General features: G+C 50.3%; 89 protein-coding genes and 3 pseudogenes (1 of these 92 cut by a window edge). 43 read left to right on the forward strand and 49 right to left on the reverse strand.

The annotated features are described in order from the left end of the window. The 6 genes from AC6I8W_RS26145 to AC6I8W_RS26170 form a co-directional block, all read left to right on the forward strand. Positions 1 to 730 carry the 3' portion of an extracellular solute-binding protein gene (locus AC6I8W_RS26145; protein ID WP_497839175.1) on the forward strand. Its footprint begins 506 nt before the window's first position, so only the last 730 of its 1,236 coding nucleotides appear in the window; its start codon lies beyond the left edge, outside the window; its stop codon occupies positions 728 to 730. A 56-nt stretch (positions 731 to 786) separates the two neighbouring features. Further along, positions 787 to 2,094 (forward strand): carbohydrate ABC transporter permease, encoded by a 1,308-nt coding sequence (locus AC6I8W_RS26150; RefSeq protein WP_497839176.1) that lies wholly within the window; start codon positions 787 to 789, stop codon positions 2,092 to 2,094. Positions 2,095 to 2,104: 10 nt separating this feature from the next. After that, positions 2,105 to 2,956: a sugar ABC transporter permease gene (locus AC6I8W_RS26155; RefSeq protein WP_497839177.1), complete on the forward strand. Its 852-nt coding sequence runs from the start codon at positions 2,105 to 2,107 to the stop codon at positions 2,954 to 2,956. Positions 2,957 to 2,960: 4 nt separating this feature from the next. Further along, positions 2,961 to 4,160 (forward strand): glycoside hydrolase family 53 protein, encoded by a 1,200-nt coding sequence (locus AC6I8W_RS26160; protein ID WP_497839178.1) that lies wholly within the window; start codon positions 2,961 to 2,963, stop codon positions 4,158 to 4,160. Positions 4,161 to 4,191: 31 nt separating this feature from the next. Next, positions 4,192 to 6,249, forward strand: a complete 2,058-nt coding sequence (locus AC6I8W_RS26165; protein WP_497839179.1) for a beta-galactosidase — start codon at positions 4,192 to 4,194, stop codon at positions 6,247 to 6,249. Between the two features lie 67 nt (positions 6,250 to 6,316). Beyond that, a complete protein-coding gene (locus AC6I8W_RS26170) occupies positions 6,317 to 6,637 on the forward strand; it encodes a PTS sugar transporter subunit IIB (protein ID WP_497839388.1) in 321 nt (106 codons plus the stop codon). A 181-nt stretch (positions 6,638 to 6,818) separates the two neighbouring features. On the opposite strand, the gene AC6I8W_RS26175 is transcribed toward AC6I8W_RS26170, so the two are convergent. Continuing rightward, on the reverse strand, positions 6,819 to 8,084 hold the full coding sequence (locus AC6I8W_RS26175) for a maltoporin (protein WP_497839180.1): 1,266 nt from the start codon (positions 8,082 to 8,084) through the stop codon (positions 6,819 to 6,821). 267 nt (positions 8,085 to 8,351) lie between these two features. On the opposite strand from AC6I8W_RS26175, the gene AC6I8W_RS26180 reads away from it, so the two are divergent. Next, the gene (locus tag AC6I8W_RS26180; RefSeq protein WP_497839181.1) at positions 8,352 to 9,425 is read left to right on the forward strand and encodes a LacI family DNA-binding transcriptional regulator; all 1,074 of its coding nucleotides are present in this window, start codon (positions 8,352 to 8,354) and stop codon (positions 9,423 to 9,425) included. A gap of 373 nt (positions 9,426 to 9,798) precedes the next feature. Here AC6I8W_RS26180 and AC6I8W_RS26185 read toward each other — a convergent pair whose 3' ends face one another. The 9 genes from AC6I8W_RS26185 to AC6I8W_RS26225 form a co-directional block, all read right to left on the reverse strand. Then, complete coding sequence (locus AC6I8W_RS26185; RefSeq protein WP_497839182.1) at positions 9,799 to 11,079, reverse strand: histidine-type phosphatase; 1,281 nt, start codon at positions 11,077 to 11,079, stop codon at positions 9,799 to 9,801. Positions 11,080 to 11,101: 22 nt separating this feature from the next. After that, positions 11,102 to 12,460, reverse strand: coding sequence for an MFS transporter (locus tag AC6I8W_RS26190; RefSeq protein WP_497839183.1), 1,359 nt, complete (start codon positions 12,458 to 12,460; stop codon positions 11,102 to 11,104). Between the two features lie 106 nt (positions 12,461 to 12,566). Continuing rightward, on the reverse strand, positions 12,567 to 13,376 hold the full coding sequence (locus AC6I8W_RS26195) for an inositol monophosphatase family protein (RefSeq protein WP_497839184.1): 810 nt from the start codon (positions 13,374 to 13,376) through the stop codon (positions 12,567 to 12,569). Between the two features lie 126 nt (positions 13,377 to 13,502). Continuing rightward, positions 13,503 to 14,483 carry a LacI family DNA-binding transcriptional regulator gene (locus AC6I8W_RS26200; RefSeq protein ID WP_497839185.1) on the reverse strand — a complete coding sequence of 327 codons (981 nt, stop codon included), beginning with the start codon at positions 14,481 to 14,483 and terminating at the stop codon, positions 13,503 to 13,505. 190 nt (positions 14,484 to 14,673) lie between these two features. Continuing rightward, a complete protein-coding gene (locus AC6I8W_RS26205; RefSeq protein WP_013508022.1) occupies positions 14,674 to 14,889 on the reverse strand; it encodes a YdgH/BhsA/McbA-like domain containing protein in 216 nt (71 codons plus the stop codon). A gap of 123 nt (positions 14,890 to 15,012) precedes the next feature. Next, positions 15,013 to 15,222 carry a YdgH/BhsA/McbA-like domain containing protein gene (locus AC6I8W_RS26210; protein WP_013508023.1) on the reverse strand — a complete coding sequence of 70 codons (210 nt, stop codon included), beginning with the start codon at positions 15,220 to 15,222 and terminating at the stop codon, positions 15,013 to 15,015. Between the two features lie 622 nt (positions 15,223 to 15,844). Continuing rightward, positions 15,845 to 16,965 (reverse strand): IS3 family transposase gene (locus AC6I8W_RS26215; RefSeq protein WP_497834991.1). Its coding sequence is split into 2 segments (ribosomal slippage): positions 15,845 to 16,707 and positions 16,707 to 16,965, totalling 1,122 coding nucleotides; the frame shifts between segments, so codons are not numbered across the junction. A gap of 211 nt (positions 16,966 to 17,176) precedes the next feature. Next, positions 17,177 to 17,536, reverse strand: coding sequence for a hypothetical protein (locus AC6I8W_RS26220; RefSeq protein ID WP_497839186.1), 360 nt, complete (start codon positions 17,534 to 17,536; stop codon positions 17,177 to 17,179). A 402-nt stretch (positions 17,537 to 17,938) separates the two neighbouring features. After that, positions 17,939 to 18,220 (reverse strand): hypothetical protein, encoded by a 282-nt coding sequence (locus tag AC6I8W_RS26225; RefSeq protein WP_497839187.1) that lies wholly within the window; start codon positions 18,218 to 18,220, stop codon positions 17,939 to 17,941. A gap of 246 nt (positions 18,221 to 18,466) precedes the next feature. Here AC6I8W_RS26225 and AC6I8W_RS26230 point away from each other — a divergent pair, with 246 nt between their 5' ends. Next, on the forward strand, positions 18,467 to 18,853 hold the full coding sequence (locus AC6I8W_RS26230; protein WP_497839188.1) for a VOC family protein: 387 nt from the start codon (positions 18,467 to 18,469) through the stop codon (positions 18,851 to 18,853). A 220-nt stretch (positions 18,854 to 19,073) separates the two neighbouring features. Beyond that, a complete protein-coding gene (locus AC6I8W_RS26235; RefSeq protein ID WP_497839189.1) occupies positions 19,074 to 19,556 on the forward strand; it encodes a glutathione peroxidase in 483 nt (160 codons plus the stop codon). A 77-nt stretch (positions 19,557 to 19,633) separates the two neighbouring features. Here AC6I8W_RS26235 and AC6I8W_RS26240 read toward each other — a convergent pair whose 3' ends face one another. Further along, positions 19,634 to 20,137 carry a DUF2569 family protein gene (locus AC6I8W_RS26240; RefSeq protein WP_497839190.1) on the reverse strand — a complete coding sequence of 168 codons (504 nt, stop codon included), beginning with the start codon at positions 20,135 to 20,137 and terminating at the stop codon, positions 19,634 to 19,636. 143 nt (positions 20,138 to 20,280) lie between these two features. Continuing rightward, positions 20,281 to 20,673 (reverse strand): nuclear transport factor 2 family protein, encoded by a 393-nt coding sequence (locus AC6I8W_RS26245; protein WP_497839191.1) that lies wholly within the window; start codon positions 20,671 to 20,673, stop codon positions 20,281 to 20,283. 107 nt (positions 20,674 to 20,780) lie between these two features. Here AC6I8W_RS26245 and AC6I8W_RS26250 point away from each other — a divergent pair, with 107 nt between their 5' ends. Beyond that, entirely contained in the window at positions 20,781 to 21,515 is a 735-nt protein-coding gene (locus AC6I8W_RS26250) for an AraC family transcriptional regulator (protein WP_497839192.1), read from the forward strand. 147 nt (positions 21,516 to 21,662) lie between these two features. Here the strand turns inward: AC6I8W_RS26250 and AC6I8W_RS26255 are convergent. The 18 genes and pseudogenes from AC6I8W_RS26255 to AC6I8W_RS26340 form a co-directional block, all read right to left on the reverse strand. Next, positions 21,663 to 22,010, reverse strand: a pseudogene (locus AC6I8W_RS26255) (hypothetical protein); the annotation flags it as partial. Positions 22,011 to 22,025: 15 nt separating this feature from the next. Next, on the reverse strand, positions 22,026 to 23,267 hold the full coding sequence (locus tag AC6I8W_RS26260; RefSeq protein ID WP_497839193.1) for a glycine hydroxymethyltransferase: 1,242 nt from the start codon (positions 23,265 to 23,267) through the stop codon (positions 22,026 to 22,028). A gap of 29 nt (positions 23,268 to 23,296) precedes the next feature. Then, positions 23,297 to 23,989 (reverse strand): amino acid ABC transporter permease, encoded by a 693-nt coding sequence (locus AC6I8W_RS26265; protein ID WP_497839194.1) that lies wholly within the window; start codon positions 23,987 to 23,989, stop codon positions 23,297 to 23,299. 3 nt (positions 23,990 to 23,992) lie between these two features. Continuing rightward, the gene (locus AC6I8W_RS26270; protein WP_497839195.1) at positions 23,993 to 24,724 is read right to left on the reverse strand and encodes an amino acid ABC transporter permease; all 732 of its coding nucleotides are present in this window, start codon (positions 24,722 to 24,724) and stop codon (positions 23,993 to 23,995) included. Positions 24,725 to 24,747: 23 nt separating this feature from the next. Then, entirely contained in the window at positions 24,748 to 25,656 is a 909-nt protein-coding gene (locus AC6I8W_RS26275) for a transporter substrate-binding domain-containing protein (protein WP_497839196.1), read from the reverse strand. A 238-nt stretch (positions 25,657 to 25,894) separates the two neighbouring features. Next, a complete protein-coding gene (locus AC6I8W_RS26280) occupies positions 25,895 to 26,572 on the reverse strand; it encodes a GntR family transcriptional regulator (RefSeq protein WP_497839197.1) in 678 nt (225 codons plus the stop codon). Between the two features lie 181 nt (positions 26,573 to 26,753). Further along, on the reverse strand, positions 26,754 to 26,969 hold the full coding sequence (locus AC6I8W_RS26285) for a YdgH/BhsA/McbA-like domain containing protein (protein ID WP_013508022.1): 216 nt from the start codon (positions 26,967 to 26,969) through the stop codon (positions 26,754 to 26,756). A 123-nt stretch (positions 26,970 to 27,092) separates the two neighbouring features. Continuing rightward, positions 27,093 to 27,302 carry a YdgH/BhsA/McbA-like domain containing protein gene (locus tag AC6I8W_RS26290; protein WP_013508023.1) on the reverse strand — a complete coding sequence of 70 codons (210 nt, stop codon included), beginning with the start codon at positions 27,300 to 27,302 and terminating at the stop codon, positions 27,093 to 27,095. 233 nt (positions 27,303 to 27,535) lie between these two features. Beyond that, complete coding sequence (locus AC6I8W_RS26295) at positions 27,536 to 28,210, reverse strand: helix-turn-helix domain-containing protein (protein ID WP_497839198.1); 675 nt, start codon at positions 28,208 to 28,210, stop codon at positions 27,536 to 27,538. 17 nt (positions 28,211 to 28,227) lie between these two features. After that, the gene (locus AC6I8W_RS26300; RefSeq protein WP_497839199.1) at positions 28,228 to 29,178 is read right to left on the reverse strand and encodes a PDR/VanB family oxidoreductase; all 951 of its coding nucleotides are present in this window, start codon (positions 29,176 to 29,178) and stop codon (positions 28,228 to 28,230) included. Then, complete coding sequence (locus AC6I8W_RS26305; RefSeq protein WP_497839200.1) at positions 29,179 to 29,691, reverse strand: MOSC domain-containing protein; 513 nt, start codon at positions 29,689 to 29,691, stop codon at positions 29,179 to 29,181. It abuts the gene before it with no gap. Positions 29,692 to 29,704: 13 nt separating this feature from the next. After that, positions 29,705 to 31,012, reverse strand: a complete 1,308-nt coding sequence (locus tag AC6I8W_RS26310) for an MFS transporter (RefSeq protein ID WP_497839201.1) — start codon at positions 31,010 to 31,012, stop codon at positions 29,705 to 29,707. 379 nt (positions 31,013 to 31,391) lie between these two features. Continuing rightward, positions 31,392 to 31,835 (reverse strand): cyclophilin-like fold protein, encoded by a 444-nt coding sequence (locus AC6I8W_RS26315; RefSeq protein ID WP_497839202.1) that lies wholly within the window; start codon positions 31,833 to 31,835, stop codon positions 31,392 to 31,394. A gap of 150 nt (positions 31,836 to 31,985) precedes the next feature. Then, positions 31,986 to 33,200, reverse strand: coding sequence for an arabinose transporter (locus AC6I8W_RS26320; protein ID WP_497839203.1), 1,215 nt, complete (start codon positions 33,198 to 33,200; stop codon positions 31,986 to 31,988). A 1-nt stretch (position 33,201) separates the two neighbouring features. Next, positions 33,202 to 33,762, reverse strand: coding sequence for a cytochrome P460 family protein (locus AC6I8W_RS26325; protein WP_497839204.1), 561 nt, complete (start codon positions 33,760 to 33,762; stop codon positions 33,202 to 33,204). Between the two features lie 90 nt (positions 33,763 to 33,852). Then, positions 33,853 to 34,590, reverse strand: a complete 738-nt coding sequence (locus AC6I8W_RS26330; protein WP_497839205.1) for an SDR family oxidoreductase — start codon at positions 34,588 to 34,590, stop codon at positions 33,853 to 33,855. Between the two features lie 35 nt (positions 34,591 to 34,625). After that, on the reverse strand, positions 34,626 to 34,895 hold the full coding sequence (locus AC6I8W_RS26335; protein ID WP_497839206.1) for a hypothetical protein: 270 nt from the start codon (positions 34,893 to 34,895) through the stop codon (positions 34,626 to 34,628). A gap of 13 nt (positions 34,896 to 34,908) precedes the next feature. Then, positions 34,909 to 35,367, reverse strand: a complete 459-nt coding sequence (locus AC6I8W_RS26340; RefSeq protein WP_497839207.1) for a (R)-mandelonitrile lyase — start codon at positions 35,365 to 35,367, stop codon at positions 34,909 to 34,911. A 205-nt stretch (positions 35,368 to 35,572) separates the two neighbouring features. Between AC6I8W_RS26340 and AC6I8W_RS26345 the strand changes: the two genes are divergently transcribed. Beyond that, the gene (locus AC6I8W_RS26345) at positions 35,573 to 36,481 is read left to right on the forward strand and encodes a LysR family transcriptional regulator (RefSeq protein WP_497839208.1); all 909 of its coding nucleotides are present in this window, start codon (positions 35,573 to 35,575) and stop codon (positions 36,479 to 36,481) included. Positions 36,482 to 36,615: 134 nt separating this feature from the next. Continuing rightward, on the forward strand, positions 36,616 to 36,936 hold the full coding sequence (locus tag AC6I8W_RS26350; protein WP_497839209.1) for an alcohol dehydrogenase catalytic domain-containing protein: 321 nt from the start codon (positions 36,616 to 36,618) through the stop codon (positions 36,934 to 36,936). Between the two features lie 190 nt (positions 36,937 to 37,126). Here the strand turns inward: AC6I8W_RS26350 and AC6I8W_RS26355 are convergent, their stop codons facing one another. Continuing rightward, on the reverse strand, positions 37,127 to 37,354 hold the full coding sequence (locus AC6I8W_RS26355) for a hypothetical protein (RefSeq protein ID WP_497839210.1): 228 nt from the start codon (positions 37,352 to 37,354) through the stop codon (positions 37,127 to 37,129). A gap of 490 nt (positions 37,355 to 37,844) precedes the next feature. Here AC6I8W_RS26355 and AC6I8W_RS26360 point away from each other — a divergent pair. Next, a pseudogene (locus tag AC6I8W_RS26360) lies at positions 37,845 to 37,984 on the forward strand (transposase); the annotation flags it as partial. Positions 37,985 to 38,182: 198 nt separating this feature from the next. On the opposite strand, the pseudogene AC6I8W_RS26365 reads toward AC6I8W_RS26360, so the two are convergent. Beyond that, a pseudogene (locus AC6I8W_RS26365) lies at positions 38,183 to 38,350 on the reverse strand (NUDIX domain-containing protein); the annotation flags it as partial. A 373-nt stretch (positions 38,351 to 38,723) separates the two neighbouring features. Here AC6I8W_RS26365 and AC6I8W_RS26370 point away from each other — a divergent pair. Genes AC6I8W_RS26370 through AC6I8W_RS26390 form a run of 5 tightly spaced genes read left to right on the forward strand, consistent with a single transcriptional unit; the run spans position 38,724 to position 43,560 of the window. Then, positions 38,724 to 40,010: an MFS transporter gene (locus AC6I8W_RS26370; RefSeq protein ID WP_497839389.1), complete on the forward strand. Its 1,287-nt coding sequence runs from the start codon at positions 38,724 to 38,726 to the stop codon at positions 40,008 to 40,010. 17 nt (positions 40,011 to 40,027) lie between these two features. Continuing rightward, positions 40,028 to 41,191 carry a mandelate racemase/muconate lactonizing enzyme family protein gene (locus AC6I8W_RS26375; protein ID WP_497839211.1) on the forward strand — a complete coding sequence of 388 codons (1,164 nt, stop codon included), beginning with the start codon at positions 40,028 to 40,030 and terminating at the stop codon, positions 41,189 to 41,191. Then, complete coding sequence (locus tag AC6I8W_RS26380) at positions 41,185 to 42,081, forward strand: dihydrodipicolinate synthase family protein (RefSeq protein WP_497839212.1); 897 nt, start codon at positions 41,185 to 41,187, stop codon at positions 42,079 to 42,081. Before AC6I8W_RS26375 ends, AC6I8W_RS26380 begins: the two co-directional genes overlap by 7 nt. Next, complete coding sequence (locus AC6I8W_RS26385; RefSeq protein WP_497839213.1) at positions 42,078 to 42,974, forward strand: 2-dehydro-3-deoxygalactonokinase; 897 nt, start codon at positions 42,078 to 42,080, stop codon at positions 42,972 to 42,974. The genes AC6I8W_RS26380 and AC6I8W_RS26385 overlap by 4 nt, the downstream gene beginning before the upstream one ends. Next, positions 42,964 to 43,560: a bifunctional 4-hydroxy-2-oxoglutarate aldolase/2-dehydro-3-deoxy-phosphogluconate aldolase gene (locus AC6I8W_RS26390; protein WP_497839214.1), complete on the forward strand. Its 597-nt coding sequence runs from the start codon at positions 42,964 to 42,966 to the stop codon at positions 43,558 to 43,560. The genes AC6I8W_RS26385 and AC6I8W_RS26390 overlap by 11 nt, the downstream gene beginning before the upstream one ends. On the opposite strand, the gene AC6I8W_RS26395 is transcribed toward AC6I8W_RS26390, so the two are convergent. The 3 genes from AC6I8W_RS26395 to AC6I8W_RS26405 all read right to left on the reverse strand — a co-directional run bounded on the left by AC6I8W_RS26395 (position 43,537) and on the right by AC6I8W_RS26405 (position 45,878). Continuing rightward, entirely contained in the window at positions 43,537 to 44,232 is a 696-nt protein-coding gene (locus tag AC6I8W_RS26395; protein WP_497839215.1) for a helix-turn-helix domain-containing protein, read from the reverse strand. The two genes, AC6I8W_RS26390 and AC6I8W_RS26395, sit on opposite strands and share 24 nt — an antisense overlap. Positions 44,233 to 44,297: 65 nt before the next feature. Then, positions 44,298 to 44,609 (reverse strand): cupin, encoded by a 312-nt coding sequence (locus AC6I8W_RS26400; protein ID WP_497839216.1) that lies wholly within the window; start codon positions 44,607 to 44,609, stop codon positions 44,298 to 44,300. A 390-nt stretch (positions 44,610 to 44,999) separates the two neighbouring features. Then, a complete protein-coding gene (locus tag AC6I8W_RS26405) occupies positions 45,000 to 45,878 on the reverse strand; it encodes a LysR family transcriptional regulator (RefSeq protein WP_497839217.1) in 879 nt (292 codons plus the stop codon). A gap of 132 nt (positions 45,879 to 46,010) precedes the next feature. Between AC6I8W_RS26405 and AC6I8W_RS26410 the strand changes: the two genes are divergently transcribed. The 3 genes from AC6I8W_RS26410 (at position 46,011) to AC6I8W_RS26420 (ending at position 48,221) form a co-directional block, all read left to right on the forward strand. Then, a complete protein-coding gene (locus AC6I8W_RS26410) occupies positions 46,011 to 46,628 on the forward strand; it encodes a glutathione S-transferase family protein (RefSeq protein ID WP_497839218.1) in 618 nt (205 codons plus the stop codon). Positions 46,629 to 46,648: 20 nt separating this feature from the next. Then, positions 46,649 to 47,419 (forward strand): enoyl-CoA hydratase/isomerase family protein, encoded by a 771-nt coding sequence (locus tag AC6I8W_RS26415; RefSeq protein ID WP_497839219.1) that lies wholly within the window; start codon positions 46,649 to 46,651, stop codon positions 47,417 to 47,419. Positions 47,420 to 47,495: 76 nt separating this feature from the next. Next, complete coding sequence (locus tag AC6I8W_RS26420; RefSeq protein WP_497839220.1) at positions 47,496 to 48,221, forward strand: SDR family oxidoreductase; 726 nt, start codon at positions 47,496 to 47,498, stop codon at positions 48,219 to 48,221. A gap of 76 nt (positions 48,222 to 48,297) precedes the next feature. Here AC6I8W_RS26420 and AC6I8W_RS26425 read toward each other — a convergent pair whose 3' ends face one another. Beyond that, a complete protein-coding gene (locus AC6I8W_RS26425) occupies positions 48,298 to 49,410 on the reverse strand; it encodes an alkene reductase (protein ID WP_497839221.1) in 1,113 nt (370 codons plus the stop codon). Between the two features lie 530 nt (positions 49,411 to 49,940). Between AC6I8W_RS26425 and yajD the strand changes: the two genes are divergently transcribed. Then, a complete protein-coding gene (gene yajD / locus AC6I8W_RS26430; RefSeq protein ID WP_480371903.1) occupies positions 49,941 to 50,288 on the forward strand; it encodes an HNH nuclease YajD in 348 nt (115 codons plus the stop codon). Between the two features lie 146 nt (positions 50,289 to 50,434). Here yajD and AC6I8W_RS26435 read toward each other — a convergent pair whose 3' ends face one another. Both AC6I8W_RS26435 and AC6I8W_RS26440 read right to left on the reverse strand, forming a co-directional pair. Beyond that, the gene (locus AC6I8W_RS26435; RefSeq protein ID WP_497839222.1) at positions 50,435 to 51,304 is read right to left on the reverse strand and encodes an ATP-grasp fold amidoligase family protein; all 870 of its coding nucleotides are present in this window, start codon (positions 51,302 to 51,304) and stop codon (positions 50,435 to 50,437) included. Beyond that, positions 51,301 to 52,521 (reverse strand): oligosaccharide flippase family protein, encoded by a 1,221-nt coding sequence (locus AC6I8W_RS26440; RefSeq protein WP_497839223.1) that lies wholly within the window; start codon positions 52,519 to 52,521, stop codon positions 51,301 to 51,303. Before AC6I8W_RS26440 ends, AC6I8W_RS26435 begins: the two co-directional genes overlap by 4 nt. 995 nt (positions 52,522 to 53,516) lie before the next feature. Here AC6I8W_RS26440 and AC6I8W_RS26445 point away from each other — a divergent pair. The 4 genes from AC6I8W_RS26445 to AC6I8W_RS26460 all read left to right on the forward strand — a co-directional run bounded on the left by AC6I8W_RS26445 (position 53,517) and on the right by AC6I8W_RS26460 (position 58,767). Continuing rightward, positions 53,517 to 55,253 carry an ABC transporter ATP-binding protein gene (locus tag AC6I8W_RS26445; RefSeq protein ID WP_497839224.1) on the forward strand — a complete coding sequence of 579 codons (1,737 nt, stop codon included), beginning with the start codon at positions 53,517 to 53,519 and terminating at the stop codon, positions 55,251 to 55,253. 352 nt (positions 55,254 to 55,605) lie between these two features. Continuing rightward, on the forward strand, positions 55,606 to 56,610 hold the full coding sequence (locus AC6I8W_RS26450) for a GlxA family transcriptional regulator (RefSeq protein WP_497839225.1): 1,005 nt from the start codon (positions 55,606 to 55,608) through the stop codon (positions 56,608 to 56,610). A 137-nt stretch (positions 56,611 to 56,747) separates the two neighbouring features. Beyond that, positions 56,748 to 58,409: a methyl-accepting chemotaxis protein gene (locus AC6I8W_RS26455; protein ID WP_497839390.1), complete on the forward strand. Its 1,662-nt coding sequence runs from the start codon at positions 56,748 to 56,750 to the stop codon at positions 58,407 to 58,409. A 31-nt stretch (positions 58,410 to 58,440) separates the two neighbouring features. After that, positions 58,441 to 58,767, forward strand: coding sequence for a hypothetical protein (locus tag AC6I8W_RS26460; RefSeq protein WP_497839226.1), 327 nt, complete (start codon positions 58,441 to 58,443; stop codon positions 58,765 to 58,767). Positions 58,768 to 58,812: 45 nt separating this feature from the next. Here the strand turns inward: AC6I8W_RS26460 and AC6I8W_RS26465 are convergent, their stop codons facing one another. After that, positions 58,813 to 59,703, reverse strand: a complete 891-nt coding sequence (locus tag AC6I8W_RS26465; protein ID WP_497839227.1) for a LysR family transcriptional regulator — start codon at positions 59,701 to 59,703, stop codon at positions 58,813 to 58,815. A gap of 127 nt (positions 59,704 to 59,830) precedes the next feature. Here AC6I8W_RS26465 and AC6I8W_RS26470 point away from each other — a divergent pair, with 127 nt between their 5' ends. After that, entirely contained in the window at positions 59,831 to 60,583 is a 753-nt protein-coding gene (locus tag AC6I8W_RS26470) for an SDR family NAD(P)-dependent oxidoreductase (RefSeq protein ID WP_497839228.1), read from the forward strand. Positions 60,584 to 60,691: 108 nt separating this feature from the next. Here AC6I8W_RS26470 and AC6I8W_RS26475 read toward each other — a convergent pair whose 3' ends face one another. From AC6I8W_RS26475 to AC6I8W_RS26485, 3 genes are all read right to left on the reverse strand, one after another. Continuing rightward, positions 60,692 to 61,042, reverse strand: a complete 351-nt coding sequence (locus AC6I8W_RS26475; protein WP_497839229.1) for a hypothetical protein — start codon at positions 61,040 to 61,042, stop codon at positions 60,692 to 60,694. Between the two features lie 209 nt (positions 61,043 to 61,251). After that, on the reverse strand, positions 61,252 to 61,953 hold the full coding sequence (locus AC6I8W_RS26480) for an NADPH-dependent F420 reductase (RefSeq protein WP_497839230.1): 702 nt from the start codon (positions 61,951 to 61,953) through the stop codon (positions 61,252 to 61,254). 120 nt (positions 61,954 to 62,073) lie between these two features. After that, entirely contained in the window at positions 62,074 to 62,925 is an 852-nt protein-coding gene (locus AC6I8W_RS26485; protein WP_497839231.1) for an MBL fold metallo-hydrolase, read from the reverse strand. A gap of 191 nt (positions 62,926 to 63,116) precedes the next feature. Here AC6I8W_RS26485 and AC6I8W_RS26490 point away from each other — a divergent pair, with 191 nt between their 5' ends. From AC6I8W_RS26490 to AC6I8W_RS26520, 7 genes are all read left to right on the forward strand, one after another. After that, positions 63,117 to 64,019 carry a LysR substrate-binding domain-containing protein gene (locus tag AC6I8W_RS26490; RefSeq protein WP_497839232.1) on the forward strand — a complete coding sequence of 301 codons (903 nt, stop codon included), beginning with the start codon at positions 63,117 to 63,119 and terminating at the stop codon, positions 64,017 to 64,019. Positions 64,020 to 64,076: 57 nt separating this feature from the next. After that, on the forward strand, positions 64,077 to 64,754 hold the full coding sequence (locus AC6I8W_RS26495; RefSeq protein ID WP_497839233.1) for an O-methyltransferase: 678 nt from the start codon (positions 64,077 to 64,079) through the stop codon (positions 64,752 to 64,754). A 33-nt stretch (positions 64,755 to 64,787) separates the two neighbouring features. Further along, complete coding sequence (gene alaE, locus AC6I8W_RS26500) at positions 64,788 to 65,249, forward strand: L-alanine exporter AlaE (RefSeq protein WP_497839234.1); 462 nt, start codon at positions 64,788 to 64,790, stop codon at positions 65,247 to 65,249. Positions 65,250 to 65,352: 103 nt separating this feature from the next. Continuing rightward, positions 65,353 to 65,775, forward strand: coding sequence for an Rrf2 family transcriptional regulator (locus AC6I8W_RS26505; protein ID WP_497839235.1), 423 nt, complete (start codon positions 65,353 to 65,355; stop codon positions 65,773 to 65,775). Between the two features lie 147 nt (positions 65,776 to 65,922). Continuing rightward, complete coding sequence (locus AC6I8W_RS26510) at positions 65,923 to 66,312, forward strand: DUF1360 domain-containing protein (RefSeq protein ID WP_497839236.1); 390 nt, start codon at positions 65,923 to 65,925, stop codon at positions 66,310 to 66,312. Positions 66,313 to 66,520: 208 nt separating this feature from the next. Continuing rightward, complete coding sequence (asd, locus tag AC6I8W_RS26515) at positions 66,521 to 67,639, forward strand: aspartate-semialdehyde dehydrogenase (protein WP_497839237.1); 1,119 nt, start codon at positions 66,521 to 66,523, stop codon at positions 67,637 to 67,639. Between the two features lie 210 nt (positions 67,640 to 67,849). After that, the gene (locus AC6I8W_RS26520) at positions 67,850 to 68,260 is read left to right on the forward strand and encodes an ester cyclase (RefSeq protein ID WP_497839238.1); all 411 of its coding nucleotides are present in this window, start codon (positions 67,850 to 67,852) and stop codon (positions 68,258 to 68,260) included. On the opposite strand, the gene AC6I8W_RS26525 is transcribed toward AC6I8W_RS26520, so the two are convergent. The 4 genes from AC6I8W_RS26525 to AC6I8W_RS26540 all read right to left on the reverse strand — a co-directional run bounded on the left by AC6I8W_RS26525 (position 68,257) and on the right by AC6I8W_RS26540 (position 70,551). Further along, positions 68,257 to 68,673 carry a MarR family winged helix-turn-helix transcriptional regulator gene (locus AC6I8W_RS26525; RefSeq protein ID WP_497839239.1) on the reverse strand — a complete coding sequence of 139 codons (417 nt, stop codon included), beginning with the start codon at positions 68,671 to 68,673 and terminating at the stop codon, positions 68,257 to 68,259. The two genes, AC6I8W_RS26520 and AC6I8W_RS26525, sit on opposite strands and share 4 nt — an antisense overlap. A 124-nt stretch (positions 68,674 to 68,797) precedes the next feature. Continuing rightward, on the reverse strand, positions 68,798 to 69,247 hold the full coding sequence (locus AC6I8W_RS26530) for an NUDIX hydrolase (RefSeq protein ID WP_497839240.1): 450 nt from the start codon (positions 69,245 to 69,247) through the stop codon (positions 68,798 to 68,800). 564 nt (positions 69,248 to 69,811) lie between these two features. Beyond that, the gene (locus tag AC6I8W_RS26535; protein ID WP_497839241.1) at positions 69,812 to 70,297 is read right to left on the reverse strand and encodes a GNAT family N-acetyltransferase; all 486 of its coding nucleotides are present in this window, start codon (positions 70,295 to 70,297) and stop codon (positions 69,812 to 69,814) included. After that, positions 70,285 to 70,551 (reverse strand): type II toxin-antitoxin system TacA family antitoxin, encoded by a 267-nt coding sequence (locus AC6I8W_RS26540; protein WP_497839242.1) that lies wholly within the window; start codon positions 70,549 to 70,551, stop codon positions 70,285 to 70,287. The genes AC6I8W_RS26535 and AC6I8W_RS26540 overlap by 13 nt, the downstream gene beginning before the upstream one ends. A gap of 143 nt (positions 70,552 to 70,694) precedes the next feature. Here AC6I8W_RS26540 and AC6I8W_RS26545 point away from each other — a divergent pair, with 143 nt between their 5' ends. Beyond that, positions 70,695 to 71,051, forward strand: coding sequence for a nuclear transport factor 2 family protein (locus AC6I8W_RS26545; RefSeq protein WP_497839243.1), 357 nt, complete (start codon positions 70,695 to 70,697; stop codon positions 71,049 to 71,051). Between the two features lie 39 nt (positions 71,052 to 71,090). Here AC6I8W_RS26545 and AC6I8W_RS26550 read toward each other — a convergent pair whose 3' ends face one another. Together AC6I8W_RS26550 and AC6I8W_RS26555 are read right to left on the reverse strand one after the other, a co-directional pair. Beyond that, positions 71,091 to 71,795, reverse strand: coding sequence for a class I SAM-dependent methyltransferase (locus AC6I8W_RS26550; protein ID WP_497839244.1), 705 nt, complete (start codon positions 71,793 to 71,795; stop codon positions 71,091 to 71,093). Positions 71,796 to 71,888: 93 nt separating this feature from the next. Next, a complete protein-coding gene (locus AC6I8W_RS26555) occupies positions 71,889 to 72,614 on the reverse strand; it encodes a helix-turn-helix transcriptional regulator (RefSeq protein WP_497839245.1) in 726 nt (241 codons plus the stop codon). A gap of 90 nt (positions 72,615 to 72,704) precedes the next feature. Here AC6I8W_RS26555 and AC6I8W_RS26560 point away from each other — a divergent pair, with 90 nt between their 5' ends. After that, complete coding sequence (locus tag AC6I8W_RS26560; RefSeq protein ID WP_497839246.1) at positions 72,705 to 73,103, forward strand: VOC family protein; 399 nt, start codon at positions 72,705 to 72,707, stop codon at positions 73,101 to 73,103. A gap of 133 nt (positions 73,104 to 73,236) precedes the next feature. Further along, the gene (gene aegA, locus AC6I8W_RS26565) at positions 73,237 to 75,216 is read left to right on the forward strand and encodes a formate-dependent uric acid utilization protein AegA (protein WP_497839247.1); all 1,980 of its coding nucleotides are present in this window, start codon (positions 73,237 to 73,239) and stop codon (positions 75,214 to 75,216) included. A gap of 647 nt (positions 75,217 to 75,863) precedes the next feature. Here the strand turns inward: aegA and AC6I8W_RS26570 are convergent. Continuing rightward, positions 75,864 to 76,568: a RepB family plasmid replication initiator protein gene (locus AC6I8W_RS26570; protein WP_497839391.1), complete on the reverse strand. Its 705-nt coding sequence runs from the start codon at positions 76,566 to 76,568 to the stop codon at positions 75,864 to 75,866. A 552-nt stretch (positions 76,569 to 77,120) separates the two neighbouring features. Here AC6I8W_RS26570 and AC6I8W_RS26575 point away from each other — a divergent pair. The 6 genes from AC6I8W_RS26575 to AC6I8W_RS26600 all read left to right on the forward strand — a co-directional run bounded on the left by AC6I8W_RS26575 (position 77,121) and on the right by AC6I8W_RS26600 (position 85,020). Further along, complete coding sequence (locus AC6I8W_RS26575; protein WP_497839248.1) at positions 77,121 to 79,157, forward strand: beta-galactosidase; 2,037 nt, start codon at positions 77,121 to 77,123, stop codon at positions 79,155 to 79,157. Continuing rightward, positions 79,157 to 80,578, forward strand: coding sequence for an MFS transporter (locus AC6I8W_RS26580; protein ID WP_497839249.1), 1,422 nt, complete (start codon positions 79,157 to 79,159; stop codon positions 80,576 to 80,578). The genes AC6I8W_RS26575 and AC6I8W_RS26580 overlap by 1 nt, the downstream gene beginning before the upstream one ends. Before the next feature lie 84 nt (positions 80,579 to 80,662). After that, positions 80,663 to 81,544: an arabinose operon transcriptional regulator AraC gene (gene araC / locus AC6I8W_RS26585; RefSeq protein ID WP_497839250.1), complete on the forward strand. Its 882-nt coding sequence runs from the start codon at positions 80,663 to 80,665 to the stop codon at positions 81,542 to 81,544. 396 nt (positions 81,545 to 81,940) lie between these two features. Continuing rightward, positions 81,941 to 82,561, forward strand: coding sequence for a ParA family partition ATPase (gene parA, locus AC6I8W_RS26590; protein WP_497839251.1), 621 nt, complete (start codon positions 81,941 to 81,943; stop codon positions 82,559 to 82,561). Positions 82,562 to 82,665: 104 nt separating this feature from the next. Further along, on the forward strand, positions 82,666 to 82,899 hold the full coding sequence (locus AC6I8W_RS26595; RefSeq protein WP_497839252.1) for a plasmid partition protein ParG: 234 nt from the start codon (positions 82,666 to 82,668) through the stop codon (positions 82,897 to 82,899). A 1,170-nt stretch (positions 82,900 to 84,069) separates the two neighbouring features. Next, a complete protein-coding gene (locus tag AC6I8W_RS26600) occupies positions 84,070 to 85,020 on the forward strand; it encodes an Rpn family recombination-promoting nuclease/putative transposase (RefSeq protein ID WP_497839253.1) in 951 nt (316 codons plus the stop codon). Positions 85,021 to 86,041 lie beyond the last annotated feature (1,021 nt).

The following is an 86,041-nucleotide window of genomic DNA, read 5'->3' on the forward strand; positions in this document are numbered from 1 at the left end:
ATACGGTCTGTTGGCCAAATTTGACCAAATCTACTATAGCTGGGGCGCTATCGGTCCTATGGGCGGCTACTTGTTCGGCAAAAACGACCAGGGTGGCTACAACCCGCAGGATATCGGCCTGAACAAGCCGGGCGCGGTCGAAGCAGTCACCTTCCTGAAAAATTTCTATAGCGAAGGCGTCTTTCCATCGGGGATCCTCGGGGATAACGGGCTGAATGCCATCGATTCACTGTTTACCGAGAAAAAAGCCGCGGCGGTGATTAACGGCCCGTGGGCTTTCCAACCGTATGAAGCCGCCGGCATTAACTATGGCGTGGTGCCGCTGCCAAACCTGCCGGATGGCAAACCGATGAGTTCCTTCCTCGGCGTAAAAGGCTATGTCGTCTCCACTTGGAGTAAAGACAAGCAACTGGCGCAGCAATTTATCGAATTTATTAACCAGCCGCAGTACGTGAAAAAGCGCTATATCGCCACCCGCGAGATCCCGGCGCAGAAAGCGATGATTGACGATCCGGTAATCAAAAATGACGAGAAAGCCAGTGCGGTCGCGGTGCAGGCTGCGCGCGCAACCGCGATGCCAGGCATTCCGGAGATGGGTGAAGTCTGGGGACCGGCAAATGCGGCGCTGGAGTTGAGCCTGACCGGTAAGCAGGAACCGCAGGCCGCGCTCGATGCCGCCACCAAACAGATCCATATGCAAGTTGAAGCCATGCAGGCCAGCAACCAGTAACCGCTTGTTGTAGCAAAACGAGAGGGCAACCTCTCGTTGTCAAAAAGGAGTCGTACGTGATTATCAGTCCCAGCGAGAATTTTGCTAAAACGCAAAGTGCAGGTCGTCATGCGTGGTGCGGGCTGCTACTGGCCATTGTGCCTGGCTTTGGTCAGTTCTATCACCGTCAGTGGCTAAAAGGTCTTATCTTTCTTGTCCTGCTGAGCAGTTTTACCGGCATTTTCTATGATTTTCTGCGCGAAGGGCTATGGGGGCTATATACCCTGGGCGAAGAGGTGCCACGCGATAACTCGATCTTTTTGCTGGCTGAAGGGATTATCAGCTTGCTGATCATCGCCTTTGGCGTGATGGTTTGGACTCTGTCGCTGCGCGATGCATGGATCAACGGTAAAAAGCGCGACGAGGGTAGGCCACTGAATAGCGTGCGCAAGCAGTATCAGATGCTACTCAGCGACGGGTTTCCCTATCTGATGATCACGCCCGGCTTCATTCTGCTGGTGTTTGTGGTGATTTTCCCCATCCTGTTCGGTTTTTCTATCGCATTCACCAATTACAATCTCTACCACACCCCGCCCGCTAAGCTGGTGGACTGGGTAGGATTCAAGAATTTCGTCAATATCTTTACCCTCTCCATCTGGCGTTCGACGTTCTTTGATGTGTTGCAATGGACGGTGGTGTGGACACTACTGGCAACCACCTTGCAATGCACAGTTGGCGTGCTGCTGGCGATTCTGGTGAACCAGAAAGACCTGCGTTTTAAAGCGCTGGTGCGCACCATTTTTATTTTGCCGTGGGCGGTGCCGGGTTTTGTCACCATTCTGGTATTTGCCGGGATGTTTAACGACTCATTCGGCGTGATTAACAACGCTATTCTTGCTTTCTTCGGCATTGCGCCAAAAGCGTGGCTCACCGATCCCTTCTGGACGAAAACCGCATTGATCATGATGCAAACCTGGCTGGGTTTCCCGTTTGTCTTTGCCATGACCACCGGTGTGTTGCAGGCCATTCCAGACGATCTGTATGAGGCGGCGAAGATGGACGGTGCCAGTACCTGGACCCGCTTGCGTACTATCACGCTGCCGCTGGTGCTCTACTCCATTGCCCCGATCATCATCACCCAGTACACCTTCAACTTTAATAATTTCAACATCATCTACCTGTTTAACAACGGCGGACCGGCGGTGGCGGGTGCAAACGCAGGTGGCACCGATATCCTGGTGTCGTGGATTTACAAGCTGACGATGTCTTCGTCGCAGTATGCGATTGCCGCGACCATCACCATTCTGCTGTCGATTTTTGTCGTTGGCCTGGCGCTGTGGCAGTTCCGTGCCACCAAATCCTTTAAAAACGACGACATGGCATAAGGGAAGAAAAATGGCTAAATCACAAAGCATCCGCCGCGAAAAGTGGATCCGCCTGTCGCTCTCCTGGCTGGTTATCACGTTGGTATCGCTGATCATTATCTACCCACTGGTGTGGACCGTCGGTGCCTCGCTGAATGCCGGTAATAGCCTGCTGAGTACCTCGATCATTCCGGAGAACCTCTCATTCCAGCACTATGCCGATCTGTTTAACGGCCAGGTGAATTATCTGACCTGGTACTGGAACTCGATGAAGATCAGTCTGCTGACGATGGTGCTGACCTTAATTAGCGTTAGCTTTACCGCGTACGCCTTTTCGCGCTTCCGCTTCAAGGGACGCCAAAACGGCCTGATGTTGTTTTTGCTGTTGCAGATGATCCCGCAGTTTTCTGCACTGATCGCCATCTTCGTGCTGTCACAACTGCTGGGGTTGATCAACAGCCATATGGCGCTGGTGCTGATCTACGTTGCCGGGATGATCCCGATGAATACCTATCTGATGAAGGGGTATCTCGACGCGATTCCGCGCGAATTGGATGAATCTGCACGTATGGATGGTGCCAGCAACTTCCGCATCTTTATCGAGATCATCATGCCGTTGTCGAAGCCTATTTTGGCGGTGGTAGCACTGTTCTCCTTCACCGGGCCGCTGGGGGATTTCATCCTCTCAAGCACTATTTTACGTACCCCGGACAAATACACGTTGCCAATTGGTCTGTACAACCTGGTCGCGCAAAAAATGGGTGCCAGTTACACCACCTATGCGGCGGGCGCAGTTTTGATCGCCGTACCCGTGGCCCTTCTCTACCTGGCCTTACAAAAATATTTCGTCTCCGGCCTGACCTCCGGCAGTACCAAAGGATAACCACATGAAAAGATTTACACCCGCCCTGCTTGCTGTTTGCCTGTGTAGTTTGTCCGCCAGCTCTTTTGCCGCCGACGCGTTAAAAATGCGCCCGTTCAGTGGCATGCCTGCCGACTTTATTAAAGGGGCAGATATCTCTACGTTGCTGGATGCCGAAAAGCATGGAGCGAAGTTTTATAACGACAAGAACCAGCCGCAAGATGCGCTCGCCATTCTGAAGGCCAACGGCGTCAACTATGTGCGCCTGCGTTTATGGGTCGATCCGAAAGACGCGCAAGGCCGGGCATACGGCGGTGGTGATAACGATCTGGCTACCACCCTCGCCCTGGCGAAACGCGCCAAAGCACAGGGCATGAAGTTGCTGCTCGATTTCCACTACAGTGATTTCTGGACCGATCCCGGCAAGCAATTCAAACCGAAAGCCTGGGAAAAAATGGATTACGCGCAGTTAAAAACCGCGATCCATGACTATACCCGGGACACCATCGCCCGCTTTAAACAGGAAGGCGTGCTGCCGGATATGGTGCAAATCGGTAATGAAATAAACTCCGGCATCCTCTGGCCGGAAGGCAAAAGCTGGGGGGCGGGCGGCGGCGAGTTTGACCGGCTGGCAGGGCTGCTCAATTCAGCGATTGACGGGCTGAAGGAGAATCTGAAAAACGGCGAACAGGTGAAGATCATGCTGCACCTGGCCGAAGGCACTAAAAACGATACCTTCCGCTGGTGGTTTGATGAAATAACCAAACGCAACGTGCCGTTCGATGTGATTGGTTTGTCGATGTACACCTACTGGAACGGGCCGATCAGTGCGTTACAGGCCAATATGGACGACATCAGCAAGCGCTACAACAAAGATGTGATCGTGGTGGAAGCGGCTTACGGCTATACGTTGGCGAACTGCGATAACGCGGAAAACAGCTTCCAGGAGAAAGAAGAAAAAGCAGGCGGCTATCCTGGCACCGTACAGGGACAATACGATTATATCCACGATTTAATGCAGTCAGTCATTAATGTTCAGGGCCATCACGGCAAAGGTATTTTTTATTGGGAACCAACCTGGATTGCCGTCCCCGGAAATACCTGGGCCACGCAGGCAGGCATGAATTATATCAACGACAAGTGGAAAGAAGGGAATGCGCGGGAAAATCAGGCGCTGTTTGATTGTCAGGGAAAAGTACTGCCCTCAGTGAAAGTCTTTAATTAACTCTGGTGTTGTAAATTTCAGGATATTTAATATGAATAAATTTGCGCCTTTAAGCCCGAAGGTTGTCTCGCTATTGCATGGCGCGGACTATAACCCGGAACAATGGGAGAATTACCCCGGTATTATTGATAACGATATTGCCATGATGAAACAGGCTAAATGCAATGTCATGTCGGTTGGGATATTTAGCTGGTCAAAACTGGAGCCTCATGAAGGTGAATTTAATTTTGCCTGGTTGGATTCGGTGATTGAGAGGCTATATGCGGCGGGAATTCATATTTTCCTCGCCACGCCGAGCGGTGCGCGGCCTGCCTGGATGTCTCAGAAATACCCGGAAGTGCTGCGCGTTGGGCGCGATCGCGTCCCTGCTCTGCACGGCGGGCGACATAACCACTGCATGACATCGCCAGTATATCGGGAAAAAACGCTAAAAATCAATACGCTGTTGGCTGAGCGCTATGCGCAGCATCCGGCGGTGCTCGGCTGGCATATTTCCAACGAATACGGCGGTGAATGCCACTGCGATTTATGCCAGCAAAAATTCCGTGACTGGCTGAAAGCCCGTTACCAGACGCTGGACAACCTCAACCACGCATGGTGGAGCGATTTTTGGAGCCACACCTATACCGACTGGTCGCAAATTCAGTCGCCATCGCCGCAGGGTGAAGTGTCAGTCCACGGTCTGAATCTCGACTGGCGTCGCTTTAACACCGCGCAAGTCACCGATTTCTGTCGCCATGAAATCGCCCCTTTGAAAGCGGCGAATTCGCAACTGCCGGTGACCACCAACTTTATGGAATATTTCTACGATTATGACTACTGGCAGCTCGCGCCAGCGCTCGATTTTATCTCGTGGGACAGCTACCCGATGTGGCACCGGGACAAGGATGAAACGCAGCTCGCCTGCTACACCGCGATGTACCATGACATGATGCGCTCGCTGAAGGGAGGTAAGCCATTTGTGTTGATGGAGTCAACCCCGAGCGCCACCAACTGGCAGCCAACCAGCAAAATGAAAAAACCGGGGATGCATATTTTGTCCTCGTTACAAGCGGTAGCGCATGGTGCGGATTCAGTGCAGTACTTCCAGTGGCGTAAAAGTCGCGGTTCGGTAGAGAAGTTCCACGGCGCAGTTATCGATCACGTTGGTCATCTGGATACGCGTGTCGGACGTGAAGTGTGTGCGCTGGGTGAAATGCTCGAAAAACTCACGCCGGTAATGGGTTGTCGTACTGATGCACGCGTGGCGATCATCTTCGATCAGCAAAACCGCTGGGCGTTGGATGATGCCGAAGGTCCGCGAAATAAGGGGCTGGAGTACGAAAAAACCGTCAATGAACACTACCGCCCGTTCTGGGAAAAGGGTATTGCGGTGGATATCATTGACGCCGATGTCGATCTGAGTCGCTATCAACTGGTGATCGCGCCGATGTTGTATATGGTGCGCGAAGGTTTTGCTGAGCGTGCCGAAGCATTTGTGGCGGCGGGCGGCCATCTGGTCACATCCTACTGGACCGGGGTGGTGAACGAGAGCGATCTTTGTTATCTCGGCGGTTTCCCAGGCCCGTTGCGTAAACTGATTGGTGTCTGGGCCGAAGAGATCGACTGTCTGGATGATAATGAGCGCAATTTTGTGCACGGACTGGTGGGGAATGATGCTGGATTACAGGGACCGTATCAGGTACGTCATCTGTGTGAACTGATTCATGCTGAGAGCGCAAAACCGTTGGCTACTTATCAGGATGATTTCTACGCCGGTCGTCCGGCGGTGACGGTTAATCACTTCGGCAAAGGTAAGGCGTGGCACGTTGCTTCACGCAACGATATGACGTTCCAGCGTGATTTCTTTGCCAGCATCATTGACGAATTGTCGTTGCCGCGCGTCATTGACCAGGATTTAGCGCCGGGTGTCGTGGCGACTGCGCGCACCGATGGTGAAACCACGTTTGTCTTTATCCAGAACTTTAGCGACCAGCAACAGACGATTACCCTGCCACCAGGCTACCAGGATTGTCTGTCGGCTGATCCCGTCAGCGGTCCGTTGCTGCTGGCACCCTGGGACTGCCGTGTTGTACGCCGTCAGGCGTAAAGTCTGACTGATATGCCTGCCCATTCGGGCAGGCTTTTTTTTACCTGTCAAAAATCAGGAGTCGATGATGGTAAGTCTTAAATCCTTCCTGCACTACTTCTCTGAACCGAAACATAGCGCTGCCGTGTCCATCAGCGATGCCGAGCTGCATTTGATCCAGCGGCTGGCGCAGGCATTTGGTGGTGCAGAGAATATTGAGAATGTTGATGCCTGTCTGACACGTTTACGGGTAACGGTGAAAGATCTGGCTATTGTGGATTCGCAGGCGCTGCAAAATGAAGGGGCGCTGGGCGTGATTATTCTCGGCCAGCAGGTGCATGCAATATTTGGCAAACAGTCAGATGCGCTACGTCAATTACTTGATGAACATTTCTCTCCGCGTGGATAAATAAAAAAAAGGATACCCGTAAGGGTATCCTGAAAAAGACAACAGGAAAGTAAAGGCAACATAAATTCTGTCAGATAATCATCTGGCAGTTTCGGAGATGCATGTTGAAGTGCAATAAATCAGATTGCTGTATATTAAAAGGCGCTAAATAAAGTCGGTAACCGGAGTGCAAAGATATAGCTTACCACCAGGCCTCAACCTGTACGCCAAAGTTCCACGTGTTATTTTTTGTCCCATCTTCAAATGATTTACCATCTTCCGAATCATTTAAATACGAAGCGAAAACACGTAATTCAGGGCGTGACATAAATTCAGGGCCATCTGCCAGACCCACCGCGAAGGTGTATTTTTCACCGGCCTGTTTGTAGTTAGTGCCGTTTTTATAGTCGTCTTTCTGGTAGAAAGCACCGGCTTCGCCGATCAGGCGCACATAATTAGTGAGCTGATATTGCCCACGGCCAACCAGTGAGACCAGGCGGGTTTTGTCGGTATATTCCGTGATGTCATTTGCAGAACCGTACGTCAGAACATGGTTAATCGAGAACTTTTCAGTAATCGGAATCAGCCCGGTGTTAATCACGCGGTAGCCGCTGGCGTCGTTCACATAATTCCACATGTCATACCAGCCACCGCCCTGTGACACCATGTTCTGCGCCAACCCTTTGTTGGCGTATTGCAGTACCAGCTTGTTGTAGCCACCAAACATGTCCTGGCTGATTTCACCGGTCACCATCACGCCGTCATCTGCGTCGTATAATCCGCCGTACTCTTTCTGTTTTTTCGTCGGATTTGGCATGGCGTAATCAATGCCGAATTCTGTCCATGCGCCTGACCATGGCTTCCAGCCCGCGTAGCGAACGTCGATATAGTTAATGTTGACGTCATTGTCATTATCGACGCGGTAATCCACGTCATTGGCGTCACCACGGATCCAGGCGACAGAGACCGCGCCAGGCCCTAAGGTGTAGTTTTCAATCCCGGCACCGGAGCCGGAAATGTTCCAGTATTTAGTATCGATAATGTGCAGGTCATGACGCTGGTAGTAACGTTTACCGCCCCAGATCACCGCATTGGGATCGTTGGGGATAAGCCCTTTGATTTGCAGGTTCAACTGGCGCAAGCCGAACTGTGCGTCATCGTCCAGGGTGGTTTCGTTGTCATTGGAACCGTCGGAAACCATGCTAACCATGGTGTCGAGGTAAAAACTCACCTCGTCCTTTTTATACACTTCGGAGCCCAGTTCCAGTTCACCGTAGGTATCAGATTCGTTACCCAGACGGCCCAGTTTGTTCTTTTGCCACTCAACCAACCCTCCATCGCCGGACACACCTACCCCGCTTCGCAGGTAACCGTGAAAGTCGATTGGTACAGATGTCTCAGCCAGCAGTGAAGGTGAAGTTAGCGCAAAGGCTAACGCAAGAGTGAGAGTGCGTAGCTTAGTGTTCATATCATTCCTCTTATTGTTTTGTATTACGTTCACATAATGGAGGACATAAAATGCCTAAATGTAAAAACTGGCAAACGAACGATTGTGAATGTGTGATTAACTGCAAATAAATCAGCGTTTTTTGTTACCAGTGACGAATTTCTTCACAAAGTTATGTATTGTGATCGTCATACTTATTTTGAGAAAATGAAGCGGGGAAGAGTGTGATAAGTCTTTTTACGGTGGCCCCTGTTACACTTGGCGCATAACAACATAAGGAACCGGACCATGAAGTCTAAAAGTGCAACGCTGGAAGACGTAGCCCGTCATGCGGGAGTCTCTTACCAGACCGTGTCCAGGGTACTCAACAAATCCGCCAATGTATCCGAAACCACGCGTTTAAAAGTGGAGAAATCCATAGAGTTATTGCGCTATGTGCCGAACCGGCTGGCGCAACAGTTGGTGGGTAAGCAAAGCCAGACCATTGGTCTGGTGACGACATCTCTGGCGCTACATGCACCTTCGCAGGTGGCGGCTGCGGTGAAACGCTACGCAAACCTTGATGATTACCAGGTGCTGATTTCAATGATCGATGAGAACGTCAACCAGGATATTCAATTCGCCATCAACGAACTGAAGTCGCAACTGGTGGACAAAGTGATTATCAACGTGCCGCTGGAGACCGAAGAGGCGCAGCGTATCGCCTCTGACAACGATAGCATCGTCTGCCTGTTCCTCGATGTTGACCCCTATAGTTCTGTGTTTAACGTTTCGTTTAACCCGGCAGACGGCACCCGTGCCAGTGTCAAACATCTCTATGAACTGGGGCATCGGGAGATTGCGCTGCTGGCCGGACCGGAATCGTCGGTATCAGCAAAACTGCGCCTGAAAAGCTGGATCGACACGCTCAGCAGTTATGGACTGAAGCCGGTGACAGTATTTCATGGCACCTGGGATGCACAGAGCGGTTACGCAGGTGCGTTACAGATGTTACGTGAAACGCCGAATTTCACTGCGGTGCTGGTGGGGAACGACCAGATGGCACTCGGCGTGTTGAGCGCATTCCATCAACACCAGATCGCCATTCCGGGCGAGAAGTCGGTGGTAGGCTATGACGGCACCTATGAAAGTTCCTTCTTCCATCCGGCACTGACCACCGTTTCGCTGGACCTCGATTTGCAGGGTAAAGAAGCGGTGCGCCGTCTGCTTGATAGTGGTCACAGCGATGTGGCACGGAGTTCGTCAGTGTTACCGGCAAATCTCATCGTTCGTCACTCCACTGGCGGAGTGCAAGAACAGGGGACCAACCTGCAAGATATCGCCCAGCAATTGCGGGAAATCGCACATAAGTTGTGGAAATAAATGGCGGATTGTTCAACGGGTGTGGGAGACGTAGTGACTAACTAACGTTTGTGTCTGGTATGGGGCGGTTTAGTTTAGCGGCCTACCAACGGGAACAAGAATTATATAGTTACAGCATACATTACGAAATTATTTTATTACCGGGCCAAAGGCCCGGTAAACACGGCTTTACAGCGGATCAATCACGGAGGTCTGCACAGTTTTTGGTGGAGAAAGGCATCGCGGATTCGGAAGTACGTCTGTGGTTGATGACAATCAACTAGCTTGTTGTAACTAATCACAGAGTAAGACAATGCATTTCACTGGAATTTGGAGTGGTTTTAATATGACTCTCTTCTGGCTAAAGAAAAGGCCGCCTTGCGGCGACCTTATATCAAGGATAACTCACAGAGGTTATTGTACTTTTGTCGAGGTTTTTACTCAACGCGCGAACGGCAGACTTCATTGGACATAATGTTCCGACATCCGTGACCCGGCAATCCGACTGCCGCCACTCTTCACGCAACAGTTGATGCGCCTGATCGACGGCTTGCAGGTTACGTAGATCGTCCAGACTCTGCCCTTGGAAATAAACGTGCAGGAATCGCTCACCACTTTTCGTATCACGCCAGCGTTCAAACACCAGGCTGCTGCCCGGCGGAATGTTACCGCGCGTATATCCTGGCAGGGTCCAGCTAAAACCCATCAATGTACGCACCATCGCTATATTCGTGTCGTGCGCAACCAGCACTAGCCAGCGTGTATCCGGCATGGCATCAGCAGTTTTGTTGACGCCCTGCTCTGTCCCCTGCAACATCGCATTCAACAGGATTGAACCGCGCTTCTGAGCGGTATAAAGCACGTCATTCCCGAGATCATAATTCGCCGTAAGCAGAGGCAGCACAGCGGTAATCTGTGAGGCTGATGTGATATTTCCCCACGCCAGTTGGCTCACCGGGAGATTTTCATTCCATCCGAGCCGCAGCGTCTCCACCATATTTGCCAGCACGCCAAGCCCGTCAATGGAGACCTTACCGCTTTTGCTTTTCTTGATTTCCCAGGGCTTGTCGAAGAAAGAGCAGTCCGCATCGGGGCTACATACTGCGCTTTTAAGAGCCTGAACGGCAGGCTTGAGAGCCTGCTGACGCGCGGCTAAATCCCCCGTTTTTTCCTGAACAGCGGCCAACTGTTTTGCCGGATCGGTGTTGGTCGCCGGGAACGCTTCGGTCTGGAACAGTGGATCGTTTTCACCTTCTACGCGGTGAATGGCGACACCACAACCGGGAAATGCGCCATCAACTAATGCCTGCGCCGTTGCGCGGGTACGCTGCAACGGACTCGCCCGCACGTAAACATCTTGGGGTTGCGGGCAGCCCGAAGTAAGCAACCCAAGTTGACGATAGTGCTCACCTTCCCAGCGCCCTTTGTTGGTCACGGCGGCGTAACCGTGTCCCGTGAGCTCACCATCCTGTGTCGTCCAGGTTGTCCAGGTGCGATGAGTTGCCGCCTCAATATCTTTACGGTTCCCCGGTGTGGGCGGACGAATACCATGGCGGCTTAACTCGACCACTTTTTCCAGCTGATACTGTCCATCCGCATGTGCCTGTGTTGCGCCTAACCACAACGCTCCAGCAATGAACAGGTGTGCAGCAGCCTGATGTCTGCGTGGCATCATAATGTCTTCCTAAATGAGGTAATTAAGATGAATAAAGGGTGCGGTGCTCGCTGGCATTACGTCTGGCCACCATTATTGCGGTGACAAAACACAACAACGCGGAAACGAGACCGGCTGCCACCCAGAACAGGGACAACGTGTGAAAGTCGTAGATCTTTTTGCCGTTTTCTATAACCGAGGTTTTATCGATGATGATCCCCGTGAGGAACTCGCCAAAACCGGCCCCGGCGTAACTGACAATGCCAATGGTGCCGAGCGCCGCACCTGCGGCTTTGCGTGAAGAGATATCAACGGCAAGCAACCCACCGAGGAAGCAGGTCAATGCACCAATCGTAGCGCCGAAGATCACCATTGAAATGATATCGGTGTAGTAGCTATGGGGTGACCACAGCATCAGTGCAAAGCCACCGGTATTCAGCAAACTGATGAAACCTGCCATGATGCTGCGGTTACGGGCAAAGAAGCGGTCTGAGAGTATCCCGGCCAGAATGGTGCCAACAATCCCAGCAATGGCATTCACGCCGATGATGGCAGAGGCTTCAACTGTGGTGTAGCCCTTCCCCTGCTGGAGAAAAAAGATCCCCCACGAGTTTACGCCATAGCGATCGATGTACATGAAGGCAGAGGCCAGTGCCAGTGTCCAGAGAGCAGGATTGCGCAATGCCAGTAGTTGGTTTTGCAGAATAGAGCTTTTTGCCTCTTCTTCTTCCATCGGTTCATTACTGATCTCATGAATCGACGGGAAACCACTACTTTGCGGGGAATCACGCATAAACAGTAGCATCAGCACCACGCCCACTGCACCCAACGCCGCAGTGGAGAGATAGCCCATATGCCAGCCGTAACCGGCGATCACCGCAGCGATCACCATATAGGTCATGGCCTCACCAATGTTATGTGCAGTCGACCAGATCGAGTAGAAGGTGCCGCGTTCTTTGGTGCCGTACCAGCGAGCCAGTGAAACAGCGCACGGGCCGACACCCATCGATTGCGCCCAGCCGTTAATACCCCAGAAGATCGCCAGCAACATGGCATTGGTCGTCATGCCCATCATCAGGTTCATGCCTGCGCTAAGCAGCAGCCCCAGGCTCATGAATCGCACCACGTTGGCGTGATCGGCGAGGAAGCCATTAACAAATTTGCCGATGGCATAACTGAAAAACAGCGCGGAACCAATCATGCCCAGCTCTGAGGGCGAAATACCGAGATCGACCAGAGCGCTTTTGGCGACGGTAAACGAGAGGCGGCACACATAAAACGTCACGTAGGCCACTGTCATTGCCAGAAACGTCTGCCACCTCACGAAGCGAAAACGCTGTTCATTGAATACGCCAACGTGTTTCTCCGGGCTGGCTCGGAAGAAATTGAGAAATCCAGACATCGTACTATCTCCGAGAGACGGAGGTGCCGCTGATTGCTGTATCATCCCTGACGGCCGGATCCATATTGTTGTGTAGAGTACAGAATCAGAAGCCCTGCCGTGCAGGTTAGAATAAGGGCTGTTTAACCCATTGTTTTAATTGTGGGTAAAGCGTTTTACTTGCCAGTAATACCGGGTTGCCGCGCGCGATACCTTCAGCAGCCAGATAGTCGTTAGTGGTGCCGCCCGCTTCTCGCATCAGAACGATGCCGGGTAAGCCATCCCACGGATTCATATGCGGTTCGTAATAGCCAATCAGTCGTCCAGCGGCAGCCCATGCGCTCATCAGCGCACCAGAACCGTTGCGTACGAACATGCCGCCATGTTGCAAAAGTGCCTCCAGGAAGGGCAGAAAATCAGTGGTCGATACGCGGTGTGAGGTTCCAACCCCCATCACACCACCCGCAACCGTGGCTGCCGTATGCGGCTTAATCCGGCGATCGTTAAGCCATGCACCATGGCCGTTAAGCGCGTGAAAAAGCTCATGATGGTTAGGGTCATACACCACGCCGATTACCGGCTCGCTGTCGACGACAATCGCCAGTGACAAACACCATGTGTGCAGGCCGTTGAGAAAACAGCTGGTGCCGTCGATAGGATCAACCACCCACAGCACCCGGCTTGTCGCATCCGCTGTGCCGCTCTCCTCTCCCAAAAATCCATCCTCCGGGAAAGCCTCAGCAATGCGCGACTTAACGAAGGCTTCCACCTCGCGATCGGCCTGGCTTACCACGTCCTGCAGGTCGGTTCCTTTGTGATCGGTTTGTAGCTTTTCACGCTGTTGATAGAACTCGTAAGCCAGCTTTCCCCCGGACTCAGCAAGACTGCAGGCGAAACGGTAGCGCGCCAAAAGCGAATCATCTTCATGGGTAGCCATAACATCTCCTCGAAAATGCACACGTGTGCATTATGTGGCAAAAAATTAGCCCCGAAGGGCAAGAAGGAGTCTGGCGATAAACCGGGAATTAATCTGTGACTTATTCCACATAAAACTAATTTTCCATTATGCGCTATTACGAACGATTAATTTCACGGGTACGGCACGATGCCGCGAGGGCAGATCAAACTGAGCTATACGCGTCACCAGAAGGTCGACCGCCTGTTGCGCCAGTCCGTCTGTATCCTGCTGAATGGTGGTGAGATGGTAAGGATCCCAGCTGGCCTGCGGAATGTCATCGAATCCAATAACAGCAGGTATCTGGCGTGTACCACTTAGCGAACGTAAGCCATCCATCGCCCCCAGCGCCAGCATGTCAGTAGCGCATAACAACACCTGACAGTCGCTGAGTTCAAGTGAAGCTGCCCGACCGGCAGCATAACCGCCACCTGGGATAAACCGGTTTGCAATCGATAAATCGGCTGCAAAAGAACTTAACGCGTTATAGCGTTCTTCTGTGCTGAAGTTGGCGCGATCTTCGCCAATAAAACCAATACGCTCCCAGCCCTGCTGGCGGCAGTACTCCACCATGAGCTGCATACCCTGCACATTATCACTGGCCACACGGTCACAGCCCTGCAAGTCGGCATGACGGTTGATAAGGGTGACGGGTATTTTACGCTCCAGATACTCCTCTGCCAGCGACAGGGGTGGCGCACCGGAGGTAATGATCACTCCCGCTACATGATAACTCAGGAGTTGTTTCAGTGACGGGGCCAGTTGGTCAGGATCATCGGCATTCATCAGCAACGGCATAAAGCCATGCAAAGCCAGTTGGTGCACAAGGGGGGAAAGCAGTTTACTGCGGAAGGGATTATCAAAACCTGCGGTAACAATCCCGATAAAGTTACTGCTGCCGGTGTTCATGGTACGGGCGATAATGTTCACCTGGTAGCCAAGCTGCTCGGCAGCAAGCATGACCTTAGCACGCGTTTTCTCCGCGACAGATGCTCCAGGCGTAAATGCCCGCGACACCGCTGAACGCGACACCCCCGCCAGACGAGCCACATCCTCAGCCTTTACCCAGTTTTTCCCTTTATCGCTCATCCAACAAACTCACCCACTGATTTGCCTTCGCTGATTAGACCGTTAAACGAGAGTTTAATGCCAGAAGTTTCTAACGCATGAGCAGCGGTTTGTTATAGCGGGATTTAATAATGATGTCAGGACGGGTCAGCAAAACGAAAAAGGCCGCCTCGCGGCGACCTCTTCCGGCACTTCCCTGTACGACCATCCGTTATTTGTACAGTTCTGCGGTCATGTGAACACGGTTATTGGTGTTCGCTTCGGTGATTTTGTACTGTGCACCCTGCTGTGCGGCTTGCGCGGCGATTTTCGCTTCTGCTCCGTCCAGAGTTGAAGAGGTGACAGAGATGCTCTGCGCGAAGCTGGCTGCTGACATCAGAGAAAGAGCGGCAACAGCGGCGATTGACAGTGCTTTGATAGTTTTCATGGTCTTAATCCTTAATTTGTCTGGTTGGAAGGCTGTTTGCCTTCGATGAAAGCAATAGTAACTATAGTTATCGTTTCATGATTGATAATTAGTGCGATAACTGTGATCTTGCTAACTATTACCTTATTTAGTCAGTTCAGCTGACAGGTAAGCACCGTTGTCTACGCGTGCGCCGGTGATTTTGTAAGAGGCACCTGCCTGTTTGGCCTGAGCAGCGATTTTGGCTTCTGCGCCATCGAGAGTTGAGGCTGAAGCGGTGATGCTCTGTGCGAAGCTGCCGAAAGAAACCAGTGACAGGGCGGCAACTGCAACGAAAGTTTTGATAGATTTCATGGTCATTTCCTCAGAAGTTTGTTTAGTCGGTGAGGCGTTGTGCCTCGATGTGAGAGAGAATAGACCTGAAGACTGCTGAGGAAAAGCTGAGGGATTTGCTGAAAGAATTCAAAAAAATTGAATAAAATTAGATCGGTAAATTGTTTCATCGGACTACCTCAACTTCCCTGTCAGATGAGGTCAATAAGTGGTAAGCGGTTCATGCAGACCGCCCTCCCTTCCATTCAATTAATATGTCCCTGTCTCTGTAAGCATCCCTTTTAAGCGAGCCATTCTCTTTTAGAGATCTTCCGACATACGGATTCTGCTTCCTCAGATGTAAAATATCTGAAGCGGTCTTTTTGATCGATAATACGGTCTTTGTTTGACGATAATGTGTTCATACTCAAATCTCCCGCATTGTGGGTGATTTGAGTATGGTTGTCCTTCGAGAACGAAAAAAAGACTGTACAAACATCCAGAATCCTCCAAGCTATAACATTCCTGCTTGCGCACAAAGTATCGAAGCCATAGATAACCCATAGCCCGCGTAGAGGTAGAATTGTTTTTTGCTCCCGGCAGCATTCATCAGGCAGAGAATTCCAGAAAAACAGTGACCTGCCCCCAGTATTAGATACAACCTTCAGTTAGTAATGTCGGTTGATTTTTCTTCATGTTTCCCGTTTCGCCAGCCTGCTGCAAATTCAAATGGCGTCTGGTAATTCAGCGATGAATGAGGTCTGGACTCGTTATAGTCCTGCCGCCAGCCATTAATGATTTTTCGGGCATGAAGAACATCGCTGAACCAGTGTTCATTCAAGCATTCATCCCGAAAGCGACCGTTGAAACTCTCAATAAATCCGTTCTGAGTTGGCTTGCCCGGCTGGATTAAGCGCAACTCAACACCATGCTCAAAGGCCCATTGATCCAGCGCGCGGCAGGTAAATTCCGGGCCCTGATCCGTTCTTATCGTCGTAGGATATCCACGAAACAGCGCAATGCTGTCCAGAATACGTGTCACCTGAACGCCTGTAATCCCGAATGCCGTGGTGATCGTCAGACACTCCTTCGTGAAATCATCCACGCAGGTCAGGCACTTAATCCTGCGGCCGCTGGCAAGTGCATCCATGACAAAATCCATCGACCATGTCAGGTTCGGCGCATCCGGACGAAGAAGCGGAAGCCGCTCAGTCGCCAGCCCCTTGCGGCGTCGCCTGCGTTTTACACTCAGGCCGTTGAGATGATAGATGCGGTATACCCGCTTGTGGTTGACGTGAAGGCCCTCCCGACGCAATAACTGCCAGATGCGCCGGTAACCAAAGCGGCGGCGCTCAAGTGCCAGCGCTGTGATGCGTAGAGACAGCTGCGCGTCAGCAGCCGGACGCTGAGCCGAATAACGGCAGGTGGACAGGGACAAACCTGCCAGCCTGCAGGCACGACGTTGCGACAGACCCGTTGCCTCACACATGACTTCCACGGCTTCCCGCTTCTGGTCTGTCGTCAGAACTTTCGGCCAAGAGCCACCTGAAGCGCCTCCTTATCCAGCATGGCTTCAGCGAGCAGCTTCTTGAGGCGGGCGTTCTCCTCTTCAAGCGACTTGAGCCGCTTCACTTCGGGAACCTCCATGCCGCCAAACTTCTTGCGCCAGGTGTAAAAGGTGGCGTCTGAAATAGCATGCTTGCGGCAGAGTTCCCGGGCTGAAACCCCGGCTTCGGCCTCGCGGAGAATACTGATGATCTGTTCGTCGGAAAATCGCTTCTTCATGGGGATGTCCTCATGTGACTGATGAAGACATTACTAACATCGCGGTGTATTAATCAACGGGGAGCAGGTCAACAGGTCGGAATGGCAAGTAAAGTAAAAATATTCATTAATATCAATCCCAATCCATTTTACAGTCCACGATTTAATCGTAATACAGGGGCAAGGGTGCCGACAATGACCCGGAGACATAGGGTTTAACAGGTGAGTATTGTTATGAACCTGCAGACGTAATCTCTGAAAGTCTTTTAATCACGGACTTTGGATTAGCAGACATATACTCAACCACGTTTAACCACACGACTTTATTTGCGCCGTATCCCCGATGGGAAAACATAAATCTGAGACCCGGAGCACAGACGAGAAGAGCAGGAGTACGCGCTATGAGTACCTCAACATTTGACTCGGTATCATCAGCGAAAACTTTCCAGTCAACATCCTGTTTATCCAGTTCTTCCTGAAGGGCTTTAATGTACTTATCGGTAAATGTGTAGGGAAAAAAACCTCGCTGAAGGGGGGAACGACCTAACAAAGGGCTGGGACTGTGAATAAAGTAAATAGCTCTGTTTTTCATAACACTCCCTGTTTACGTCAAGAAATCGGAATACAGACGGTTAGTTTTACGCTTCATGCGTATAGTACTGCAAGCGAGTTACAGCATGACCGCATTCCCCCTCAATGGAAATGTAATTTGGCAGGACGACGCCTAAACGCGAAAAAAGCCGCCTTGTGACGACCTCTTCCGGCACTTCCCTGTACGACCATCCGTTATTTGTACAGTTCTGCCGTCATGTGAGTATCTGCCTTTGAGGTTCTGAGACCTTCAGCAATGCCTTCGTCTTTACCGTTACTTTTCCCCAGAAAGTACACTCCGTCCAATGTTACCAGTCCCGCGATCCCAGCGCCTCTGCTCTGAGCCATTGCTTTGTGTCTGGAATCACTCGTTGACCGTTTACTTAAAGCTCAGCCTGAGGTATCAGTCTGATTCACCCAGTAAGCGTTGACTGTAATATTTGCGGGCAACATGAATGACGATTTGGCCGTAAATAAAGCCGCCAATCGCTCCCATGACGATAACGCCCGGTAAACCAAAAAATCGCACCCCCGCGCCGGGTAAGAGTGCACAGAGTGCCAGCCCGGTCCATGTTTCCCAGTGCCGGAAGGTTGAGGTATAGATATCGTTCCAGCGTTTGCCACACTCTTTTGATGACAGTTGTGAAAGCTCGGGGATGCTTCTGAGTGACCAGTAGATTTTCATGCTGATGTCCTTATTGCGATGAATTCGAACAGGAAAACATAAAACCGATGTTTATAAAAGACTTATGTACTTTTGCTAAAGCTACTGGCGTGGGGTGCAGGTCACTGACCACTTTGTGCCAGAACCGGACGTAAACCTGCCGGGGATGTTTCTCAGGTTCTAATGAACAAATTTCGAACAAAATTATGTGTAAACTCAAACTGGATTTCAAAAAATTATAAAAACCTTCTTCAGGAGTACACCTCAATGTTTACTCATATGCGCATTGCCAAACCCGTCACTGATCTTGAAAGAGCTTTTCTGATGTACAGTCTAGGGCTAGGCCTGCGCAAAATCGCTGAGTTCAACGATCATGACGGTTTCAATGGAGTGATGTTGGGACGAGAGGGCTTAGACTGGCACATAGAATTCACTTTCTGCCTGGGGCATCCCGTTCAACCTTTGCAAACTGAAGAGGATCTACTCGTTCTTTACTACCCGGATAAAAATGAGTGGATGAATGCTTGCACGAGAATGACCGAAGCTGGTTTCAAAATGACGAATTCTTTTAACCCTTACTGGGATTTCAATGGAAGAACATTCGTTGACTCAGACGGATATAGAGTGGTTATCCAAAACAGGGCATGGATATAACTCAAATTTTCATTGCTACGTCTCAGGCCGCAAACGTCTGTTCTTCGCTCATAGCTGCCCTGAGATGGCTCTACAAGTAGGTTTCGTGCTGAAAATGGACACGACCAACATCCCAGACTTACGAAGCGATCAGGAACAGGTGATACTCGTAACGACCCATACAGCAACGCGCTGCCTGGCAATGTCAACAGCGAACTGGTTCTGCTCTAAGGATTCCGACATGGCTACCTTTCATCAACTTAGTGCCACCAGCCTGCGTGGCCAGATCATCTCTATGGCCGACTACGCTGGCAAGCTGGTTCTGGTGGTTAATACCGCCAGCCATTGTGGTTTCACGCCACAATACGCGGGACTTGAGGCGCTCTACAGGAAGTACGCTGCGCAGGGGCTGATAGTCCTTGGTTTCCCCTGCAACCAGTTTGGTAAGCAGGAACCCGGCGGTGTCGACGAAATCGCGCAGACCTGTTACATCAACTACGGTGTGAGCTTCCCGATGTTCGAGAAAGTGGAGGTCAACGGCGCAGCAACGCATCCGGTGTTTCGTTATCTGAAAGATGAATTGCCCGGTGTGTTGGGCGGGCGAATCAAATGGAACTTCACTAAGTTTCTGATCGGACGTGACGGCAAACCACTCAAGCGTTTTGCTCCGTTCTCTACCCCAGAGAAAATGGAATCCGCAATCCTTGCTGCGCTTAAAATCTAATTGTTCCTGTAATTTGGACCATTCCTTTTAGCGCGTTTTCGACAAACTCATTAATGTGAAGCCGCCAGTACGGATTACTACCGGGTAAAAGTTCTTTTTACCCGAACTGATGTAATAAAATATGGAATCCATATAAGTGCCGATATTACATTTCTAAACACAGGAACAAGTTCATCGTATCCAATTTTGGCTCCCGGGATTAGCGTGTGCAACAGGTAGACATTCAATGACATTGTCGCCACAACGGATATTAAAAACAAAATATAAAGCTTAGGCAGAACTCTTTTCTTTTTTAAGAAAAATGAAAGGACTGTAACTGAAAATAAAAACTCTGCAAGATAAATAGCAAGAGAAAGGATGAAGAATGTTTTTGCATTTCCATTTAGTTGATAATAATTTTCAGCCAAGACTTTAAACACACCTGTCATTACAAACAGATAAGAAGCAGCTGTGACCACTAATCCGATGAGGGGTAAAAATAGAAAACCGCCAATTTTTCTGAAATGTTTCTCTTCACATTTATCGCAAAACTCTCTGTCCTGAGGTATCTCAACCCCACACTTTGTACATCCCCATTCCATGTATGGACCTTATAAATATTTTATTATTTATCATTAGATTATACGATCACTTTCGCAGGTGCAACTAAATGCATCGTAAATTATACGCTACTGATAATTTCTGAATAAATTTGTGTTTAGGTTAAATGTTCACAGTATCGGCATTAACTTCGGCTACCCAGATCATGATCTTGCTTATCTCCGCTCACTAAACGCGTTAACTCCTCACAACGAATAATCCGGTCCGACTCCAGGGTAAACCGTGCCATCACTTCTATTTCGCTTTTGGTTCTGTCAGATTTTACCACCTTCACACGATGGTGAGTAAATACGGTATCCCCCTCTGAAACAACGCTCAATAGCACAATATCCATCCGCGTCGTCAGCGTTTTGAGTAACGCCATATGCTTCACGAACCCAGGATAATCCAGATGTTTACCATCAACCTGCTGTTGATAGGAGGACGCGAAATAGAAGGAGATTGTTTTCTCATCATGCACAGGGTCGCACACAATTTCTTGCAAGGCATTAATCACGATGTGTGATTGTCTTTTCATAAGCTTTCTTACCGCATCTACACAGTTCAGTTGTCGCAGATTACAGGAACTTTCGAGCTGTATAATATCCGTATCAGGACAATGAATACGGATAACTGGCCATTAATATGCACGCTGCAATCTTTGACTATGAAAAGCACCATGCGACGCCATGGCATGAACATGCATCCGGACAACTCTACTGGCTGGAGAGTGGCGTCATGATCGTTGAAATGGAGACATCGCAATGGACAGTCACTCCCGGTTCTCTGGGATGGTTTCCGGCGGGGATTCGGCACAAAGCTCATGTCCCTGGTCGCTTGAAGGGAAAAAGCCTCTATGTGGAACAACCCACCACCCAGATGTACGCATCAACGCCAGGGATATTTGCCATGGATTCTTTCGTCCATGCACTGCTGGAACGTCTACACCTGAGTTGTAAACCGCATGTGTCTACTGATTACCAGGCAAGCCTTCTCAAAGTATTGTGGGTTGAGATTGAGCGGGCGACAAAGCTGCCACTGAAATTACGGCTCCCCACTGATCGCCGGGCGCGGAATATTACTGATGAGCTTCTGGCACATCCCGATAGTGCCATGAGCCAGTTACAACTCGCTGAAAAATGGGGACTCAGTGTTCGCTCCCTGAGCCGCCTGTTTCGTGAGCAAACAGGACTGAGCTTCAGCCAATGGCGTCAGCAGGCAAAAGTTACCGTGTCACTTCAGTGGGTTCTGGCAGGTGTGCCAGTCGGTGAGGTTGCGGCACTAAGTGGTTACAACACCACCAGCGCATACATCGACGTTTTCCGTGATCGTTTCGGAATGACCCCGGGTCAGATGCAAACGCAGAAATTATCGCTGTAGCGTTCATCTTTTCTTCGATGGGTCTTCCCGCTTCTTAAGCGGCTCGCCAGGTGGCTGCATGCCACCTGGCGTTACTCAGGATTATTTACCTGTCGCCACGCTATCAAGATCGAGATGCTGACCAAAATGCTCGTCGATGTCGGTCTGATGAGTCACCAGGCTATCCACCAGGGTGTAAAGCACCGTGACCCAGACCAGGTAGCCTCTAATCACCCATTCCTGTCCAAGCAGGGTGAAGGTCTGAACGCCCGACAGCTTCCACAGAATCCAGACAAGCGAGAACAACTGAGCACTGGTGATCAGGAATGACACCACCAGGCTGATGGTCTTATCGACGAAAAAGTTAATGTCTTCGGCAATGCGCAGATCCGGGTTATCAACCTCTCCGGTGAGGGACAGGTGATAGTAAGCCTGTTTCGCCAGCGAATAATCAGCAGCCAGGTACGCTGTAATGGTTGTCGAGCGAAGGGAGAGCTTTAGCTCTCCCTTCTGTATTTCTGAGACTGATACTCATACACCAGCCTTCACAACTACCTCGTATTCACAAAAGCAAGCCATACGCCCATCCTGACCGCGCACCAATAACTCCGCCAAACGGGTAGCGAATGCCTGGAAATCCTGCTCGTCACATCCCTGTCGGGTCATAAACTGGGTGCCCACCCGCAGAGAAAATCCGCCCGGAACTTGAGGGTCGTTGCAGGTGCCGACCAACACGCCCTGCTTTGCCAGATGGTCGATCACCGCGCTGGCTGGCATGGCATCGCTCATGGGGATCAGCAACTGGTGGGTGGTTTGCTCCGGTGCCGCCACCGTCACCATAACCCCCAGGCCCATCAATGCCTCAGCCATGGCTGTCGTATTGCGACAGATCTGCTGAGCATAACTCGCACCTTCCTGACGCGCTTCCTGTAACGTGACCAGCAATGACGGCAGGCAGCCCGCGTCGGCGTTAGCAATAAATCGCTGGCCGATAAGCTGTGCCAAACGCCTTCCCTGCGAAACATCGCGCCCGGCAATGATGCTATGCGGCCGCCCCGGTAACGTTTTGTAGGTAGAGCTGGTCAAAATATCAACACCCAACGCCAGTGGATTAGGAAATACGCCACCCATAATCAGGCCCAGCACATGGGAAGCATCGAATACCGTGATGGCACCCACCTCACGTGCCGCCTCCACCACCGGTTCCACATCGTCAGGCTTGATCATGACAGAACGTCCCAACATCACCATCGCGGGCCGGAGTCGACGTACCTGTTCAGCCGCCGCTGCCGCGTCGAGGCAACAGTTTGGCGCGTCGAACGGCAGCGCTTCTACACGCAGGCCAGCCAGCGCCGGTGTACCGTCACGGCGCTGACTCAGATGGCCGCCATGAGCCGCATCCGGTGCCAACAGTAAATCTCCTGGCTGGCTGAAAGCATGGAACACCGCCAGATTTGCGGTTGTACAATTAGGCAGTCGCGTTTCTGCCCATGTTGAGCCGAGCAACCCGTTGATTTCTCGCTCCACTGCTACTTCCAGCGCTGAAACCAGCCCGGTATCTGGCTGTTCCTTGTTAAACGCGGGTCCCATCGCCGGATAAGCACTTAACCCCGGCGCATAGGCGGCCATCGCTGCCGGGCTTGGCAAGTTAGCCCCCGCGTAGAGCACAATACGGCCGTTTAGCAATGCCTCCGTCCGCACCGCCGACTCGCGCAACAGCAAGTCTGAATCGTTCACGTTCAAAGTGTAATCATCGGTATGGGGTACAGTCATCAGAACATCCGTCAGGTTAAAATGTCGCGTTAGCGCACGATGGAGATGCGCTTTTGCAGAAAGCGCACACCGCGCGAGGCGCCGTAAGAAATCAGGAAATACACCGCCGCCGCAAACAGATACATCTCCAGCAGGCGGCCATCGCGCTGGGCGATTTTTGCGGCAGCGCCGAGGAAATCAGTGATCGACAGTACGTAAACCAGGGACGTGTCCTGAAAAAGAATAATGGTTTGGGTCAGGAACAGCGGCAGCATGTTGCGCATCGCTTGCGGCAGGATCACGTAAAGCAAGGATTGTGCAGGAGTCAGGCCCAGTGCCAGCGCGGCACTACTCTGACCACGCGGCAACGACTGGATCCCTGAGCGAACGATCTCGCAGAAATAGCAGGCTTCAAACAAGGTAAAGGTAATCACCGATGACCAGAACGGATCTACCCGTACCGGAAACGAGGAACCGGTAAGCCACTGAAGCATGTAAGGCACCAGAAAGTAGAACCAGAAAATGACCAACACCAGCGGCAGCGAACGCATCAGGTTAACGTAACTGGTTGCCAGCATAGCCAGCAACGGGAAACGGCACAGCCGCATGACCGCCAGAACCGTACCGAAAACGATGCCGATCGCCGTGGCACAAAGGGTCAGGCTGAGAGTGAAGCGCATGCCTGTCATAAACAGATAGGGCAGCGCACCGATGATGCTTTGAATGTCAAATCCTGACAGCATAACCTATCCTTTTTTCCCGTAGCCCGGCAGTGCCACCCGCTTTTCTACGCCACGCATCGTGAAAACGATCGTCATATTGAGCAGCAGATACAGTACCGTTGCGACGCTAAACGCCTCGAAGACCTGAAATGTGTTTTCCTGCATGGCTCGGGCGCTGCCGGTCAGTTCTATCAGGCCGATTGCCAGTGCCACTGAGGTATTTTTGGTACAGCTGAGGAATTCTGAGGTGATGGCGGGTGTCACGATGCGATATGCCACCGGCAGCAGTACATAGCGATAGGTCTGGGGCAGCGTCAGTCCCAACGCCTGTCCGGCCATACGCTGCCCCTTAGACAGACTTTCCAACCCTGCACGCACCACTTCCGCCATGCGCGCCCCGTGATAGCAGCCGAGACATAAGACAGCAGTGTAGAACTGGGCATCAGGCAGTTGCTTGAGCCAGTCCCCACACGCCGTTGGCAATGCTTCCGGCAACACGAAGTACCACAGAAACATCTGCATCAGCAGCGGAATGTTACGAAACACTTCGACGAAGGCACTGCCAATGCCGTTCAGTCCTCGTGACGGCAGGTTGCGCAGGACGCCAGCCAACGAACCAAGCAGCAACGCAATGGCGAAAGCACCCACCGCCGTGGCAGCGGTCCACCCCAGCCCCATGATCAGCGTTTCCCACCAGCTATGTGCACCGTCCAGTGACACATCAAAAAAAGCCGCCCAGTTCCAGTGGTAGTTCATGTGTTTTTCCTGGGTCTCGCGGCTTAACGATACAGCTCGGGATTCGGATCGTCGGTCGGGTTAGCGATGGCTTTTTTCAGCTGTGCCGACATAGGGAAGTTCATGTTTACATTCATCGGTGCAATGGGCTGGGTAAACCATTTGTCATAGATGGCGTTGATAGCGCCGCTTTTGTACAGACCCGCAATCGCGGCGTTCACCAGCGCTTTGAAGTGCGGATCGTCGCGGCGCAACATGATGCCATAAGGTTCTACCGATAACGGCTGATCAGAGATCTGGTAGTCATCCGGCGATTTGGCCGTGGCGCGTGCGCCCGCCAGGGAGACATCGTCGAAAATAAACGCGGCGGCGCGGCCCGTTTCCAGCGTCAACATGCCCTCAGCCAGATCTTTAGCCAATAGAATGCGCATCCCCAGATGCTGGGCATTGTTAGCGTCGTTGATGATCTTGACGCTGGTGGTGCCAGCCAGCGTCACTACCGCTTTTCCTTTCAGTTCGGCCATGTCAGACACCGGCGCGGATTTTTTGGACATGATGCGCACGGCGGCAACGAAATACGTGGTGGAGAAAGTGACCTGCTTTTGCCGTTCGGCGTTGTTAGTTGTGGTGCCACATTCCATGTCGATAGTGCCGTTAGCCAGCAACGGGATACGCGTCGCCCCGGTCACCGCCATCGTATCGACCTTGAGGTCTGGCTTGTTCAGCCTGGTTTTGACCGCATCCACCACGGCACCACAGATATCCATCGCGTAACCAATAGGCTGCTGTTTGTCATCGTAATAGGAAAAAGGTACAGCGCCATCCCGATGCCCGACGGAAATCTCTCCGCTATCGGCAATCTTCTTCAGTGTTCCGTTAAGCTCCTCGCCTGCGACCGGCAAAGCGAACATTCCCAGGGTGAAAACGGTTAACAAGGGCAGATAGGGTTTCATGATTTCTCCATGCCAGGACAAATGCTGCAATCAAACGTGAATGTGGCTGTTCCCACGTGCTGACGGGAACAGATGACGTAAGCGTTGGAGCTCAGAATGAATCGTTGGTGAAGTTTTCGTCAACGAAAATTAATAATGTATAATGAATTCATATTGCCAAAGACAGCATGGTGCTCATGCGGCACAGTCAGGAGAAGGAGCAGAAATGCGATAACGGCGAGGCATCCCGCCGTTAGCTTTAGTCAGAAATGGATTGGCTGGCGTTCACGGCATTGCGCACCGCGTTAGCGGTATTCATCACGTGCAGACGCATAGTTTGCGCCAGACGAGCGGATTCGCGAGCGCGCAGGCAGACCATGATTTCCTCATGTTCCTGCACCGCCAGCCGCCAATCATCAGGCAACTGACGCACGGTGTGGCGAATATTACGAATGCGTTGTTCCAGATTGCGGTAGAGGGTCAACAATGATTGATTACGTGCGGCAGCGAATATGGCGAGATGGATTTCCCGATTCAATCGGGCGTATTCCAGTTTGTCCTGCTGTTGGTAAGTTTGCAGCATATCAGCATGCAGCTGTTCGATATGCGCCATTTCTTCGTCCGTTATCTGTCCGCAAGCTAATTCACAGGCCAGCCCTTCCAGGCTGGCAATGATGGGAAACAGTTCACTCAGCTCTTCATCGGTCAGCGTCGCAACGCGTGCACCACGTTGCGGGAGTAGGACCAGCATGCCCTCAGTCGCCAATACTTTGAGCGCTTCCCGCAACGGCGTGCGGGAAATCCCGAACCGTTCACAGAGATCCCTTTCCGGTATTCTGTCACCCGGTTCCAGTTCACCACTGACGATCATCTCCCGGATAGCATCTGCTATTTCACTGTGCAGGGTGGTGCGTGAAATAAGCATTCCTTTGTTCATAAGGACCTTTTCTTAAAATAGAGGTTATGCGGCCCTGAGTCGGGTGCGCTGACAATCTTGCCAGCATAATGTAACGGGTCATTTATCTTCAACTATCTGGCGCTTTAGTCTGTCTGACCTGCAAAACGAAAAAGGCCGCCTTGCGGCGACCTCTTCCGGCACTTCCCTGTACGACCATCCGTTATTTGTACAGTTCTGCGGTCATGTGAACACGGTTATTGGTGTTCGCTTCGGTGATTTTGTACTGTGCACCCTGCTGAGCTGCCTGCGCGGCGATTTTCGCTTCTGCGCCGTCCAGGGTTGAAGAGGTCACAGAGATGCTCTGCGCGAAACTGGCTGCTGACATCAGAGAAAGAGCGGCGACAGCGGCGATTGACAGTGCTTTGATAGTTTTCATGGTCTTAATCCTTAATTTGTCTGGTTGGAAGGCTGTTTGCCTTCGATGAAAGTAATAATAACCATAGTTATCATTTCATGATTGATAATTAGTGCGATAACTGTGATCGTGCTAATTATTACCTTATTTAGTCAGTTCAGCTGACAGGTAAGCACCGTTGTCTACGCGTGCGCCGGTGATTTTGTAAGAGGCACCTGCCTGTTTGGCCTGAGCCGCGATTTTGGCTTCTGCGCCATCGAGGGTTGAAGCGGAAGCGGTGATGCTTTGTGCGAAGCTACCGAAAGAAACCAGTGACAGGGCGGCAACTGCAACGAAAGTTTTGATAGATTTCATGGTCATTTCCTCAGAAGTTTGTTTAGTCGGTGAGGCGTTGTGCCTCGATGTGAGAGAGAATAGACCTGAAGACTGCTGAGGAAAAGCTGAGGGATTTGCTTAAAGAGTTCAAAAAAATTGAATGAAGGTTAACCAGTAAATCAGACCGGTATGATCCGCACCTTTTGCAGGCTGACATCAAAAGGCGGTCTGCAAACAGGCAAGCAAATGACCGCTATTGGGTTCTGGAAAAGTTATCCAAGCTTGCCATCAATAACCAACAGAAATTCACAGTCGGTATCTGCCGGGTTGTAAAATCCATGCCGAACTTTTGCGGCGTAATACATTGAATCACCGACATGAAGAAGACTGATGGTTTCACCCACCGTGACTTCAACACTTCCGGCAAGCACATAGATGTACTCTTCAACGGGTAAGTTGTGCGCAACCAATTCACCGGAGCCAGAATAAGCACCGAGATTTACTTTGACCACATCGATCCCACGTCCAGGCAGAATCGGTGACAGGCAGGTGCGGGTGAAACGGTTTTGTTTATCTTCCAGGACAGGCTGTTCTCCTGAACGGATGACAACAATATCATCAGATGATTGCGATCCCATCAGCCCGGCAAAACTTAAGCCAAGTGCATTGACCAGTCGCGAAAGTACGGTGGTGGATGGCGTGACTTCCCCCCTTTCCGTGCGGGAAATCATCGAAACACTGACGCCTGAAAGTTCGGATAGCGCCTGTAATGATAGATTCAGCTCTTTACGTTTCTGCTTTAGCTGGAAAGAAATGGTCTGTCGGGTACTCTCTTCAGAACGACTGTTCATAAGTTCTCTATGTTGCGCCTGAGCCTCACCGGATAAAAGCTCGTCTGGATTATCAGACGAGCCACTATAGCTTAGCGATGATGCAGAGGCGACCATAATCGGGTCATTTGGAGCTATAAATCGAGCACCAGCTTTTCACTGTCACATCCCGCCACACACAGAATTAACTTGCTCTTTCTTTCCTCTGCGGACAACACTTTATCCCGATGCACAGGTTTGCCGTCACACCAGTTCACGCTGCAAGCCCCGCATATACCGCCTTCACAGGAGTGATCGATATCAACGCCAGCATCAAGGAGAGCCTGAAGGGGTGTTTGCCCTCCGGCAACAGCCACCATTTTGCCACTGCGACGAAGTTCGATGGTGAACGGTGGCAATAACGCATCATCGATAGTCACACCAGAGAAATGTTCCTGCTGCAACTGTGCTTCTGCCCACCCTTCTCCCGCCTGATTGTAGGCAAGCATCATCCGCTCAGGACCACAGCAATAAAGACAGATATCCTCGCTCCAGGCAGGAATAATTTCTGCGACGGATTTCTTTACGCCATCTTTTCCCGTCGAGGGATACAGAAAAAGACGACCATTGTTCATCGCTCGATGCACTTCTTTGTATAACGGCGGATTTCCCCGATAAAAATAATGCAGCTCGTAATCCAGACAGCGTCTTTCTAACTGATAAATGAACGCCAGCATCGGGGTGATGCCAATACCTCCGGCAATTAACAGATGCTTTTTCTTGTCCTGGTGGAGTTTCATGGTGCTGCGTGGCAAAGAAACACCCACCATATCCCCAATACCCAGGTGATGATGGATCCACTCAGAACCGCCACGGCTGTTCATTTCGCGTTTCACGGCTATCTGGTAATGATACCGGTCATCAGGATCGCTACACAGGGAGTAGGCTCGCCTCATGCCATTGCCCAGGAAGAGAACTAAATGGGCACCCGCTTCAAAGGCAGGTAATTCCCAGCGATCGGGATCGGCTAGCGTCACCAGCAGCACGTCATCCCCTGTCATTTCCAGCTGGGTGACGACAGTAGTCACATAGGTTATTGCTTTCATTTATCCGACCCGGTGCGCTCTGATGATGTCATTAACATGAACGCGTCCACCCTTAATGATTTTGCAGTTCAGCCCAGAGCGGTTAATTAAAGGATCGAACACCGGCTTACCGGTTATTTCCTCCAGATGTTTACAGGGAGTAGATAAACGCGTGGCTTCAAGCAGGATCCCTCCCACCCAAAATTGCCGTCCAACCAGATGGTTAAGAGGAACACCCCGCACGGTAATATTTCGTCTATGTTCCTCCGGCGCGAAATCAATGCCGTGGTCACGCTTCAATGCCTCCAGCGTCTCAATCTCAAACAGGGTGACCTGCCGCCCTTCTTCAGGCTTATGTGAATAGAATCCACCACTGAGACAGTAGCGATCACCCTCAATCCCCTGCCCTTCAATCAGGAGCAGCGATGGCACTGAACGCATCGGCAGAAAAGCTCGCGGGCATAAATGCAGAAACTCAACCTTGCCAGTGAAGTCTGATTGTGTAACTGGCGTTATATTTTCAATAGAACTCATTCTGTTGCTCCCCCTATAACTCTGTTTTTGAGGTTTCTCTTGCATACCAGGTCGCTACCAAGGTTAAGCAGGCAATAACAATCAGCATGACCGACACGGCCCAGGTCGCACCGTTGGCCCATACCAGGAGCGCGGCTGCCGCCACTGGCACGACACCCCCGCCCAGCGCACCACCGATCTGCATGCCCATCGAGGCACCGGTATAACGCAGGTGGGTAGGAAACAGTTCGCACATCCAGGCTGCTTCCGGGCCAAACATAATGCCCTGTCCCAGGCTGACGGCGATGGCTACCGTCACAGCAATAATGGTCGGGTCGCGGGTATCAAACAGCATGAACAAAGGAAAGGCGGCGAAGATGGCAAACAGACAACCGGCAAAAAATAGCGGTTTTCGTCCGAAGCGGTCAGATAAATAGCCCGCAAGCGGAATCGTGATGAGTTCCAGTGCCGCCGCGCAGATCAGGCCGTTCAGGATCACCGTTTTCGGTAAACCGAGGTGCTGGGTCACATAACTGACACCAAAGACAGTGATGGTCACGACCCAGGCGATTTCAGACAGTTTCAATCCAATCGCCGTGAAAAAAGTGTGCTTATGGTGGCGAAGAACCTCAATGAACGGGATGGAAGGCGCTTTTTCAACGTGCTGAGCCTCCTGAAATATTGGGCTTTCATTGACATATAATCGAATGAGCGCACCGACAAGGACCAAAACGATGCTGATCAGAAAAGGAATTCGCCAACCCCAGCTAAGGAAACTCTCCTGTGGTAGCAGGGTTATCAATGCGAATGCCCCGGTTGAAAGCAGAACACCTAGCGGGTATCCCAATTGGATTAAGCTGCCGATCAGTCCGCGTCGATGCTTTGGTGCATGTTCAACCGCCAAAGCGACCGAACCACCCCATTCTCCCCCAATTCCCAACCCCTGGATAAAGCGTAGGGTTATCAATAGCAACGGTGCCCACAGGCCAATCTGTTGATAGGTCGGCAGACAACCAATTAAAAAAGTGCCTAACCCCATGATCAGCAACGTTAACGTGAGCATCGCTTTCCTGCCAAACCTGTCACCAAAATGACCAAAGATCACACCACCCAGCGGGCGGGAAAAGTAACCCACCGCGTAGGTTCCTAACGACAAAATGACACCAATTGCAGGATCGACGGCGGGGAAGAAAAGATGATTGAAGACCAACGCCGCGGCCGTTCCATAAATCACAAAGTCATACCACTCAATGATCGAACCAATCACGCTGGCATACAGCACGCGTTTCATTTGCGGACTGAACAAAGCCTCAGGCTCGGCGGACGTCATAATATTAACCATAACAGCCTCATTTTGCATATAGGATAATTTTTTACACTATTTGCAAAGCTAGAGTTGTGCCAGGTTTTTGCCAAGAGGTGATAATTTTTCAACTAATTGATTGTTTTGCTTTTTAAGAGTTAGAAACTTCAGAGGATGATGAAAATCGTTATATAATCAATTATATAATGATATTGAGTTGCACCAGTGCGGCTAACATTTGCTCTAGATTCGTGCAGTGACTGACCAGGACTTCCAGCTCATATACCTCACGATCAGGGTCAATCTGGATGTCGAACCGGCATGCGTAGACCCCTTTGGTATCTACCGATATGCAAATTTTCCTTTAAACGGGCTTAAGGCGCGAACGCGCCCTATCCATAGCAGTGATACCTGGGTATCACTGTGGTACGTGATCATCGTCCAGCTCAAATCTTACACTGACATTACCTGTATGTTTGAATATTCCTGCGCCGGAATGAATGTGTCCAATTTTCTGCAGGTTGCTGATACGCTCACCGTTTTGCCCGTACATGATCACAAAGCTATGGCGAGGAGCCCAGTATACGATGTCGCCTACCTCATACCCGCTTGTCTGCATTTCACTGGCTGGCAGCGCGTCAGAGAATCGATAACACATTTCACGGTTATACAAATCCTCCATAGGCAAAGTCAGCGGGAATCTGGAAATCAGCGCACGGGTCGTGGCGTTATCATAAAACGTGGCGATCATTGTATGGTCGCCAGCAGTAATTTTTACTTTTATATCAGTTGAGACAGCAGCCATCGCAGAAAATGAAGCAGCACCAATGGAAGCCAGAGCGAGTAAAGTGGGTTTAAACATAAAACCTCCAGTTATATCTTTTCATATTCAGGAAAACGACACCTGCGTAATGAGATGTCGTCCGGGAAGGGTATGACGGCTTATCGGGTACTGTTCAGGTCTTTATTAAAGAATGAAATAAGCTTGTCCCAGGGGATAAACTCGGTACGGTCATACAGATCGATGCGGTTGGCACCTTATCGCAGAACGCCTGATGAGTAGTCCCGCGACAATGGCGGTGCTCAGCACGGCCAGCGCACCGGCCAGAAAGATATTTTCAAGCCCAAGATGACCACCCAGCCACCCAAACGCCGGGCTGCCAACGGCCATAGCCACATCAAGAAAGGCTGTGTAGATACCCATCACCATGCCCCGGCTTTGCGGCGATGCACCGCTGATGGCTTCAATACCCAGGCCCGGGTAAACCAGTGAATAGCCAAAGCCGGCAAACGCAGCCCCGGCGGATGCCGTCAGCGGGGTTCTGGCGAACCACATCAGAAATAGCCCTGTCGCCTGGACCAGTACGAAGATGAGCGCGACGCGCGCACCGCCGAAACGGTCCGGCAGGTGACCGGCCAAGGTGCGGGCCACAATCAGGGCAATACCGAACGCGGTGAATGCCATCCACACCGGCTGCCAGTGCATGGCGCTGTAGTAAAGTGAGCTGAACGCCAGGATGGTGCAGTAGCCCGTGCTGGCAAGCGCAGCGCCCAGACCGGGTAACCACACCGCCTTCATGACCGAACCAAACGAAGCGTGAGCGTCGTGTGGGTGCGGGGCTACGGCAGGCATGCGTGACAGGTAAATCAGCACGAGCAGGGGCAACAGCAGGGTTATCAGCGCAATGGCTTTGAAGCCAAACGCGCCGTAGAGCAATGTCCCCACCGGTCCGCCAAGAGCCATGGCGGCAAACATGGCCGTTCCGACCCAGGCTATCACCTTTCCGGCATGTGCTTTATCAACCAGCGCCAGCCCCCAGGCTACACCACCCGTGATGATGAAGCTTTCAGCGCCGCCCAGAATGGCCCGGCCCGCCATCAGGATGCCGACCGACAGGGCAGGTAAGCTCGTTACCCAGAGTGACACCAGATAAAGCAGTCCGGCCGCCGCTGCGGCAATCAGTCCGACGACCACGCCTTTTTTTGCCCCGCAGCGGTCAGAATAAGAGCCTGACCAGATGCGTGAAATAAGTGAGGCGGCAAATTGCGCCCCCGCCACTAACCCCACGATGAAGCTCCCGTATCCCAGACTGTTTTCCACATGCAGTGGCAGAACGGGAAGCGCCACACCAATAATAATAAAGCCGACCAGCACTGCGGTGATGACCGGCATCAGGGTCATCAGTACCGAAGAGCCGACGGTCGTGGAAGAATGGTTAACCGGCATATCAGTCTGACTCCTTCATTCTGTCGAAACTAAAAACGTAATCATTACCTGACTGCGAGGTATGGCAGGCGCGACACCGGTCAAGGTTTTCGCCTGGCCTGACCGTGCGGTCCGGATTGAACCACTGAAACTCCCAGTCGCCCGTGCGAAGCTCTGCTGGATGCGCTTGCCCCCATCCTTTGCGCTTCTCCATGACCACATACCGGTAAAGCTGATGGTTCCGGTAATCTTCCATGGTGATAACCGTCCCTTCAGGCAGCGGTTCACCGCGACTGGCCGCCGCAATGGCTTCCGGCGTGGTATACAGCTCCTCGCGTGTATCGCCGCGTACGATGCTGCCGTAGTGTTTTCCCTGCGCGTATCCCACAGGAAATTCCACTTTAGCCTCAGCGGCTGTCGTGTTCGTTAACAACATTGCCGGGACAGTTGCCATCAGCACTGTCAGTAGTTTTAGCCGCCGACATATGTCACCCTGCAGCCGCTCAGCGTGGTTTCCCAGAGGAATATTCAGGCGTAAGGAATCCTGCAGGCTGTCGCGGCAGCCTGTTAATCTTTTTGTCATGATGTTTAATCTCTGAGCTTCCCGTCCGGGAAAATATGTCTGGCTGACGGAGAAGCCGTCTGGCGAGCAGGCGCGTGCCAGACGGGATGATTAATAGAGCTGAACCGTTGGGCGGAACAGAATTTCGTTAACGTCCACCTCATCAGGCTGGCTGATGGCAAATGCCACTACGCGGGCAAATGAGCTGGCCGGGATCGCATTCTCGTAGCTTTTTGCCATACCTTTCGCAACATCCTCATCAGTGATGGTTCCGGTCAACTCGGAGTCTACTGCACCAGGCGAAACGATGGTCGTGCGGATATTCCAGGGCTTCACTTCCTGACGCAAGCCTTCAGAAATAGCCCGGACGGCCCATTTGGTGCCGGCATAGACCGCCCCGCCGGGACCAACCTTATGTCCGGCGACGGATGAGACGTTGATTATCTGACCGGACTTCTGCTCTTTCATCTTCGGCAACGCCGCCGCGATGCCGTAGAGCACGCCCTTGATATTGACGTCGATCATGCGATCCCATTCGTCAATTTTCAGCTTGTCGAGCATTGAGCCTGGCATCAGGCCAGCGTTATTAATGAGTACGTCAATGCGGCCGTGCAGCTCGATCGCCCGGTCAACCAGAGCCTGAACCTGTGCCCGGTCCGTCACGTCGGTGCTCAGAACGGCACGGGTATCCAGCCCCAGCTCGGCGGCCAGACTTTCAAGCCGGTCCAACCGACGGGCACCCAGCACTACTTTCGCGCCCTGGCCTGCCAGATGACGTGCCGTTTCGGCCCCCAGTCCGCTGCTTGCGCCGGTGATAACAACAACTTTATTTTCAATATTCTGGGACATAGTGTTTTCCTTACGGCGGGCTTTCACTCCTGCCGCTACTTTGCCAGCTCAAGCTGTTTCGGCAACAGGATCGTCTGGTTGCGTGCGATAACATCGGCCATGGTGGTCAGGCTCCGGCCACGCGGCGACAGGTCTGAGCTCTTCCAGAGTTTGCTGACCAACCGGGTATCGGCATAGCGCGCCAGCACGGGAGAAACCGTCTGCATATCAGCTTCTGACAGCGGGCCTCTCTGGAAGCCCGCATCGGCAATGGCCCCGCCGGAACCGAGAGTAAGCGCCAGAGCCGCGGCTGTTGATTTTTCCATCCTTTCCTCCGGTTCAGCGATACTGCTCGTCGGTGACGGGCTCCTGCCATTCAACATTGCTGCCGTCCACCATATACGTCATGGCCAGGTGGCTCATCGGCGACGTGGCCGTCGCGCCGTGCCAGTGGCGTACCGATGCCGGTATCCACACCACGTCGCCCGGGCTGATTTCCTGACGTGCTTTGCCCTGTTCCTGGACCCAGCCCTTTCCTGCTGTGACAATCAGCAGCTGGCCGGCCGGATGCCTATGCCATACGGTACGCGCGCCGGGTACGAAATCCACCTGACCCAGGTTTGCCCGGGTGCTGTCGTTCGGCGGTAGCAGCGAGCTGATAACCGCCTGTCCCGTAAAGTTCTCAGCTTTGCCCGATACGGAAGGCGTTTGTCCGTTCCGGCGGATCAAAATTTCATCGGCCGACACCTGCGCCGTACCGAGTACAGCCATTGCTGCCGCTGCGATAATACCTTTCATCTTGATGTACTCCTTATATCTGTCGCCGGCTTCAGCCGCATTCAGCCCCGCATACTGCCGGGCAAGTACATTACAGATGCTGAAGCTGTTTACCCTGAATACCTCTTCAGCATCTGGTTAATTTATGAACATGGGTAGTATATCGGAGGACTTATTCAGTGATTAGATGCTAAATTCAGATTGAAATAATAAGGAGGGCTTTTAAATGGCAGGTGAAAACCTTAACGATCTCGCTGCGTTTATGGTGGTGGCGAAAGAGCAGAATTTTACGCGTGCCGCCAAGCGGCTGGGCGTATCTCAGTCTGCTCTGAGTCAGACGGTCCGGACACTTGAGGCGCGACTGGGACTGAGGTTGCTGAACCGGACGACGCGTCGCGTCATGCCGACCGAGGCCGGTGAGCGTCTTCTGGCATCCGTAGGTCCCCGGATTGAAGAAATTCAGCAGCAGTTGATGGTACTCACCGAATTACGCGACAAACCTGCAGGTACGATTCGCCTGACGTCAACGGAGTATGCTGCTGAGTCAGTGCTGTGGCCGGCTGTTGAAAAGCTCGTCGAGGAGTACCCGGACATCAAAGTTGAAATCCTGACGGATTATGGTCTGGTTGATATTGTTAAAGACCGCTTTGATGCTGGTGTCCGCCCGGGAGAAACCATTGCCAGGGACATGATTGCGATAAGAATAGGTCCTCCTATGCGTATGGCCGTCGCGGGTTCGCCTGCATATTTCAGCAACAGGCCAGTGCCCAAAACTCCTCAGCAGCTGACAGAACATTGCTGTATCAATTTGCGACTTTCAGGACACGGTGGACTCTACGCCTGGGAGTTTGAAAAAGAAAGACGAGAGCTGAACGTGCGGGTTGATGGGCAGCTTGTATTCAATACTGGCAGCATGATCTTAAAAGCCGCGCTGGCGGGACGCGGTCTCGCCTACCTGCCAGAAGCCCAGCTTGAGCCTTATATCACGTCAGGACAACTGATAAGAGTCCTGGATGAATGGTGTGAACCCTTTTCTGGATACCATCTTTATTATCCCAGCCATCGGCAGCCTACACCTGCATTTGCCCTGCTGGTTGACGCGCTTCGCTATTCGAATCGCAAAGCGTCCGTTTAAGAGGAAAGAATCGTGTCTTTTTTTCATTGTTTCAGGCAAGCCAGCTTAAGACTGACCTCCTAAGATGAGTGCCATTGTTAACGGCCGTGACGTTATTACGGTTTCTTACCGCACACATGAAACGAGGTTTTTACATGGCAAAAATGAAAGCAGTCCAGGTTCTCGCTAAAGGCGAGCCGATGCAGCTTGTTGAGAAAGATATTCCAGAACCAAAACATGGTCAGGTCTTGATCCGCGTTGAGGCCTGTGGCGTCTGTCACGGCGATGCAAAGGTAAGTGAAGGGATGTCCTCCTCTTTCCCTCGCATACCGGGACATGAAGTGGTGGGTGTCGTTGAGAAGTCAGGTCCTGGAGCATCTAAGTGGAAAGTGGGCCAGCGTGTAGGTGCTGGCTGGCACGGTGGCCACGGTCATACTACAGCACTGACTATCGATGGCGGATATGCAGAGTATTGATGCGGTAACCCTCATGGGTGAGTATTCTGAGACTGACGGGTTTATCATGCTGAGGCTGTATCTATCCCTCAGGCTGACTTTCTGAATACAACCACATCTCAGGCTCTTCACTACCACGTTTGATCCAGTAATAGCCTTCCCCGGCCGCTTAACGAGCATCCACAATCCGGAGGTAATTGCGGATCCCATTTCAGAGCAGTTTGTTTGCTGCTTCAAGTATTTCATCGCTTGAAAGGGTTCGGTCAGAGGCAACGTGAACCACCAATGAGTCGCCGGTCAGGGAGGGAAAACCTGCAGACATAATTTGAAGCTGAACTTCTTGTCCGTTAGGATATTCCCGGCGGATAGAGGTGACGCCATCCATCAAGCTCATCACTATTGCGGGGCCTAAATTAAAGAAAACGATAACTCGTTTCATATGTATCCTATGAGCCAGTGAATACCGACCCTATCACGCTCCCTGGCACTTAGCTTGTAAATACTCCTCCCTGAGTAACTCTTTACAATCATTGCTCTATCTGGCGCTGCTCCTGTGTTTAAATTGAAGCTGAATCAACACACTTTCCAGCGCTGAATATCCTCGCTGTTCAAGGCCAGAGAACTATTCGAGTCCCTTTCTGAGAAGATTTGCAGCATCGCGTGCAAAAGCTTTAGTCTGCAAATCTTTTGAAGAAGCTGACATTCTTTCAAGTTCATACAAAATGTTAGCCTTACTTAGTTCTGCCCCTCTGGCGGTTAACTCAATGACAGCTGCTCCAATAGCACATCCAATCATCGCTGCCCTGTGTGATCTGGTTTCGTTCATAAGACATATGTGAGCAATCAGTTTGACTTAGGATAAAAATAGATCGAAACAGCGATATTTCAAGATAACGTAACATACTAATTTATATCGATATTAACGCTCCTTGCGAATTTTTCCCTTTGTTGCCGCATTATTTCTCCGTGAGGCGGAAGCCGGGGTTTCTGCCCGGGAGCGCTGCCGTAAGCATGCTATTTCAGACGCCACCTTTACACCTGGCGCAAGAAGTTTGTCGGCATGGCAGTCCTTTGAGGGGTCGTCAGTCAGCCAGCAACTGACAATGGTCATGGACGCCGCTGAAATCCTGACTCGTCAGGGATGAGGTGGCAATGTTCGCGTCTTACTTGCGGAATGGAGCGGTAAAGGCCAACTTTCCTGCAAGTATGTCGATAATCAAATCATGTGGAAAGATCGTTTCCTCGGTTTGTCTGAGTTCCTCTAAAATTCGCGTAAGGCAGCCTGCTCAAAGGATTCATTGAGTTCAAGCCCCCCACCCGGCGTTGCCCAGTATGATTTGCCACTTAAAGCATCATTTTTATGGCAAAAATTAAACAGCAGGACATGATTTTCAGGAGAAAGAACTATCAACCGGGATGATGGACGAGTACGCACAAAACCTCTCTCTGGTTCAACCTAAAACAAACGGGTTCCGAACAGCTATATAAACATAACTCAACGCCTGAATCGCCCAAAAAACTGACATTCATTATGGTTTTATCCGCATGTCGCATCAGCTTTTCGCTCATTCATAACCAGAGGCTGCCACTGGCTGACTTTTTTATCGGTTTCCCTTTTCTGCTTCACTATGTGAAGCAATTTACTGATTTGTTCTTTGATTCGCTTCACGCAATCTGGTCCTGCCAACGCAACCTATCCACAAAATTCATACGCTAACTTCCAAGACATAACGCGCCTCCCTGTGGCGTGGCATTTATCCTCTGGAGGTCGTATGGAGAATTCAACCCGCCACTATGGCGGCGAGTACATGGCGACAAAAACGAAAAATCCGCCCAAACGTATTGCCAGAATCATGATGGCTGCCGGGATTGGTCATTTTATCGAATGGTTCGATTTTGGCTTGTACGGCACCTTAGCGGCGATTATTGCCAGCAACTTCTTTGTCAGTTCCGATCCTGCCACCGCACTTTTGAAGTCCTTCGCCGTGTTTGGCTCAGGCTTTTTAATGCGGCCGCTGGGGGGGTTATTTTTCGGTTCAATGGGCGATCGGCTGGGACGACGCAAAGTGCTGGTGACGGTGATCGTCATTACTTCTCTGTCCACTTTTGCGATGGGGATTCTACCGACCTGGCACCAGGTCGGAATTATCGCGCCGGTACTGCTGGTGATAACCCGGTTGGTACAAGGTTTCGCGGCAGGCGGCGAAAGCTCCGGCGTCATCACCTATCTGGCGGAGAGTGCTGAGCCACATCGTCGCGCAACACTTACCTGCTGGAGCGAGAACTTCAGTTTTATGGCATTTGTCTGCGGCTCAGGTCTGGTATTGCTTTTGACCTGGTGGTTGGGTGAGACAGCGATGAATGACTGGGGCTGGCGCATTCCGTTCCTGCTGGCTGCCCCGCTCGGATTAGGTGGGTTATATATGCGCCGCAACATGGAGGACTCGGCGGAATTTCACATGTTGAAAGCCAGCGGAAAAATCGAACGGTCCCCACTGCGCACCGCCCTCAAAACCTCCTTGTCGGCGTTGCTGTTTTGCACCGGTTTCGTGGTGATCAAAGCGGTCAGCAGCTGGGTGCTGCAATCGTTTATGCCCGGCTACTTGTCAACGCATCTGCACTACAGCCGCACCGATTCCTATCTTATTACCACGCTGGGCTTGCTGAGTGTCGCCATCTGCATGCCCATTACCGGCTATCTGTCGGATAAATGGGGACGGCGGCCACTGATGCTCGTGGGATGCGCCGGTTTCATGCTGTTGACCTATCCCGCCATGCTGTTGATGACACAGGGATCGGTGGGTAGTTCCATCGCGGCGATGAGCATGTTGGGAGTGTTTGTTGCGCTCTTCAATGGTGGCTGCGGTGCCGCGATGGTCGAACTCTTCCCAACCGCGATCCGTTATGGTGGCATCGCCATGTCCTACAACCTCACTGTGGCAGTGTTTGGCGGTGTAACGCCGCTGGCCTCAGCCAGTCTGATCTCCTTCACGGGTGACCCGCTCTCTCCCGCCTGGTATGTGATGGTCACCGCGTTGATCTCATTCATTGCGGTGTGGTTTGCCAAAGAAACTGCCGGAAAAGTGTTGAACTAACGGAAGCTGGAGCCTTTATGCACATAACGAATGTTGAGTGTTTCCCACTCAAAATTACCCCGGACCAGGCCTATCTCGGTGGCAAGGCGGACGGAAACGCCGCCGATTACTACTATCGCCCGGAATACCGCTGTGTCTATTCCCGCAAGATGGAAACCTGCCTGGTGAAAATTACCAGCAGCGAAGGCCATGTCGGTTGGGGAGAAGCGCTGGCACCCGTGGTGCCACAGGTCATCGCGGAATTGATTAATCAGCTGTTTACCCCCCTGTTGATCGGACAATCACCGCTCTCCAGCGGCGTGCTCAACGCCAGGATGTATGACTCCATGCGCGACCGCGGTCACATCAGCGGTTATCACATCGATGCCATCGCTGGGGTGGATATCGCATTGTGGGATCTCAAAGGCAAAATTCTCGGCCTGCCGGTCCACCAATTACTTGGTGGCGCGTTTCGCGATTCGGTTCCTTGTTATGTCTCTGGATTGCCTGAACCCGATATCGACAGCCGTTGTCGGCTCGCCATGCAATGGCAGGAGAAAGGCTTCAATGCCGTTAAGTTAGCGTTGGGTTACGGGGTGCGTGAAGACATCAAAAATATCCGCGCCATCCGCGAAACACTCGGCGATGAAGCACACATTTTTCTCGATGCGCACTGGAATTACAGCGTGGCGGATGCCACCGAATTGGCGGCGCAGCTGCACACGCTGGGAGTCGGTTTTCTGGAAGCCCCGCTCCTGCCAGAAGATATCGCCGGTCATCGCGAATTACGGGCGAAAAGCGCAATCAGCATTGCTTTAGGCGAGACCGAGCGCACTCGCTATCAGTTCAAAGCGGTGATTGAACAGCGTGCGGCCGACATTCTGCAACCCGATGTCGGCAGAACCGGCATCAGTGAACTGATGCACATCGCGTCTCTGGCCGAAACATGGAATCTGCGCGTTGCACCGCATTTAAGCGTGGGCTTAGGGCCGTGCATCGCCGCGTCGATTCATGCCGCAGCTGCCATACCCAACCTGTTCATGCTCGAGTACCAACCGCCGGTTTTTGCTATCGCTAATCAACTGTTGAAACAACCCATGATTTGCGAACGCGGTGAGTATCATCTGCCGCAAGGCGCAGGATTAGGCATTGAAATCGATGAAGATCGCGTTCGAAACGTTGTGATGGAGGCATCATGTTAAAAGGTAATGTACCGATTCTTGCCACGGCATTTGATGAGCAAGGTCAGCTGGATTTAGCGTCCATTGAACGTCTGGTGAAATTTCTACTGCAACAAGGCATTGATGGCCTGGCGCTGTTTGGCAATGCCTCCGAAGGCTATGCCTTGACTCGTGACGAGAAGCACGCGTTGTTTAATTGCGTCAAAAAGCAGGTGGGTGATTTGCCGTTGGTGGCTGCGGCTGGCGGTGCGTCATCTGCCGTCGCCATTGAAGAGATCAACCGGGTGCATCGCTGGGGAGCGCAGGTGGCGATGGTCAATCCACCTTCGGTGGTGAAGCCTGGCCCGGAGGAGATTTATCGTTTCTGGCGCGACATCTGCCATGCCTGCGATATCGACATCATGATTCAGGATGCGCCGCTGATGACCGGTGTGAACATTCCCGTGCCAACGCTGGTGCGTTTGTGTCAGGACTTTCCCGCCATCAAGTACATCAAAGTGGAACAACCGCCAACCACACTGAAAATCACTGCTCTAAAACAGGCACTTGGAGAGAATGTGGGCCTGTTTGGCGGCCTGAACGCAGGATTCTTGTTTGAAGAGTTAGGTCGTGGCGTGACGGGCACCATGCCAGCGTGTGAATTCCCGGACGTGATCAACGCCATCCTGGCGGCCTGGCAGCAAAATCGTCAGGCAGCGCAGGCCCTTTTTTATCGTTATCTTCCTTTCCTGCGCTATGGCGTACAACCGGGGATCGGCGTCGCCATTCACAAAGCTGTGCTACGTCAGGCAGGGATTTTCGCCAGTGATTACGTGCGTGAACCGGCGAAAAGTCTGGATGACACTACGCGTCAGGAATTGAAGGAACTGACCGATTTCCTGCCGTTGGCCGTGTTGGGAGACCGCCCATGAACTACATCGCGGTCGATTGGGGCACCAGCAACTTCCGCGCGTTAAGCGTGCGCGATGGCGTGGTAGTTAAGGCGGTGCAAAACAGTTGCGGCGTTGGCAAATGTCAACGCAATGCGTTGCCCGGAATTTTACAACAGCAACTGTTGCGGCTTGAGGATGCTTATGATGAACAATTACCTGTGCTGCTCTGCGGCATGATTGGCAGCAATATCGGTATTGCAGACGCAGGCTATCTCGACATGCCACTCAACTTTTCGCAACTGTTCGGTAAGGGCATGACGTTGCCGGGTATCTTGCCAAATCCGCTGACCTTGCGGCCCGGCATTTGCGACAAACGGGTGAATGAGATCTGTCGGGGCGAAGAGATGCAACTGGCTGGTGCGTTAACCCACTCTGATGCCAGCACATTTGCTGCCGTCGGCACCCACAGCAAGTGGCTCAGGGTTGAGCGTTCGCAGCAGTTGGTCACAGGTTTACAGACCTTAATGACCGGCGAGCTTTATCATCTGCTGCTCAATCATTCCGTGGTGGGAAAAGGCCTGCCGGAACAGGTTCCCTCCCCGGCAGCCTTTCAGGCTGGGGTAGAGACGGCTCTGACAGTGGTGCGCGAAGAACTTGAACTGGTGACAGAACTGTTTCGCTGTCGAGGGCGCTACATTCTTGATGCATTGGCAAAGGAGGACGTCGCTTCATGGCTTTCCGGATTGCTCATGGGATACGAAATTGCGCGCGGTCATCCCGGCGGGGCTAAAACGGTGTGTTTTATTGGCAGCGAAACGCTGCTGCCGCATTACCAGCAGGCCTGCGAAATTATGCATCTTGGTTGTGAGTTATTACCTGCCGAAATCGCCATGATCACCGGACTGAATAAGGTATTTGGTTATGGAGCGTAATCAACGAATCATCGCAATAATGCGCGGAATAACGCCAGATGACGCGGTGCCTCATATTGCCTGTTTATTGCAGCATGGCATCCATCGCGTGGAAATCACCACCAACTCACCCGACTGGGAAACCAGCCTGGATAACGTTCGCCAGCGCTTTGGCAGCGATATCCAACTCGGTGTGGGCACCGTCACTACGACGGATCAGGTGCGGCGCTGTATTGCCGCCGCTGCCGATTTCATCCTCACGCCCAATCTCAACCCGCAGGTCATTGCGTCGGCCAAACAACAGGGTCTTTTCGTCTGCGCGGGGGTGTTTACGCCTGGTGAAATATTCACTGCTGTCGATCTGGGGGTCGATGTGATGAAAATATTTCCCGCCTGCGCGCTGCCGCGTAATTACCCGCAACTGATAAAAGGTCCACTTTCTCAGCCCGTCAGCTTTTCCGCTGTGGGTGGCGTGGAGGTGGAAAATGCCGGTGAGTTTCTGCGCTATTACGATACGGTTGGGTTAGGCTCAACACTGTATAAACCCGGCCAGCGCGTGACCGACACCGCTGCGCGTTGCGAACTACTGCTGCAACATCGACAGTGATTCACCGCTAATTTTCTTCGCCGCCGACGTCAGGTACAAACGCAAACTTTCAATATCCATTTTCTCACGGCTGATATTCGACAACGCTATCGCTGCCTGCATACCGGGAATATTGCAGGCCAGGCGATAGTCATTCGTACCAAAATCTTTGGTGAATACCTGATGCCGCCGCGCCTCGTCAATATCCTTTCGGAGCAGTTGATAATCGTGAATGCCGATCTGGCCGATAATTTCTTCATCACTCATTGCCGACAGCAATTTAATGCCGATCACCGAATCATGCACGGGGTAAGATTCATAATTACCAATGGCGCGCGCAATACTTTTTCCACCACGGGTATGAATCAAATAGACCACGTTTTTCCCACTCAGCACGCCGATCACGATGGAGATGGTGTGATTCCCGCTCTCTTCCAACAAATCCATCACCGCATTGTAAAACGCCGAGTTATGAATCGCGTGAGCCGATAAGCGGTGGATGCCGATACCCAAACTGTATTTGCGGCTGGCATTGCGTTGCACTATATCCAACGCCAGCAAGGTCTGCATTAAGCGCGTGACCTTCGCGGAATCCAACTCCAGCTCGCGTCCCATTTCGCGAATGCCCTGCGGACGGTTCGCCGTCGCCAATAAGTTCAGGCAGCGGAAGGCATCGTAGACAGTGCTGTTCATGAGAGTCCTTGTAGGGAATTGGGAGTCAGGGAATGATAAATCCTGTTGATTTAGAGGTGATATGCCTAAACAGATCCCTCGTTTTCGACAACCAGGACGCGCGCAGCTCCTTGTGGGTGGGCAACGTGTTCCGTCCCTTCACTGGCGTAGAAAATATCCCCAGTATGCAGTGTCCTACTTTTTATCTGTCCATTTTCTTTATAGAACATCTCAACGCAGCCATCCATAACAGCGAAGACTTCATGTCCATCGTTGACATGCCACTTGTAAGGCTGATCGGTCCAGTGAAGCTTCACGCTGGTATTATCAAAACTCGCGACAGGTAACGATTCCCAGGCTTTAGATCCAGTAAATTCCTTGCTGCGGTAAAACCTCATGTTGTTCCCTTAGGTAAAAGTGGATTCACTCCGTCTACACAGGATTACCCAACGGGATGAGCCGATTCAACACCTGTGGCACCGCTTGTCCGGATCTGTCACCGTGACGTCCACTTCAGGTTCATGATGTACTGCCAGGGTTGTTATTTTCACGAATGAGTTTTTGAGTAAATGAGTACATGAGCGATAAACACCGACTTTAGTTATCCACAATCAGCGTGCATATCCGGCTCAATACCCTGTGAATAAGATCCTGATGCCCGCATGTAAGGCCGACTGCGCCAAAACCGCTCAATAAACACTCAACAGACCGATAGTTCACGCATGTCTCACCGTAGAGCGACACACCCGTCATCCTCTTCGCTCCCGGTGTCAAAATTATAAATCAAATCAGGCTTCGAACAGGGCTTCGACAAACGCCGCAAACTGCCGTGCTTTGGCTGTAGCCATTCGCCCGCCGGGGAAAACCGCCCACAGATCAATATCGGGTAAGGTCCAGTCACTCAGCAAGCGTTCCACCGCTCCGTCAGCAATTTCCTGGGCAAACATCCAATCAGAAGCGACGGTCACCCCCATGTGCGCCAACACGGCTGAACGAATACCTTCCGCAGCACTAAGATGCAGTCGCCCCTGCAAGCTAACATTTTCGACTTCGTCTCCACGATGGAAAGCCCATGTATCGTTCAACGGGCTGAAAATGAGTGCCTCATGCTGACTTAACTCGCGAGGATGTTGAGGATACCCGAACCGGGACAAATACTCTGTCGTAGCCAGAGCAGATCGTCGTGAAGTCGCGAGCTTGCGCGCTACCGCGCCTGAATCCTGTAAGGTGCCCATTCTGAGACAGATATCAATACCTTCAGAGATAAGATCGATGGGACGATCGTCAAGCCTGATATCTATCTGCAGCTCCGGATGCTGTGCCATAAACGTTGCCAGCTGCGGGATGACATGCAGTCTGGCAAACGTTGGCGCCGCAGCCACCCTCAGCACACCTGTCAGCCCCTTGTCAGCGCCGCGTGCAGCCATTTCCGCTTCATCGGCCTGCTGCAAGGTAATCCGTGCACGTTCATAGAAGCGCTGCCCCGCTTCTGTGGGGGTTAATCCATGTGTGGTCCGCAACAGTAAACGTACGTCCAGATGTTTTTCCAGTTGAGCGATAGTCTTGGATACCGCAGGCTGCCCGATATTAAGGATGCGCGCGGCCGCAGAAAAGGACCCCGCATCAACCACCTGAACATACATCTGCATTGCCTGAAAGCGATCCATGTCATTCCTCCCGGGAATAGCAATTATGGTTTTTAGCTGTCTGCCATTACCCCCGGACATTAGCAGATACTTCACATCAACGACAACGGGCACGCGTCATCGCCTGTTTAAACCTGAATGTGGAGCCTGACCATGTACGAACTTTACGCTTACGCCACCCCCAATAGCCTCAAGCCTGCCATCTTGTTGGAAGAACTGGACCAGCCATGGCAGCTGCACGCCGTTAACGTCCGCCAGGGGGAACAAAAACGAGACGATTTTCTGAAGATGAATCCGAACGGCAAAGTCCCCGTACTGCGTGACAGCGATAAGGTGCTGAGCGAATCAGCGGCGATTCTGGTTTATCTGGCTGAAAAGCACGGCAAACTGCTGCCCCCTTCCGGAGTCCCTCGCGCCAGGGTATTTGAACAGCTGTTTTTCCACGCCTCTGTGCTCAGTCCCGCATTCGGACAGGCTGGATTTTTCACCCGTCTGGTCAGCGAGCCGCAACCGCTGGCGCAGCAACGGTTCAGCGCGGAAGCCAACCGGGTTACCGGTCTGCTGGAACGTCAGCTTGGGGAATCACCCTGGATAGCAGGCGATGAGTACACCATCGCAGATATCGCGCATTACGGCTGGATGTGGCGGCGTGAATTTGCAGGCGTCAGCCTGGAGGCATTGCCCAATCTTACTCGCTGGTTTGAAACCGTTTCCGCACGCCCCGCTGTCATGCGTGCAGTCGCAAAACTGAATGCCTTAATTGAATCCTGATAATCCAAGAGGAAATAACCATGTCACGTTTCGAAAATTACCGTAACAGCTTTAACCATGCTCGTCTTAGCCGCTCAACCAGCGGTGTGCTTGAAGTCATGCTGCATACCGACGGCGGTTCGCTGCTGTTCAACGGCCATACACACGAGGAGTTTGTTGAGCTTTTTCATCAGATTGGTGCAGACCCGGATAACCGCGTGGTGATCCTGACCGGCGCAGGCGACGCGTTTATGGAAAACATCAGCCCGGATGGATTTGATTTCTTCACCCCTCGTGGCTACGACAAAATTTACCGCGAAGGCAAAAAGGTGCTGATGAACCTGCTAGACATCGAGGTTCCGGTGATCGCGGCATTGAACGGCCCGGTCCGCCTGCATTCAGAATATGTATTGTTGGCGGATATTGTGCTGGCAACGCCTGATACCGTTTTCCAGGACAAGCCACATTTTGAGTTCGGTATCGTGCCGGGAGACGGCGTCAACCTCTTGTGGCCCGAGGTAATAGGCAGTGTACGGGGGCGCTACTTCCTGCTGACGCGTCAAGAGCTGGATGCGGCAACGGCTAAGGAGTGGGGAGCCGTTAATGAAATCGTCCCCCGCGATACGTTGCTGATACGCGCCCATGAACTGGCAGAGTCACTCGCCGCACTGCCGCCGCTCACCAGTCGCTATACGCGTATTGCGCTGACGCAGAAACTGCGTCGCCTTATTGATGAAGGTGCCGGTTACGGACTGGCATTGGAAGGTATCAGCGCCGCCGACGTGGCCTTGCAGGCAGCCTCTGCGTCTTAATTCATCTTCGCAACCATCATTCATCCGGCGCCGCCTACTGCGCCGGTTTTTGTCGTTCCATTTACCGGAGAATCATATGGATCAGAAAAGAACGTTCCTCATTACCGGAGCAAGTAAAGGTATTGGTTACGCGTTATCTCAGAAGCTGGCTTTAGCAGGGCATACGGTCATTGGCATTGCCCGAAATGCACCTGCACGGGGATATCCGGGGCATTTTATTCCCCTCGACCTGGCCGATACGCCGGAGGTACAGCGCGCATTCAACGAGATTAGTGCTGAATTTAGTGTTGATGGCGTCATCAATAACGTCGGACTGGTACGCCCGCAGTGGCTGCCGGATGTGACGACGGAAGCGCTGGATGACGTGTTGCGCGTCAATCTGCATCCAGCCCTGGTGGCGGCTAAGGCTGCATTACCGGGAATGAAAAGCCGTGGATGGGGCAGAATTGTTAATATTGCCAGCCTGACGGTACTCGCTGTACCTCAACGAACATCCTACGCCGCCGCAAAAGCCGCTCTGGTGAGCTTCACCCGCAGTTGGGCGCTTGAGCTGGCTACCCAGGGTATTACGGTCAATGCCGTTGCACCCGGCCCGACTGAAACCGAGCTGTTCCGCGCGAGTAACGCGCCTGGCAGTGAGGGTGAGCAACGTTACCTTGAGAGTGTGCCGATGAAGCGCTTCGGTAAACCTGAAGAGATAGCGGCGGCTATCAGTTTCCTGCTTTCAGAAGATGCGGGATTTATTACCGGACAGACGTTATATGTTGATGGCGGTGCGTCAGTGGGGGTCTCGCAGATTTAGAGAACAGCGATTTCAATAACAGAAAAACAGTGCGGGCAGCACTGAGGCCGCCCGCACTGTTTTATGACTTAAACGGTTACTGCGCATACACGGGAAAATCGGTATAGCCACGAGCATCACCACCGAAGAACGTTTCGCGCTGATAGTGTGCCAGAGGGTAGCCCTGCTGAATTCGCACCGGCAGATCCGGATTGGAGGTGAAAAGTCGGCCAAACGCGATCAAATCAGCCTCTCCCGCTGCCAACATTTTTTCACCTGCTTCTGGCGTAAAGCCACCTGCCGCAATAATGATTCCGTGATAGAACTCCCGCAGCTGACGACTGGCAATGGGTTCTGCATAGTGGTCACTTTCCCGGTCATCAGGCCCGACGATGCGTGGCTCAATGATATGCAGATAAGCCAGGCCGGCATCGTTTAGCTTCTCAACGAGATAGCTGAAGGTCGCCGCCGGATCGCTGTCATACATATCACCGTAGATACCACTTGGCGAGATACGTACTGCCACGCGCCCTGCCCCCCACACATCCGTCAATGTGGTCACCGTTTGCAGCAAAAAACGGGCGCGATTTGCCAGACTTCCGCCCCACTCATCCTGACGAAAGTTGCTGCCGTCCAGCAGGAACTGTTCTGGTAGATATCCATTGGCAGCGTGCAGCTCCACACCATCAAATCCCGCGGCTTTCGCCCGAATAGCAGCCTGGAGGAATTCTTCAATGATGTTTGCTATTTCTTTTACTTCAAGTGCACGAGGCTCAGGGAATAATTTCCCCTCATAAGTTCCATCGATGTTTTTACCCACACCGTAAGTATCACGCGCGGTTAGGGCAGAAGGCGCGACCGGTTGACGGCCCTCAGACAGCTCAGGCAGGGACTGGCGGCCCGGATGCCACAGCTGCAACACAATCTGACCGCCACGGCCATGAACGGCATCAACAACACGTTTCCAGCCAGCCTGCTGCAAATCAGTGAAAACACCGGGTGCATCTGCATAGGCATTGGCATACGGCGAAATCGCGGTAGCTTCTGCGATCAGCAGTCCGCCCTTGCTGGCACGCTGACGGTAATACTCAACCATCAGCTCACCCGGCACGCCACCCGTTTCGGTGCGCATGCGCGTAGCCGGTGCCATAACAACCCGATGCTGAAGGCGCAGTTTTCCTGCGGTAATGGGGGTGAATAATGCGTTCATTTGTCGCTCTCTCATTGGATGATGATGAAAGCATAAAATGACGAGCCACTGGCCAGAAATACACGCTGGCGCATAACCTCTATGCTTGTCTGGAATACGCCTGGCTATCCTAAGGTGCCGTGGCTGAATTTTAATAAAGGCCTCCACCCACCCAAAACTATAAACAACGATGACAGTCAACTTTCAGATAAAAACCCTGAAAACAGTAAACATAGCAAACTATCAATAGGTTATGATCACCAAGCGACACACAGCAAAAGTGTTGCTTAATATAAAAACTCTATCATTCTAAAGTCTGTTTGCCCGCTGTCGCGGGCTTTTTTATGTCCCGATTTTACCGCCAGGTGCCACGCCTGATAGTACGGTAGGCCGCCTTAACAAGAGATACCGGGGACGTTAAATGTCTTTTCAGGCATTGAACTGAGAGCATGACGGTTGCGAACGACAAGCGAACTACGCCAACCCGTCTCTTTCGCTTCTATTTTGGGATATATTAGAGAACTATCTCTTTATGACAGGTTGTTTCAGCAATGGCTCTGATCCCCAAAAACTACTCGCGGCTGGAAAGCGGTTACCGTGAGAAAGCCCTAAAAATCTATCCATGGGTGTGTGGACGCTGCGCACGGGAGTTTGTTTATTCCAATCTGCGCGAATTGACGGTTCACCATATCGATCACGATCATACCAATAACCCGGAAGATGGCAGCAACTGGGAGTTATTGTGTCTGTATTGCCATGACCACGAGCACTCGAAGTACACTGAAGCTGACCAGTATGGTACAAGCGTTGTCGCCGGGGAAGATGCACAAAAAGATGTTGCGGCCGCAACCTATAATCCCTTTGCCGATTTAAAGTCGATGCTGAATAAGAAGAAATAGCGTCAGGCTGTTTGAGCGAAAATCGGATGTCCGCTGCATCAGGCAGACATCCGAATGCGTGAAATGGCCAGACAGCGTCAACAATCAATTACCGGTTAAGTGACTCAGCACGAACCTGGAGATAGATATATTTATCGCTTTTCAAACTATAACTTTAGTTGGCTTCCTAAAAACATATCTGCTTCTTGTAGGGTGACATCCAGCCCTGCTGAGGGGGTAAATGTCAGCTCGCCAAAGATCACCTTACCGTTAAGAAGATAGAAGTCAGCTCGAACAAATTTAAAACCAGATGCTAATTTAATGGCACAAACCTTCATTTTAGTAAAACCATCAGGCATCTTTGGGTAATGATTTTCATTTATTAAATCAATGGTATCCTCGAAAGGAAGAGGATTCCAGTTCATATCAAAATAATAAAACTTAGGCGTACCCTTCTCTCGCCCCACGCAAACCATTACCGCATAGGGTATCCCATTAAAACAATAGAATTTATAATCATCAGGAAAGCCACCGCGTTCATTCTCAATGTACTTTTCACATAAGATTTTTCTTTCTATTTTTTTATACTGCGGCTCCACAAAATTTGCAGAGTAATCCTGCTTTAACCATTCATTAAGCTTCTTATTTGTCTTTTCAATATCTAATAATGATTTATCATCACAAATTATGTTATAACCTGCCCCATGATTACATTTGAGTGCAAACTTCTCTGGCAATGCATCATAGTTTATATCTTGTGGGTTATCGTACACCCCGTACAGATCATTAAGTATATCCCCACACCCTTTGGATATAACATAATCCCGAACCTTATATTTATCAGCGCACAGCGTGTAAATATCGTCATTCAGCTCATTAAACTTAAGCCACTGTATTTTTTCATTAAAACTGGCAGGATTTCTTAAGTTTAATTTCCTCTTGAATCTGATCAGATAGTGAGTTTTAGCATAAAATTCAGGAAAAATGTTAGCGCTAACTTTCAGAGCTGATTTAACTGTTTGTTTAATCATTTTCATTTCAACAACCCCGGTTTAAAAATATTAAGGTGCATTTTGATGATTGTTTTATTCCTGAAGAAGTAATTTAGCAACGTGCAGGACAAAACTTCTACAATCAAAAAACAATAGGCAGCGCCATTAATCCCGAATGAACTAATCATTAACCAGGACAATGGTATTGTTAACACACAACATAAAAACATTTTTTTAGCCAGGTAACCGTATCCTGATTCTTTTATCATATACCTGTAACAAATTGTCCCCAACGCAGAGAACATTGTGGCCATAATTATTATGGGTATTACATTAACCGCATCCATATATTTATCGCCATACAGTAAATGTATAAAATAATCACCAACCAGATAGAACCCGCCCAAAGTAACAAGAGAGAATAGAATGACAATTCGATTGATTTTAACAAGCAGCTTCTCAATGGCTATTGGGTTTTTTTCACTATATATCTTTGAGAAGAAACTCGTTATCAATGCCAATACAATAAAAGACCAGGCACCTCCTATTGATAAGGCTACGCTGTAAACCCCTAAGTTTGAGTAAGAAAGTATTTTAGCCAAAAAAATATTAGATATCTGAGTGTATATATCTATCGATAGACTTGATAAAATTAAGGCTCCGCCAGCGTATAGCATATGCCGATTGTACAGCATAGCACCCTTACCCGTTTCTTTTGGCATTGCTGTATATTTAAAATAAACCAACCGTAAAATGTAAGGCACAAGTGGAATTATGATAATGGGTATCGTGAAGTAGTAAACTGGCATTTTGAAGTAGGAGATGTAAAACCTGATCAATAGAGCCAAAGACAAACCAATCACATTGGTTATAGTGTTTATTTTTGACTTCAATTGCGTGTTATTGTAAATAGAAAAGAAGTCCATCACGATATAATATGTAGCAATGCAGTTAGCTACGCCAAACAAAAACACAATAAAGTCAGTATAAAGGTACAAATAAATTAAAATTGAACTTGATGACAGAAGAAATAAAATGCGTCGTTGATTTTGAGTATGCATCGCCATTGCGATACCGGACTTTGTGTTTTCGCTCATGCGCTTAAATAGAATATTCTGACCACCAAACCATGACAATGTTTGCACGAATATAAAAAGCGAAGTGGAAATATTTATTTTCCCGAAATTATCAGGGCCAATGTACTTTGCCATGAGTGAGTTGATATATATCAACCCAATAATACTAACTGACTTCTCTAACATGATCCATAATGCGTTAGTGTACATTTCATGTCTCACATATACATAGTTTTTTTGGTTATTTCTTTATGAATGAAAGGCATTTCAGCTTGAGAGATTATTTTTATCTAAATAGCCACACCTTCAGTCATTATTTCACAGGCTCACTTTTGGTTGGTAGTGTGCCGCTTTATATAAAAATAGTGAAGGCTTTTTTAATTAATCAGACTAGTTGCAAGCATGATCTAATAATGATTCCATTTATTATTGGAGTTTTATAATAGAATAATGCGGTGACAGGGATAATGATCAGTGGTTTTATATTGGCTGGTCTCTACATTCATTCACCGTAAAAAGCGCATTAAGACGCGCATAATCAAAGCCCTATCAGGTACATACCCAGGGCCGTGAATGTATCAGTTTCACTCAAAACACCCGGAAGAAACCACACCAGGACGCCCAGGGTACAGTACCTGCGACGATATAATGCGATGGTCCTGCTGTCCTGTAATTAACATTTCTGTTACGTTGTCTCCACCCTGGTGGCTTTGTCGTTCTACCTCGGATAAACACGGTACACTCGAGCACCTCTCTGAGCTGGTGAAACATTTTGTTTAATTTGCAGACTTAGCGTAATGATTTATTACTAACTAACATCTTCCAGACCACCAGGGCACACAGAAGTGTCATTCTCGCCATAACCTGAAATAAAATTGCACCAGCCCGTCCATCAGCCCCCATGGGAGCGCCGCTCCTGCACCAGTTATAACCATTGAAAACACCAGCAGAACCACAAAGCGTGGATAGTGCAGAAGAGATATATCAAAGACAGGGTGTTCTGATCTCCGACAGTGAATCACAAACTGTCTGACCAGCATCATGGAGATAATAAACAGAGACAGGACGGGGATGGGGCAGTTAACTTTTTGTAAAAATCACGATGTAAATGAGTGTTATTCTCATCTATTATAAGGCGTGACTCACCCAGTCTATTCCCACTGCAATCAAGGAGGCAGTCAGTGCTACTGGCTATCAGGTACGTCTTTGCATCATGCCCTGCACGCATTACCGCACTCGTCGCACTGGTACTTCTACAGGGACTCATCCCGGCGCTTAACGTTTTCATGACAGGGAAAATAATCAACAACCTTCAGGGTCAGCACATCACAGACAGTGGCCTGATACTCAGTATTGCGGTCTGGTGCGTTTCACTACTGGGCATCCAATTAATGCAGCCTCTGGTTAATCTGGTTCAGGGTGACATAACGGAAATATCCACCAGCCATTTTAGCGGCAACATTATGCGCCGGATGAATGAGTCCTTTTCCCTGAGCCTGTTCGATAATAAAGATCGTTATGAGCAGCTCGAATTTCTCAAACGTGAGGCAGCCTACCGGCCACTCAATTTTATTATCTGTACTATTTATACCTTCCGTGCAGCGGTTATGGCGGGAAGTTTGCTGTTGTTGCTGGTGACCTATTCCGGGGTTGGCGCTGCCATTTGCGCGCTTTCCACCATTCCCATGATCGTCATCAACATGCGTATTGAAAGAAAAAATATGGAGGACCTGTATAAAAACTCCAGACAAGCCATAGCAATGCGATATGTCTATGGCGTGAGTATGGACAAGAGTTTTTTACAGGAGATAAGGCTGTATGGTCTGGGAAAATATCTTCTCGACAAATTCATCATATCCGCGCAGAAAGTATACCACCGCATGCATAAGCAACGCCTGCGAGCATTGATTACCCCTGTACCCGCAATGGTGTTAAGCCTGCTGATGCTTTTTGCAGGCGTTTATCTCTTCCTTAGTACTTTGCGCAGCAGTGACCTTGCCGTTGGGGCCCTGGTAATGGTCTTCCAGTCAATTGTCATGATGAAATCACATCTGGATGCAATCGCTAATTATGGTGCAGGCCTGGTCAGCACCAGCAGCTTTTTTACCAACTACCACTCATTTATGACAGACGAGATCGAACCGGTAAAAAATGGGCTAAAGACGCTGCCTGACAACGAACCTTTTTCAATCAATATCGACGATCTCAGCTTCAGTTATGAAGGCCGACATCAGCGAGCGTTGCACAAGGTAAATCTTGCAATAAGCCCAGGCGAGAAAGTCGCTATTCTCGGTGATAATGGCAGTGGAAAAACGACACTCATCAAGATGATGCTGCGTATGTATGCTTATAACGAAGGCGCAATATCGATTGCAGGATTCCCATTAGAAAAACTGGATATCAATGGGTATCGCCATCAGGTCGCGACTGTTTTCCAGGATTACGGCAAGTACGAGTTTTCTGTTGGCGAAAATATCGCCTTAACCCAGTATGATGCCGAAACACAATCAGCAGCTATTAATGTACTGCTTAAAAAAGTGGCTTTCCCTTATTCTCAGCACACCCGACTGGGTAAACAGTTTGGTGGTGATGAGCTTTCAATCGGCCAGTGGCAGAGGCTGGCAATCGCCCGTGCGCTATTCCGCAAAGCGAACTTGTTTATCTTTGATGAGTTTTCATCCTCGCTTGATCCTGAAACCGAGCACCGACTATTTAATGAAATCCTTTCCCTGGATACGACGGTGATCGCAGTGACGCACCGGTTAGGCAATATTAAAGAGTTTGATCGGATAGTGGTAATGGATGGTGGAACCATTATTGAAAATGGCGATTTCACCACGCTGATTAATCAACGTGGTAAATTTTATCATATGTGGCATGCGCAGTTTAAATCTGTAGTTGAGGTGCAAGCGATTTGAAGCCATGAATCAAGGCGGGTTAAACAATCAACAGCATCAGCTCAGGCTTGCAGACTACTCCTGAACCGGGAAGGGGCGGTAACATCTGGCGCTTTCACCCTTTTATCCTTTCCACTAACTACTCCCGAAATGCCCCACCTGGCGTACAAATTTCAGTCACATCCTGTTAGCCGGAAAGTTACATAACCGCAGCAACACCGGCCTTTTTCATGGGATAATCAGGTCCATTCAAAACTAATCTTAGGTGAACAAAAACAAACAAAAATCGGCCTTCAGACATTCCAATAATCAGACGGGAAAAAAGTCACATTTTTCACGCAATTTGCGACAATTTTAAAACAGGAAAATATAAATGCGTATTGCCATACTTGCCCTGGAAGGCAGCGTTCTTTCAGCCATTGCAGGGCTAACCGACTTGTTCTGGATCACCAATAAAGCCATCGCCGGTGCTCCAGCACATGCAATCAAATATCCCGAAAAAACCTTTGAAACCCTTGTTGTCAGCGTTGATGGCGGACCTGTCTGGGATACTGAAGGCAGGCTTATTCACATAGACAGTTCTTTTCAGGCAGCGGGGCAACCCGATGTCGTGATTGCGCCAGGCATGTTGCTCGGACCGGACCTGCGGCCATTGAACATAGCAAACATCCGCCTGGCTGCTGCCTGGTTTAAGAAAATGTATGCGAATGGCGCGCTGGTCGCCGCTTCAGGCACCGGTGGAGTGATTCTCGGTGAAGCAGGCCTGCTTCAGGGAAGGTCCTATGCGACCACGTGGTGGGTCAGCCATATGCTGCACGAACGTTATCCGGATGCCATTCCGGCACGGGGCAAAACGCTTGTAGAAGACCGGGGGGTGCTTACTACCGGAGGGTGTTTTTCCTGGATATCACTGGCCCTGAAAATCATCGAAAAAGAGGCTGGTGCAGAAGTGGCCAATCTCACCTCAGAGATGTCGCTTGCGGATAACCATTTTCTGCGGCAGCACCTTGGTACGCCGCTGGAATCGCTAAGTGCCGGGACTTCATTTCTGGTTCGTGCCCAGGAGATCATTCGATTTCAGAATCCGTCCATCAATGCTGCACAGCTGGCCGCTGCGTTGAATACAACGGAACGTACTCTGCAAAGAAGGTTAAAGGCGCTATCACAGGAGACACCGAAGGAATTCATTACAAGAATCCGCATTGAATCGGCCTGTACCATGCTAATCAGCACCAGTGTCAGTATTCGCCAGATTTCCAGAGATTGTGGTTATTCTGAAGAGACCTCATTCCGCAAGGCATTTAATCAGATTATGGAGATGTCCCCAGCGCAATACCGTCAATGGATGGCCGCACAAACATCATCCAGACGGAATTAAGGCACCAACCCTCAATCAAATAAAATGAACATAACAAGTAAACCAGGTCATTTATTTTGAAATAAAACTTCTACGCCCCCTGCCGATGGTTCGGAAGTTACATCTCACTATTTTTAACATTTACCAGGTAATAAATGATGAATATCACTCAAAGGCTTACCCTGGCTTTCGTTCTACTATCAGCATCACTGGTTATTACCGGCATTATCTCGATCAAACTTTTGGCCGGGTTTCAGGATCGCTTTGAATTCGTACAGGCCAACGCTACTCCTTCAATAAAAGATTTAGGCGAGCTTATTGATCGTAGCAACCGACTTTCAATTTCGCTGTACCGACACCAGAGCCAGACCGATAACACCAGGATGCCAGCTGTTGAACAACAGATCATGCAACGTATATCGGATATCAAAACACTCGCTGATTACTACCTGAAAAACGATATCTCCAGCGATGAAGATCAAAAATTGACCGAGAAGGGCTTAGCCATCTTGCAACTGGTAGAGTCCCGTCTGCCTGAATTTCTCAATGCATCGCGATCGCATCTGGATGACGTCACGCTGAATATGCTGGATAGCAAGAATGGGATTGGCGGAGCTATCACCCAGCTTAAGGATAATTACCGGAAACAGCTGGCGCTAAACATTTCACTGGGTGACGGATTGCGAACCATTAATCAGCAAACCTACCAGCGTACTTTATGGGGCATGAGCATCGGGGTCACGATGGCCCTTGTTCTGCTTGGGACGCTGGCAGCACTGACCATTGTAAGGATCCGCCGCAGCCTTACACGTGTTGGCGATATCATGAACCATGTGGGTGAGAGTCTGGACCTGAGTGCCACGGCAGACAATAGCAGTAAAGATGAAGTGGGCACCATGGCCAGTTCATTTAACCAGCTTCTTGGTCGTGTGGGATCAGCACTCTCTTCGGTAAGCACTGCCTCCCATTCTGTCAGCTCCGCCTCAGCGCAAATCGCGGCAGGTAATGAAGATCTGTCATCGCGAACTGAACAGCAGGCAGCATCACTTGAGCAGACGGCCGCCAGCATGGCTGAGCTGAGCGAAACCGTAAGACAAACGGCGGATAACACGCGTCAGGCCAGTCGTCTCGCCAGCAATGCCACTGAACTTTCTGACGCCAGCGAGGCCTCTCTGGCCAGCATGTTGGCTACGATGACTGAAATCAGGACCAGTTCGAAAAAAATCACGGAAATCGTGACGTTGATCGAAGGCATTGCGTTCCAGACCAACATTCTGGCTCTCAATGCAGCAGTCGAAGCTGCCCGTGCGGGCGAGCACGGCAAGGGATTTGCGGTTGTTGCTGACGAGGTGCGTAATCTTTCACAACGTTCCACCCAGGCTGCCCGAGAGATCAAGCACCTCATCGACAGCTCGTATAACCTGGTTGAGTCAGGTGCCATTCAGGCGGAAACCGTGGAAAGAAATATGGCCGGTTTGAAAACTGCTTTCCGGCAGGTCAACGATTTGGTCAGTGAAATCGCAGCGGCGGCCGAAGAGCAGAATTCAGGTATCACGCAGATCCATCTTGCTATCAGTCAGATGGATGACGTTACCCAGCAGAATGCGGCGCTGGTAGAGGAAGCCTCTGCTGCGTCCGCCTCTCTTCAGGATCAGGCGAACACATTATCTGGACTGGTCAGCCAATTTACCCTTACCACAACCACAGTACCAACACAGAAGTTAGCGCTCACACACCAAACTGTAAGTCCGGTAAAAACATTACCCCCTCAGCCGCTCTCCCTTGATAAGGGGAATGACGTTAACTGGCAAAGTTTCTGATCGGTGAAGCAGTGACAGAGGAACGTAATCAATGGATATCGATGGTTTTATGCAACACGGCCAGTACCATCAGGAACTGATCACACAATTTGAACAAGTGAACGCCCTTCTCTACCAACTGACGGATGGCCAGTATCAGTCCCTGGACGTTTATATGAATAACTGTAATCACCTGCGGGAGCATATCAACCAGGCATTGGCGTTACTGCGTAATCGCGAATTTGAACAATACATCATCCAAAATGATGGGGCGCTGTATTACAACCTGCGGAGCGTAATGCTGGCTATACAGATAGTTAACAACCTGCTGGGGAACCTGGCGGGAACGATGAAACGTTCTGTGCTGGAAGCGTCATAACACTCGGCATGTTCCGGGCCGCTGATTTATCAGTCGGCCCGGATATCATATTTTGCTCCAGGTACGGGTATTACGCCGTTCGCCAAGTTCACTCCCTGTTTCCATTAACCGGCGGGCATTCGGGGATAAATGCCCGCTGCGCCAGAGATAATGAATTTCGGTATACCCGACCTTGCCAAGAGAGTGACTACGCACAAGCTGATAGCCTGGTAAGGTGTGTAATACCGATCGTAACACCCACGCGGCCCCCATCCCTGCTGTTACGCAGGCCAACATCGTATGGTATGACTCAATTTCCGTGACCGGCAGATGGCTGATACGTTCTTCAGCCAGCCATCGATCCATGCGAAAGCGAAAAGAACAATCATGCCGAAAACCATAGAGCTCTGAACACTGGAGGTCCGATGGCTTTGTTACGGCGGGATGATTAAGCTCTGTAATCAGCAACATTTCATCTACGAAGGCCAGTCGGCTCTCCAGTGCCTTTGACTGTACCGGGCCATCTGTCAGTGCGATGTCGAGCGTCCCATCAGCCACATGTTGCACTAAAACTTCAGATGCCTCATGCCGGATGTCGAGACCAATGCCGCTGTATCTTTTACGAAAGGTGCCAATCAGTGCGGGCATGAAATCAACCAGCACCACATCCAGAGCACCAATCACCAGTTTGCCGCCCAAATCTTCTTCTCTCATCAAAAGCCGCGTACTGTCGGTGAGTTCCAGAATGCGTTGAGCATGCTCCAGCAGTAGCCGACCGTTTTGAGACAACGACATCCCCTGTCGGTCGCGAAGAAACAGTTCACACCCTAAATCCTGTTCCAGCTGCTGGATGCGCACCGTGATACCGGAAGGCACCCGGTTTAACACCCTGGCCGCGCCCGAAATCGACCCAGTTTGCGCGACTGCACAGAAAGCCCTGAGTTGTGAAAGTTGCATTACGTATTCTTATTTCATGAATGATGGGTTCTATTAATTTCATTTTTCAGAATGATGGTCAAATCCTATATTGCTCCACAGACAACCATCATCCCGGCTGATTTGGCCAGGGGAACAGGAGAATATTATGGATTTGGGTCTTAAGAATGCCAGAGTCATGCTGAGTGGTGGGACACGCGGTATTGGCCGAGCCATTGCCGAAGCATTTTTATCCGAAGGGGCTACTGTCGCGTTTTGTGCGAGAAAAGGTGAAGAGATTGCTGCGGCACAAGCCGCACTGGGAGAACGAGCCTTTGGCTATAAAGTCGATGTCACAGAGCCTGAGCAGTTAAAAGCCTGGGCGGCGGAAGCTGCCGGACAAATGGGCGGTATCGATATCGTTATTCCTAATGTCAGCGCCCTGGCCGGGGGTTCTGATCCTGAAACCTGGCGTCTCGCTTTTGAAACCGATCTGCTCGGTTCAGTGGGGATGGTGAACGCGGCTTTGCCCTGGCTCCGCCAGTCGCAATCGGGAGCTATCGTACTTATTTCAAGCGTATCTGGGCGCGAAGTGGATATGTTTGCCGAACCCTATGGTGTACTCAAGAGCGCGTTGATTCACTACGGAAAAACCCTGTCCGCAAAACTGGCTGCCGAAAACATTCGCGTCAATACCGTCTCTCCTGGCAACGTTTACTTTACCGACGGGGTGTGGGGGAAAATCGAGCGTGAGACACCTGAACTGTTTGCCGAGTGCCTGTCGCTGAACCCAATGGGCCGTATGGCACGCCCGGACGAGGTGGCGAAAGCCGTGCTTTTTCTGGCGAGCTCTGCAGCAAGCTTTACAACAGGGACTAACCTCACTGTCGATGGCGGGCTGACTAAGGGCGTGCAGTTTTGAATAATTGCTCGTACTGAAAACAGGCGAAAAGGTGCCAGCGTCTGAATCACTGTCGGCACCTTTGCATTAGGGAGTAGCAAGTCTATACGTGGCGAACCCACAAAAAATTCAGAACTCGTCCAGCTCGTAGCCGGACGTCTCAGCACAATGCTCAAAAGCCGTAAACCACTCAGACAACGATGCGCCAGCCTCACACAGCATTCCCGCAAAATCCTCTGGCATAATCAGCCAGATTCCTGTGCTGCCGATATGCAGAAAGCGGTCAAATGACTGATCATCTGCTACATAGCCAGGTCGGATAACGTTAGCACCCATGTGATCTCGCCCAATGCAAAGCGCACTGATGATCGCAAATTGATCCTCCAGCGGCCATGCGTTCAGGAACGTCTGCGCGTCATGGATGCGTCTGAAGGGGATCAGGGGCTTGGCAGCGAATATCAGCTGCTGAATATCTGTCATACTTAAACCTCAGTGGCGTCACGGCCCTGGAGGGACCACTGACTCGGCGGGGGCGGATTATGCCGTAGAAGCACGAGGAGTGGAAACACAAATCGTGAGGTTTGGTTCACTGTCTTCATGTTAGCTCATCATCTCTGTCAAAAAGATGAACATTTCATGGAACGCCAGCAAGCATTTATTCGGCGATTCAGAATTATGCGCGACTCATGTTATCGGCTAATCGCCCGTTTTAACTCGTCCGCTGTCATCGTTTGTAAAAATAAATCACTCCCAGGCTGAAACAGCGTGGCCTCTCTCAGGTCCCCCACCACCACCGGGGCAAAACCCGCAGCTTTCGTTAATTGGATCACCGTATCGAGCGCGTTTTTGTCGTCTCCTGCCAGAGGCACGGCCAGAGCCTCTCCTGCCCGATGAGCATTGGATGCGAGGCTGGAAGCTGCCAATGAATTAAACCCGCGAACAACATGCGACTCAGGGAACAAACCGGCGCTGTAAACCCCGCTTCCTACCTGAAGTGCCTGAGTGGCGACCTCACCATCTCTCTGTGGATATGGATTGGCCACATCCAGCACCACTTTTCCTTTCAGGGGTTCAGCCAGGCTTTTCCCCAGAGAGGGTAAAGCACCATAAGGTACTGCCATAACAACCACATCACCGAACTCAGCTGCCTGTTGAGGTGTGCCCGCTTTCGCCAGTGGACCGAGAGAAGAAATGAGGGACTGTAACTCCTGCGGATGCCGGGAAGAAAAAAACACCGGGTAGCCCGCCTTTACCCATAACCGGCCAAGCGTTCCTCCCATTGATCCCGCACCGATAATACCGATACGTGGCAGGGTTTCTGCGATTACGCTGGTGCTGGCACACAGAATTAAACAGCAAGACAGGCAAAGTACCTTCGCGATGTTTGACATGATCCCCCCTTATTGTGTGACTTATATCACAAATAATAGCTGAAAAAGCCAGACTGAACTGGCTGCCAATGGGAGTGGAAGCATCATTCGGGATTACAGTGGCAAACATCGATACTAAGACTAATCAGCATGGTTTTCCCAGAAAAGCCTGTAGCTTTTCCCTCTCCTCTCAATAGACGCAAATCCAAGCTCACTAAGGTGCATCCCAGCGATAAGCAGTTTGTCCGCGCTAACCACATCCAGCAATTTTGCACGTGTGTCAGCGGCTAACAGAGGATCCTGATCAAATGCAATGGATACGTCAGGACAGGCAATCTGAATGTGGGGGAAGTGGACAATGTCTCCCCAGATCAACAGGCAATGGTTGCCTGATTCAATACGAAAACCAGAATGGCCTGCCGTATGTCCCGGCAGTGGCAATGCAGAAATACCGGGCAGAACGTCGTTACCCATAAACGTATGTAGTTTATCCCGGTACTTTTCGAACACCTTACGCGCATACAGAAAGTTGCCAGCCGCGCGCTCACTCGCCCGGCTGAGATTGCCATCATCCTCCCAGAAGGCAATCTCATCCCGATGAACAATTAATTCAGCATCAGGAAAGGCAATGTCACCGGTGGGGCCAAGCAAACCGCCAATATGATCGGGGTGGGCATGCGTCAGTAAAATCGCGTCAATATCGGAAGGTTGCACGCCAGCGAGTGCCAGATTCGCTTGCAACTGGCCTCCCCATTGCTTAATGCCTCCTGCGCCCGTATCAATCAGGATTGTTCGGCCACGGCCACGAATCAGGTAGCAATTAATATGAATCTGATTGGGATCTTGTATTCCTGCATTGTGTTGTAATTCAGATGCCTCCTCTGAGTTGATATTCGAAAGAAGATCCAGGCTTGCAGTGAGAAAACCATCACTGATCGCCGTGATTGAATACTCGCCAATCTGATGACGGGTAAATGGGTTATTTATTGGCATAAATTTCCTGATCAATAATGCGTTGCACGTAGGAATGGGGGAGCCGTCAATTCCAGGGAATTTCCAGATCTCTCTATTGATGTTCGCTCATGTTATGTCGCTAAAATCGGCCGATAAATCGAAATCCTGGTATGCTTCAGTGACAAAATATCAAGGTGAACCGCCTTCTACTGCCACCAACAGGATCGGTCATGCGTCGCAATCTACCCAGTAACACATCACTTATGGCTTTCGAGGCTGCTGCACGTCATGGGAGTTTCGCGCGTGCCGCAGAGGAAATGTCCCTGACTGAAGGGGCTATCAGCCGACAGATTGGCCGCCTGGAAGCTTTTCTGGGGGTTACACTGTTTGAGCGGGTTGGCAACCGCGTTCGCATCCTGCCGAATAGCAAACGCTATGCGACCCAAATCCGTGAATTGTTAGATCGTCTGGAACGAGATAGTCAGTACATGATGGGACAACCCAGCGATGGCGCAAGTCTGGACATTGCCATCAGTCCGACGTTTGCGATCAGATGGCTCATTCCGCGTTTATCACGCTTCCAGCATCAGCATCCGAATATCACCGTCCATCTCAGCGAACACATGGACCCATTCGTGCTGGCAGGAAGCGGATTCGATGCCGCCATTCATTATGAACATCCAGCCTGGGCAGGTATGCGGACTTACCCACTGATGAATGAGGTGCTGATACCGGTTTGTCACCCTGACCTTATTTCGGGAGACCAACAGCCAGCATCACTGGACAACCTGCCGCGTCTGCATCGACGACAAAACCCCGATGCCTGGCAGCATTATGCCCAGGAAACCGGGATCCCATTGACCAACCCTGCAATGGGTGCACGCTATGATCTTCATGCCATGCTCATTGAGGCAGCATTATCTGGCCTCGGTGTCGCCCTGGTACCGCGTCTTTACATTGAATCGGATCTGGCGCAAGGAAGGCTGGTGGCTCCCTGGCCCGATGGTAAAAGCATCTCTAAAACTTTCAGCCTCATTCTTCCTGAGTCGATCGGTTTAAGCAGCGAGCCAATACGCGCATTCGCCCAATGGCTATTGGATGAGGCATTGGGTAAGTCACAGGAGAAAATCTGATCCCCACCTACGGCAGCTACACTTCTATAACCACCACTAAAGGAGATAAGTTCATCTATGCGAACCCCTGATTATCCCTCCGACGACGCGGAAAAATGGGCGCAGGTCGATACCTGGTTTGCTGAAAAGCTCGCACCCGAAAAGCCGGACCTGCGCTACGCCCTCGCAAATAATGCCAACCAGGGATTACCTGCCATTGATGTATCTGCCTTACAAGGCAAGATGCTGGCCCTCCTCGTCAAAATGACACGTGCGGTACGCGTGCTTGAAATCGGAACACTCGGGGGCTATAGCACGATGTGGATGGCTAAAGCCTTGCCTGAGAACGGGAGCGTAACAACCATCGAGTTTAATCCGCATCACGCCGAGGTGGCTCGCCAGAATATTGTTCATGCCGGACTGACAGAACGCATTGAGCTCCGTAACGGTGCTGCCCTTGATGTGTTACCCACGCTGCAACCCCCTTTCGACCTCATTTTTATCGATGCCGATAAAGTTAATAACCCTCGTTATCTGGAATGGGCAATAAAGCTGTCGGGGCAAGGAACGGTAATCGTCGGGGATAACGTGGTTCGCGGCGGTGGAGTGATTGATCCTGAGAATCATGATCCTAATGTGCAGGGGCTGAGAGACTTCGTTCAGATGATTGCCGAAGACAAGCGCCTTGACGCTACTGCAATACAGACGGTCGGTGAGAAAGGATGGGATGGCTTTATCATGGCAATCGTTAATTGATTTTTCTAACCCTGCCACTACAGGAAATTGAACTTGCCTCAAAACCAGAGACAGAAGAAGCGTCGGACTGAGTTTTTTGCAGACACGATTGCACTCATCCTCTTTTTCACAACAACTGGCATCATTAATGAACGCATAATTGCCGGAATGTCGTGGGATCAGGTGTTTCATGCGCGTCTTATCGGCGCAGCCTTAATGGTTCCGGTCGCGCGTCCCTACGGCATATGGCGGGATTGGCTTATGCTCCGCGCCAATTCGAGTCGGGGTTCTAAGCTACTGTGGGACAGTGTAGCTCTCGTCAGTTTCCAGGTACCGATCTATGCAGCCATCATTGCATTCAGTGGTGCCACAGGAGGCAGTCTGGTACGAGGCACGCTCGGTGCGGCCTTAATGATGCTCTGTCTGGGCCGCCCTTATGGTGCGTTTCTGAACTGGATCCGTACGTTGTTCGGCTTACCGCCGGGCGGTAACAAACCTATGTCTTTGAACAGCTGAATGTCCTCCCTATGCCTGAATGGATGTATCAGATAGTGCAGTATCATGCTGTATTACGTTATGATCCAACACGATACCGTAGTTTCAGATCGACGGAGGGCACTTGAGAAGCGACACACGATTATCACGAGTTTTGCACGTACTGGTACATCTGGCGTGTGATTCAGGAAACTATACCTCGCAACAACTGGCGGAGATGCTGGACACCAACGCCGCGTTGGTACGCAGAACCATGGCCGGTTTGAGGGAAGCCGGATATGTTCGATCCGAAAAAGGACATAATGGCGGCTGGTCATTAAGCTGTGACCCTGGTCAGGTCACCTTGCTGGATATCTATAAAGCCGTCGGAATAACCCACCTCTACAACCTTGGTATCAACAGGGATAATCCACACTGCCTGATAGAAAATACCGTCAACGATGAGTTAGATGTTGCGTTGAAACAGGCTGAGTCACTGTTAATGAACCGTTTAAGTGAAATAACCCTCAGTCATTTGTGTAATAAATTCAAAGAAAACAATATCTAACCCATTTAATTGTTCACAGTCCGCATCGCTGCCATTTAGCCCTAAGTGCTGTAATTTTCATGACCCCAGAATCGTCATGTTGATCTTGCACGAAATTGATCGTATCTTTTGTTGTTACATGAGTCAGGCAAATTTTCAGGAGCCTTTGTGCAACACGTTATTGAAATATCCGCTATCCAGTCATTATGGACCTGCATCGTCCTCAGCTTTGCAGCCGCCAGCATCTCTTTTACCATTACCCAGACCGAACTCTTCGTTCCTGTGCGAAACCTGGCCAATAAGATCGGCCACATGACCGGCTATTTATTCCATTGTTTCTATTGTATGAGTCACTGGGTCGTGCTGGCTGGTGTGGTCATTTATCGCCCGGTGATTATCCGTAGTGGGAATATTTATATCGACCTGGTTATTAGTACGTTCTTCACCATCACGCTGACCACGTTTACGAATGGACTGATGTTCCGATCTTTTATCAATGCCATGACAAAGAAGATGAAAGAAAAAGACCTTAAGGAAGCATTGGATAGCAAAAAATAGGAAATAAACCTTTATGCCCAAACTGGTCATATTCCACAGATTTGACTATGACCAGTTACCTTTTTTCTGAGCCAACGATAGCCTTCACTGATTATTCTTTACCCCCATAACCCCGCTCATAACTTTCTCTAATCCCTGATGAAACATTTTAATAATGATAGCAAGCGTCATCATTTTAACACCTCATGACATTCTTAAGGTTAAGCAAATGAAGAAAGTCGGCATTATTGGTTGGCGAGGGATGGTAGGTTCTGTTTTGTTACAGAGCATGCTGGAAGAGAATGATTTTCAAGACATTTCTTCACATTTTTACAGTACCTCCAGTGTGGGTGCTGCGGGTCCCGTCATTGGTGACGTCAGCTATACCCTCAAAGATGCTAATTCCATTGATGCACTGGCGAAAATGGACATCATCATTACCTGTCAGGGTGGGGATTATACAAAATCAATATATCCTGCATTGATTGAGCATGGCTGGAAAGGCTATTGGATAGATGCGGCCTCCGCTCTGCGGATGGATGAAAAGGCCTGTATTATTCTCGACCCGGTAAACCGCACAAATATTGACCGTGCAATTAAAAACGGAATTAGGCTTTTTGTCGGTGGTCACTGTTCAATTACGTTGAGCCTGATGGGACTTGCCGGGTTAATAAAGTCTGACCTAATTGAATGGATGAGTGTGATGACCTATCAGTCGGCATCCGGAGCCGGTGCTAAGCATGTGCGGGAATTAATCGCGCAAAGTGCTTATATAAGCAGCCATTTGCCTCACAATGAATTGGCAGATTCAGGATCAGTGCTGCCTTTAGTCAATAAGGTTAGTGAGTTGATTAACAGTGCTGACATGCCAATCCAGAGTTTCGGCGCGCCTTTAATGGGTAGCATAATTCCCTGGATTGACAGTGATTTAGGGGATGGCAATAGCCGTGAAGAATGGAAAGGTGAGGCCGAAACAAACAAAATTCTTGGTTTGCCTGCCGGGACGATCCCGGTTAATGGCTTGTGCATTCGGGTTGGCGTGATCCGGTGCCACAGTGCTGCAATCACCATGAAGCTTAAGCGTGAAGTCAACGAAGCAGAATTTGCAGAACTGGTTACGCATGCCCACCCATGGGTTAACTATGTGTCGAACAACAAGGAGGAGAGTGTCAGTAAATTGACACCAGCCTACATCAGCGGCTCCCTACAGGTTGGGATTGGTCGTTACAAGAAAATGGCACTTAACAACGAACCCATTTATTCGGTCCTGACTGTCGGCGATCAGCTATTGTGGGGGGCTGCGGAACCCCTGCGTCGCATGTTAAACATTCTACTTGGCAGAGTTTGATTAATGCTATTCAGGCCAATGAAGCGGGGGTTCCGGGGACATTGACCGACCAGAGAACACCTTTCCTGAATGGAAAATCTTCACCGGTGCGGGCGTGCCATCATGGATCAGTTTTTGCCTGGCAGGCCCCCCACCGCACAACTTACCTATCCCCATTTCACGCTTCCCTCTAAATATATACAGTCTAACTGTATATATTTAGGAGGGACGATGTCCGAACAGAACAAAATCGTAGTGCAGCGCTTCAATCAACAGGTGATTGCCGAAGGCAATCGACAGGCTTTTGACAACTTGGTAGCCGTTAACTTCATTAACCGCTCTGCGCCACAGGGTGTAGCTAACGACCGCGAAAGCCTCTGGCGCACCTTTGAGCTGATTCTCCGGCCAGCGCTGACTGACTTGCAGGTCAAGATTGAAGATCAAATTGCTGAACGTGATTGGGTCACAACACGTAAAACCCTGACGGGCGTACATCAAGGTGAGCTGCTGGGTGTACCGGCCACAGGAAAAAACGTGACCATCACAGTGATTGATATGGTGCGTATTGTAGAGAACAAATATGTAGAGCATTGGGGATTAAATACCCTGGCACAGTTGGTGGGCCAGCTAAGGCAGAATTAAAGCAATTTATGCAGAGCCGCCAGCCCTTTTTGCAGGTCAGTACGACCGGTCTCATCGAGCTTGTTGGCGATCTGTTCAGCGATCCACTCGGTACGTTGCATACGGGCAGACGCCAGCAAAATGCGTGCACTTTCACTCAATACAATCAACTGCGCCCGCGCATCCTGCGGGCTTTTTTGCCGCTCGATCAAACCTTGCTGTTCCAGTTCATTGATCACCAACCGCATGCTTTGATGTTTCACACCACGCAGACGCGCAAGATCTGCAATGGAAAGTTCCTTATGCAGGTGAAGTAACTCCAATGTTTCATCTTGCGAAGTGCGTACAGTAGCGGTTGCCACGCGTACAATACGCACGAAAGCACTGACAGCATGGCGCAATTCATCAGCCAGCAGTTGGGTTTCATTTGACAAAGTGACAGTTCCTGCATCGTGAAAGCGCTACAGTATACAAGATAGCGTCAGACGGAACGCCGAATTATGTTGCCCGCATGCAAAAGCTCTGGAACAGAGCCTCACTGGTTGTTCGCTGTGGCTCTCAACTCACTGTTTCACAAACATATTCAGAGTAATTCTTATCTGATTTTATGGCTTCAATAGCCTGCCGCACATAGGGTATTGTTTGCTCGGGGAGAGCCGACATTTGTTGCCAATTGACTTCGGCATGCTTGTCAGGTTCTGCCAGGAAGGGTTCGCCATGCCATTTCCGGCAGATAAAAAAATGCCCTATCCAAGAGCGATTTTCAGTCCACACATGCATGGTATGCGCCAGGGCCATTTCTGAGGCGACTACATCAACGCCAGTTTCTTCTTTTAACTCTCTGGCTGCCGCGGCTGAAAGGGTTTCTCCCTTTTCCAGCCCACCAGCTGGCAAGCTATAGCAGCCATCCATCCACCCCGTATTACATCTCCGCAACATGCAGACCTTGTCTCCTTCAAGAAGCAGGACGAATACGGCTATGGAAAGGTTATATCTGTCTCGTCTCATATTGCGGCTATCCTATCGCTGAAAGAACTGAACATATATACAGTCATTTTCGTCGTATGGATAGACAGGAAATCAAGAATGGTGGCACCAGAACAGCCAGCGTTGACCTTCATGGACGTTGACATGTCGGTAGAACCTCAGCACGTCAACATACCATTCAGAAACGCCTTTGATGATGCCTCGTTTCTTTCCAGATAGTCATTGGGCAAACTGACTAAGTTCTTGGATATTTATGACCGATAGTTTAAATGAATTTAGTTGTTTCTGGTTTAACCAGATGTGAAAGGGTGGCTACCATTTGTACTAACCAACAAAAATTGGAAAGAGTAACTGGGGCATCAGAGAAAGAGTCCATGGAATACGTGGGTTCTTTCTTTCCTGCAAAGCTAAATAATCAATTCCGCTACCTAATTATCCATTCCACACTTTTCTTACTTCACACCTTTCCCTGTTTGAGCAATAACCCGGTTGCCATCTTCTTTCGTGCAGAAACCTTACTGAATTAACCACTGGCGCACCGTCCATTTACCGTTCATAAAGTTCTGGACATGGGGTTGTCGCGCATTATTGAGGGAGTCTAAGGAACAATGTCCGCTGCTGAGTTTGTGATGGATGGAAACCATGATGGACATAGAAATTTTTGGCTTCTTCCGTAAGCGCGTGAACCATGATTGCACGTACACCGATATTCTCAGCAACCCGATAGCAACGAAGTACTGCATCGTGGAGTAAATCAGCACCAAGGCCTTCTCCACGGAATGATACGTCTACCGCCAGACGGGCCAGTATAATCACTGGAATGGGATCGGGCATGTTCCGCCTAAGACTGCCAGTGGCTTCGGTATGGTTGACGCTTCCGGTAGCCAGAGAGTAATAACCGGCTACTTGTTTTGTGTCTTTCTTACAAACAACAAAAGTTCGCGCAGCACCGAGAGCCTGATTTTTGAGGCCTCTCTGCTTTAACCAGTCATCCAGAACAGCTTCACCGCAAACGAACTCCGCCACCTGATGAAAGCTTGATAAAGGTTCTGGTGCTGTTACACGTCCCACTGAGGTTTCCTTGCCAGCAGTTTATCTATGGCAGGGTCATCTGCAACCGGAGCATCAAGCATATCGATGAACTCTGCATATTGCTCATCGTTAAAATTAAAGACTCGGCGTTCGAGGATCACATTCTCGGCAGCCTGACAGGCCATTTCCAGAATGAAGTCTGTACGTGATTTATGGAGGATTTCAGCGGCGGCATCAATGAGTGCCCGCTGCGATTCCTTGGCTCTAAGATTAAGTTGAACATCTGATTTCATGAGACACCTCCGTATAGCATTTGCTTTACAAGCATAGCACGACGGTCACGTATAGCAAACGCTATACGTTATGTTTTAAACTTTGATACCCATAAATGCTAGCGGCATACATACGGCCATAATCATGCATGAGGATCAACGCAATGCTTCTGGATAAGCTGAAAGAACTTGAATGCAGTCTTCACGATGTCAGGCGCAATGATCGGGACTGGCTTGAACTCCTACTTCACCCCGAATTTCGTGAAAACACCCGGTCCGGTGTGATGGTCAATCGTGCAGAGACAATAGAATCTCTTGTTAACGAAAGAAGTGCATCGAATATTCTTAGCAGTGACTTTCAGCTCATCAGCCCGGGCGAAAATTTCGCCATACTCCAGTACAGGTCATGTAATCCTGATGGTAGCCGAGCGTCGTTACGTTCTTCCTGCTGGGTGCGTTCTGATACATGGCAATGGCAGTTGATTTTCCATCAGGGAACACCAGAGGCAGGCAGTGAATAGGTTTCCGGGCACATGCTCATGATAAATAAAAACGAGTAGTCAGGCAGGGACGACATACGGCTTCTTATCCTTTGGTTCGCTAACTGAACATACCAGGGTAGCATGATCCCACCAAGGGTTATTATTAACGCTGATCGCAAGTACATTAAATTGTTCTTCCTGAAGCTCATTGATTAATGCCTGGAGGGGTTTCAGAGTACGCCAGGGCTGTCCCTCTCTGAGTATATGATGTTTCCCGAAATCATAAGCGGAAATGTATTCAGAATAACGAGGCGTTCCGCACATCGAGCTGACCACAAATAGCCCTTCGGGTTTGAGCAACCTTCTCACCTCTGAGAAACAGAGTTGTCTGTCATCATCAATCAGGCAATGCAAACAACTTCCGTCAATAATTAACGCGAATGCAGAATTCTTGCACTGAGAGATATGACAGACACTATTAACAAAAAAGTGTGCGGAGAGACCGACTTGCTGAAAACGATTTTTAGCCCACGTGATTGCTGTTTCAGATAGGTCGACACCCGACACATCATATCCTCGCTCAGCAAGATATTGTGCTGCCATTGCACCGTTGCCACAGCCCAGCTCCAACACCGGAGCCCCTGGTTGAGGAAGATATTGATTGATTCTGAGCCAATGAAAGATTTTTTCCTGTTGTTTTTTTGCCCGAAGATACCCCTCCCCGGCCCAGGCAATAGCTCCATTTGCAATCAATTGTCGATATTCTTTTTCATAGGGATTCATATGAAAAACACCTTTTTATCAGCAACAATACCGTCAGCTTATACACAGATACCCGATCGCGCTGCAGCCGTTTGCGCAACCCGGTTATTGTCTTTATAGACCAGGCAATTCCTGAAATTTTAATTCGCTGAGTCGTAATAACTCCGCCTCACGCCATGCTTCCCATTCCGCCCTGAGTACCTTTCTGTCTGCACCTATATGTTCATCCAACATAGCGATACTCACACAACGGTCTGCACGAAAATGTCGAAAACTCTCTCTCTTTTCGCACCAGGCGATGAGAAGGCAATGGGTCAGTTCATAGCCAAGGACAATCGGCCAGACGACTCTTTCAGAGCTAAGCCCTTCCGCAGAACGGTACTCAATCAGCAGTTTTCGACCATCGCGGATCGCTGCCCGGATTTGGCGGGTATCAGTTTTATTCGTGCCTGAGTCTGTCGGTTTAATCGCGACTGCTGATTGCTCCAGAAACTTCATCATCTTATCAGGTATGACGGAAGCTATTTTCGCCAAAACATCGTTTGCATTGTTGGCGAGTGTCGCATCGGGCAATCGCTGCACCAGTTGAACGCCCAGAAACACCGCTTCAAGTTCCTCTGCGGTGAACATTAAAGGGGGCATATCGTAATATTCACTGAGTCTGTAACCCGTACCGGCCTCGCCTTCAACCGGAACGCGTTGCCCTGCCAAATCAGCGATATCCCGATAAATGGTGCGTTTAGATACCTCAAGTTCTTCCGCCAGCCTTGCCGCGGTGACCGGCAGCTTTGTCCGTCGGAGTATCTGGATGATCTGGAAAAGTCTATCTGCACGCCGCATTTTTTTATACCTGTTGCCACCACGTTGTCAGCAGACCTGAACGATGATACTGCCGAAAGCTGCACTTCTTGCAGTCTGGAGGAAGAGTCTGTGAACTTAGTATCAATACGTCTTATCGTACAAGACATCAGAAAGGTTGTTAAATTTTATGAGCTTATTACCGGTTATCAGGCTGAATGGCTGGCCCCGCTGTTTGCCGAAATTGTCACCCCACTCGCGGTTATCGCCATAGGGAGTGAAGAGACGGTCGCTTTGTTTAAAGAAGATTGCGCACAGCCTGCGGCCAATCGTTCAGCCATTCTCGAATTTATGGTCGATGATATTGATAAGGAATTCCGCAGATTAAAAGCATGTGGTCTGGCGTTTGTCCATGAACCTAAAAATATGCCCTGGGGAAACAGAACCCTGCAGATTCGTGACCCGGAAGGTACGCTCGTGTCCCTGTTTACACCGGTAACGGAGGCTGCCATAAGCCGCTTTAAACGGTGACCGGGTAACTAGCGCTGGTTTCAAAACGGCAGATAACCTGATCTGGGCAAATGAACATTGTCTGCCATCGGCCTATCCTTAAAATCTAATACCCACAGAGTGAGTAATGCTTTAGACAAAAAGGAAGGTTGTCATGAACCGTTTTGTGATGGCGAACAGTCAGCAATGCATCGGATGTCGGGCCTGCGAAGTGGCCTGTGTGATGTCGCATAATAATGAGCAACATGTGTTGAATCCTGAGCAGTTCAGGCCGCGCATCACCGTGATTCGACATCTGCGACAACGCAATGCCGTCACCTGCCATCACTGTGAAGATGCCCCTTGCGCCCGCAGTTGCCCGAATGGTGCGATCAGCCGCATTGATGATTCAGTCCAGGTTGATCAGCAACTGTGCATCGGCTGTAAATCCTGCGTCATCGCCTGCCCTTTTGGCACCCTGGAGGTGCTGGTAACACCGGTTGGCAATGGGCAGATAAAAGCCACTGCACACAAATGCGACCTCTGCCTTGGCCGCCCCGAAGGCCCTGCCTGTGCGCAACATTGCCCCACGCAGGCGCTGCAACTGGTAAATAACGCGACGCTTACCCGTCTGGTGAAGTCGCGCCGCCTGCGAACTGCCAATGCGGAAGCGCCGCTGGGCCAGAAAGTCGGCGCGCTGTCACTTCCGGATGAACACCTCAAAGTACGGCAGATGCGGGCAACAGCAGCGCGGGGGGAACCCGATAAACTCCCGGTGACAGTGCGCAAAAACGGCTTTGATGAAATCTATCTACCCTTTCACCCAGACCAGGCATTGCGCGAGGCACAGCGTTGTCTCGCTTGTGGCGAGCACAGTATATGCGAATGGAACTGTCCCCTGCACAACCATATTCCGCAATGGGTGTCACGGGTGAAAGAGGGAGACATTGCCGCAGCCGTCGAGTTGTCGCATCAAACCAATTGCCTGCCTGAAATCACAGGCCGCGTTTGTCCACAGGATCGGTTATGTGAAAGTGCCTGCACGATACGTGACGAGTATGGATCGGTGACCATCGGTAATATTGAGCGCTATATTTCTGACCAGGCCCTGGCTCAGGGTTGGCGGCCCGATTTAAGTACAGTGCAGGCCGTGGATAAACGCGTTGCGATTATCGGTGCCGGACCCGCCGGACTGGCCTGCGCCGATGTGCTGGTACGCAACGGCATCAGCGCAACCGTGTATGACCGCCACCCGGAAATCGGTGGTTTGCTCACCTTTGGTATTCCCTCCTTTAAGCTGGATAAAACGCTGCTGGCACGTCGTCGTGAGATCTTCAGCGCGATGGGCATCCGTTTCGAGTTGAACTGCGAGATTGGCAAAGACATCACGCTCGAAGCCTTGTTGAGTGACTATGACGCCGTGTTTATTGGCGTCGGGACTTACCACTCAATGAAGGCAAACTTACCTGGCGAGGATGCACCGGGGGTCTGTGATGCACTACCGTTTTTAATTGCTAACACCAGACAATTGATGGGACTACCGGACAGTGCAGAGCAGCCGTTTATCAACACCGCAGGTCTGAATGTCGTGGTACTGGGCGGCGGAGATACCGCGATGGATTGTGTGCGTACATCAATACGCCACGGGGCACATAAAGTGACCTGTGCTTACCGTCGTAACGAGGCCAATATGCCCGGATCACGGAAAGAGGTGAAAAACGCCCGCGATGAGGGCGCAGAGTTTGAATTTAATGTGCAACCCCTGCAACTGGAACTGGACGACAGCGGCAACGTTTGTGGCATCCGTCTGCTGCGCACACAACCCGGCGAGCCAGATGCTTCAGGGCGTCGTCAACCGGTACCGATTGAGGGCAGTGAATTTGTGATGCCTGCTGATATCGTGATTATGGCATTTGGCTTTAATCCGCATGCCATGCCGTGGCTGGAGAGCCAGAACGTCTGCCTGGATAATCGGGGACGTATCGCCGCCAGCGTTAACAGCACGTTCCGTTATCAGACCACGAATCCGCAAATCTTTGCCGGTGGAGATGCCGTGCGCGGCGCCGATTTGGTGGTCACGGCAATGGCGGAAGGTCGCCATGCGGCACAGGGGATGATGGACTGGTTGGGGGTGAAATCACCGGCCAGGCATTAACACACCGGACAAAACATAGCGGAAGTCAGCAAACGTGGGCCTTTGCATTGACCTCATTACTCAGGCTAACTACATGATGTATAAGCTGAGATGTAAGAATTACCCTCAGTTTTCACCTCCGCAATGTGTAGTTATTGCCCTTCCTGTTTGCCTGAAGGTGTAGTCATCACCCTCACGTTCAGAATGGGCAGATGTAGAAATTGCCCTCGGCAGAGCCGCAGCAAAAGTCAGGTGTAGAAAATACCCTCAATGTTTGATTGAGAACCTGATTTGAACCAACAAATGTAGTTTTTGCCCTCAAAAGCGCCGACTTCAGTGGACGCAAGAATCGGAGATGGTGAAATCATGTAGTTTTTGCCATCAACTGAGGGCAAAAACTACATCCGCAAAACATCGGATGTGGTCAAAATGCCCTCAACCACGACACGGACAGAAAAATGGAGTGCAAAAAAATCACCAATATTCAATTTGGTAGCGTGTAATGTGTAGGATTTGCCCTCAGGCTAAAGTCGCTAAAGAGCTTTGAAGTTTACCAGGAAGAAGATGTAGAAATTGCCCTCAGTTCTCTGTTTCCACCCGAGCAGAAGATGTAGAAATCACCCTCAAATACTTTCGTCCAGTACTGGGGAAAGGTGTAGAAATTGCCCTTAGCTTTGCTGGTAGGTGAACTGAAAATGCGTGATACGATTACCTGATTTCTTTTCACTATAAGTGATTGTCATATGGGTCTTTTCTTTGATTTCTTTGACGGCTTTGACCAGAAAACCACGCTTAAACTCCGCCATCTTCAGGTAGGACTTCGGCAATCCGTAGCGTTCAATCATCCACTCCACGCCCAGGATAGCAAAGCCAGAACCTTCAGCATTCTTGTACTGGCAAAGTGACTCATAGAGACGAATGGCATAGGGATTGGTGATACCGGCAACGTCCTTGATTTTAATCTTCGTGAACCGCTTCTCGAGTGAGGTGAAGAAAGGCATCAGATAGGGGTTCAGGTGAACAATGTAGGTGCCGCGCCGCGGAGAGTAAGCTTTCTTTATCATCCACGGATAAACCTCACTCCCCTTCTCGTTTCCTTCATCCTCTTCAGGGCGAAAAATACATACTTCCTTGGCTGTGAACCCTGCCAGGGCATTACGGATATCTTTGCTGGCTTCTGTTGAGGGCAAATTATACATCTCGGCGTATTCAGCAACGGTAAACTCACACAGACCCGCCGATTTATCACCGCCCTTTGTGGCGTTACGAATACGACCTACCGCAAGGAAAAGGATGCGTTTCTGGTCACGCGTCAAGTGGTATGCAGCTTCAGTCATCTCATTGGATTGAGCAATGATCTTACTTACCGGCATTACCGATGCCACCAGCGTCAAAACTTGCCTGTATTTATCCACCGATTCCGATCCTCTGTTGATCCATGTGCGTAAATTTGCTTTTTGAGGGCAGTTTCTACATGTGCCAAGGGCAGATATTACACATGCTGAGGGCGATTTCTACATCAAATCAGGGCAATCTCTACATCTACTGAGGGTAATTTCTACATATTGATCCTTCTCAGGCCGCTTATAGCAAGGTCCAGGAGCGCGCTAAAAAGGTTTAAAAAGAGATAACAATATAAAAAATATTAAAAATATCTCTGTGGGTAAGTGGAAAACTCATTTTATGAATGGCAAGGATCGTGGCGGTGATCAATAACTATCCCGCATGATGAACAAATGGGATCCATCACATCAGCCTGTTGATAAACCGTGGCATTCTGCGCTCCAGATTTATGGTTATGTGATGCCCATCAAAAGACTGACGCGGAAGCGAGTTTCTCTATGTTGGCAGCGACATACTTCATCTTTCACCGGATCCCTTCGGATAACGTACCGCCCTATCGGTACTGAGATGAGGGAAGTGCAATGGATAAGCTGTTATACGGTGTCGCCTATTATCGTGAATATATGCCGGTAGAACGGCTGGATGAGGACATCCGTCTGATGAAAGCGGCAGGGATTAACGTGGTACGCATTGCTGAAAGCACCTGGAGCAGTTATGAACGCCGGGATGGTGAGTTCGATTTCTCCGCTGTGCTGACCGTACTCGAACGCATGTATGCAAACCAGATTGCCGTGATTATCGGCACCCCTACCTACGCCATTCCTGCATGGCTGGCTAAAAAACACCCTTCCGTGATGGCCACCACACCGCAGGGAGTAAACAAATACGGCCATCGTCAGAAAATGGACATCACCAGCCCAATCTATCTGCGTTACGCCGAACGTATTATTCGCGCGTTACTGGCTGCAACAGCGCACCATCCTGCGGTGATCGGATACCAGATAGATAACGAAACGAAGTACTACGACACTTGTGGTGAACATGTACAGAGGGATTTCGTCGGGTATCTGAAGCAACGTTTTGCTGGTGATCTGGAAAAACTCAATGCGGAGTACGGGCTGGATTACTGGAGCAACCGTATTGATGACTGGGAAGATTTTCCTCCGCTGGAAAGCACCATCAATGCCAGCCTCGGTGCCGCCTTTCAGCAGTATCAGCGTGATCTGGTCACAGATTTTCTCGCCTGGCAAGCGAAGCTGGTCAGTGAATATCGATTGCCAGACCAGTTCATCACCCACAACTTTGATTTCGAGTGGCGGACCTGGTCCTTTGGCGTGCGGGGCGAGGTTGATCACTTCTCCGCGTCATCAGTCCTTGATATCACCGGCGTAGATATTTATCACCCCAGCCAGCATCAGCTTACCGGGGCCGAAATCGCCTTCTGTGGGGATATCGCGCGCACGACCAAAGACAGCAACTATCTGGTGCTGGAAACCCAGGCACAAGCATTCAAGAACTGGACACCTTATCCGGGGCAACTGCGGCAGCAGGCTTTCAGCCATATTGCCTCTGGTGCCGCCATGATCGGATACTGGCACTGGCATTCACTGCATAACGCCTACGAAACCTACTGGAAAGGATTGCTCAGCCACGATCTGCAACCCAACCCTGTGTATGACGAAGCCAGGGAGACTGGACAGGCACTGGCACGCCTGTCGCCGCAGCTCTCCGGGTTGAAAAAGCAAAACCGGGTGGCACTACTGGTCAGCAACAATTCGCTGACAGCGGTGGACTGGCATCCCTGGCAGGGACATCAATTCGAGCGTCATAAAGAACATCAGTACAACGACCTGATTCGCAGCTACTACGACACCCTCTACCGACGAAATATTGAAGTCGATATTCTGACTGTGGATGATCCACGCCTGTCCCGATACGCGCTGTTGATCGCACCGCTGCTCTATGCCGTTTCTGATGCCTCACTGCATCGGTTAAATCAGTTTGTGGCTGACGGCGGTCATATTCTGTATTCCTTCAAATCTGGCTTTGCCAATGAGCATCTGAAGGTGCGACACGAACGTCAGCCTGCGGTCATTCGTGAGACATTGGGAGCAAGTTATCAGCTGTTTGTCGAACCGCAGGATGTCACCCTGCATTCAGACGTGCTGGATATCCCGCCTGAATCAGCAGCGGTCAGCCACTGGATGGAGTTACTGGAGGTCGATAGCCCGGATACCGAAGTTTGGGCGCGCTATCAGCATCCTTACTGGAAAAAATACGCTGCCATTGTGCATAAGCGCCACGGTGCAGGTACGGCAACCTATATTGGCTGCCATATCAGCCAAACTGCTCTGGACAATGTGCTGACACGCCTGGAGCACAGGATTGAACTACACAGCGGGGCTGAAACACTTCATTTTCCTCTTATCGTAAAACGCGCGATCAACCGTGCCGGCAATACGGTGCTGTTTTATTTCAACTATTCCCGTGAGTCCCAGGAGATCACCTTGCCGTTCAGCAGAGGCCGGGAATTGCTGAGCGACAGGTGTTATCAGCAGGGTGATACGCTGACCCTGGCTGACTGGGGTGTGGCAATTTTTGAACTGGAGAACGCGTGATGGCACAACCTACTACTCACGAAGACCTGCAACGTATCGGTATCCGCGAACGCCTGGCTTTTGGTGTCGGAGATTATGGTACGAACCTGACTTACACGTTGATGGTCACTTTCCTGGCGTTTTTCTACACCGACGTGGTGGGAATGCCTGCGTTGCTGATTGGTTCGCTGATGTTTTTTGCCCGCGTACTTGATGGCATCATCTGTATTTTCGTTGGTATCCGCATTGATAAAACGCGCTCCCGGATGGGTAAAGCCCGGCCGTGGGTACTCTGGACTGCCGTCCCCTTTGGTCTGTCGGCATTTTTAATGGCCACCGTTCCGGACGTCAGCTATGGCTTTAAGGTCGCGTATGTCTGTATTACTTATCTGCTGGCTAATATTTTCTTCACTGCAAACAACATCGCGTATGGCTCGCTGCTGGCGCTCATCACGCGCGATAACTACCAGCGCGGTATCCTCAGCGTATTCCGTAAGGGACTTTCAACCTGTGGTTCCCTGACGGTGGGCGTTTTCACCCTGCCACTGGTCGCATTCTTTGGTAATGGCAGGACGTCCTGGATAATCGTGTTCGCTATTCTGGGCTTTTTCACTGCGTTTTTCCTGCTGCTGACGGCACTGGGCACACGCGAGCGCGTAGAGCCTGTGAGCCAGGATAACAGTCAGCGAATCAACGCTCGTCAGGTCATGCATTCAATGATGGCCAACCGCTACTGGTTAATTATCTTCTTCTATCTGCTGATTACGTTTACCAGCCTGACGGCACTTTCCGCAGTAGGGGTTTATTACTCGAAGTACATTTTGTCTGATGTTTCACTGATTGCTTATATCAGCATGGCGCAGTACATACCGGGCCTACTCACCCTGATGATTATTCCCGTACTGCTGAAAAAACTGGGCAAGCGGCGGCTGGCGGCGCTTGGATTGCTGGTGTGTTGTGTGGCTTACCTGATCCCGTTATTCAATAAACAGGATGCGCTATTTGTCATCGTATCAACGGCGGTTCGAAGTGTAGGCTTTTGCGGCATTGGTGCCACCATGTTCGCATTACTGGCCGACACCATCGATTACGGGGAATGGCGCACAGGTTTGCGCATTGAAGGGATCTTGTTCAGCGCGGGTACGCTTGGACAGACGCTGGGGATGGGACTCGGTACTGCCAGTGTAGGCTGGATATTGGGCGCAGCGGGTTTTGTCAGTGGCGGAAATGTTGCTCAGTCGGCCACCGTCATCCAGACCATTGAGTTCATGTTCATCGTCTTCCCGCTGTTGCTGGCTGCCATTAATCTGGTACTGCTCTGGTTTTATAAGCTGGATGACTTTTACGAAACGGTTGCACATGACTTATCTGCCGGACGTTACCAGCAGGCTGATGTACCTGCACTTTCACCCGCTGAAGAGAGACTACAAAGTCAGGGGTGAGCTTCGCCGCAAATCTGACAGGCAACGTCAATCTGCGCCCGTCGTTGCCGTTATACTTCCCGCAATTCAACAATCGGACGGGTGATGATGGCGGAGCTGAGCGACACAGAAATGGTGAACTACTCACCGCTTATGAGGCGTTTCACCTTTAATGCATTTATGGTGTCTGGGTTCACCCCGATAAGTCCCGGCAGCAGGCTCGATTTCTTCATACACCGCCCTGAAGGCATGCAAGGATATATGCTCAACTTGACGCTTAAAGGTGAAGGCGTCATTCGTCACGCGGACGGTGAGTTTCATTGTGTTGCAGATGAGATGTTGCTGTTCCCTCCGGGCGTTCTCCACCATTATGGCCGGGCAAAGGAAAGCCCGGCGTGGGATCACTTATGGATTTATTTCATCCCGCGTCCTTACTGGATTGACTGGCTGCACTGGGATCGCACCGAGGGGAATATTGGCCGTACGCCGCTGACCAGCTCCGCTGAAAGCAAGCACCTGGCGGATCAGTTCAAGGACGTGATTCGCTGGAATGCTGCATCAGAACCACTTTCTGAAGCTATGGCAATGAACACGCTTGAACGCATTATTCTCGAGTTATTCCAGCGTCAACCTGCCAGTAACCACCATAACAGGGACCCTCGTATCCAGACGGTATGCCATTTCCTGAATGAGCATCTCGCGGAAGATGTACGTATTGATGATCTGGCCAGAATGACCTATCTCTCCTCTTCCAGGCTGACTCACATCTTCAGAAAAGAGATGGGGGATACTATTTTTGGCTGGCGCGAAAAACAGCGCATCTCCCGTGCCTGTGATTTGCTGCAACAGACACAGCTTTCGATAACCCAGATTGCGCGCGCAGTCGGTTACGAGGATCCGCTCTATTTTTCTCGCATCTTTAGCCAGCATCACCACCTTAGCCCGCGTGAGTATCGTAAGAAGTTTGAGCGTATCCCACTTTTCTAGTTCAGATGATGCTCACTTCTGCCCTGTGGGGATACACAACTATCCGAATGTCACCTCCCCGCTAAATGCCCGGGACACAGCGATTGTGGCCTCTGACACTTTGGTTAAGTCCCCTCCCCTTCCATCTGGTACAACGTGACCAGGGAGAGACACATCAGATTCTCAGCACCAGACTCACCTACCTCACCCTCTGGACATGCTTGAGATAAGTAACTTTTAATTCAATTAGTTAAGTAGTTTTCTTTCAGGCGAACCAGATGTCGTTGCATCAGTAACCATCGCCAAAATACACAAATACTCATTTACTCATATGAAACTAACCGTATTTACACATTAACTCATATGTGTTTTACTTCATATGAGTCATAACTCATATGAAACATTGAGGATTTGAGCATGAAGATTATTTCCTTCCTGAACCCAAAAGGCGGTTCAGGAAAAACCACCGTCACTATTAATGTCAGTAGTTGCCTTGCAGCCAGTGGAAAAAAAGTTGCCGTAGTCGACACAGACCCACAGATGAGTCTGACAAACTGGAACAAGAACGAAAAAGCACGCTTTGATGTTTATACCGCCTCTTCCGAAAAAGATGTCTATCAGGTGCGTAAAGAACTCAGCGAATATGACTACGTCATCATCGACGGTGCCGGTTCTCTTTCTGTCATCACTTCTGCGGCAGTTATGGTCAGTGATCTCATCATTATTCCGGTTACGCCAAGCCCACTGGATTTCTCCGCCTCTGGTTCCGTTGTCACCGTACTTGAAGCGCAGGCGTATAATCGCCCGGTCGAAGCCCGCTTCCTGATTACGCGTAAGATCGAGCAAGCGAAGATGCTCAGCGTTCTGAAGGACAGCATTGCCCAGACTGGCATCAAGGCGCTTAAAACTGCGATTAACCAACGACAGAGCTACGTCAAATCCGTCCTGGATGGTGACAGTGTGTTTGAGACATCAGATGGTGCAGCGAAAGGCGAAATCCAAATCCTGACCAGAGAGATAGAGTCTTTTTTTGAGTAACCACTAAATGAGTTAATACTCATACACACTTATACTCATATGGGTATATACTCATTTAAGTAAAAACGCCTTTACACAAACACTCATTTAGAGAGATGACGATTATGGCACTGCAAAAGAAGCACTCATCAGCGACGATGACCTTTGGAGAGCATAGGGACCTTGGTAAAATTGTCTCTTCACCAGCGCAACTTGGTTCGGATAAGCAGAAACGGGTTAATGTAAACTTCGACGAAGCCAAACATGCACGTTTCAAAGCAGCCTGCGCAAAGCGCGGCACTAACATTACAGTGGTTATCAATGACCTTGTAGATCAATGGCTTAGTGATAATGAGTAAATGAGCTTTTGAGCTTTTGAGCTTTTGAGCTTTTGAGCTTTTGAGCTTTTGAGCTTTTGAGCTTTTGAGCTTTTGAGCTTTTGAGAGTATAAAGCTAACTCATATATGTAAATGAGTTTATACTCAAATAAGTAAATACCCATTTGAGTAAATTTACTGATGTATATCTTCCCGAGCCGACCTGCAATCTATGGGCATATGGAGTAAAAGCGCATTTACTCAAAAGAAGTAATGAGTTTTTACTCATATAACCTTATGCACATTTACTCAAATGAAGTTCCATTTCCCGTACTGGAATGCTGAATCATGTAGTAACGCCAGTTGCAGTCATGCCTTTCCTGTCAGTGAGCAGGACTTCCACTGAAATATCAGAAGCAGTAACTCATACGAACAGTCGCAGTTTTTAATCAAGTTCAGGGGAAAGTTAGACCGAAAACCTGGTAATGGGCTTGTACTCAGATCAGTACTTACACATAATTTCACTTACTCACTTACTCACTTACTCACTTACTCACTTACTCACTTACTCACTTACTCACTTACTCACTTACTCACTTACTCATAAGTTACTTTCAGACTTCACGATACAATCCTTCTTCCTCAACGCTCCAAAAGCTGAGTACCGTCTTCCAGTGTAAAAATGATAATCGTTCGGCAGAAACTGAAATGAGCCAATTTACTCAAATGAGTAGTTGAGTAGTTGAGTAGTTGAGTAGTTGAGTAGTTGAGTAGTTGAGTAGTTGAGTAGTTGAGTAGTTGAGTAGTTGAGTAGTTGAGTAGTTGAGTAGTTGAGTAGTTGAGTAGTTGAGTATGTATCGGATTTTGTATCCTTGGAAGTAATTTATTGTTTATTAGTATAAAAAATAAAACTTATTTACTCATTTGTGTTTTTACTCAACCATCAATTCATTGGGAATTTATTCCAAGGTGTGTCTACAAGTACCAGCCAGCCTGCTTTAATGCGAATGAAAAGTATGGAAGGGAACAGGGGGTGGCTGGTCAACGCCAGGGTTTTAAGAACCCACAATTTATAAAATCTGGTGGCGGTTAACGTTGGGCTGAATTCCTGGCGCAATGAAACATGCCTGCAGTTTACAGCAGGAATGTAATCCTGGGTTCCGCTACTATATCGTCATACAAAATGATAGCTAAGAGGCAAAGGAGAAGAGGATGCCGGAAAAGAAAGCCAAGGCCAGGAAGAATGCCACTCCGACCCCGCATGATCTTGCGTTTAAACAATTTCTGACCCATCCCGATACCGCACGGGATTTCATGCAACTGCACCTCCCGGCAGACCTGCAAGCCGTCTGTGACTTTACGACCCTGAAGCTGGAGTCGGGAAGTTTTGTCGAGGAAAACCTTCGTCCCTACTTCAGCGATGTGCTTTACAGTCTGAAAACCACAACCGGCGATGAAGGTTATATACATGTGCTCATTGAGCATCAGTCCACTCCGGACAAACATATGGCGTTCAGACTTTTTCGTTACGCGGTGGCTGCCATGCAGCGCCACCTCGATGCCGGGCATAAAAAGCTTCCGCTGGTGATTCCGGTATTGTTTTATACCGGCAGGTGCAGTCCTTATCCGTATTCGACTCGCTGGCTGGATGAATTCAGCGATCCGGTTCTCGCCGGAAAACTCTACAGCGGTGAATTCCCGCTGGTTGATGTGACGGTCATTCCTGATGAAGAAATCATGGGCCGCCGCAGTATGGCCGCACTGACTCTGCTGCAGAAACACATTTATCAGCGCGACCTGACAGATCTGCTGGATAAGCTGGCCACTTTGCTTCTGACAGAACACATAACAGGACAGCAGCTTTCTTCACTGATAAACTACCTTATCCAGGCAGGCGAGACTTCAGACGCAGAAGCCTTTGTACGCAACCTGGCACAGCGGGTGCCGCAACATGAGGATGAACTGATGACCATCGCACAGCAGCTTGAACAGAAGGGCATTGAAAAGGGCATCGAACAGGGTATCCGGCTCGGTGAGCAACGAGGTATAGAGAAAGGCAAACTCGAAGTTGCCCGTAACATGCTGCAGAACGGAGTAGATCGCAACACCGTTATGAAAATGACCGGTCTAACCGAAGACGATCTTGCCCAGATCCGCCACTAATCCACTCTTCATTTTCTTCTCCCTGCATTTCCGATTGTTCAGATAAGCCGGAGCAGGGAGATTAAACGTGTGTTCCTGCTTGTAAGCATCAGTTTCTCTACAATGATCCAGCGCTATTCAAAACGACTATCGCAATTTGAGGGCGAACGGAACAACTGGATGTATAGTCGTCAAATTGCCCACACCATCTTGCATGCACCGTCACGAGAATGATTGGCTAGGTTGAAGGCTATCTGGCACAACTCCATCACTGAACCACTCCCCAGCTTTGAAGGACAGCTGTTTACTCATGACCTGAAGCGTTCCTGGCAAGCCCAAGACGTTAGGATGACAGCAGACGTATATGACTACTATAGAGAGTAAGTTTACTCACTACAGCAGTCTTCTGTATTCGGCAACAGACAGGGGACGGTATTGATAGAAGAGTGTGGTTACTCTTTGAGGTTGGAATGCCATGAATGAGCTCATTTTCTTTAACTCTCTAAAGTCGTCATACACTCACTACAGTGGTCATTTGAGATATTGGTACCCGACCTGATGAGATCTCCTTTTGATATCTGCTTGTCTAAATACGGATCATTCATCTCTTCATCGAGAAAGCAGTTAGATCGGTTTTAATAAATTGACGAAGAAAAACACAACGCGGATGCATGCCCTTCCAGAGAAGACTTTTCCTCATTATCCACAGGCCAGATCCAATTATTCGATCCTAATATGATCCTAGTTAGATCCTTAACAGATCCCACCAGCGCTGAAACCCTTGATAGATATGGCTTAGACGGATGTTGACGACTGCTGTGGAGAGAGGAATGACTACTGTATTGAGTTGATTGACCGCTACAGAGAGTGCTGGTGACTGCTATGCCGAGTACTCCATGACTGCTGTAGTGAGTAAATGCTTGATTTGGTTGTTTATAAGTCAAAACGTGCAAAGTCTGAGCTAAGCCGCGTCGTAAGCGTGATCAACTGGCTCTCTAAATTTTCGGTGATTACGTTTCAAAGAGTTATGCACAACAAACTA

It is taken from the genome of Pantoea sp. X-Soil-TKNS-1211, assembly GCF_059730495.1.

Excerpts from the sequence above, each read along its gene's own strand:
- AC6I8W_RS26155 (WP_497839177.1), top strand. The coding sequence starts at position 2,105 with ATGGCTAAATCACAAAGCATCCGCCGCGAAAAGTGGATCCGCCTGTCG.
- AC6I8W_RS26160 (WP_497839178.1), top strand. The coding sequence starts at position 2,961 with ATGAAAAGATTTACACCCGCCCTGCTTGCTGTTTGCCTGTGTAGTTTG.
- AC6I8W_RS26165 (WP_497839179.1), top strand. The coding sequence starts at position 4,192 with ATGAATAAATTTGCGCCTTTAAGCCCGAAGGTTGTCTCGCTATTGCAT.
- AC6I8W_RS26170 (WP_497839388.1), top strand. The coding sequence starts at position 6,317 with ATGGTAAGTCTTAAATCCTTCCTGCACTACTTCTCTGAACCGAAACAT.
- AC6I8W_RS26175 (WP_497839180.1), bottom strand. The coding sequence starts at position 8,084 with ATGAACACTAAGCTACGCACTCTCACTCTTGCGTTAGCCTTTGCGCTA.
- AC6I8W_RS26180 (WP_497839181.1), top strand. The coding sequence starts at position 8,352 with ATGAAGTCTAAAAGTGCAACGCTGGAAGACGTAGCCCGTCATGCGGGA.
- AC6I8W_RS26185 (WP_497839182.1), bottom strand. The coding sequence starts at position 11,079 with ATGATGCCACGCAGACATCAGGCTGCTGCACACCTGTTCATTGCTGGA.
- AC6I8W_RS26190 (WP_497839183.1), bottom strand. The coding sequence starts at position 12,460 with ATGTCTGGATTTCTCAATTTCTTCCGAGCCAGCCCGGAGAAACACGTT.
- AC6I8W_RS26195 (WP_497839184.1), bottom strand. The coding sequence starts at position 13,376 with ATGGCTACCCATGAAGATGATTCGCTTTTGGCGCGCTACCGTTTCGCC.
- AC6I8W_RS26200 (WP_497839185.1), bottom strand. The coding sequence starts at position 14,483 with ATGAGCGATAAAGGGAAAAACTGGGTAAAGGCTGAGGATGTGGCTCGT.
- AC6I8W_RS26205 (WP_013508022.1), bottom strand. The coding sequence starts at position 14,889 with ATGAAAACTATCAAAGCACTGTCAATCGCCGCTGTTGCCGCTCTTTCT.
- AC6I8W_RS26210 (WP_013508023.1), bottom strand. The coding sequence starts at position 15,222 with ATGAAATCTATCAAAACTTTCGTTGCAGTTGCCGCCCTGTCACTGGTT.
- AC6I8W_RS26220 (WP_497839186.1), bottom strand. The coding sequence starts at position 17,536 with ATGAAAAACAGAGCTATTTACTTTATTCACAGTCCCAGCCCTTTGTTA.
- AC6I8W_RS26225 (WP_497839187.1), bottom strand. The coding sequence starts at position 18,220 with ATGAAAATCTACTGGTCACTCAGAAGCATCCCCGAGCTTTCACAACTG.
- AC6I8W_RS26230 (WP_497839188.1), top strand. The coding sequence starts at position 18,467 with ATGTTTACTCATATGCGCATTGCCAAACCCGTCACTGATCTTGAAAGA.
- AC6I8W_RS26235 (WP_497839189.1), top strand. The coding sequence starts at position 19,074 with ATGGCTACCTTTCATCAACTTAGTGCCACCAGCCTGCGTGGCCAGATC.
- AC6I8W_RS26240 (WP_497839190.1), bottom strand. The coding sequence starts at position 20,137 with ATGGAATGGGGATGTACAAAGTGTGGGGTTGAGATACCTCAGGACAGA.
- AC6I8W_RS26245 (WP_497839191.1), bottom strand. The coding sequence starts at position 20,673 with ATGAAAAGACAATCACACATCGTGATTAATGCCTTGCAAGAAATTGTG.
- AC6I8W_RS26250 (WP_497839192.1), top strand. The coding sequence starts at position 20,781 with ATGCACGCTGCAATCTTTGACTATGAAAAGCACCATGCGACGCCATGG.
- AC6I8W_RS26260 (WP_497839193.1), bottom strand. The coding sequence starts at position 23,267 with ATGACTGTACCCCATACCGATGATTACACTTTGAACGTGAACGATTCA.
- AC6I8W_RS26265 (WP_497839194.1), bottom strand. The coding sequence starts at position 23,989 with ATGCTGTCAGGATTTGACATTCAAAGCATCATCGGTGCGCTGCCCTAT.
- AC6I8W_RS26270 (WP_497839195.1), bottom strand. The coding sequence starts at position 24,724 with ATGAACTACCACTGGAACTGGGCGGCTTTTTTTGATGTGTCACTGGAC.
- AC6I8W_RS26275 (WP_497839196.1), bottom strand. The coding sequence starts at position 25,656 with ATGAAACCCTATCTGCCCTTGTTAACCGTTTTCACCCTGGGAATGTTC.
- AC6I8W_RS26280 (WP_497839197.1), bottom strand. The coding sequence starts at position 26,572 with ATGAACAAAGGAATGCTTATTTCACGCACCACCCTGCACAGTGAAATA.
- AC6I8W_RS26285 (WP_013508022.1), bottom strand. The coding sequence starts at position 26,969 with ATGAAAACTATCAAAGCACTGTCAATCGCCGCTGTCGCCGCTCTTTCT.
- AC6I8W_RS26290 (WP_013508023.1), bottom strand. The coding sequence starts at position 27,302 with ATGAAATCTATCAAAACTTTCGTTGCAGTTGCCGCCCTGTCACTGGTT.
- AC6I8W_RS26295 (WP_497839198.1), bottom strand. The coding sequence starts at position 28,210 with ATGGTCGCCTCTGCATCATCGCTAAGCTATAGTGGCTCGTCTGATAAT.
- AC6I8W_RS26300 (WP_497839199.1), bottom strand. The coding sequence starts at position 29,178 with ATGAAAGCAATAACCTATGTGACTACTGTCGTCACCCAGCTGGAAATG.
- AC6I8W_RS26305 (WP_497839200.1), bottom strand. The coding sequence starts at position 29,691 with ATGAGTTCTATTGAAAATATAACGCCAGTTACACAATCAGACTTCACT.
- AC6I8W_RS26310 (WP_497839201.1), bottom strand. The coding sequence starts at position 31,012 with ATGGTTAATATTATGACGTCCGCCGAGCCTGAGGCTTTGTTCAGTCCG.
- AC6I8W_RS26315 (WP_497839202.1), bottom strand. The coding sequence starts at position 31,835 with ATGTTTAAACCCACTTTACTCGCTCTGGCTTCCATTGGTGCTGCTTCA.
- AC6I8W_RS26320 (WP_497839203.1), bottom strand. The coding sequence starts at position 33,200 with ATGCCGGTTAACCATTCTTCCACGACCGTCGGCTCTTCGGTACTGATG.
- AC6I8W_RS26325 (WP_497839204.1), bottom strand. The coding sequence starts at position 33,762 with ATGACAAAAAGATTAACAGGCTGCCGCGACAGCCTGCAGGATTCCTTA.
- AC6I8W_RS26330 (WP_497839205.1), bottom strand. The coding sequence starts at position 34,590 with ATGTCCCAGAATATTGAAAATAAAGTTGTTGTTATCACCGGCGCAAGC.
- AC6I8W_RS26335 (WP_497839206.1), bottom strand. The coding sequence starts at position 34,895 with ATGGAAAAATCAACAGCCGCGGCTCTGGCGCTTACTCTCGGTTCCGGC.
- AC6I8W_RS26340 (WP_497839207.1), bottom strand. The coding sequence starts at position 35,367 with ATGAAAGGTATTATCGCAGCGGCAGCAATGGCTGTACTCGGTACGGCG.
- AC6I8W_RS26345 (WP_497839208.1), top strand. The coding sequence starts at position 35,573 with ATGGCAGGTGAAAACCTTAACGATCTCGCTGCGTTTATGGTGGTGGCG.
- AC6I8W_RS26350 (WP_497839209.1), top strand. The coding sequence starts at position 36,616 with ATGGCAAAAATGAAAGCAGTCCAGGTTCTCGCTAAAGGCGAGCCGATG.
- AC6I8W_RS26355 (WP_497839210.1), bottom strand. The coding sequence starts at position 37,354 with ATGAAACGAGTTATCGTTTTCTTTAATTTAGGCCCCGCAATAGTGATG.
- AC6I8W_RS26370 (WP_497839389.1), top strand. The coding sequence starts at position 38,724 with ATGGCGACAAAAACGAAAAATCCGCCCAAACGTATTGCCAGAATCATG.
- AC6I8W_RS26375 (WP_497839211.1), top strand. The coding sequence starts at position 40,028 with ATGCACATAACGAATGTTGAGTGTTTCCCACTCAAAATTACCCCGGAC.
- AC6I8W_RS26380 (WP_497839212.1), top strand. The coding sequence starts at position 41,185 with ATGTTAAAAGGTAATGTACCGATTCTTGCCACGGCATTTGATGAGCAA.
- AC6I8W_RS26385 (WP_497839213.1), top strand. The coding sequence starts at position 42,078 with ATGAACTACATCGCGGTCGATTGGGGCACCAGCAACTTCCGCGCGTTA.
- AC6I8W_RS26390 (WP_497839214.1), top strand. The coding sequence starts at position 42,964 with ATGGAGCGTAATCAACGAATCATCGCAATAATGCGCGGAATAACGCCA.
- AC6I8W_RS26395 (WP_497839215.1), bottom strand. The coding sequence starts at position 44,232 with ATGAACAGCACTGTCTACGATGCCTTCCGCTGCCTGAACTTATTGGCG.
- AC6I8W_RS26400 (WP_497839216.1), bottom strand. The coding sequence starts at position 44,609 with ATGAGGTTTTACCGCAGCAAGGAATTTACTGGATCTAAAGCCTGGGAA.
- AC6I8W_RS26405 (WP_497839217.1), bottom strand. The coding sequence starts at position 45,878 with ATGGATCGCTTTCAGGCAATGCAGATGTATGTTCAGGTGGTTGATGCG.
- AC6I8W_RS26410 (WP_497839218.1), top strand. The coding sequence starts at position 46,011 with ATGTACGAACTTTACGCTTACGCCACCCCCAATAGCCTCAAGCCTGCC.
- AC6I8W_RS26415 (WP_497839219.1), top strand. The coding sequence starts at position 46,649 with ATGTCACGTTTCGAAAATTACCGTAACAGCTTTAACCATGCTCGTCTT.
- AC6I8W_RS26420 (WP_497839220.1), top strand. The coding sequence starts at position 47,496 with ATGGATCAGAAAAGAACGTTCCTCATTACCGGAGCAAGTAAAGGTATT.
- AC6I8W_RS26425 (WP_497839221.1), bottom strand. The coding sequence starts at position 49,410 with ATGAACGCATTATTCACCCCCATTACCGCAGGAAAACTGCGCCTTCAG.
- yajD (WP_480371903.1), top strand. The coding sequence starts at position 49,941 with ATGGCTCTGATCCCCAAAAACTACTCGCGGCTGGAAAGCGGTTACCGT.
- AC6I8W_RS26435 (WP_497839222.1), bottom strand. The coding sequence starts at position 51,304 with ATGAAAATGATTAAACAAACAGTTAAATCAGCTCTGAAAGTTAGCGCT.
- AC6I8W_RS26440 (WP_497839223.1), bottom strand. The coding sequence starts at position 52,521 with ATGTTAGAGAAGTCAGTTAGTATTATTGGGTTGATATATATCAACTCA.
- AC6I8W_RS26450 (WP_497839225.1), top strand. The coding sequence starts at position 55,606 with ATGCGTATTGCCATACTTGCCCTGGAAGGCAGCGTTCTTTCAGCCATT.
- AC6I8W_RS26455 (WP_497839390.1), top strand. The coding sequence starts at position 56,748 with ATGAATATCACTCAAAGGCTTACCCTGGCTTTCGTTCTACTATCAGCA.
- AC6I8W_RS26460 (WP_497839226.1), top strand. The coding sequence starts at position 58,441 with ATGGATATCGATGGTTTTATGCAACACGGCCAGTACCATCAGGAACTG.
- AC6I8W_RS26465 (WP_497839227.1), bottom strand. The coding sequence starts at position 59,703 with ATGCAACTTTCACAACTCAGGGCTTTCTGTGCAGTCGCGCAAACTGGG.
- AC6I8W_RS26470 (WP_497839228.1), top strand. The coding sequence starts at position 59,831 with ATGGATTTGGGTCTTAAGAATGCCAGAGTCATGCTGAGTGGTGGGACA.
- AC6I8W_RS26475 (WP_497839229.1), bottom strand. The coding sequence starts at position 61,042 with ATGACAGATATTCAGCAGCTGATATTCGCTGCCAAGCCCCTGATCCCC.
- AC6I8W_RS26480 (WP_497839230.1), bottom strand. The coding sequence starts at position 61,953 with ATGTCAAACATCGCGAAGGTACTTTGCCTGTCTTGCTGTTTAATTCTG.
- AC6I8W_RS26485 (WP_497839231.1), bottom strand. The coding sequence starts at position 62,925 with ATGCCAATAAATAACCCATTTACCCGTCATCAGATTGGCGAGTATTCA.
- AC6I8W_RS26490 (WP_497839232.1), top strand. The coding sequence starts at position 63,117 with ATGCGTCGCAATCTACCCAGTAACACATCACTTATGGCTTTCGAGGCT.
- AC6I8W_RS26495 (WP_497839233.1), top strand. The coding sequence starts at position 64,077 with ATGCGAACCCCTGATTATCCCTCCGACGACGCGGAAAAATGGGCGCAG.
- asd (WP_497839237.1), top strand. The coding sequence starts at position 66,521 with ATGAAGAAAGTCGGCATTATTGGTTGGCGAGGGATGGTAGGTTCTGTT.
- AC6I8W_RS26520 (WP_497839238.1), top strand. The coding sequence starts at position 67,850 with ATGTCCGAACAGAACAAAATCGTAGTGCAGCGCTTCAATCAACAGGTG.
- AC6I8W_RS26530 (WP_497839240.1), bottom strand. The coding sequence starts at position 69,247 with ATGAGACGAGACAGATATAACCTTTCCATAGCCGTATTCGTCCTGCTT.
- AC6I8W_RS26540 (WP_497839242.1), bottom strand. The coding sequence starts at position 70,551 with ATGAAATCAGATGTTCAACTTAATCTTAGAGCCAAGGAATCGCAGCGG.
- AC6I8W_RS26545 (WP_497839243.1), top strand. The coding sequence starts at position 70,695 with ATGCTTCTGGATAAGCTGAAAGAACTTGAATGCAGTCTTCACGATGTC.
- AC6I8W_RS26550 (WP_497839244.1), bottom strand. The coding sequence starts at position 71,795 with ATGAATCCCTATGAAAAAGAATATCGACAATTGATTGCAAATGGAGCT.
- AC6I8W_RS26555 (WP_497839245.1), bottom strand. The coding sequence starts at position 72,614 with ATGCGGCGTGCAGATAGACTTTTCCAGATCATCCAGATACTCCGACGG.
- aegA (WP_497839247.1), top strand. The coding sequence starts at position 73,237 with ATGAACCGTTTTGTGATGGCGAACAGTCAGCAATGCATCGGATGTCGG.
- AC6I8W_RS26570 (WP_497839391.1), bottom strand. The coding sequence starts at position 76,568 with ATGCCGGTAAGTAAGATCATTGCTCAATCCAATGAGATGACTGAAGCT.
- AC6I8W_RS26575 (WP_497839248.1), top strand. The coding sequence starts at position 77,121 with ATGGATAAGCTGTTATACGGTGTCGCCTATTATCGTGAATATATGCCG.
- AC6I8W_RS26580 (WP_497839249.1), top strand. The coding sequence starts at position 79,157 with ATGGCACAACCTACTACTCACGAAGACCTGCAACGTATCGGTATCCGC.
- araC (WP_497839250.1), top strand. The coding sequence starts at position 80,663 with ATGATGGCGGAGCTGAGCGACACAGAAATGGTGAACTACTCACCGCTT.
- parA (WP_497839251.1), top strand. The coding sequence starts at position 81,941 with ATGAAGATTATTTCCTTCCTGAACCCAAAAGGCGGTTCAGGAAAAACC.
- AC6I8W_RS26595 (WP_497839252.1), top strand. The coding sequence starts at position 82,666 with ATGGCACTGCAAAAGAAGCACTCATCAGCGACGATGACCTTTGGAGAG.
- AC6I8W_RS26600 (WP_497839253.1), top strand. The coding sequence starts at position 84,070 with ATGCCGGAAAAGAAAGCCAAGGCCAGGAAGAATGCCACTCCGACCCCG.